Below are 84,903 nucleotides of genomic sequence, written 5' to 3' on the forward strand. Positions count from 1 at the left end.
AAGGCGACGTTGTCATACTCGACAACCTGTCGAGCCACAAAGCCCCGGCCGCAGCGGCGTCCCTACGCGCGATTGGTGCATGGTTCCTGTTCCTGCCACCCTACAGCCCAGATCTGAATCCCATCGAGATGGCCTTCTCGAAACTCAAGACACTGATCAGGAAGGCCGCCGCGCGAACCTATGACCAACTCTGGGCCGCCGTCGGACAGGTCTGCAACCTCTTCTCGGACGAAGAATGCTACAACTACTTCAAAGCCGCAGGCTATGAGGCCGATTAAACGCGACACGCTCTAGTGGTAAATATCAACCCGCTTTTCCGGCCGAACGTACCCAAATCGGCGGGCGATATCCATAACCGGATCAACGAGATCAGCTTCAATTCCTCGCTGCTGCGGGAGCTTCGGGCGATCCATTTCGTACATGAGTTGATCTCCGAGAACCGGGTGGAGGGGATGCGTGACGTATTGGTGCACATGGTCGCCGATGACGATTTCATGCGGGATCTGTCGGTTGCCACAAAGATCGTGCCCTCGCCGGTTATCCTGTCGCGGCTGAAGGCGGCCGGGCGCGCGGCGGCAGAGCGGTTCCTGGCCGCGCACAAGCAGGATCTGAACCTGCGGGGCAGTGTCGATCTGGCGGAGATGTTCGGCTAAGCGAATGCTTCGGCGCGTTGCCTGCCTGGAGCTTTCTCAGGCGCCCAGCTTGTCCCGCTGGCGCTCGTTCTCGACATCGAGCGGAATGCCACCCGGCGTCGGCGGCAGGTCTTCATGGCCGGCGTTCGGATAGACCAAGCCGGCCGAGATCACCAGCTTGGCCGCGTCTTCGACCGACATGTCGAGATAGACCACGTCGGACTCGGGCACGAACAGCAGGAAGCCTGAGGTCGGGTTCGGCGTGGTCGGCAGGAAGACCGACAGGATATTCTCGTTCCGGGGCACCCGTCTGGAGATTTCGCCCTTGGCCGAAGTGGAGACGAAGGCGATCGCCCAGAGCCCGGTGCGTGGGTATTCGATCAGGCAGGCCTTGTCGAATTTCGAATCCGTCTGGGCAAAGATGGTCTCGGCGATCTGTTTCACGCCGCTATAGATGGAACGCACAATCGGCATCCGGTCCACCAGCCTTTCGGCCCAGGCAATGAAGGACCGGCCGATCACGCCCTTGGCGATCCAGCCGATCACCACCGTGAAAACCAGGAAGAACACAACGCCGACGCCACGCACGTTGATCTGCGTGTCTTCGCCAAAAATCTCCTTCAAGAACCTTTCCGGCTCGTAGGGGTCGGGCACGAAAGGCAGCACGAAGCTGTCGACCCAACCAACGACGGTCCAGATCAGCCAGACAGTCAGGCCGACAGGCGCGATCACGACCAGCCCTGTCAGGAAGGAAGACCGCAGGTTTGCAAGGATCCCCGGCTTTCGGCGGAGATGAAGCGGCTCGGGGGCCGGTTGGTTCTTGTCGCGATTTGGCATGGCCTGGACTTGTGCTCCCCGCACGCAAGCTAAGTAGCCGCCCGAAACTTCGCAAGGGCGGCTGGAGGTTTCAAAGGAAGCGACTTACTGTTTGCTCGCCAGACAGCCGGCAATTGCCGCCGCAAGCCGGGCATTGTTCAAAACGAGGCCGATATTCGCTTCCAGAGAGCGCCCCTCGGTCAGCTCGAAGATCCGTTGCAGCAGGAACGGGGTCACCGCCTTGGCCGAGACGCCGGCGGCATCGGCTTCGGCCTGCGCCTGGGCAATCACCGGGGCCAGCGCGTCAGCGGAGATCTCGGCCTCGGCCGGGATCGGGTTGGCAACAAGCTGTCCACCCGGCAGCCCAAGCGCGCGCCGCATGCGCATCGCGTCTGCGATCTCGTCGGCGCTGTCCATGCGCAGCGGCGCGGCAAGCCCTGAACGTGCGGACCAGAAGGCCGGCAGCACATCCTGCCCGAGGGCGATGACCGGTACACCAAGGGTTTCCAGCACCTCGAAGGTCTTGGGCAGATCCAGGATCGCTTTCGCGCCGGCACAGACAACGGTGACCGGTGTCTGGGCCAGTTCCTGCAGGTCGGCGGAAATGTCGAAACTCGTTTCGGCGCCCTTGTGCACCCCGCCAATGCCGCCGGTGGCAAAGACCTCGATCCCGGCAAGATGCGCGGCGATCATGGTCGCCGCGACGGTCGTGGCGCCGTTTCCACCGCGCGCCATGCAGACGGCGAGATCGGCGCGGCTGACCTTGGCAACATCCTTGGCCTGGGCGAGCGCTTCCAGCTCTTCCGCCTCCAGCCCGACATGTAGACGGCCTGCCAGAATGGCGATCGTGGCCGGTGTCGCACCGGCCTGGCGCACGGTCTGCTCTACCTGCTGCGCGGTTTCCAGGTTCTGCGGCCAGGGCATGCCATGGGTGATGATCGTGCTTTCCAGCGCGACCAGGGCCTGGCGATTGGCCCGCGCCTCGGCGACCTCGGCCGAGAAGTGAATGGGAAGGCTCAAGTGTCAGTCTCCGAAATATAGGCGGCCGTGATGCCAAGCGCCGCTTCGAGCGCGAAATTCCCGCTCTGGCCGCGCAACTCGGCCGCGATATGGGCGGCCATGAACGTGTCGCCCGCGCCGGTCACCCGGTTGACCGTGACCTTGGGCGGGATGGCCGTGCGCACGCCATCGGGGCTGGCCTCGGCCATGGCTTCGCCGCCATCGGTAACCAGTACCCGGCGGGCACCCAACGCGCGCAGCCCTTCGGCCGCAGCAAGGGCGGTGGAGAACTTCTTGTCACAGATCAGGCCGGCTTCGATCCGGTTGACATAAATGGTCGCCTTCGGATGGTGCAGCAGTGGGACCAACCGGTTCGCCTTGCCGGGCGAGGCCGGCGCGATGCGAAGGTCTGCATTTGAAAACAGTGGATTATCCGAGATTCTTGACAGGAGACTTTCAGTCAGGTTCCCGTCCAGTGCGATCACGCCCGAATAGGGGGTGGAGATGGCGCCGAGGCGTCCATCGGCCATTGGTGCGAGGATCGTATCCCCGGCCCGTTCCAGCGAATGCGCGTCGGCGATGGCGGCGACAAGTCCGTTCTCGGCCTCGATAGCCATGTATTGATCGGTCGGCAATTCCTCGGACCAGGTGACCAGGTCGACCACCATCCCCATCTCCAAGGCAGCCCGCGCAAGCTCGCGCCCCTCACTGTCCTGTCCCAGCACCGTCAGCAGGGCCGGTGTCAGGCCCTCGCGCACCAGCGCCATCGCGATATTCATGGCAACGCCACCTGGCAGGCGCGTGATGCGACCCGGCACATCATGGCCGACGGCCATCGAACGCGGCGTTCTGCCGATCACGTCCCAAAGCACCGAGCCGATGCAGAGAATGTCGATTTCCTTGCTCATGCCGACTTGTGACCTGCAGGGGCGGGCGTGGCAAGCGCGTTGGTATGGCAGACATGGAAATCAAAGTCGCAGATGCAAGGTCCGCTGCCGATCGGCGCGTCTTTACTCGGATGAAACAACCGCGTCCTCCACTTCATCTTTCTGAAAATATCCTGGGGGGAGCGCTCGCAAGAGCGCGGGGGGCAAAGCCCCCTGCGTCCCAAGCTTTGGCTGTTTAGCGTTGTCACCGTATGACCGGATAGCGATCCGGTTCCTCGAAAACGTCGATCACGATGGTACCTGCCTGGATCTGGCCGGAATGCTCTGCGCCCGATGGGATGTCGTAGCTATCGCCGGGGCCATAGACCCGGCTTTGCCCGGCTATTGTCAGCTTGATCTCGCCTTGCAGGACCGTGCCCCATTGCGCCTTGTGTGCATGCGGTGGCAATTCGAACGCCTTGTGAAAGATAAAGAAGACCAGCAGCGCGTCCTCCGTGCGCATTGCGCGGCTCTCGACCACATCGGCGGGAAACGGAACATCGAGCGATGGCAGCGCCATCAGGAAATCGGGTAGCTTCATTGGGATTCTCCGTGTGTCGTTCCGCAAATTAACAGCTTTTTGCGCCGCGCCACCAGAAAAGCAGGGCAGGGGGTTGCAAGGGCGCCCGGGATGATCTATGCGCAGCCCACTTCACAGGCGGGGCCTGGGCCTTCGGGGGAGACATCCTCGTTCGGTCCGCCGGTTGGGCGAGAGCCCGTTATGACCCCGCCGAGGACGCTAAACCGGAAAGGATAGGATATGGCGCTTCCTGAGTTCTCTCTTCGTCAGCTGCTTGAAGCTGGCGTTCACTTCGGTCACCAGACCCAGCGGTGGAACCCCCGCATGGGCCAATACATCTACGGTGATCGTAACGGCATCCACATCATGGACCTGACCCAGACCCTGCCGATGCTCGAGCAGGCCCTCGTGGCCGTGCGCGAGACCGTCGCCAAGGGTGGCCGGATCCTGTTTGTCGGCACCAAGCGCCAGGCTCAGAAGCCGATCGCCGACGCCGCCGAGCGCTGCGCGCAATACTACATGAACCACCGCTGGCTGGGCGGCACGCTGACCAACTGGAAGACCGTCTCCCAGTCGATCAACCGCCTGCGCGCCATTGACGAGCAGATGGCGATGGGCGCCGAAGGCCTCACCAAGAAAGAGCGCCTGCACATGGAGCGTGACCAGGAGAAGCTGACCGCTTCCCTCGGTGGTATCCGCGAGATGGGTGGCGTGCCCGACCTGCTCTTCGTCATCGACGTGAACAAGGAAGACCTGGCCATTGCCGAAGCCAAGAAGCTCGGTATCCCGGTTGTCGCCGTAGTTGACACCAACGCCTCCCCCGATGGCGTGGATTACGTGATCCCGGGCAATGACGACGCCGCTCGTGCCATCGCGCTCTATTGCGACCTCGTGTCCCGCGCCGCGCTCGACGGCATGTCCGCCCAGATGGATGCCGCCGGTATCGACCTTGGCGAGATGGAAGAAGGTTTCATCGAGGAAGCCCTGGAAGAGGCGCCTGCCGCCGAAGCCGAAGCTGCCGCCGAAGAAACTCCGGCCGAGGCCTGATTTCCGTATCTCGTGAAATCGTCACGGAACTGACACATGCGGCGGGCTAAAGCCTGCCGCAACACGACCGCAAATCGAGGAGAGCCAAGAGATGGCGATCACCGCGAAACTGGTGAAAGAACTGCGCGACATGACCGGCGCAGGCATGATGGATGCCAAGAAGGCGCTGACCGAGGTCGAAGGCGACATCGAAGCCGCCGTCGACTGGCTGCGCACCAAGGGCCTGGCCAAGGCTGCCAAGAAATCCGACCGCGTCGCCGCGGAAGGTCTCGTTGGCATGAAGGTCGAGGGTGGCAAGGGCGTTGTCGTCGAGGTGAACTCCGAGACCGACTTCGTCGGCAAGAATGCGGAATTCCAGGAAATGGTTTCCGACATTGCCGCCGCCGCGCTCGGCGTGTCCGACCTTGAAGCGCTCAAGAATGCTGATCTTGGCGGCAAGACCGTTTCCGAGATCTTGACCGACAAGATCGCCACCATTGGCGAGAACATGTCGCTGCGCCGCATGGCCGCTGTCGAGGGCGACGTCGTTGCTGCATACATGCACAATGCCGCGGCCACCGGCCTTGGCAAGATCGGCGTCCTCGTCGCGCTCAAGGGCGGTGACGAAGCCTTTGGCAAGCAGGTTGCGATGCATATCGCCGCCTCCAACCCGGCCTCGCTCTCCGAAGCCGATCTCGACCCGGCTGTTGTCGAGCACGAGAAGCAGGTCCAGATGGACATTGCCCGTGAGTCTGGCAAGCCGGAGCAGGTGATCGAGAAGATGATCGTCGGCCGCATGAAGAAATTCATGTCCGAAGTGACGCTGCTCGGACAGTCCTTCGTGGTGAACCCGGATCTGACCGTGGGCGAAGCCGCCAAGGAAGCCGGCGCCGAGATCACTGCTTTCGTGCGGATGGAAGTCGGCGAAGGCATCGAGAAGAAGGAAGAGGATTTCGCGGCCGAAGTTGCAGCCATGCAAGGCTGAGACACGGCAGGGAAAATCTGACCGGATCGGGCGCTTGCGTTTTCGCGGGCGCCCTTTTTCGTTTCGAAACCCGCGCCATGCTATTTGCGTTTCGCACGGACACGATCCTGGGGATTGTGCCTCCGGCGGAGGTGTTTTCTGGAGAAAGGAATGCAAGAAACCGGCCGGCAACCCGTGTTTCGGACTTTTCGCAAGGCGGGGTGTCAAGCACGGCCAAAATGGAAACGGCGCAGCACGGGCAAGCTGCGCCGTTTCGCATCCACATGCCGGACCTGGCAAAATTGGGGATGATGCCCGGTCCGTGGATAAGCGTCGGCCCGGCGGCGAAGAATACACCGACACGAGCCGACTCCGGTTGCCCGGTGTGGACCAGGCACCTCGAAATCGCGAGGGAGTATCCAGCCCACTGTTCCTTGGCTAATGCCACCACTCACGGAACCGTTCTAAAATGACAATTTACGCGTGGTTAAGAAAGTAAGGAATCCCCGACCGTTGATTCGAATTTGTTACAAAGTTTCGTTAAATTGTGGAGTTTTGTGCGGCAATTTGCTCACAAAACAAATATCTGATTGAGAAAGGACGCTTTCAGTACGGCCTGTGCCGTGGTCGAAACGTCGAGGGCTTCGCGCGCGAGACGCAGGTGCTTTTCAACCGTTGCCGGTGTAAGTCCCATGATAGAGGCGATGTCGGCTGTTGTTTTGCCGTCTCCAACCCATTCAAGGACCTCGCGTTGGCGTGGCGTCAGCGGACGGAGCGAGTTCGGGTTGGGCATGGAGGAAAGGCGCAGGTGAAGCACGTTGCTCATCGCCTCCAGTTCGCGGCCGTGCCGGGCCCAGATGTCGTCCACTTCGTCAAAGGAGAGGGCAGGGACCGAGGTCAGGCTGATCGCGCCCTTGGCACGTTTCGAATTGGTCTGGAAGCTCACCGTGTACCCCGCCCCCAGCCCGTGGCTCCTATTGAATTCCCAGATCTTGCGCGCGGTCTCGTTAAGCGTGCCGGAGGCCATCATGTCCTCTGTCTGTCGCCAGGAACTGGAACCAACGTTATTCAGGGCCCAAAGGGTCATCGGGGCATTCAGATAGAGCCCTTGATTGAGGAAAGTCTGGATATAGGCAATGTCGTGATTGGTCAGCACCAGCAGGTCCTGGGGGTCGCCGAGGGACTTCTCTGTCCGAAATCGGGTGAAACCGTAGAGAACCCGGTTGAAGCCATAGGTTGCCATGACTTCCTTGTGATAGGCCCAGACATCCTGCATTTCCGACAGGCCCATCACGCGTTCAACGTAGTCGAGGATCACGCCTTGACTCCGAGGTGGTCTACCATCGCTCGAAGGGAGAGCAAGTAGCCGGCCGGGCCCAGTCCGCAGATCAAGCCGATAGCGACACGGGAGATATAGGAGAAGTGGCGAAACTCCTCGCGCGCATGCACATTGCTCAGGTGAAGCTCCAGCGTGGGCAACTCGACGGAGGCGAGCGCGTCCATGATGGCGATGGAGGTATGGGTATAGGCGCCGGCATTGATGATGATAGCGTCATGTACGCCCTTGGACGCGTGGATCATGTCGACCATGACACCTTCATGATTCGACTGCTCGAAGGCGAGCGAGATGCCCAGTTCCTCTGAAAGCTGCCGGCACATCTGTTCGATTTGCGGCAATGTCGTGTGTCCGTAGACTTCGGGTTGACGGGTTCCGAGCATATTGAGGTTCGGCCCGTTCAAAACAAGAATTGATACCATGTGCGATTGTCTTCCTTTGACGTTGAGGCAGAATAGGTTGCGCGAGCGGAAGTGTCGAGACGACAGCGGTAACAACAAGGCCGACAGGGCACTGATGGAAAAGGGTTTCTGATGGCTGAACATGTGGATGTCGCGATCATTGGCGGCGGGATCATGGGAGCTTCGACCGCCTATTGGCTGAGCCTGTTTGACCCGGCGTTGCGTGTCTGTGTCTACGAGCGCGACCCAACGCATGAATTCTCCTCGACGGCGCTCTCCGTTGCGTCGATCCGGCAGCAGTTCACGGTGCCGGTCAATGTCAGGATTTCCCGCTTCGGCATTGAATTCATAAGGGAATTTCAGCATCTTACTGCTAAGGTGGGCGGCATCGATCTCGGGTTTCGCGGAAATGGCTACCTGTTTCTGGCCGGTAGCGAGACAGCCGCCGAAATCCTGCACGAGGCGGTCGAGATGCAGCGACGCGAAGGGGCAGGGACGGTGACTCTCACCGCCGATCAGGTCTCCCGGCAATTCCCTTGGATCAGCGCCGAGGGTATCTCGCTTGCGTCCTTTGGTGGCAGTACGGAAGGCTGGTTCGACAATATGGGCCTGTTGGCCGGTCTGCGCGACCTGGCGCGGCTGCAAGGGGTCCGTTTCGAGCATGCCGAGGTTGTCGACGCCGATTACGCTGGCAGGGCAATCCGGTCGCTCTTGCTCGCGGACGGGCGCCAGGTTTCTGTTGGAGAGGTTGTGAACGCAGCCGGGCCGAGGGCGTCGCTTTTCATGCAAAAACTGGATGAGGTTTTTCCGGTAGAACCCAGAAAAAGAACGGTTTTTGTGGTTGATGCTCCAAATGCGCGGCATCCCGGAGCGCCCTTGCTGATTGACTATCAGGGCTATTATGTGCGGCCGGAAGGAACCGTCTGGATCACCGCCACCGTGCCGGAAGATGACGCAGCGGTCGATTGGGACGATTTCGACGCAAGGCATTGGGATTTCGAGGAAAACATCTGGCCGAAACTCTACACGCGCATTCCGGGCTTCGATCAGGCAAAGGTCATTCGCCATTGGGTCGGGCATTACGCGTTCAACACTCTGGATCAGAATGCGATTCTCGGGCGGCACCCGAACTGGGACAACTTGCTGCTGATCAACGGGTTTTCAGGCCACGGTCTGCAACAGGCACCGGCCATGGGGCGTGGATTGGCCGAATTGCTGGTTCATGGCGGCTTCCGGAGCCTCGATCTGTCCGAGTTTTCGATGGAACGGATCCTTGAAAACCGACCGTTCCGCGAGCGCAGCATCGTGTAGCAACAACATGCTTCCCGCTCCGAGCCTTGCACTCCCGAGAACGCGGAGTTGCATCGGAGGCGTGCAGTTATCGGCTTTGCCGCATGTTATGGGCCGCGAAACACGGTTACGGTCGCGTCAAAGCCGGGTTTTGCCGATTCAGAGGGCAAAATCGATGTAGTGGCGATGCGCCGATATACGAAGGGGCGAAAACCCCGGTACTTGGAAAGGGTCCAGTCATGAATGCGAGTGTCGATTTCGGAGGCAATGACAAGATTGAGCCGGTTACCACCGTGCCAGCGGCTTCCTGGGGCGACACGCCCGCGCCGAAACTGCCCGATTACCTGGTCGACGTTTACACTTGGGCCTATGTCGCGCCGAACATGGTTGAACTGCTGGACCGGGAAGTCGTCGTGGCGACGATCCTCTGGATGCAGCAGAACAAGCTGATGCGCGCCGCGAGGGACGAAATCACACCGGGCGATCGCGTGCTTCAGCCGGCTGCCGTGTACGGCAAGCTCGTCAGCCACCTGGCCAAGAAGGTCGGCCCGGACGGTGAATATAGCGTCACCGATATTCAGAACGTCCAGATCGAGCATGTGAACCGCAAAATCGCCGATCTGCCGCAAACCCGCACTGGCATCTGCGATGCACGGACCACGGGCGAAGGGCTCTATGACGTGGTAAACTCGTATTTTCTGATGCATGAGGTTCCCAAGGACTACAAACACGCCATCGCCAACAATCTCGCCAGCCGGGTGAAACCTGGCGGCAAGCTTATGTTCGTTGACTACCACGAGCCGGTGATGTGGCATCCGATGCGTCCGATCATCTGGCTGGTCTTCAAATGGCTGGAGCCGTTCGCGAAGGCGCTGTGGAGCAATGAGCTTTGGGACTACGTCGAAGACAAGGACAAGTTCGAGTGGCGCAAGGAGACGATCTTTGGTGGGCTGTACCAAAAGGTTGTCGGCGTTCGGAAGGCCTGATTCCAAAGGGTTACAGTGGGAACTGAAAGCTGGAACGGGTATTCGAGCCCGTTCCGGATGGATATTTATATTACATAATACTGATTATACGACTTTAGGTTGTGGAGTCTTGGGAGCTGTTGCGCCATGACACCGCGCCTGTTCTGCATCTCGAACGGCTTCCCCTGTCCAACTCACCTCCGACGTGCGCACCGGCACACGACTTGGATGGCTGAGACAGATACCGGTGCTGTCCTGGATTGAATTCCGTCAAAGCTGCTGCCACGCTGGAAAGCTGAAGGAGGCTCGACATGGCTGGCGGTTGGGCGCGCGATGGCGCTGTAAGTGAACAGATTGAAGACTCGATCCAGGACGAGCTTTCCCGCATGAAGGCGCGTGCGCGGCCTGTTGGCGAGAGCCTGACGCATTGCGCGGAATGCGACGAGCCGATCCCGGAGGCGCGCCGCGCCGCCCTGCCCGGCGTCAAGCTCTGTATCGATTGCCAGCAGGAACGCGACGCGCCCTACAAGCACCGCGGCGGGATCAATCGCCGCGGCAGCAAGGACAGTCAGTTGAAATAGTCGCGGGCTTGTCGGCGCCGGTCAGCCGAGCGCGTAGCCCGCGCCGCGCACCGTGCGCAAAGGATCGTCGCCGCCATGCTGGCAGAGCGCCTTGCGCAACCGTCCGATATGCACGTCAACCGTGCGGGTATCGACATAGATGTCGCGCCCCCAGACCCGGTCCAGGAGCTGCTCGCGGCTCCAGACGCGGCCGGGCTTCTCCATGAAGGTCGTCAGAAGCCGGAACTCGGTCGGGCCAAGCTTGAGCAACTGCTCGTTGCGATGGACCTTGTGGGTTTCTGCATCGAGCACGATATCGCCGAAGGTGAGCTTTTCGCCGACGCTGGCGGGCCGTGTCCGGCGCAACTGCGCACGAATCCGGGCCATCAGTTCGGCCACCGAATAGGGCTTCACGACATAGTCGTCCGCCCCGGTTTCAAGCCCCCTCACCCGGTCAACCTCTTCGGAGCGCGCGGAAAGCATGATGATCGGCACGCCACGGGTGTCCGCCTGCATCTTGAGCCGCCGGCAGATCTCGATGCCCGACACGTTGGGCAGCATCCAGTCCAGCACGATCACGTCCGGTGCGTTCTCCTCGACGAGCAGGAGCGCCTCCTCGCCGTTTTCAGCCTTGTCGACGTGGAACCCCTCGGCTTCGAGATTATAGGCGAGCACCTCCCGCTGCGCGGGTTCGTCCTCGACCACAAGCACCCTTGGTTGCTCCGGCGGAGACATTACGCACCCTCGCTATAATCGATCGATGTCCGGTCGGCCTTGGGACGCGGATCGTCGGGATATGCGCCGGTGTCGAGATAGATCACCTGTTCGGCAATCGCGGTCACGTGGTCGCCCATCCGCTCGATATTCTTGGCGATGAAATGCAGGTGCATGCAGGCCGTGATATTGCGCGGATCTTCCATCATGTAGGTCAGGTAGTTGCGGAACAGCGAGTTGTACATCTGGTCCACTTCGAGGTCGCGCTGGCGGACATCCTCGGCCAGCTCGCTGTCGCGCTGGACGAAGGAATCCAGCGCGTCCTTGAGCATCACCTCGACCATCTTGGCCATGCGGCGCACGGAGGAGCTGTTCTCTTCCACCGGCTTCATCTGCACCAGAACGCCGGTCCGCTTGGCCATGTTCTTGGCATAGTCGCCAATGCGCTCCAGGTTGTTGGCGATCTTCATGACGGCAAGGATGGTCCGCAGGTCGAAGGCCATCGGCTGACGCTCCGCAATGGTGAGCGCGGCCTCCTGCTGGATCAACGCTTCCAGCTCGTCGATGGCCCGGTCGGAATTGCGGACCTTCTCTGCCAGCTCCTCGTCGCGGGTGGATAGTGCCTGCGCGGCGTCCAGGATGGCGGCCTCGACAAGACCGCCCATTTTCATGATATGCGCCTGGATTGCCTCCAGGTCGCGGTCATAAGCACGCGCAATGTGGCGCTCGGATTTGTCCATAACCATGTCTCGGTCTCTCCCTTAGCCGATCCGGCCAGTGATGTAGCTTTCGGTGCGCGGATCTCTCGGGTTGGTGAAAATCTTCCCCGTCTCGCCGAATTCCACCAGGTTGCCGAGGTGGAAGAAGGCGGTTTTCTGGCTGACGCGCGCGGCCTGTTGCATGGAGTGGGTCACGATGACCACGGAGTAGTTCTCGCGCAGCTCGTCGATCAGTTCCTCCACCTGCGCGGTGGCGATCGGATCGAGCGCCGAGCAGGGCTCGTCCATCAGCAGCACTTCCGGCTCGGTCGCAATGGCGCGCGCAATGCACAGGCGCTGCTGCTGGCCGCCCGACAATCCGGTGCCCGGAGCGTCCAGACGGTCCTTGACCTCGTCCCAAATCGCACCGCGGCGCAGGGATTTCTCCACAATTTCATCTAGTTCCGCCTTGTTCTTGGCGAGGCCGTGGATGCGCGGGCCATAGGCGATATTGTCATAGATCGATTTCGGGAAGGGGTTCGGTTTCTGGAACACCATCCCCACCTTGGCGCGCAGCTGGACCGGGTCCACCCGCTTGTCATAGATGTCCTCGCCGTCGAGCAGAAGGTTGCCCGTGACGCGGCAGATGTCGATGGTGTCGTTCATCCGGTTCAGGCAGCGCAAGAAGGTGGATTTGCCACAGCCCGACGGGCCGATGAACGCGGTCACGGTCTTGTCTTCAAGCGTGACGTTCACGTCCTTGATGGCGTGGGTTGCACCATAATAGACCTGTACGTCACTGCATTCGAACTTGATTTCCTTGGTATCCACGGAGCGCTCCACTGGTCGCATGTCGTTCATTGTCTTGCCCTTCCCGGTTTACCAGCGACGCTCGAAGCGGCGGCGGAGGACGATGGCGAGGAAGTTCATGCAAAGCAGGAAGATCAATAGCACGATGATCGCTCCAGATGCACGTTCCACGAAGGCGGGGTCGGCGCGGGTCGTCCAGTTATAGACCTGCACCGGCAGCGCCGAGGCGGGATCGAAAAAGCCCTCCGGCGGTGCCGAGGGGAATTCGCGGACGAAAGCCACCATGCCGATCAGCATCAGCGGCGCGGTCTCTCCGAGCGCCTGTGCAAGGCCGATGATGGTGCCGGTGAGGATGCCGGGTGCTGCCAGCGGCAACACGTGGTGGAACACGGACTGCATCTTGGAGGCCCCTACCCCGAGTGCCGCGTCGCGGATGCTTGGCGGTACAGATTTCAGGGAGGCGCGGGTCGAGATGATGATGGTCGGCAGGGTCATCAGCGTCAGCACGAGGCCGCCGACGACGGGCGCCGATTGCGGCAGGCCGGCATAGTTGATGAAGATGGCAAGGCCGAGGATACCGAAGACGATGGAGGGCACCGCGGCGAGGTTGGAGATATTCACCTCGATCAGGTCCGTTATCCAGTTCTTCGGCGCGAATTCCTCCAGGTAGATAGAGGCTGCCACGCCGATGGGCAGCGCGAGGCAGAGCACGATGATCATCATGTAGAGCGAGCCGAGCATCGCCACGCCGATACCGGCGGCTTCGGGGCGGTTCTCGGAAGCATCCGCCATGGTGATGAAGCCCCAGTTGAAATGGGTGGAAAGCGCCCCACCCTCTTTCAGCGCATCGGCCAACTGGAGCTGTCCGGGCGTGACATTGCTGTCCTTCTCGGCGCTCTCCATGCTCACCCGGCCCTTGTAATAGCCGTCGATCCGGCCGGAGGCGAGAAACTCGAACTCCACCGTGTCGCCGATCCGGTCCGGATGGGCGATGACGAAACGACGAAGCTGCGCGGCGGCCTCCTTGGAAATCATGGCCTCGGCATCCTTGCCGGAAACCCCGAACGTTTCGAAGCTGATCCCGAGTTCGTCGACCTTTGCAGCCATCGCGTTCTTGATCAGAGGCGCGTAGCCGAAGGTCGAGACCTTCTTGATCGCCTCGATATCGCGGGTGCCGTTCTTGTCGAGCTTGGCCTCGTCCAGGTAGACATCCAGCGTGATGAAGGTCTGATTGAAGGCCGGCAGGCCCTGGCCCAGGATCGAGGTCATGAGCATGATCAGCGCGGCAACGCCGATGCCTACCGCGGTCAGGCCATAGGCGCGGAAACGGGTCTCGGCGGCATTGCGCTTCTTCGTGCGCGCATCCGCATCGAAGAGCGAGCCGGCATGCTTGCCCTGCTTCGGAGCAGGGGCTGCGTTTGCGGTTGCGTCGGTCATTCGTACTGCTCCCGGTACTTGCGCACGATGTAGAGCGCCAGGACGTTCAGCCCCAGCGTGATCACGAAGAGGGTCAGGCCGAGGGCAAAGGCGACAAGGGTCTCGGGGCTGGCGAAATCGGTGTCGCCGGTCAGCTGCGAGACGATCTTGACCGTCACGGTTGTCATTGCCTCGAAGGGATTGACCACCGCGCCCAGGCCTGCCTGGAACTGCGCGGCGGCGGCCCCTGCCCCCATCACCACGATCATGGTCTCGCCGATGGCGCGCGAGGCAGCCAGCAGCACGGCGCCGACGATACCCGGCAGCGCGGCCGGCAGGACAACCTGCTTGATCGTCTCCGAATGGGTGGCGCCGAGGCCGAAGGAGCCGTCCCGCATCGCCTGCGGCACGGCGTTGATGATGTCATCCGAAAGCGAGGAGACGAAGGGGATGAGCATGATCCCCATCACCAGCCCGGCCGTCATGACCGAGTTGGTCGAATTGCCCAGGCCCAGCGGCGCGGCGAACCAGTCGCGCACGATCGGGCCGACCGTGATCAGCGCGAACAGACCGTAGACGATGGTCGGGATGCCGGCGAGGATCTCGATCATCGGCTTGGCGACGGCGCGCAGCTTGGGCCCCGCATATTCCGACAGGTAGATCGCGGCAAACAGGCCGATCGGCACCGCCACCGCGAGTGCGACGAAGGAGATGTAGAGCGTGCCCCAAAGCAGCGGCAACATGCCCAGCTCGGAGTCGCCACGGAAATCCGGCGCCCATTTGGTGCCGAAGAAGAAATGCTGCCAGGGGTACTTCTCGAAGAAATTCCCGGTCTCGAACAGCATCGACATAACGATGCCGACGGTTGTCAGGATGGCGATGGTCGAGGCCAGGATCAGGATGATCTTGATACCCGATTCCACCGTGTTGCGTGCCCGGAAATCCTTGTCGCTGCGCAGGACCGCGACCGCGAAACCGGCAGTTGCCAGCACCAGCACCGCGACGCTCATCCAGAGCGCGGAGATCGCGGAAAGGTTGCGATATAGCTGCGCGGCCTGCAGGACAGGCTGGGTCACGTCGGAGGTGATGATCGCTCCGGTTTCCTTGAGGCGCTCCGTCACATCGGAGAGGTTGGCGTCGATGTCATGCGACGTCGCCGCGTCCATCAGCCCCTGCTGGACCGCCATGTCCAGGGCGCCGGCGGCGCGCCGGACTTCGGCCATCACCAGGCTGCGGGAACCCGATTCCGCGATTGTCGCTTCGGGAATGCCTGCACCAACGGTGTTTTCGATCCAGTTCGGCGCAACCAGAAGCCAGGCGGCCAGAACGAGCAAGGCTGGCACAGCCGTCAACATGAAGGCGTGCCAGCCATAGTAATTCGGAAGGGAGTGCAGCTGGCGCGTGTCGCCGCCTGCAGAGCCGAGCGCACGCATGCGCCCGACGTAAAAACCGATCAATCCGAGTCCGAGGACTGCGAGGACGATCCAGAGCACCGGCATCGTGCTACCTCACCAATTCGCTGTTTTCGTCATCGGGGTGATAGCACATCCCTGAAACGACGGCACCCGCCGGCAGCGTTTCCGGCAGTCTGAGCGGGGCACGGGGGAGAAAGTCAACTTGGGTGGGAGGGCGGCACGCGACCGCTCTCCCGAAGGGCATTCGCCCGCGCGGCTCACATGCCGCCCATGACCTCTTCGGCCTCGACAGCAGTCTGGGTGGCGGCCAGTTCCGGATCGGAAACCAGGCCATAGGCAGCCAGCGGGCCATCGGGGCCGGCAATCTCGTCGGCAACGAAGAACTGCGCGTACTCTTTCAGGCCGGGGATCACGCCGATATGGGCCTTCTTGATGTAGAAGAACAGCGGACGGGAGACCGGGTACTCGCCGGTGGCGATGGATTCGGTGGAGGGCATCACGTCGCCCATGGTCGCGACCTTCAGCTTGTCGGTGTTGTTCTCGTAGAAGGCCAGGCCGAAGATGCCGACACCGTTTGGGTTGGCGTCGATGCGGGCCAGGGTCTCGGTGTAGTCGCCGTCGATATCGACAGCCTTGCCGTCGGTACGCAGGGAGATACAGGCCTTTTCGGCGGCTTTTTTGTCGCCGCCATTCTTTGCCATGATGGCCTCGAAAGCGCCGGTGGCTTCACAGCCGGCCAGCACGACCTTCTCTTCGAAGACTTCACGCGTGCCGTGCTTGGTGCCCGGAGGGAAGGCGATGATGTCGACGGCCGGCAGATCGGCGTTGAAATCGGCCCACTGCTGGTAGGGGTTTTCGACGATGGCGCCGTCAACCAGCACCTTGTCGCTCAGCGCGTTGAAGATGTCGGCGGGCTCGAGCGCGGTAAAGGCCGGGCCGTTGGTCTGGGAGGCAAAGACGATCCCGTCATAGCCGATGCGAACTTCGATGATGTCCTTCACGCCGGCTTCGGCGCAGGCCTGGATCTCGGAATCCTTGATCTTGCGCGAAGCGTTCGCGATGTCGATGGTGTTTTCGCCCACGCCTTCGCAGAAGCGCTTGAGGCCAGCGGACGACCCGCCGGATTCAACAACGGGGGTCGGGAAGTCGAAGTTCTCGCCAAAGGCTTCGGCAACGATCGAAGCGTAGGGCAGAACGGTCGAGGAACCGGCGACTTGAACGTTGTCACGGGCGGCGGCAGCGGTGGCCGAAACGGCTGCGATCGCCAGTGCAGAGGCGGTCAGCTTCACGAGAGACATAGTGTTCTCCATGGCAGTGGTTTTGGTTGGACCGTCGCTCTCCGACGGCCTCGAGTGGCGTTTAGTCTTCTCTCGTTGGCCTTTTGTGACACCAGTGTAACAGATTGATGACAAGGTGCGTATTTTCGGGGGATGCGAGCCCAATTGACGCGAGGGAACCCGCTTCGAACGGTTATCCGCGCTTCAAGAAGCCAGAAATGGGTCCGAAATGGCCCCGCCAAGCGGTTCGGGACCCTTCACGAAAGCGCCGGCAGCAGCACGGTGAAGCTCGCCCCCTTCCCCGGTTCGGTCTCGATTCGAAACCGCCCCCGGTGCCGGTTGACGATATGTTTCGCGATTGCGAGGCCGAGCCCGGTCCCGCCCATCTCGCGCGAGCGGTGGTTGTCGACGCGGTAGAAACGTTCCGTCAGGCGCGGAATATGGATCGGGTCGAACCCTGCCCCGTCATCGACGACCTTGATCTGCACGCCCGGACCGCGAAAGGCCAGTTCCCTTGCAGAATAGGACAGCAGGACCTGAACGGTTCCGCCGTTCCGCCCGTACTTGATTCCGTTTTCGATCAGGTTGGTCAGGACCTGCTGCAACTGGTCACGGTCCCCCCGAACAATCAGGTCCTCGGTGCCATTATCCAGCCGTTGCGTGATCAACCGCACATTTTCCGCCGATGCGACGCTCTCCAACGACAGAATGGTGGAATCGACGAGGGCCTTGATGTTCACCGGATCGGTGGGCTGCTGGCGTTCCGCCGACTCGACCCGGCTGAGCGAGAGCAGGTCCGACACGAGGCGGTTCATGCGTTGCGCCTCGCGCTCCATGATCGACAGGAAACGCTCGCGGACCTCCGGATCGTTGCGCGCGGCCCCGCGCAATGTTTCGATGAAGCCCAGAAGCGCGGTGAGCGGGGTTTTCAACTCGTGGCTGACATTGGCCACGAAATCCCGCCGCATCTCGCCCGCCTGTTCCAGATCCGTGATGTCCTCGAAAGAAAGCAGAACGCAATTCCCGTCGCTATCCTGCACCGGCGCCGCACGCACCTTGTAGGTGGCTTCCCGCGCCAGGTTCTTGTCCACGTAGCGGCCATCCCCGGTCTCGCCCGAGCGCAGTGCCCGTTCAACCACCTGCAACAGCGCCGGCTGGCGCAGGACGGTCACGACATGGCGCCCGGTTGCGGAGCCGGAAAACAGCCGCACCGCTGCAGGGTTCATTGCCCGGATCCGCTCGTCGGGACCGACCAGCAGCAACGGCATGGGAATCGCCGCGAGGATATCTTCGGAAAACGCGCTCATGAAACGGATCTCTGCGTGGAAAACGTTTCGCCATCATTACTGTGCCCCGTCGCCGATCAAGGCGGCCCTCTGTCGCTACCGGCTCTGGCCTTCCGGGCGTCCCCCTCCTGCCGCCGGGGCCAGCAGATCGGGCAGGAGCAACTCAGTGAAGCCGGGGCCAGCAGATCGGGCAGGAGCAACTCAGTGAACCTGTCCTTCAAGAGCAGCGCCGCCTGGTTGCTTAAGTGATCGCCGTCCCGGTAGATCGGATAGGACAGATCAGCGGCGAAGAGCGGGCAGCCGGTTGGCGGGCAGAAATCAGCGAAAACCGGCACGAAGGTTACATTGGCATTCTTTTCCGCGAGCGCCAGCAGGATCGGCGCGTAGACGGCGCGTCGCTCGCTGGCCAGTTCGTATGGCAATATCGCGTCTTCCCGGCTTCCGGGCCGCAGCATCGAATGGCGCACGAACGCGTTCAGATCGAGGTCGCGGCCGGCGGCCACGTCGTCGAGCAGGATGACTTGGCGTTCCGGCAGCGCCGCGATGAAGCGCTCCAGCGCTCGCGAGAACAACGCGACATTCTCGGCCGAACTGCCGGCCGTGGCGATATCGTCCTCGTAGAGCCAGAGCCTGCCTTTCCAGTTGGTGCCGGTGGCATAATCCGCCCAGGCCCCGGCAAGGATAACGGTCGGGATCTCCGGATGTTCGGCAACGATCTCCAGCGCCCGGGCAATCCGCGGGTCTTCCCGGGCGGTGCCAAGCGTTTTCCGGCCCGGCCCCGGAAAGAAGCCGTCCGAGGTGAATTGCAGCCCCGACAGTCCGCCCTCCGATGCCGCCCGGAACAGGCCGGGGCTCAGCGCGAAGGCGTGGCTGTCCCCGATCAGCAGGAAGCTGGGCGGCTGCCCGGTTGCGCCGCGCAGACAGGGAGCCGCCGTCAACGCTGCCTCGCCGAGGAGAAAGCATTCCGGCGGCACACGCCCCGGAAACCCCGCGTTCCAGATTACAAGCGCCGCCGACAGCGCCAGGGCTGCCGCCGCGCTGCCGGCCGCGCCATAGACGCGGATGCGCGATTGCAGGATGCGCCTGCGCCGCACGGGCTCCTCGATCAGGGCCCAACTGAGGCTTGCCAGAAGGAAGGACGCCGCGATGCAGGCCAGCTTCGTCGCCGTACTGTCGGAGGCGAAGCCGCTGTAATTCACGAAGACGATGACCGGCCAGTGCCACAGGTAGAGGGAGTAGGAAATGCGCCCGATGAAGACCATGGGCGGCAGCGACAGGAACCGTGAAGAGAGCGCCCCCGGCGCGGCGCCGCAATAGATCAGGGCCGCTGTCGCCAGCACCGGTCCCGCCGCGATCCAGCCGGGAAAGGGCGCGCGTTCGTCGAAACTCACGACGATCACGGCTATAGAGAGCAGCGCGGCAATTCCCATCACATGCGCAAGCCGGGTCGAAACGGAGAGCCTTGGCATCGCGGCCAGAAGGGTTCCGGCCAGAAGCTCCTAGGCGCGTGTATGCGGCATGTAGAAGGCAAAGGGTCTGTAGGCGCTGGTGTAATGGATGCAAAGGGCAAGCGATGCCACGAGCGCGAGCGCGATCAGTCCGGGCAGCCACCGTCTCGGAAACAGGTATCCCGCCGTCAGCAGCGCAATCGGCAAGACAGCATAGAACTGCTCCTCGATCGCCAGTGACCATGTGTGCAGGAGCGGCATCAACTCGGCCGACTGGCTGAAATAGTCGATCGAATTGTAGAAGTGGAAATTGGCGAAGATGAAGATCGTGGCCAGCGCGGAGCGGGCGAAATCGGTGATATCATTTGGCAACATAAGCAGCCAGGCCGCCGGGAAACAGAACGCGAGCATTACGACCAGGGCCGGCGCGAGCCGGCGGATGCGGCGCTCGTAGAAGGCCAGGAAGCTGAACCGCTTCTCGGCAATCTCTGTCATGACGATGCTGGAAAGCAGGTAGCCCGAGATCACGAAGAAGATGTCGACGCCGACAAACCCGCCCGAAAGCCCGATCCCGGCGTGGAAGAACACCGCCGGGATAATGGCGACCGCACGCAGCCCATCAAGGTCGGGACGGTATTTCAACGGCCTCCCTGCCCCTGCCCGAAATCAGATTGGTTTCAGGCCGGCACGGAAGCGGCGGGCGTTCTGCTGGTAATGCAGCGCCGAGGTCAGCAGCTTCTGGGCAGCTGCCTCGTCCAGTTGCCGCACAACCTTGCCGGGTGAGCCCATGACGAGCGAGTTGTCAGGGATCTCCTTGCCCTCGGTGATCAGCGCGCAGGCGCCGATCAGGCAATTACGGCCGATCTTCGCGCCGTTGAGGATCGTGGCGCCCATGCCGATCAGGCTCTGCTCGCCGATGGTGCAGCCATGCAGCATGGCCTTGTGACCGATGGTGCAGTTCGGTCCGATGACCATCGGAAACCCCATATCCGTGTGCAAAACGCAGTTTTCCTGGATATTGGAGCCCGCCCCGAGCGTGATCCGCTCGTTGTCGCCCCGGATCGTGCAGCCGAACCAGACCGAGCTGTCGGCCTCCAGCGTCACCTTGCCGATCAGGTTGGCGTCGTCGGCCACCCAGGCGCTTTCGGCGATTTCCGGCGCGATGCCGTCCAGTGCATAGATCATTCCAGCCCTTCCTCGAACTCTGCCTGCAAGCCGCGAACGAACCCCTGCAACGACGGTTGCTGTGCGCGGCGCATCCGCTCGGCCGTCACGATGGTCTTCAGCTTCTCGAATGTCGCGTCCAGGTCGTCATTGACCAGCACGTAATCGTAGCTTCCCCAGTGGCTGATCTCGTCCCAGCTCTTCTGCATCCGCTTGCCGATAACATCGGCGCTGTCTTTGCCGCGCGAGATGAGCCGGCGGCGCAACTCGGTGATCGAGGGCGGCAGGATGAAGATCGACAGCGTGTGCTTGCCGAGATCCGAGTTGCGGATCTGCTGCGCGCCCTGCCAGTCGACATCGAACAGCACGTCGCGCCCGCTCTCGATGGCCTCTTCCACCGGGCCCTGCGGCGAGCCGTAGAAATTGCCGAAGACGTGTGCATGTTCCAGCATCCGCCCTTCCTCGACCATCTTCTTGAAGCCCGCAACATCCATGAAACGGTAATCCACACCGTCCTGTTCGCCCTCCCGCGGGGCGCGGGTGGTGGCGGAGACCGAGAAGCGGAGGCTCTCGTCCCATTCCATCATCCTGTGTGCCAAGGTCGATTTCCCGGCGCCCGAGGGCGAAGAGAGAATGATGAGAAGACCCCGGCGTTCGGATGTCATGGCTTACTCCACGTTTTGAACCTGTTCGCGCATCTGGTCGATGACCGCCTTCAGGTCAAGGCCGATCCGGGTGAGCGCGACATCCTGGGATTTGGAGCAAAGCGTGTTCGCCTCCCGGTTGAACTCCTGCGTCAGGAACTCGAGCTTGCGGCCCACGGGGCCTTCCTCGACCAGCAACTCGCGTGCCGCGTCGACATGGGCGCCGAGCCTGTCCAGCTCCTCGGTGATGTCGGATTTCACCGCCAGGATGGCCAGTTCCTGCGCTACCCGCGCCTCGTCCGTGCTCTCGACACCCTCCATGACCCGTTGCAGCGCATCGCGCAGGGCGCGCGCGGCGTTCTCCGCCCGCGCATCGAGGCAGGCCACGGCATCCTTGCGCAGCTTGGCGATCTGGTCGAGTTGCCCCAGCAGCAGCTCGCGCAATGCGGCGCCTTCGCGCGCCCGCATCCGCAGGAAGCTATGCAGCAATTCTTCGAAATCTTCCATCAGGGCCGATTTGAGCGGCGCGGTATCGGTGGCCTGCACGCCCTGCGCCTGAACAGCTTTCATGGAGAGGATCTCCGCAGTGCTCGCTGGTGCAACGACAACACCGGCCGCGGCGGCCGCCTCGGCGATCTGGCCAAGCGCCTGCAACGCCTGTTGCAACCCGGCCGGGTCGATGTTCAACGCCCCTTCGGGTTGGTCGCGCGACACGCGCAGACCTATCGCCAGCGAACCGCGCTTCACGTCGCGCCCGATCCGTCCGCGCAGGGCCGTTTCCAGCCCCTCCACCCAGTCGGGCACCCGCAGGCGCAGGTCCATCCCCTTGGAATTCAGGCTGCGCAGATCCCAGCTCCAGCCATATTCTCCGCTCTGCCCGTTGCGGGCCGCGAAGCCGGTCATCGAGTTAACCATTTCACCTCTTTTTTACCACAAGGGCTTCAAAACGTGGCATGTTAAGACTTGGGTAAGCATTGCTGAGTCATGGGTTAACAGACACTTAACCCTTGGACAACAATGCGCGAGTGAAACGGGGTTGCGCGAGAGGCGTCTTGCCTGCCCCGCGGTTGGAATGGGTCAAGACCATGAACGACGGTTTCGTCGAAGGTCGGAACGTGGTGTCCCTCGAGGGTGCCGGAGGTGAAGCGATGCGCTTTCCCGTTTTGCAGGATGTCGAAAACTACTGGGATGCATTGCGCGGCAACAGGCAGGTACCGAGGCGCGCGGAGCTGGATCCAAGATGCATCCAATCCGCACTTTCAACCTCCTTCATTCTTGAACGGCTGGCCCCCGGCATCGCCCGTTTCCGCCTCGCCGGGTCCTATCTGAACGAACTGATGGGCATGGAGGTGCGCGGCATGCCGCTGACCTCTTTCTTCCTTCCGGAAAGCCGCAAACGGGTGAGCAACTCGCTTGAACAGGTCTTCGATGCGCCGGCCAAGGCGTGGCTGACGCTGGCCGGGGATCGTGGCATCGGCAAGCCGCCGCTCGATGCCTGCCTGCTCCTGCTGCCGCTGCGGGGAGACGCGGGCGAGGTCAACCGGGCGCTCGGCTGCCTGGCCACGCTGGGGCCGCTGGGGCGTGCGCCGAGACGGTTCGACATTCGCTCGACGGCGGTCACGCCGATCCTGGCGGACGGGACGTACCAGGTTCCGGAGACCATTCCGAATGATTGGCCGTTCCAAAACGAAACGTCCCGGCATGAACCGCTTGGGCTCGCCGAACCCATGCGCGGTTTCCGTCCATCCCCGCATCGGCCTCCGCGTACGGACAGGCCGCATCTCTACCTCGTCAAATCCGACGACTGACCAGGTGTCTCGCTGAATGAAAAAGGCGGCTTTGCTCCGCCTTTTCTGAGCCTTGCGAGGCGAAGCTCGCTTGGGTTTTCAGCTTGCCGCGCGGTGCATCTCGCGCCGGTCGGACAACTCCTCGGCCACAAGAAACGCCAGTTCCAGCGATTGCGACGCGTTCAGACGCGGATCGCACGCGGTATGATAGCGGTCCGACAGGTCCTCTTCGGTCACATCGCGCACGCCGCCGGTGCACTCGGTCACATCCTGCCCGGTCATCTCGAAATGCACACCGCCCGGGATCGTGCCCTGCTCGCGATGTACGGCAAAGAACTCGCGCACTTCCGACAGCACCATATCGAAGGGGCGCGTCTTGTAGCCAGTGGCGGATTTGATCGTGTTGCCATGCATCGGATCGCAAGACCACACGACATTCGCACCCTCTTCCTTGACCGTCTCGATCAGGCGGGTCAGGTTGTCGCCGACTTTGCCGGACCCGAAACGCGCGATGAGCGTCAGCCGGCCGGGATCATTCTCCGGATTCAGCTTAGCCATCAGCGTCTTGAGGTCTTCCGCGGTCATTGTGGGGCCACATTTCAACCCGATCGGGTTGATCACGCCACGGCAGAACTCGACATGGGCGCCATCGGGCTGGCGGGTGCGGTCCCCGATCCAGATCATGTGGCCGGAACCGGCGATTGTCTGTCCAGTGGTGGAGTCGACGCGTGTCAGCGCCTCCTCGTATTCCAGAAGCAGCGCTTCATGCGAGGTATAGAAATCCACAACCGACATGGTGGACATGCGGTCGGAGCTGACGCCGGCGGCGGTCATGAAATCGAGCGCGGAGGAAATCCGGTTACTCAGTTCGCGGTAGCGTTCCGCCTTGTCAGTCTCGGCAAAGCCGGTGGTCCAGGAATGCACGCGGTGGATATCGGCGAAACCACCGGTGGAGAAGGCGCGCAGGAGGTTCAGCGAGGCCGCGGCCTGGGTGTAGGCGCGCAGCATCTTCTCCGGGTCCGGCATGCGGGACTCGGGCGTGAATTCCAGCTCGTTGATGATGTCACCACGGTAACTCGGCAGCTCCACGCCGCCCACGGTCTCCGTCGGCGCCGAGCGCGGCTTGGCGAACTGCCCGGCCATCCGCCCGACTTTCACCACCGGCACCTTGGCGCCATAGGTCAGAACGACCGCCATCTGCAGCATGACCTTGAAGGTCTCGCGGATGGAATCGGCGGAGAACTCCGCGAAGCTCTCGGCACAGTCGCCGCCCTGCAACAGGAACGCCTCGCCTCGCGCCACCTTGGCAAGTTCGGCCCGCAAGCGGCGCGATTCACCGGCAAAAACCAACGGCGGATATTTCGACAGACGGGCCTCGACGGCTTCGAGCTTATCCCGGTCGGGATAATCGGGCATCTGTACCCGCGGCTTTGCGCGCCAGTCAGATTTATTCCAGACCCGTGTCATGTCGTCCTCCAAAAGGTATGGGCAATAGAAGTCCGCGGTGTATATCTTGCGCCCTCCCGCTTGAAAACGAGAAATTTTCGATAGGTTTTCCCTGTCCGGGACTCAGATTGTTGCGCACATTACCGAGTGACGTGGCGGGCATCTGCATTTCGCCAAAAAGGCAGGCGATTTCTTTTGCTTAGGCTGCGACCCGTGCGGCGCGAGGCGAAACAAACCCAAACGCCCCCTTGCGAAGACAGGGTTTTCCGGCTTTCGATAGCTGGTACGAATTGCGCGAGACCACGATGACACCCTTCCACGACACGCCCGAGATCCTCGTTGACGTCGCCGATGACGGCAGCCGTCCGCGACGCTTCGTGTTCGTGTTGCTGGATCGCTTCACGATGCTCTGTTTCGCCTGCGCGATCGAGCCGCTGCGCATTGCCAACCGGGTCTCGGGCAAGACGCTCTATTCGTGGACCATTGCCGGCGAAGGCGGCGACCGGATCAGCTGTTCCAACGGCGTGGAATTCATGCTCGACATGGATCTCGAAGAGGTGAACCGCGACGACACCGTGCTGGTCTGCGGCGGCATCGACGTCCAGTCCGCGACCACACGCCGACTGATCAACTGGTTGCGCCGCGAAGCACGCCGGGGCGTGACGATGGGCGGGCTGTGCACCGCGGGCTACACCCTTGCGCAGGCGGGGCTTCTCGACGGCAAGCGAGCGACGATCCACTGGGAGAACCAGGACAGCTTTATCGAGGAGTTCGACGCGGTGACGCTCACCAAATCGGTCTTCGTGATGGATGGCAATCGCATCACCACCGCCGGCGGAACGGCCTCGATCGACCTCATGCTCAAGATCATCGCCGACGATCACGGCGAGGAACTGGCCGGCGCCGTGGCCGACCAGCTGATCTATTCCGCGATCCGGACCGATCAGGACACCCAGCGGCTCTCGATCCCGACCCGCATCGGCGTGCGTCACCCCAAGCTCAGCCAGGTGATCCAGATTATGGAACAGAACCTGGAGGAACCGATCTCTCCCGCATTGCTGGCCAAGGACGTCGCGCTCTCCACCCGGCAGCTGGAGCGACTCTTTCGTCGCTACCTCAATCGTTCGCCCAAGCGCTACTACATGGAATTGCGCCTGCAAAAGGCCCGTAACCTGCTGATGCAGACCGATATGAGCGTGATCAATGTCGCGCTCGCCTGTGGCTTCACCTCGCCCAGCCATTTCTCTAAATGCTACCGGGCGCATTACCATACCACCCCCTACCGCGAGCGCGGCGCGCAATCGAGCCGGCTCAGCGTCTGAAGCGGCGCCCGCCGCCTTCCTCACCGCCTTTCCTCTTTCCCAAAATATCCTGGGGGTTCGGGGGCAACGCCCCCGATGTCGAAACCGTTGGATCCTATCGCGCGGGATCAATCCTGTAGATCGCGCCATTTCCCTCCGAAATGAACCAGACGCTGCCATCGGGCGCTTCGCGTACATCCCGCACCCGCTGCGTCTCGGGCCATTCCAGACGTTCGGCCTCGACCAACTCGTCGCCCTGCCCTTCCAGCCGCGAGATCAGGCCTAACTTGAGTGAACCGACGAGGAAATCGCCACGCCATTCTTCCATCCTCGGGTCTTTCAGGATCGCCAGCCCGGAGGGTGCGATCGACGGATCCCAGTAATGCACGGGCTGTTCCATGCCCGGCTTCTGCGTGCCTTCGCCAATCGTCTGGCCGGAATAATGCGTGCCATACGAGATCACCGGCCAGCCGAAATTCGCGCCCTGGCGGATCCGGTTCACCTCGTCCCCGCCCCGCGCGCCGTGTTCAACTGCCCAAAGCTGCCCCGATGCGTCCAGCGCCGCGCCCTGCGGATTGCGATGACCATAGGACCAGATCTCGGGCCGGGCACCGGCCCGATCGACGAACGGGTTGTCGGATGGCGCCGTCCCGTCGCGCGCGATCCGCAGCACTGAGCCCTGGACACGGCCCAGATCCTGCGCCGCCGGCCTGTCGCCGCGCTCGCCGACGGTGACAAAGATCGTCCCGTCCGGCGCCTCCACCAGCCGCGATCCGAAATGGCGACCGCCCTTGCTGCCCCGAGCCATTTCGAAGATCTGCTCAAAACCGGTCAGTTTCCGGCCATCCTCCGACAGCCGCCCACGGCCGATCGCGGTGCCGGCTTCCCGCCCCTGCGGCGTGGAATAGCTCAGGAAGATCTCCCGGCTCACCGCGAAATCGCGCGGCACCAGCACATCGAGCAAACCACCCTGCCCCCTGGTCCGCACTTCCGATACGCCCTGCACCGCGTGCCGCGTGCCGTCCGAAGAGAAATACAACAGCACCCCGCCCCGCTCCGTCACCAGGAAGCCACCCTCCGGCAGGAAGGCTACCGCCCATGGCTTGTCCAGCCCCTCGGCGACAGCTGTCACCTCGACCGGGCCGAGCGACGTCTGCCGCGGCGCGGCGGTGGCCCCGCAGGCGAGCAGGGTAAAAAGCAGAATCGATAGAATACGCATCACCATCTCCTGTCCTGCATGTGACAATAGCGCTTCAGAACGGCTGGTCAGTCGGTATGCGCGGGGATCGAGCCTTTGTGAGCGGGGCCGCTGCCTCCTGTCGCGCCGATTACATGCATGCCGGTCCTTCCCATTTCTCATTCTCCCCAATAACGTATCGTCCGGACAAGAGTTCCAACTGGGAGACTAATGAAATGAAAAAACTTCTGCTGGCGAGCGCCGCCACACTGCTGGCAACCGCCGCCACCGCCGAAGACGTCAAGCTGGGCGTGCTTCTGGGCTTCACCGGGCCGATCGAATCCATGGCCGTGAACATGGGCGCCGGCGCCGAACTGGCCGTCAAGGAAGTCAATGACAGCGGCAAGTTCATGGACGGGGCCACCGTGGTTCCGGTCCGCGCCGACTCGACCTGCATCGATTCCGCGGCCGCCACCGCCGCCGCCGAGCGTCTGATCACGTCCGAAGGCGTGGCCGGCATCATGGGCGCGGCCTGCTCCGGCGTCACGGGCGCCGTGCTTGCCAACGTGGCCCGGCCCAATGGCATGGTCATGATCTCGCCCTCGGCCACTTCGCCGGCGCTGTCGGAAGCCGAGGATGACGGACTGTTCTTCCGCACGCCTCCCTCCGATGCCCGCCAGGGCGTGGTGATGGCCGAGATCCTGAAGGAGAAGGGCATCAATTCGGTCGCGCTGACCTATACCAATAACGACTACGGCAAGGGCCTCGCCGACAGCTTCCAGGCCGCGTTCGAAGGCATGGGCGGCGAAGTGACAATCTCGGCCGCGCACGAGGACGACAAGGCCGATTACTCGGCCGAAGTGGGTGCGCTTGCCTCTGCGGGCGGCGAAATCCTCGTCGTTGCCGGCTATGCCGACCGTGGCGGCGCGGGCATCGTGCGGGCCTCGCTCGACACCGGGGCCTTCGATACGTTCCACTTCCCTGATGGCATGGTCTCCGACGCCACTATCGGCAAGTTCGGCGCGGATGTTGACGGCTCTGGCGGCCAGCTTCCGGGCTCCGACTCGCCGGGCGCAGAGAAATTCGCCGAAGTCGTGGGCGATGCTTTCGACCCGACCTCGATCTTCTCCGCCGAATCCTATGACGCCGCCGCCATCCTGCTGATGGCGATGCAGGCCGCCGGATCCACCGATCCGAAGGTCTACAAGGACAAGGTCATGGAAGTTGCCAACGCTCCGGGCGAAGCGATCCTCCCGGGTGAGCTTGGCAAGGCGATGGAGATCCTCGCCGCTGGCGGCGATATCGACTACGTCGGCGCGACCGCGGTGGAGTTCCTTGAGAACGGTGACTCGGCCGGTTCTTTCCGCGAAGTCGTCATGGACGGCGGCCAGTTCAAGACCGTCGGATACCGCTAAGCGGGGACAGGCCGTTCGGCAGGCTTGCCGTTCGGCCACTCTTGACGTAACGACGAGCGGCCCGGGGCTTTCCCGGGCTGTTTGCTTCCCCTAAAAGCCCCTGCCAAAGGAACCAAAGGACGCGCGAGAATGATCCGGGTTGAAAACCTCCACAAGCATTTCGGCGGTTTCCGTGCCTGCGATGGCGCGTCGATCGAGATCGCCCAGGGCTCCATTACCGGCCTGATCGGACCAAACGGCGCCGGAAAGACAACGCTTTTCAACGTGATCGCGGGTGTTCTTCCTCCGACCGACGGCAAGGTCTTCATGGGGGACGAGGACATCACCGGCCTGCCGCCGCATGAGCTGTTTCACAAGGGGCTGCTGCGGACCTTCCAGATCGCGCACGAGTTCTCGTCCATGACCGTGCGCGAGAACCTGATGATGGTGCCCGGCGGGCAATCCGGCGAGACTCTCTGGAACACGTGGTTCCACCGCGCCCGGATTGCGCAGGAAGAAACGGCCTTGATGAAGAAGGCTGATGAAGTTCTTGAATTCCTGACGATTGACCATCTCGCAGATGAGAAAGCCGGTAACCTGTCCGGCGGGCAGAAGAAGCTGCTGGAGCTTGGCCGCACGATGATGGTGGACGCCAAGATCGTCTTCCTCGACGAGGTCGGCGCGGGCGTGAACCGCACGCTGCTGCGCACGATCGGCGACGCGATCATCCGGCTCAACAAGGAGCGCGGCTATACCTTCTGCGTCATCGAGCATGACATGGATTTCATCGCGCGGCTCTGTGACCCGGTGGTCTGCATGGCCGAGGGCAAGGTGCTCGCCGTGGGCGGCGCCAAGGAGGTCATGCAGAACGATCTCGTAATCGAGGCCTATCTCGGCACCGGGCTGAAGAACAAGGTCAAGCAGGAAGCGACGCAGGTATGAAGAACGTTCTTCAAGCCATTGCAATTGCGTCATTCATTCTGGCGGGCGCTATGGCGCAGGCCGACGAGGTGATCCTTTTCAAGTGCTTCTTCGACTGGAAATGCGACCCGAATACCAAATGCGATCATGCTTCGCTGGACCTGCGCATAAAGCATAATACCGACACCAACGAGGCCGAGTTCCTCGGCAAGCATGGCAGCCCGCTGGACACGATCGGCGTGCATATCGGCGACCGTTCCGTGAGCTTTCTGGCCTACCAGATTTCGGGAGCCGTGGATGTGACGACGATTGCGCTGATGAATGGCGAGGCGACTCACAGCTCCCACCGGATTGGCGGCATCACAATGAAACCCGAACAATATGTGGGCGAATGCGTCGCCCTGCCCTCCTCGGAGTGAGCGAATGAGCGAGAAATACCTGATAGGCGACAAGATGTCGGGCGGCTATGGTCGCGGCCCGAACATCCTGCATGGCTGTACCATTGCCTGCGACAAGGGCGAGATCGCGGTGATCGTCGGCCCCAACGGCGCCGGAAAATCGACCGCGATGAAGGCCGTCTTCGGCATGCTGGACGTGCGTGAGGGCGCAGTGCGGCTGGGCGGTGAGGATATCACCGGCCTGTCCCCGCAGGCCCGCGTCGGCAAGGGCATGGCCTTCGTGCCGCAGACCAACAACATCTTCACCTCGATGACGGTCGAGGAGAACCTCGAAATGGGCGCCTTCCTGCGCGAGGACGACATGAAGGACTCGATGGAACAGGTTTATGACCTGTTCCCGATCCTCAAGGACAAGCGCCGCCAGGCCGCGGGCGAGCTTTCAGGCGGCCAGCGCCAGCAGGTCGCCGTTGGCCGCGCGCTGATGACCCAGCCCACCGTTCTGATGCTGGACGAGCCCACCGCCGGCGTCTCGCCCATCGTCATGGACGAGCTTTTCGACCGGATCATCGAGGTCGCCCGGACCGGCATCTCGATCCTAATGGTGGAACAGAACGCCCGCCAAGCCCTTGAAATTGCAGACACTGGCTATGTGCTCGTGCAGGGCCGCAACGCCCATACCGGCACTGGCAAGGACCTTCTGGAAGACCCGGAAGTTCGCCGCACCTTCCTTGGAGGGACCTGATCCATGGACCTTCTCAACGCCTTCGTGGCGCTTCTCAACTTCGTCATCATCCCGGCGACGGCCTATGGCAGCCAACTGGCGCTCGGCGCGCTCGGGGTCACGCTGATCTACGGCATCCTGCGGTTCTCGAACTTCGCCCATGGCGACACGATGGCATTTGGCGCGATGATCACCATCCTTGTCACCTGGATGTTCCAGGCGATCGGCATTTCGCTCGGGCCCCTGCCGACCGCGCTGCTCGCCCTGCCCTTCGGCATTGCCGCGACAGCCGGAATGATGTTGCTGACGGACCGCTGGGTGTACCGCTTCTACCGCGCGCAGAAGGCCAAGCCGATCATCCTCGTGATGGCCTCGCTCGGGGTCATGTTCGTGCTGAACGGCATCGTCCGGGTCATAATCGGTCCGGGCGAGCAACAGTTCAACGATGGTGCGCGCTTCATCATCAATGCGCGTGATTTCAAGGAGATGACCGGGCTTTCCGAGGGGCTGGCCTTCCGCTCCAGCCAGGGCATCACCATCGTCGTCACCGTCATCGCAGTGGCGGCGCTCTTCTGGTTCCTCAACCGCACGCGGACGGGCAAGTCGATGCGCGCCTATTCGGATAACGAGGATCTGGCGCTGCTCTCGGGCATCAACCCCGAGAAGGTTGTACGCGTGACATGGATCCTCGCCGCGATCCTGGCCACGACGGCGGGCGTGCTCTATGGGCTCGACAAGGCGTTCAAGCCCTTCACCTATTTCCAGCTCCTGCTGCCGATCTTTGCCTCCGCCATTGTCGGCGGCCTTGGCAATCCGCTCGGCGCGATTGCGGGCGGCTACATTATCGCCTTCTCGGAGGTGACGCTGACCTATGCTTGGAAGAAGGTGCTGACCCATGCGCTGCCAGAGAGCATGGCGCCGGACGGCCTCGTTCAGCTCCTGTCGACGGACTACAAATACGCGGTTTCTTTCACGATCCTGGTGATTGTGCTGATCTTCAAGCCATACGGCCTCTTCAGGGGGAAAGCGGTATGAACCGGAACGCGCTTCTCTTCGGCGGGGTCGCCCTGCTATATATCCTGACCGGCTTCATGCAGAGCTGGAACACGGCACTGGCGATCTTCAACATGGGGTTGATCTCGGCCGTCATGGCGCTCGGCGTGAACATCCAGTGGGGCTATGCGGGGCTGTTCAACGTGGGCATCATGGGCTTCGTGGCGCTTGGCGGGCTGGCCACCGTGCTTGTTGCGATGCCGCCCATCCCCGAGGCCTGGGCTGCTGGTGGCCTGCGCATCTACGCTGCGCTTCTGCTCGGGGCCGGAACAATCGGCGCAGCCATCGTCACCTATCGCAGGATGTCCGCAGGCAAGATCCGCGCTCTGGCGGTCCTTGCAATCTTTGTGGTCGGCTACATCCTCTATCGCGGGATGTTCGATCCGGCGCGCGACGCCATCGAGGCGGTAAACCCGGCGCTGACCGGCTATCTCGGCGGTGCAGGTCTGCCGATCCTGTTGGCTTGGCCTGCCGGCGGCTTGCTCGCTGCGGGCGCAGCCTGGCTCATTGGCAAGACGGCGCTCGGGCTGCGCTCCGACTACCTCGCCATCGCCACGCTGGGGATTGCCGAAATCATCATCGCCGTGATGAAGAACGAGGACTGGCTTGGCCGCGGCGTGAAGAACGTGGTCGGCCTGCCCCGCCCGGTTCCCTACGAAGTCGATCTGCAGGAAAGCGCCTCCTTCGTGGAGAACGCCGCCTGGCTTGGGCTGGACCCGGCCACGGCCTCCACGATCTGGGTGAAGCTTCTCTATGGTTGCCTCTTTGCCATCGTCCTGCTGCTGCTGATCTGGCTCACGCAAATGGCGCTGAACTCGCCCTGGGGCCGAATGATGCGCGCGATCCGCGACAACGAGACTGCCGCCGAGGCCATGGGCAAGGATGTCACCCGCCGGCATCTGCAGATCTTCATCATCGGCTCGGCCATCTGCGGCATGGCCGGCGCGATGATCACCACGCTGGACGGCCAGCTTACCCCCGGCACCTACCAGCCGCTGCGCTTCACCTTCCTGATCTGGGTAATGGTGATCGTCGGCGGCTCCGGCAATAACTGGGGCTCGGTGCTGGGCGGCTTCCTGATTTGGTGGCTCTGGATCCAGGTGGAACCGATCGGCGGCGCGATCATGAACGTGATCACCCTGCCCCTGCCCGACGGTTCGGGCCTCAAGAACCACCTGCTGGATTCGGTCCAGCATATCCGGTTGCTGACGATGGGGGTCGTGTTGTTGCTGGTGCTTCGGTTCAGTCCACGCGGGTTGATCCCGGAGAAATAGCGCTTCGGGCGTGCGCCGGCCCGACATTACGGACCGGCGCGAAACTTGTTCAGTCTCAGGTTTCGACCGTCAGCACCAGGCTGATCTCGCCGGTCAGCGACCGCGAGATCGGGCAACCGGCTTTGGCGGCGTCACCGATTTCACGCACCTTGGCTTCGTCCGCACCAGGCACGTTGGCAACCGACGTCAGGACGATCTTGGTAATGGCATAGCCCCCCTCGACCTCGCCGAGCGAGACGGCGGCTTCGGTCTTGACCGAGCTCGGGGTAAGGCCGGCCTTGTCCAGTTCGTTCGAAAACGCCATCGAGAAACAGCCAGCATGCGCCGCGGCAACCAGTTCTTCCGGGTTCGTGCCGGGTTCATCCTCGAAACGGGTGCTGAAGGAAAAAGCGAGATCCGCGAAGGCGCCGGAGCTGCCGGACATCGCGCCCTTGCCCGATTTCAGGTCTCCATACCATTCTGCCGATGCTTTGCGAGCCATGTTGTAATCCTTTCCTTGAAGTAAACCGAGGGCGTGTCGCGTTCGAGAGACTACAAGAAAGCCCTCGATGCGCCAGCGAGGAAACGCGCTGGCGGCCAAATTGTTCCACGCCTTTCGCGGAGGGGTGTCAGAGCCCGTAAAGCGCGCCGAATTTCGCTTCGAGATAATCCAGCAGCGGCTCGACCGAGATCGGTGCGCCGGTGGCATGTTCCACCGTAGCGCGCGGCGCGCGCAATGCGCCGTGCCGCTGGAGATTCTCTGCGAGCCACCCGGTTACCTCTGCCGCCCGGCCTTCTGCAAGCGCGTGCTCCCAATCCGGGTGGGCCTTGCGCAACGTCTCGAACAGGCAGCCCGCATAGACATTGCCGAGCGTGTAAGTAGGAAAATAACCGAAGAGCCCGACCGGCCAGTGGACATCCTGCAGCACGCCGTTGGAGGGTTTGTCCACCGCGACGCCGAAATCCACGCGGAAACGATCGTTCCAGGCGGCTTCCAGGTCGTTCACTCCCAGGTCGCCCGCGATCAGGGCGCGTTCAAGATCGAAGCGCAGCAGGATATGCAGGTTGTAATGCACCTCGTCGGCCTCGGTGCGGATATAGCCGGAATGCACCGCGTTGACGGCGGCATAGAACGCCTCGGCGCTGTCGATCCCTATCTCGCCGAAGGCCTCCCGGCAGCGCTCGTAGAGCCAGCCGGTGAAGGCGCGCGAGCGGCCGAGCTGGTTTTCGTAGATCCGGCTCTGGCTCTCGTGCACGCCCATGGAAACGCCGCAGCCGATGGGTGTCAGCAGGTAGTCCGGCGACACGGTCTGTTCGTAGCGGCTGTGGCCGACTTCGTGGATCGTGGAATAGATGCAGCCGAAGGGCTCCGCCGGGTCGGTGCGCGTGGTGATGCGGGAATCGAGGCCGGAGCCGGAGGAGAACGGGTGCACAGCCTTGTCGATGCGACCATGCTCGAAATCGTAGCCGAAGGCGCGGGCGCAGGCATCGGAAAGGCGCAACTGTGCCGTTTCGTCAAAAATTCCCTGAAGCTTGGGCGCGGATTTCCCGCTGTCGAGAATGGCGCCGCGCAGGGCCACGAGGCGCGGGCGCATCGCGTCGAACATCGCCGCCAGCGTGGCCCCGGTTTCGCCAGGCTCGTAATCGTCCAGAAGCGCGTCGTAGAGATCGCCGCCCGTGGCCAGCGCTTCCGCTTCCTGCCGGCGCAGGTTCAGAACCTCGGAAAATGTCGGGGCGAAGGCGGTGAAATCGTTCGCCGACCGCGCATCCGCCCAGATCCCCTGCGAGAGGCTGGTGACGCGGGTGAGTTCCGCCGAGAGATCGGCGGGCACCTTGGTCGCGCGGTCATGTTCGCGGCGGATATGGTGAAGCTGTGCCGCGGCCACGTCGTCGCCGGCCTCGGCCTCCGCCAGCCACTCCGCGATCTGCGGCGCGCTTCGGCGCGCGTGGATCACCCGGTCCAGCGCGGCCATTTCCTCGGCCCGCTGCGGGGCGGCCCCGCGCGGCATGACGGTTTCCTGGTCCCAGCCAAGCCGGCCCTGAACCTGTTTGAGCGCCTCTGTCTCGCGGACGAAACCCATGAGATTGGCATATGCGGTCATGTCAAAGTCCTTCGCGAACGGAACTGGCCAGCGGATAGCCCGAGAGGAACCGCGCGCGCAGGATGAGAGACCAGAACGCGACCCCGACAAACAGATGCGTAATGGCGACGTGCCATTGCGCCTGTGTCAGCACGGCGACAATGCCGAGCACGACCTGCCCGAAGCACATCACCAGCACCCAGTCAAAGGCGCGGCGCGTGCGCGGATGGGCCGAGGCCCGGCTGCGGCGCCAGGCAAAGATGGCGAAGGCGAAGACGATATAGCCAAGCGTGCGGTGCATGAACTGCACGAGGCCGGGATCTTCGAAGAAATTGCGCCAGACCGGTTCCAGCAGGAAGGGCGAAGGCGGGAAGACCGAGCCGTTCATCAGCGGCCAAGTCGGGAAGGCCACGCCGGCATCGATTCCGGCCACGAGCGCGCCGAGCAGGATCTGGAAGAAGGCGAGGTGCAGCAAACCGGTCGAAAGGCCCCAGAGCTTGGCTTCCTTGTTCCGGCGGGCCTGCATCAGCTCTCGCTCGGGGCGCGAGAGCAGGAGCATGTACCACCAGAGCAGGCCGAGAATGACGAAGGCAAGGCCGAGATGGGTGGCCAGCCGGTAGGAGGCGACATCGAGCATCCCTTCGCCCAGCCCGCTGGAGACCATCCACCAGCCGATGGCGCCCTGCACGCCGCCGAGAATGCCGGGAATTGCCAGCCGTCCGGTCCAACCGGTCGGGATCTTGCGCAGGGCAAGAAAACCCAGGAAGCCCACGGCCCAGACGAGGCCGATGACGCGGCCAAGCTGCCGGTGGCCCCATTCCCACCAATAGATGCCCTTGAACTCCTCCAGCGTCATGTCCTTGTTCTGGATCTGGAATTCCGGGATCTCCTGGTACTTGGCGAACTCCGCCTCCCAGGTTTCGACCGACATTGGCGGAATGGCTCCCGTGATCGGCTTCCACTCGGTGATCGAGAGGCCCGAGTCGGTCAGGCGCGTCAGCCCGCCGACGAGGATCATGGCGACGACCATGGCAAAGAGGATGCCAAGCCAGACCCGTATCGCGCCGCGCGCCCCACGGGCGGCGCGGTCGATCATGCCGGGCTGGGCGGCGGGCGCTTTCGGGCGCTCCTCGCCAACCTCTTCGAAAATGCTGCGCTTGGCGGCCATGAACGGTCTCCTTAATCGTCCTTGGGGAGCGGGCGGGTCAACTGCCGCAGCATCCCGTGGAATATCTGCACATCAGCCCGGGTCAGGGCCAGCCGGGAAAGCATGTTCCGGATCGAAAGCTTCATCCCAGCCGCTTTCGTTTCGGGAAAGAAAAAGCCGGCATCGTCCAGTCGCTGCTCGAAATGGTCCCCGAGCTTCTCGATTTCAATCATCTGCGCACGTTCGATCTCCGGCGCCTCGGACAGTTGCTCGCTCTGCCGGTGCCACTCATAGGCGGTCAGCAGCACGCATTGCGCCAGGTTGAGCGAGAAGAATTCCGGGTTTACCGGGACGGTGATGATGGCATGGGCGCGCGCCACGTCCTCGTTTTCCAGCCCCGCCCGTTCGGGGCCGAAAAGCACGCCGACCTTGCCGCCCTCGGCGGTGATTGCACGGGCCTCGGCCATGGCCTGTTCGGGGGTCATCACCGGCTTGGTCAGCTCGCGGCTCCGCGCGGTGGTGGCGTAGACATGAGTGCAATCGGCCACAGCGTCGGCCACCGAGCCATAGAGCCCGGCATTGTCCAGCACGCGGGCCGCGCCGCTTGCCAGCGCCACAGCGCGCGTATTGGGCCAGCCATCGCGCGGCTCGACCAGGCGCATCCGGTCGAGGCCGAAATTGAGCATTGCCCGCGCCGCGCCGCCGATATTCTCGCCCATCTGCGGACGCACGAGGATGAAGCTGGGCTGGGACATGAGCACTCCTGAATTTCGATCCCGGACCTGATACGCCGCCAGCCCCACGGCTTCAAGCAGGCATGGCGCAGGCGAAAAAAGGGCGCTAGAAGACGCAGGATCCATTGAAGAAGCCGGAGCGAGAAAATGGCCGAGCAGGAACAGCCGCAGATCTATCTCATCAGCCCGCCGGAATTCGAGCTGTCGCGTTTTCCCGACCAACTGGCGCGAGTGCTGGATTCGCGCGAGATTGCCTGTTTCCGGCTGGCGCTCGCCTCGCAAGACGAGGATCGTATCGCGCGGGCGGCCGATGCCTGCCGGGCGGTCTGCCATGAGCGCGATATCGCGATCGTCATCTCGCAGCATCTGCGCCTGGCCGAGCGGCTGGGGCTCGATGGCGTCCATCTGGACGGCGCGCGCGGGATCCGCGACGCACGCACCGAGCTGGGCGAGGATGCGATTGTCGGTGCCTTCTGCGGCGCCTCCCGCCATGACGGCATGAATGCAGGCGAAGCCGGGGCCGATTACGTCTCCTTCGGCCCGGTTGGCGACACGCCGCTCGGCGATGGTACGCGGGCAGATCTGGAGCTGTTCTCCTGGTGGTCCGAGATGATCGAGGTTCCGGTCGTGGCCGAGGGCGCGCTGGATCAGGATCTGGTTGCAAGCCTTTCTTCTGCCGTCGATTTCTTTGGAATCGGCAGCGAGATCTGGACAGCCGAAGACCCCGCCGTGGCGCTCTCCACGCTCCTGGCGCGGATGTAGCCGATCACCCTTGGGCGGGGCGGATGTCGTTGAGACGTGCGCTCGCCACGCCCTCGCGGACGGCCTCCTCGCAGACCGCGGCCAGCGCCTTGCGTCCGCCGATATCGTGCAGCGCCACGGGCGGGTGATAGATCACATCGACCGAGCCCTGTCGCTTCTGCCGCAGCACCTTCAGGAAATGCTCGCCGAATTCCATGTCGGCCCACCAGCCATAGAAGCGCGGATCCTCGCCCTCGGGGGCGTGATAGACCACGCTGACCGGTTGAACCTGCAGAAACTCCGGCAGGTCATCAGCATAGAAGGCCTGGAACAGGGTCGTCTTGAACGGCAGCACGCGCAGCCCGTCGGTACTCGTCCCTTCCGGAAAGAACAGCAGGCGGTGGCCGGCTTTCAGGCGCTGCTCGAAAATCGCCGCCTGCGACCGCGCCTCGCGCCGGTCGCGGTTGATGAAGACCGTGCCCGTGGCCCGCGCCAGCCAGCCGATTCCGGGCCATCCGGCCACCTCGGCCTTGGAGACGAAATAAATCCGGTCGGAAGCGTTCAGCGAAAAGATGTCAAGCCAGCTGACATGGTTGGACACCTGCGCCCCGCGCCCCTCCATCGGGACTCCATGCACCTTGCGGTGGATTCCGAGGAAAACGAAGGCGGATTGGCAGACAAAGCGCGTGATGGCCGGTGTCCAGGGGCGGTTCTCGCCAAAGAGCGGCCTTTCGATCAGCCGCAACAGAAGCAAGAGCGCCAGACAGCCGAAAACGACGATCGCGAGTGGAATCGCCCGGCGCAGCACCCGGAACCAATCCCGCAATCCCCGCGGCGCATGCATCTCGGGTTCATCTTCCGAGCGCCACGTCGCGTCCGAAGTCATCCGCGCCCGCCCGTGTACAGGTTGCGCTGCTTCTCTGAAATCTTTTCGGTATCCATGACGAGGCAGATATCGGTCGTGTTGAAGGGCCGGTCGATGAAAGCGCCCTCGCCCACATAGCCGCCGAGTCGCAGGTACCCCTTGATCAGCGCCGGGATCTCGCGCACGGCCTGCACCCTGTCGAGCTTGTCTTCCGGCAGGATGTTCATCGACGTGAAGTTTTCTTCCAGGGCGCGCACGCGCAATTCCGGCGGCGCAAGATGGGCGTGATGAAGGTAGGAGAGTGGCTGCGCCAGTGCCTCCACATCGGTTCCATGAAAGCTCGCCACACCGAAAAGCAGCTCGATATCGCGCTCCGTCACATAGCGGCCAAGTCCGTTCCACAGGTGATAGAGCGCCATCCCGCCGCGATAATCGGCATGCAGGCAGGAGCGGCCCAGCTCCAGCAAGCGTTTCCCGGAGCGCACCAGCAGGCCAAGATCGTACTCGCCCGCACAATAAAAGCCGCCGGCCGCTGCGGCGCGTTCGCCCGGCATCAGCCGATACACACCGACCACATGCTCCAGCGCCGCCGCATCGCGCCTTGTGTCCACAAGGATCATGTGATCGTAAAACGGATCGAACCGATCCCGCTCGAAACGGTTCTCGTGATCGACGAGCGCCCCGTTGCCGTGCAACTCCTGCACGAAGACGTTGTAGCGCAGCCTTTGAGCGGCAAGCATGTCCTGCTCGCTCTCGGCCAGCCTAACTTGGAATTGGGGGTCTGCGGCGCTCATGCCCGGGGCGGTCTCTTGCCTGTCTGCGGTTTCGAGGGTGTTTAGGCAAAGCCGCCAGTCTTGTCCACACTCCCCATTTTCAGCGGGTTGACGCCCCGCACAGGTCAGATAATTTACGCAGCGTTTTGTGTACCTTCCGCTGTTTGAGCGGAAATATCAGACGTCTTCCGGAAGCAGACCGATGACACGACCATCCAGCACGACCTTGCCGGCGTGTTCAAAATTGACCGTTATCCTGTGCCCGGCACGGGATTGTACTTGGCCCAGCCCCCAATCGGGCTGGTCTGGATGGCGAACCAGCATGCCTGGTTCGAGAAAAGCATTCATGTCGATCATGGCTTCCATACCTTCAGGAACTCCCACTCATGTCCAGTAACGATCCCTTGGCCAGTCCCGATCTCACCTCGCTGATAGGCTCGCGGATCTGTCACGATCTGATCAGCCCCGTAGGCGCAATCGGAAACGGGTTGGAACTGCTGTCAATGGCGGGGTCCGGCGGGCCGGAAGTGGCCCTGATCTCCGACAGCGTCTCCAATGCCAACGCGCGCATCCGCTTCTTTCGGATCGCCTTCGGAATGGCGTCGTCCGAACAGGGCACGCCACGTTCCGAGATCCTGTCGATCCTCAGGGACATCTATGGCGAAACGCGGATCAAGCTGGACTGGGCCGTGAACGTCGATTGTCGCCGCGCCGAGGCCAAGGCGGCGTTCCTGACCCTGCTGTGCCTGGAGAACGCCCTGCCCTATGGCGGCGAGATCGTCGTGACCCGCTCCGATGGCCGATGGCAATTCACCGCTATCAGCCCGAAACTCAAATATGACGAGGCGCTCTGGGCTGTATCGACCAGCAGCGCCCCCTTCGAGCTTTCGCCGAAAAACGTGCAATTCGCGCTGCTGCCGGAGGCCTTGGCGAGGCTCGGCCGCCGGCTCGCGCTCACGCAAACCCAAGGCACGCTCGCTCTGACCTACTGAGTCGACAGGCGCGCCCCGTTACGGGCGCGTCGTGCCATCTCCCTCGACCAGATACTTGAAACTCGTCAACTGCGCCGCGCCGACCGGGCCACGTGCATGCATCTTGCCGGTCGCAATCCCGATCTCCGCGCCCATCCCGAATTCGCCGCCATCGGCGAACTGGGTCGATGCGTTGCGCATCAGGATCGCGCTGTCGAGGCGTTGGAAGAACCGCGCCGCCGCCGCATCGTCCTCGGTCAGAATCGCCTCGGTGTGGCTGGAGCCGTATTGGCGGATATGCGCAATCGCGTCGTCAATGTTATCAACGACCTTTGCGGCGATTATCATGTCGAGGAACTCGGTGCCGAAATCATCGTCCGCGGCCTCGACCGAGCCATCAAGTCCGCGCGCGCGCACCTCGACCCCAGCTGCCTTGAGATCGTCCACGATCTGCTGGCCAAGGGTGTCGGCAATATCGCGATGCACCAACAGACATTCCGCCGAGCCGCAGATTCCCGTCCGCCGAGTCTTGGCGTTCAGCACCACCGCGCGCGCTTTCTCAGGATCGGCCGCCTTGTCGACATAGACATGACAGATACCCTCCAGATGGGCAAAGACGGGCACGCGCGCCTCGCGTTGCACCAGCCCAACCAGCCCCTTACCGCCCCGCGGCACGATCACGTCGATCGTGTCGGTCATGTGCAGCATCTCGCGCACCGCCTCGCGGTCCCGCGTCGGCACCAGCTGTATCGTAGCCTCCGGCAGCTTTGCGGCCTTCAGCCCTTCGACTAGACAGGCATGGATCGCGCCAGAGGAGTGGAAACTCTCCGAACCACCCCGCAGGATCACCGCATTGCCCGCCCAGAGACAGAGTGCGCCGGCATCGGCGGTCACGTTGGGCCGGCTTTCATAGATCACGCCCACGACACCGAGCGGCGTGCGCACCCTGCGGATATGCAGGCCCGAGGCCATTTCCCACTCCGCAAGCGTTTCTCCCACCGGGTCGGTCTGGGATGCTACCGCCATCAGGCCATCGACAATGCCGCGAATCCGCCCCTCGTCCAGCATCAGGCGATCCATCATCGCCGCCGAGAGCCCCTTCTCGCGGCCAAATTCGAGGTCCTTGGCGTTGGCCTCGACAATCTCTGCACGGCGTTTCCACACCGCATCGGCCGCCGCCACCAGCGCGGCATGCTTGCGTTCGGTGCTGGCAAAGGCAAGCTCCGCGGACGCGGCCCGCGCCTTCTTGCCCATTTCGGCCATAAGGGCGGAAATTTCGGTATGGTCTTTCATCGGAAGCACCCCTCTCGGAGCGCCTGAATAGGACATCAAGCCCGCGATCTCAACGCAAAACCCGCCCGGAGCGGCTCACTTCGCGTCCATCATCTTTCCGGAAATATCCCGGGGGGAGCGCTCGCAAGAGCGCCGGGGGGCAGCGCCCCCCGCAACCGGTCGCTCACACGGCCATGTCGTCGCGATGTACCAGCGCCGCCCGGCCCGGATAGCCCAGCAGCCCGGCAATGTCGCCCGAGCGATGACCGGCGATGATCCGCGCCTCGCTCGAGGTATAGCGGATGAGCCCCTGCCCCAGCTTGCCGTCCGGGCCGAGAATCTCGACCGGCTCGCCGCGCCCGAAACTGCCATGCACTTCCGTGACGCCAGCCGGGAGCAGCGAGCTGCCGCCCGCGAGCGCCGTCGCCGCGCCCGGATCGACCCGCACCGCGCCATGCGGCTTCATCGAGGCGATCCAGCGCTTGCGCGCCGCCTGCGGGTCGCCCTCGGCCACGAACCACGTGCAGTTCGCGCCCTCATCCAGCGCCTTCAGCGGCCGGGTGACGGAGCCCTCGGAGATCACCATGGCGCAGCCGGCCTTGGTAGCTGTCTTGGCGGCCATGAGCTTGGTCTTCATCCCGCCCTTGGACAGGCCCGAGCCTGCATCGCCCGCCATCCCCTCGATCTCGGGCGTGATCTTCTCGATCACCTCATAACGCAGCGCAGTCGGGTCCTCTGACGGGTTCGCGGTATAGAAGCCATCGACATCGGAGAGCAGCACAAGCTGGTCTGCCCCGATCGTCACCGCGACCTGTGCGGCGAGCCGGTCATTGTCGCCGAAGCGGATTTCGTCGGTGGCGATGGTGTCGTTCTCGTTCACGATCGGCACCACACCGAACCCCAGCAGCGTCTCCAGCGTCGCGCGGGTATTGAGATAGCGCCGCCGATCCTCGGAATCCTCCAGCGTGACAAGCACCTGCGCCGCCTTGATCCCATGCGGGGCCAGCGCCAGCCGATAGGCCCGCGCCAGTTCGATCTGCCCCACCGCCGCCGCGGCCTGAGATTGCTCGAGCGGTAACTCGCCCGTGGGCAATCCCAACGTCGCCCGCCCGAGCGCGATGGACCCGGAGGAGACAAGGATCACCCCCGCGCCGCGCGCCTGCGCAGCCGCGACATCCTCGGCCAGTCCCGTGAGCCATTCCTCGCGCAGCGCACCGGTCTCGCGGTCCACCAGCAGCGCCGAGCCGATCTTGACGACCAGGCGCTCGGCGGCGGCGATCCGGGGTTTGTCGGCGGTCAGGGTTTCCACGTCCCGTCCTCCTCGTCATCGCCTTCGGAGGCTTCCGCGCGGCGCGCCGCATCGATCTCGGAGCGCAGCACCCGCAGGACCTGTATCACCCCGTCCCGGCTCACGCCCGACATCGCATAGACCCGCCCGCCGGAGGCTTCTTCCAATGCAGCCATCTTCTCGCCCCGTTCTTCATCGTCCAGCGCGTCGATCTTGTTGAGCGCGGTCACCCGCGGCTTCTCGGCCAGCGCGCCACCATAGGCTTCCAACTCGCCGATGATCGTGTGGTAATCGGCGGCGACATCCTCGGAGATGCCATCGACGAGGTGCAACAGCACCGCGCAGCGTTCCACGTGGCCGAGGAACCGGTCACCGATTCCCCGCCCCTCGCTCGCCCCTTCGATCAGGCCGGGAATGTCGGCCACGACGAACTCCGCATTATCCACACCGACAACACCCAGATTGGGATGCAGCGTGGTGAAGGGGTAATCCGCGATCTTGGGCCGGGCATTGGACGTCGCCGCCAGGAAGGTCGACTTGCCCGCATTGGGCAGCCCCAGAAGCCCCGCATCGGCAATCAACTTCAGCCGCAGCCAGATCGTGCGCTCAATGCCCGGCTGGCCCGGATTCGCCCGGCGTGGCGCCTGGTTGGTCGAGGTCTTGAAGTGCAGGTTTCCAAAGCCGCCATTGCCGCCCTTGGCCAGCACGACCCGGTCGCCAACATGCGAGAGATCGGCGATCACCGTCTCCTCATCCTCGTCGAGGATCTCGGTGCCCGCCGGCACGCGCAGCACGATATCGGCGCCATCGGCACCCGTGCGCTGCTTGCCCATGCCGGGAATGCCGTTCTTGGCGAAAAAATGCTGCTGGTAGCGGAAGTCGATCAGGGTGTTTAGCCCCTCGACGACCTCGGCAATGACATCGCCGCCCTTGCCGCCATCACCGCCATCGGGCCCGCCATATTCGATATACTTCTCTCGTCGGAATGACACGGCCCCGCCGCCCCCGGCGCCGGAACGTATGTAGACCTTTGCAAGATCGAGGAATTTCATTCCGGTTCCTTTCTACGGGATGGCACGGGCCAGCCCGCGCCGGCGTCCAGGTTTCAAGCCGCGGAATTGCCACGCGCGGTTGAAAAATACAAGCGATCCATGTTGTCAGCATGGCGCCGGGCTGCGAATTCTGACCGCAAGAGTATCGGTGGCGTCGAAGGACGGCCCGGATGGAGACTGGTCAGACGGGCAATCCTTGCGCTGCTCCGCACGCTTCAAACGCGGAGGCGATTGCCGATCAGAAGACACCGTTCGGAAGCCAGTCGCTTACAGTGATCGATCTGTTCAGTCCTGAGTAAATAGAAATTTTGCGCATAAAAGGAATTTTGGAAATCTGCGATCTTTAAAAATGGCATTCACGGATAGGGAAACTCCAGACGCCGTAGCCTTCGTCGGGCAACTGCGATGCCAGATGATCGTTTTCGACAGCGGGTGTTCAGGAAATAGGTCGAATGGAAATCGATTATGTGCCGCGTTCACCCTGTCGCTCCGAAAAGTGTCTTTGCCGCCAGAGTCGCATGCCTGTGAAGGGACATTCCGCGGCCTCGCTCAATCGGCCATCTTTGGGGCGGCGTTCAGGTGACCCTGCATGTATCGCGCTCCGGGGAGGTCATGGTCCTGCGCGGTTCCGCAGGCCAGTTCAGAGATCGTTTCCACCGGGCGTCAGCGGTGCCGCGCCTGAAAAATGCAATGCACGAGCAGCGGGTCCAGTTCGGCCTCGGTGCGGACATGAACGAGTTGCCCGCTCTCCAGTTCCGTCTGCACGGTTGCCAGCGCAACGGCAGAAAAACCTTGGCCGAGCTTGAACATTTTCTTGATCGTGACGAGCGCATTGGCGTGGTGACGAATTCCGAAGAGACACCCTCGAGGCACCCTCACGCGTGGTCCACTGCCCACCACACGTTTCACAGGTCACCGTTGATCTTCAGAAATACTTATGAAGGTGCCATCACCATTGTTCGTCCCTAGATCGTGCCGCCGAGGGAATCCTCAAGTGCCACAAGCTCCTGACCGCCCGCCATCATGTCCTGGAGTTCCTCGGGAGTTATCTGGCCGCGCTGCGCGGTACCCAATGTCTGGCCACGGTTCAGCACGGTGAAACGGTCGCCAACGGCGAGAGCATGACGCACGTTATGGGTGATGAAGACCACGGCGATGTCCTGTTTGCGCACCTTGTCTATCGTCGCGAGCACATTGGCCGTCTGGCGCACGCCGAGCGCGGAAGTGGGCTCGTCGAGGATCAGAACCTTGGCGCCAAAATGAACCGCGCGGGCAATGGCCACTGTCTGCCGCTCTCCGCCAGACAGAGTTCCGACAGCCTGGTCCGGACCGCGAAGGTTGATTCCCATCCTGCGCATCTCTTCCATGGTCACCTGGTTGGCCAGATCGTGATCGAAGAACTTCAGCGGCCCGATCTTCTTGAGGGGTTCGTTACCCATGAAGAAATTGCGGCTGACCGACATCAACGGGATCATCGCCAGATGCTGGTGCACGGTCGCAATCCCGGCAGAGATGGCATCGCGCGGGTCGTCGAAATGCATCGGCTTGCCTTCAAAGATGATCTCGCCCGCGGTGGGTTTGTGCACGCCCGACATGGTCTTGATGAAAGTTGACTTGCCAGCGCCGTTGTCGCCCAGAAGGCAATGGCATTCCCCGGGATAGACATCGACCGATACGCCGGCCAGCGCGATGACCGAACCGAAATGTTTCTCGATATTGATCATCCGTATGATTGGTTCGTGGATGCTGCGGGTGTTCATCTCAACGTTCCCCTGTAATCAGACGGCGAATATAGGTGTTCAGGATCACTGCGAAGAGCAGGATGATGCCCAGGAAGACACGGAACAGCGAGCTTTCCACCCCGGCGAAGAACAGCCCCTGCTGCACCACTCCGAAGATCAGCGCGCCAAGCGCTGCCCCGATGACGGAGCCATAGCCGCCCGTCAGGAGCGCACCACCGATGACAACGGCGATGATAGCCTCGAATTCCTTCAAGAGACCGCGGTCGGCCCCGGCAGAGCCGAATTCCATTACTTGGCAGGTGGCAAAGACACAGGCGCAGAAGGCTGTGAACATGAACATCAGGATCTTTACCCGGCTGACGGGCACGCCAGAGTTGCGCGCGGCCTCTGCATCTCCACCCGACGCGAAGATCCAGTTGCCGAAGCGCGTGCGGGTCAGGAGGATATGGCCAAAAATAACGAGGATGATCGCCCAGACGATCAGCATCGGGATCCCGTCGACAACCGGTTGTCCCTCGCGTGTGCCGCGTTCGAAAGTCTCGATGAGGCCGGCCTGTCCCATCCAGGTAAAGAAACCGGTCAGGATCTTCCCGCCGAACAGAGCGGCGAGCCAGTCGCCCTCGGCCACGTCCCTTACACCGCTGATGATCGTTTTCCGCTCGATCGTCTGCGGCAGGTAGATCGTGAAGCCACGCAGGATGAACAAGAATGCAAGGGTAACGATGAAGCTTGGCAGGCCGGTGCGGATCACGATGTACCCGTTGAGCGCGCCTATCACGATGCACATTGCAAATGTCACGATGATCGCAAGCCACACGGGCCAACCGAGCGTGACCGACAGGATCGCGATCATCATGCCCGAAAAACCTATCATGGAACCGACGGACAGATCGAACTCTCCCGCAATCATCAACAGACAGGCGCCGACGGCGATAATCATGAACTGTGCCGACACCGTCGACCAGTTCATCACACCCTGGGAACTGAACATTCCGCTATCGAACGCGAAAAGCAGAAAGAAGGTAAAGACTGCGACGGTTCCGACCAGGCCTCCCAGTTCCGGGCGGATAAGCGCGCGGCGCAAGGCGGACATTTCCTTGACGCGTTCGTCGGACACAGTTTGTGACTGCGCTGTCTGTGACATCGCTCAAGCTCCGTTTGTCTGCTGAATGTTTTTGATCGGAGGCACGGACGGACCCGGCGCCTCCGAGTTGGCTCAGCGGTACTCGCCTGCGAATTTTTCGACCATTTCCAAAGCGTCGGCGGTGACGAAACCCGGGCCGGAATTGATGTTGTTGCCCGGAAGGACGCCGTAGCGATGGTAGTTCGTCATGATCACGACCGGCAGGTAAGCCTGCAGGAAGGGTTGCTGATCGATCCCCCACTGGATCACACCGCTCTTGATGCCCTTGACGATCTCGTCCCCGAGATCGAACGTGCCGAAATAGATGTCACCCGCCATTCCGTTTTCCTCGAGCGCGAGAATGGTCGGGTCCGCCGAAACTGGCCCCAGCGTAAGGATCCCGTCGGTGTCGGGGTTGGCGTTGAGATAGGCCATGACGCGGTTCTTGATTTCGGCCGGGTCAGTGCCGCTGTCGAGCATCGACTCGCCGAGCTCGACGCCAAGGCCGTCTGCGAAACCCTGGCAACGTTCGCCCACCGTGGGCTGCTGGATCGCGTGATTGACGCAAAGGAACGACGTCACACCGTCGTCCTTGGCACGCATTCCGGCGGCCAGGCCTGCGTCATATTCCGGCTGGCCAACATACATCAGGGCGCCAACTTCGCGCGCTTGCTCCGGCGTTCCGGTGTTCATGATTATGACATCGACACCCGAGGCCACCGCATCCATGATTGGCCCTTTTAGAACGTCGTAGTCGGCGAGCGTGGTGATAATCCCGTTCGGTGCGGAGGCCGCAGCCTGTTCAACGATACGCGCCATATCCGCAATGTCGCCGGTCGGCGGGTTGCGGTACTCCACCTCTACGCCCATTTGCTCCCCTGCAAGCGCGATACCGTTCTTGATCGTGTTCCACCAGCTGTCGCTGTCGGGTGCATGGCTCACGAGAACGTATCTCTCGCCCTCGGCAGTGGCAAAAGTCGGTGCAACCATTGGCGCAACCGCAATAGCTGCGCCCACCAAAAACTTGGTCAGGTTCGATTTCATGGTGTCCTCCCAGTATCGATTCATTGATCGGAGCGGTGTTTCCCTTCGCTCAAACACACAAGAACACGAATCGGTTATTTTTGCAACCGGTTGCAAAAGTGATCGCGGTTTTCCATAATGTGCTCACCCTGCGACTGATGTATGGATGGCATCGGTCGCGATTTTCGGAGGGTCAGAGAGTGCCGGTAACGCTTAAGGATGTCGCCGAACGGGCGGGAGTTTCCCGTTCCGCAGTATCGCGCACCTTCACCGATGGCGCCTCTGTGTCAGCCAAGATGCGGCGCAAGGTCGAAAAGGCCGCTACAGAGTTGGGCTACAGCCCGAATGCGCTTGCGAGCAGCCTTACGACGGGACGCACCAAGCTGATCGGGTTGGTTTCCAACAACTTTCACAATCCCATTTTCCTGGAGGTATTCGACCTCTTCACCCGCGGGCTTCAGGATCGTGGCTTGCGCCCGCTGCTGGTGAATCTGACCAACGAGACTGAGCCCGACAACTCGGTTCGAATGCTGAGGCAGTATTCCGTCGATGGCGTCGTGGTGGCCTCCTCAACCTTGTCGCCGGCTTTCGCAAGGGCATTCAGAGACGCTGGAATACCCGTGGTCCATAGCTTCGGTCGCTATTCCAGCTCACCGCAGGTTCATGTCGTGGGCATCGACAATGTCGAATGCGGTCGCATGGCTGCGCGGGAGCTTCTGAAGCGGGGCTATCGTCGCATCGGTTTCCTGGGCGGTCCAGAGCAAGCCACATCCACCCAGGATCGTTTTGCCGGATTCATGGAAGAACTGGCAAAGCACCCCGGATTGAACGTGAAACACTCCTATGCCGATGCCTATTCATTTAAGGCAGGGCGGGCAGAGATGCAGCGCCTCCTTCTGAAAGAGGCCCCCGTTGCAGAGGCCTATTTCTGCGGCGACGACGTGCTCTCGATCGGCGTTCTCAGCGCCTTGCAGGATGCCGGTCTGCGCGTTCCGGAAGATGTTGGCCTGATCGGTCTGAACGACATGGAAATGGCTTCGTGGGAAAACATCTCGCTCACCACCATTCGTCAGCCAATCCGGCAGATAATCCGCTCCTCGATTGAACTCGTCGAAGCCATGCTGGAAGAGCCGGAACGATACCCGGAAGCGCGCCTGTTTCCCTGCTCTGTCGTGGAAAGACGTACGCTCCGGGCCGCAAAATAGGATCGGACGGGCATACGTTGCCCGGGCAAACCCGACCGAACCAGGTCGGTCACACAGGGAATGGCATCAACGGAAGATAGACGGGCGCGCGTCAAGCCATGCGCCGCCATCTCGTGCCGACGCAACAGCCGTGTGGACTGCCGCCATGGACCGAACCCCGTCAGCCGCACCGGGCAGGCCATCGCGCGCCTCTCCGCGGATGGTATCCGCCAGGTCGCAATAGATGTTGGCGACGGCCAGCGGAAACCCTTCGGGATGCGCGATTGCCACTCTGGAAAGCCGCTGGGCATCCGCGTGCAACCCACGCTCGCCTTTTTCGATGATCTGGGTGCGCCCGCCTACAGGCGTATAGACCAACTGGTTGGGCTGCTCCGACGCCCATCGGAACCCTCCTGTCTCGCCAAATACCTGGATGTCGAAACCGTGCTGCCGGCCGATTGCGACCGAGGATGTCCAAAGCCTTCCCACCGTACCGCCGGACATGCGAAAATTCACCATCGCGTCATCCTCCAACTCGCGGCTGGAGATGGTCGAGGCGAAGTCGGCGGAAAGGCTTTCGACTTCGTCATCGCAAATGAAACAGGCCATGTGGAGTGCGTGAATGCCACAATCGGCGAACTGGCCGGAGACTCCGGCCATTGCAGGATCGTACCGCCAGCGCACACGTGGGTTGTCGGCATCTGTCGCGTCGCCGTGGTGACCGTGGCTGAAATTGGTCACGACAAGACGCACCTTTCCAATTTCTCCTGCACGGACCATCGCTCGCGCCTGCCGGACCATTGGATAGGCCGAATAGCAATAGTTCACCGCACAGATCCGGCCCGTCGCCTCGGCCACACGCACGATCTCCTCCCCCTCTTCTACCGTCATTGTCATGGGCTTTTCACACAGCACGTTGAAGCCCGCTTCCAGGAACGCCCTGGTTATCTCGAAGTGGGTTGCGTTTGGTGTTGCGACCGTCACCAGGTCTATGCGGTCATCCCGCTTGCGCTCACCCTCCAGCATTTCCTTCCAGTCGCCATAAGTGCGGTCGGAAGCAATCCCGAGCCTTTGGGCGTACTCCCTGCCGGCCTCCGGTCGATGATCCAAAGCTCCGGCTGTGAAAGAAAAATGACCATCCGCGAGGGCCCCGAGCCGGTGTGCCGGCCCGATCTGGCTGCCTTCGCCGCCGCCGATCATGCCCCATTGCAATTTTTTCATGGATCGGATTCCTCAGTTGAAGCCGATGGACTCGAGGTATTCGCGGTTGTAGCGCGAGTCCTCCATCGGCGTGACGTCAAGCGTGGGGTCGCAATCCTGCTCGACGGTGCACCAGCCTTCGAAACCATTCTCGAGCAGCACCTGGCGAACGGCAGGGAAATCGACATCCCCAAGACCCAGCTTGCAGAATATTCCTCGCCCGCAGGCATCGTAGAAACCGGCGCGGGCGGCGATTGCCTCGGTCTTAACTTTCGGGTCGATATCCTTGAAATGCATATAGGAAATCCGTCCGATATGCCGCTTCATGAAAGCCACGGGGTCGAAGCCGGCATAGGAATGGTGGCCGGTATCGAAGCATATCTTCAGGATGGCCTCGTCCACCTCGTCCAGTAGCCGCTCGAGCTCCGGTTCGAAATCCATGAAGCCGGCCGCATGGGCATGCATACCCACTGTAAGCCCGTATTCTTCGGTTCCGATCCGAGCCGCCTCTGCGATGCGTGACCGGAAGGCGATCCATTCGGCTGGATCCATCTGCTCAGCCTCTGCAATGCGACCCGCCGTGGGGGCGCGGCGCCCGGAAATCGAGTCGATCAGCACCAGATGCTGCGCACCATGCGCCGTCAGCGCCTTGCACGTCCGATGGACCCCGTCGAGCACGTCACCCCATTGGTCGGGGGCGTGAAACGCCCGGAAAACGACGCCGCCGATCAGTTCGAGGTCATGTTCTGCGAGGGCGTCTCCAAGAACAGCGGGATCTTCCGGCATGAAACCGACCGGACCCAGTTCGATCCCCTTGTAACCCGCCTCGGCGCATTCCTTCAGGACTGTCTGCCAAGTGGGGTTTCGCGGGTCATCTGCAAATTCCACACCCCAGGAACAGGGGGCATTGCCAATGCGAATAGTCATGGTCCGGGCCTTTCAACAGTTGCCGGTTAGATGTCTTGCCAGGTTTTCGTTCGGGAGGATTCGATCGCGGCCTGAACGACGCGATGGACGTCGAGCCCGTCGCGAAACGTCGGCCAGACCTGCTTGCCCGTCTCGATGGCTTGCAGGAAATCCCGGGCTTCGATGATGATCTGATCCTGGTAGCCGGTGCCGTGGCCCGGACCCTGACAGAAAGGCAAGTAGTCCGGATGGGTTGGCCCCGTCAGGATCTTGGTGAAGCCTCGCTCTGCCTCGGGCCCTTCGGATCGATAGAGCCAAAGCGCATTCTGGTCCTCCTGATCGAAGCGGATCGCGCCCTTCGTGCCGGTGATCTCGTAGGCATAGCCCATCTTCCGCCCTGTCGCGATCCGGCTAAAATGCATTTGACCCATGGCGCCGTTGGCAAACCGACACATCATCTGCGCCTGGTCGTCGTTGGTGACGTCGCCGCCGGGGCGCTCGGAATGCACCGTTTCGACCTCGGCCACGAGGGAGCAGATCGGTCCGATTAACGCCAGCGCGGCGTTAATCATGTGCGGGGCAAGATCTCCCATCGTGCCATTTGCCATTCCGGATGTGCGCCAGGTCGCGGGCATTTGGGGGTCGGCATAGAAATCTTCGGTATGTTCGCCACGGAACCAGGTGACCGTGCCGATCTCGCCCTTCGCAACCAATTGTCGTGCGAACTGGCTCGCCGGGGTGCGGATGTAGTTGAAGGCGACCATGTTCACCACACCGGCGGCCTCTGCCGCCGCGACCATGGACTCGGCATCTTCGAGCGAAGCGCCCATTGGCTTCTCGCAGAGCACGGGCTTGCCAAGCGCAAACGCAGCCTCTGCAATTTCTCGGTGCAGCGCCTGCGGTGTTGCGATGACGATGGCGTCCACGCTGCGGTCTTCGACCAGAGTGCGCCAATCATGCGTTGCCCGTGCGAATCCAAACGCCCTGCGATAGCGTTCGGACGTCTCTGCGCTGCTGGAGCAGATCATTTCCAGGCGGGGACGGAGCGCCGTCTCGAACACGGCACCCACGGCAGCCATGGCGACGGAGTGGGCTTTGCCCATGTAGCCACCTCCCAGAATGCCAATGCCGATCCCGCGCTGGTCCATTATCGCTCCACAATCAGATTCGAATTGCAACCGGTTGCAAAATTGTTATCGTTGGAATCGAATTCGCGCAAGCTGCAATCGGCCAGAGTCGTTGCGGAGGGCAACCGGGAGAAAGAACGAGCATGGGTGCAGAGACAATCCGCCTCACAACGGCGCAAGCCATCATTCGCTGGCTTGCCAACCAGTTCATTGAGATTGATGGAGAGGAAATTCGCCTTTGCGGCGGGGGTTTTGGAATCTTCGGGCACGGCAACGTGACCTGCCTTGGCGAGGCACTCTACAATCATCGTGAGGAGCTCCCGCTCTACCGCGGACAGAACGAACAGAGCATGGGCTTTGCGGCAGCCGCCTACGCCAAACAGTGGCTGCGCCAGAGGTTCATGTTCTGCACGGCGAGTGCCGGGCCGGGCACGTCAAATCTTGTTACCTCCGCCGCGCTGGCGCATGCCAACCGACTGCCCATGCTCATGCTTTGCGGCGATACATATCTCAGCCGACTGCCGGACCCCGTATTGCAGCAGATGGAGAATTTTCAGGATCCGACCTTTGGTGTGAACGATGCCTTCAAGCCGGTTGTGCGCTACTGGGACCGGATCTCGCACCCGGCGCAAGTCATTCAATCTCTGCCGGCAGCGCTTGCCACCATGCTGGATCCCGGTGACTGCGGCCCCGCTTTCCTTGGGCTTCCACAGGACGTGCAGGGTTGGACCTATGATTTTCCGACCGTCTTCTTCGAACGCAAGGTTCACCGTATCCGCCGCGTCGCCCCGGATACCGATGAAGTCGCGGATGCAGTTGCGTTGCTGACCTCGGCGCGACGCCCCATGATCATTGCAGGCGGTGGGGTACAGTACTCCCGCGCCGTGGCCGAACTCACCGCCTTTGCCGAAGCGCACAAGATCCCTGTCGTCGAAACGATTGCCGGCCGGGCCAACCTGCTTGCATCCCACCCGCTCAACATTGGACCCATCGGGGTTACCGGATCGGACAGCGCCAACGCGATCGCGGAAAAAGCCGACGTTATTGTCGCTGTTGGTACGCGCCTGCAGGATTTCACCACCGGGTCATGGACAGCATTCGACATGAGCGCGCGTTTCATCTCGCTCAACGCCGCAAGGTTCGATGCAGGTAAACACCGCTCGCTTCCCGTGGTGGGCGACGCGAAACGCGCACTGGAGGCGCTCGGGTCCGCCATGGTGGGCTACACGGCTCCAGCCGATTGGGTCGAATTCGCGCAGGCTCAACGCAAGCAATGGGATGGCTACGTTGCGGACAATGTGGCTCTTGGCAACCGACCGAACTCCTACGCGCAGGCGATCGGCGTGGTGAACGCGCTCTGCGACCCTCGCGACCGCGTCGTGACGGCATCCGGAGGATTGCCGGCCGAAGTGACGGCCAACTGGCGTACGCTATCGCAGGGAACGGTCGACGTGGAATTCGGGTACTCTTGCATGGGCTACGAGATTGCCGGTGGATGGGGCGCCCGGATCGCGCAGGACGAGCGGGAACCCGACAAAGACACCATCGTTTTCGTCGGTGACGGAGCCTACCTGCTGCTGAACTCGGACATCTATTCCTCTGTCCTGACCCGAAAAAAGCTGATCGTCATCCTGCTCGACAACGGCGGCTGGGCCGTCATCAACAAGCTTCAGAACAATACCGGAAACGAAAGCTTCAACTGCCTTATCGAGGATGCCCCCACGATCCCGGAACCCTTCCTCGTGGATTTCGAGGCACATGCCGCCTCGATGGGTGCGACTGCCGAGACTGTCGCCAATGCCGCGGAACTGGGCGAAGCATTCAAGCGGGCCAAAGCGTCAGACAAGACCTACGTGATCTGCATGAAGGTTGAGGCTTACAATTCCTGGACCGATCAGGGCCACACGTGGTGGGAATGCGGCACGCCTCATGTTTCGGAGAGCGCCAAGGTTCGCGCGGCGCACGCGGAGTGGGAATCGGCCCGCACAGGTCAGCGGAGGGGCGTGTGATGAGCACCCTTATCGACGGAATCCGCAAGAATAGTTTCGTGGTATTCGGGCGGGCCGGCATGGACATGTTTGCCGATCCGCAAGGCACGAAGGCAGAAGTCGCAGAGACCTTCCGGTCAGGCCTCGGAGGCTCGTCGGCCAATATCTGCGCCGGGTTGTGCAAGTTGGGCGGACAATCGGCACTCGTAACCTCGATATCAAACGATTGTGTTGGCAGATACTGCGCCAACCAGCTCCGCCATTACGGCGTCGATACCCAATACCTGCGCGTGCTGGACGGCGAATATCGCATTTCGCTTGCGGTCTACGAGAGCACGATGGAGGATTTTCAACTCTGCATCTATCGCAACAACGCGGTCGATTTCCAGGTCACCGAAGAAGACGTTGACCGAGTAGACTACAACGCTTTCGGCGCCCTGATTACCGCCGGCACCGTTTTTGCCGCCGAACCCTCCCGCGGCTCCACGTTCCGTGCATTCCGGAACGCCCGAAATGCCGGTCTTCCGGTGATTTTCGATATCGACTACCGCCCATACTCCTGGCCATCGCCCGAGGTCGCATCAGAGGTGCTGTCCCGTGCCGGGGACGAAAGCGACCTTATCGTCGGCAATGACGAGGAGTTCGGTTTCATGGCTGGCGACATGGACAAGGGGCTCGACAAGGCGCGCGAACTCGCCCGGCAGCTTGGACGCATTGTGATCTACAAGATGGGCCAGAAGGGCGCCATCACGCTGGCAGACGGCCAGGAAATCCGCACCGGCATCTTTCCCGTGACCGCAGTCAAACCGAATGGCGCCGGCGACAGTTTCATGGCTGGCCTTCTGGCTGGCATCGCGGAGGGCCGGGACTTGCGCGAGGCTGTTCTGCGCGGCTCGGCCTGCGCCTCCATCGTCGTCTCCAAACCAGGCTGCGCTCCATCGATGCCGACAACCGCAGAACTTGATGCATTTCTTGCCACCTATCCCGGCCCAACCGACAACTGAAAAGGCCACATTCCATGCACATCGCCCCACATGACAACCAGAACCAGCCCATCGTGGATACCAATCATCCGTTGGTACCGCTCAACTACTTCAACATTGTAAAGCTAACCAAGGGCCAGAGCTTCGAGTACGCCGTGCCGGGTTACGAAACCTGCGTCGTGCCTGCCACCGGTACCGTAAATGTCGAAGTAGAGGGCGTCACCTTTGCGTCGCTTGGCAACCGAACAATCGACGTCTGGGACGGCGAGCCCGAAGGCGTTTACGTACCCGTTGGCGCGAAAGTCCGGATTACCTGCGAGACCGACGCGACCGAAACATTCATCGCGGGCGCCAAGTACGACAAGGTTCTGGAGCCGTTCGACGTCCGCGCCGATGGGCTTGACGTGGTGCAATACGGCTCGGACGACACCAAGACGCACCGCAAGATCAAGCACATTCTCGGCGCAAGCCACCATGACAAGGTGGGCCGACTGCTCGTGAGCGAACTTTATACGGTCGGCCAGGGTGGATGGTCGGGCTTCCCCAGCCACAAGCATGACACCGATCGCCTGCCCGACGAAACCCGCCATGACGAAACCTACAATTTCCGGTTCCGCCCGAACTATGGCTCAGGCGTTCAGATGCTGCAAAGGGAGGATAACGAGCCCGGCGACGCCTATCACATCATGGATGGCTCCACGATCCTGATCGACAAGGGCTACCACCCCTGTGCGGTTCTCCCGGGGTACGAGATGTACTACTTCACCATTCTTGGCGGGTTAAGCCAGCGCAGCCTGCGACAGTACTTCCAGCCGACCCACGCGGCCCAACTCCACACGATACCCGGCATCATGGACATGGTGGCCAAGTTCAAATGACGATCGCGACACTTGCGGAGGTCTTGCAACCGGCTCTGAGACAGGGCTACGCCGTGGCAGGTCTGGTGACGCTCGGCTGGGAGGACATGCGCGCCTATGTGGATGCCGCCGAATCCGAGCAGGTGCCGGTCATCCTGCAGGCAGGCCCTTCTTGCCGGGAACACACACCTTTGCCGATCCTGGGCAAGATGTTTCGGTATCTGGCCGAGGGAGCATCGGTGCCAGTCGTGGCACATCTCGACCACGGCTACACGATGGAAGAATGCCGAATCGCTCTGGACTCGGGTTTTACCTCGCTCATGTATGATGGCTCACGCAAGCCGCTTGCCCAGAACATGGACGAGACTGCTGCCGTTGCCGAACTCGCCCATTCGGCCGGAATATCCTGCGAGGGTGAAATCGGCTTCGTGGGATATTCCGAGGGAGAGGCTTCCGCAGGCACCGATCCCGAGGAGGCTGCGGCCTTCGCGCGTGCAACGGGCGTGGATGCCATGGCGATCTCTGTCGGCAACGTCCATCTGCAACAGCAGAGTGGCGAGGGTCTGGACGAGGGACGCATTCGAGCGATCGAAGCTGTGACGACCGTTCCGCTCGTAATTCACGGCGGATCCGGTGTGCCGATCGAACAGCGTCGGATCCTGTCGCACGGTTCCGCCATCTGCAAATTCAACATCGGTACTGAACTCCGCATGGCCTTTGGTACAGCGCTGAGGAGCGCCGTTAACCGGGACAAAAATCGGTTCGATCGGGTTCAGATCCTCAAGGAAACTCATGATCCTCTTGTCGATGCGGCGCGACAGGTGTTGCGTCCGATCAGCAAGCCAATGGAAAGGTAGTGCAAAATGCGCATCGGAATTCTCGGTTGTGGCCGTATCGGTCGTGTTCACGCCGGCAGCGTTCTGGCGTTGCCTGACACACGACTGGTCGCCGTCGCCGATGCCATTCACGAGTCTGCGCGGGCACTGGCGGATGAGACCGGGTCAGACGCCCGGACAGCGGAAGAGATCGTCTCGGCCGATGATATCGACGCCGTGGTGATCGCCACGCCTACAACGACCCATTACGATCTGATCCATGCCCTTGCGTCAGCGGGAAAGGCAATTTTCTGCGAAAAGCCCATCGACATGTCGGCAGCCCGTATTCGGGAATGCATCGACGCGGTGAACCGGGCCAACATACCTTTCATGACGGGGTTCAACCGACGTTTCGATCCGAACTTCGCCCGGCTTCAACGGCTGATCAGCGAGGGCGAAATCGGCAATGTGGAGATCGTGACAATTCTTTCGCGCGATCCGTCACCACCACCGCATGACTACGTCCGCACCTCGGGCGGGCTGTTCCGGGACATGATGATCCATGATTTCGACATGGCCCGCTTTCTGCTTGGAGAGGAGCCTGACATGATCCACGCGGTCGGTTCGGCCCTCGTGGATCCGGAAGTGGCCAGACTTGGCGATGTTGATACCGCCGCGGTGACGCTGACCACGCCAAGTGGCCGGATATGCCAGATATCCAATTCCCGACGGGCCACCTACGGCTATGACCAGAGGATAGAGGTGCACGGAGCGAAGGGCTTGCTCCGGGCCGGCAATGTCCACCAGAACACGGTCGAGTTAGCCACTCGAGCGGGTTATCAAAGCGCGCCTGCAAAGGAGTTCTTCCTCGAACGTTACGAGGCCGCATATCGGAATGAACTGGAAAGCTTCATTTCCAGCGTTCGCACCGTTACACAGCCGGTACCCTCGATCCATGATGGCCTCAAGGCGCAACTGATTGCGGATGCTGCGACGGAATCCTGGAAAACTGGTCGGTCCGTGCAGATATAGCGAAGCTGGGTGGTGTCAGACCAATTCGAACTCGTCTCACTAAGGGCAGGACGGCTGGCCCTTATGTCGTATCGAGCTGACGCCACTCGGCGAGAGCGGCGGCGAACAACTGCAGACTTCGCAATCGCCTGAAGCGCTGTATTGCCCTCTCTCTTCGTGGAAATGGCAGGTGCGAATTCTCCGCCCGGTCGTTCATCCACTGGCCGGTTTCCTGCAAATCCACCGAAAAAATTGGCTCTAAGGTTGCCCCGGAGGATCGAAGTTAGTCAGTGACGATGGCCTCGGGCTGACCGTACCGCCGAATTGTTTTCTTGAGGAATTTCAATGCCGCCTTCTTGTCCCGTTTCTTCGTCACGGAGCTCTCCAATACCTCGCCCTCGTGATCGACTGCCCGCCAGAGATCGTGCCGCTCGCCGTTGATCTTCACGAACATCTCGTCGAGATGCCACTGTCACGGCGGCCATCATGCGAAAGCTCATCGTCCTCGCCAAGGCGCTGATCCGCGATCGTCTCTTATGGCAAGCCTCACGCACTTGACCAAAACGGATGCTCTGACATCACCGAATGAAGCCATCGCCAACCATTTCGACACCCAAAGCCATCGGATTTCCCACCGCACGCCGAAGACCCTGCGCGCCAGGGCCTCGGCCGAATGGCTTGAGATCTTCGCGGTCTGAGGCCAACTTCGGAAAATGCTGTCGCTGACAGGGATTTGCCGTGACAGCGCCCCTCAGTCGAGCGCATCTGCCACAGATTTTCCGCACATCTGTGTGTCAGCCTGCCCGCCGAGATCCCTTGTTCGCATGGCCGGTTCAGAGAGAATGCGTTCGATTGCGCGCATGATGTCGGACGCGGCTTCCGCGTGACCCAGGTGGTCGAGCATCATCGCTCCCGCCCAGATCTGCCCGATCGGATTGGCGATGCCCTGACTGGCTATGTCGGGAGCGGAACCGTGCACGGGTTCGAACAGCGAAGGGAACTCGCGTTCGGGATTGATATTTCCAGAGGGCGCGATGCCGATGGTTCCGGCGCAGGCGGGGCCAAGATCGGAAAGGATGTCACCAAACAGGTTCGATGCCACCACGACGTCGAACTTGTCCGGATTAAGCACGAAATGCGCGGTCAGGATGTCTATGTGGTACTTGTCGACGCTGATCCCCGGATAGTCCTTCGCCATTTCCGCCACGCGTTCGTCCCAATAAGGCATGGTGATGGAGATGCCGTTGGACTTCGTGGCCGAGGTCAGTTTTGCACGCGGTCGTGTGGCCGCGAGTTCGAACGCGTATTTCAATACCCGATCCACGCCAATCCGGCTCATTACCGTCTCCTGCAGGACCACCTCGCGCGGCGTGCCGGCAAACATCTTTCCGCCGATGGAAGAATACTCGCCCTCGGTGTTCTCGCGCACGATCATCATGTCGATGTCGCCGGGCTCGCGCCCCACAAGGGGACAAGGCACCCCCGGCATGAGGCGCGCGGGGCGCAGGCTGATATACTGGTCGAACTCGCGACGGAATTGGATCAGCGACCCCCAGAGGGAAACGTGATCGGGCACGGTTTCGGGCCAACCCACGGCACCGAAGAACAACGCATCGTGGCCACCGACCTGCTCTTTCCAGTCATCCGGCATCATTTGCCCGTGTTTCTGGAAGTAGTCACAGGATGCGAAATCGAACTCGTCGAACCGCATGTCGATATTGTGACGTTTCGCAACGGCCTCCAGAACGCGAAGTCCCTCCGGCACGACCTCCTTGCCGATTCCGTCGCCGGGAATGACCGCGATCTTCAAGTGATTATCTGTCATTGTGTGTCTCTCAATCGTTGCGGCCGCGAAGGCTCTCGACAACGGCGTCCGTGACCATGCGGGTCGTCGCATTCCCGCCAAGGTCGGGCGTGTGCAGCGCGGGATCGGCCGTCACTGCTTCCACCGCCTGCATGAGGCGCTCCGCTGCGGGCGTCTCGCCCAGGTGTTCAAGCATCATCGCGGCTGTCCAGAAGGTCGCCACGGGGTTCGCCACGCCCTTGCCGGTGATGTCGAAGGCCGAGCCATGGATTGGTTCGAACATGGAAGGCGTATCGCGTTCCGGGTTCAGGTTTGCCGTGGGCGCGACCCCGATCGAGCCGGAGAGGGCCGCAGCGAGATCCGACAGGATGTCGGCATGCAGGTTGGTGGCGACGATGGTATCGAGCGAGGCCGGTTTCATCGTCATGCGGACCGTCATCGCATCGACCAGCATCTTGTCCCAGGTAACGTCCGTGAAGTCTTGCGCCACTTCGGCAGCGATCTGGTCCCACAGGACCATGCCATGCCGCTGCGCGTTTGACTTGGTCACAACGGTCAGGAGCTTGCGTGGACGCGACTGAGCCAGCTTGAAGGCAAAGCGCATGATCCGCTCGATGCCAGCGCGCGTGAAGATCGAGACATCCGTTGCCACTTCGAGTGGCAGCCCGGGATGCGATCGGCCGCCCTGTCCGGCGTATTCGCCTTCGGAGTTTTCGCGCACGATCACCCAGTCCAGTTCGCCGGCGTTCACGTGGCGGAGCGGAGACTGGATGCCCGGCAACACGCGCGTGGGGCGCACGTTGGCATACTGATCCAACGGCTGGCAGATCGCGAGGCGCAGGCCCCAGAGCGTCAGGTGATCCGGAACGTCTGGCGCACCGACCGCTCCGAACAGGATGGCATCGAAGCTGCGAAGCTGGTCTGCCCCGTCGGCGGGCATGAATTCCCCCGTACGCTTGTACCGGTCGGTGCTCCAATCGAAGTTGGTCACATTGAGTGCGAAGCCACCGTCGCGGTCGGCAAGGACGTCGAGGACTACAAGGCAAGCGTCGACGACTTCCACACCAATCCCGTCGCCGCCAATCGCGGCGATCTTGTACGTTTTCCTGGTCATTGAATGTCTCCGTTTCAGAACAACAGGCCAGTTGGCATGCGAAGAAGCAGCACTTCGGCCATAAGCCACCAGAAGGCCGTGCAGATAAGCAGGCCGGCCGTGATCCAGATTGCCCACATCTTTGCGGGCGGGTTGTCGTAGTCCGCGATAACCATGATCGCGATGAAGGCGGCCATGCTGGTTACCAGAAAGCCGATCGCGGGCATCAGCACGACCCATGCCAACATCACGGCCCCAAGCGCGATCCGATGCTTGGCAGCGGCATTCAGTTCAATTGCCTCGCTCGGTCCGCCGGCAGGTAGACGCAAGTTCATGGCGATGAGAATGGCCGAAAACGCGATTAGAGCGGCGGCGATCGTCTTCGGGAACACCGATCCCAGTGGCGACATGCCGGAGGCGCCAAGGTAGATCACCACGCCCAGAACAATGAAGATGCCTGCGATGACCATGCCGGGAACGTCGCGCTGCTTCGGCTCCGGCGCGATCCCGGTCCCATCGTCGGCCAGTTGCTCGGCGACCTGCGCTAGCTGTGCGCGCCGCTTCGATTTCCAGTCGGCCCAGATCGGGAAAACCAGTGTCAGCACGGCAGCGCAAATGATGCCGATACTGATCGGGCGCATGAAGAACATCTCTGCCAGGCGTCCGGATGCATTGCCGATCAGATAGGTCTGCACGAAGCCCTGCTCGGCAATCGAGCCGAGGACGAGCCCTAGAACGATGGGGGAAGGCTGGAAGCCGTAGCGGTTCAGAATCCAGGCAAAGATGCCGAGAACGACCATCAACTGAGCGTCTTCGACGTTGGAGTGGATCGCGAAGGCACCGATGATCGTTAGCAAAGCGACAGTCGGGGCCAGTATCGCCTTCGGCACCTTGATGATGAAGGAATAGGCGTATCGCCCGATCAGAAGGCCGACAGGCAGCATGAGTGCGGTCGCAATGAGCAGCCCCCAGATGAACGTGTAGACGATATCTGCGTCTGTCGTGAAAAGCGTCGGGCCGATCTTGATACCCTGCACGAGCAGCGCACCAAGTATGATCGCGTCCGGCGGCGTGCCCGGAATTCCGAGCACAAGCGTCGGTATGAAACCGCCGCCAACGGTGGCATTGTTTGCTGCCTCCGTGGCGATCACTCCGTCCGGGTTGCCCTTGCCGAAGCTCTCCGGTTCGTCCGATGAACGTCGGGCCTCGGAATAGGATACAAGCCCCGCGATGGATCCCCCGGCGCCGGGCAGGATGCCGATCACCGTGCCGATCACCGAAGAGCGGATAACGTTGAACTTGCGGTTGAGTGACATGCGAAGGCTGTCACGGAAACGAAGTCCTCCCGTTTCCGACGGCTTAAGGTGTGGATCGGCCGTCGCGACGAGATCGAGGATGACGGGAACGCAATACAGACCGATGATGGCCGAGGTCAGGTCGATACCCGCCAGAAAGCGTTGCATTCCCATCGTGTACCGCACGTCGCCGCCCACCACGGCGACGCCGATCATTGAAAGGAACAGGCCGACGCAGGCACCGATGAGCCCCTTGACCGTGTTTCCGACCGACAGCGCTGCGATGAGCGTCAGACCGAACATGGCGAGCCAGAAATACTCGGTCGGACCGAATGACAGTGCAACCTTTGCCAATGGTGGCGCGAGCAGCAACAGCGATACCGCACCGACAATGCCGCCTGCGACCGAGGCGATGGTTGCGAGCGAAAGCGCCAGCCCACCGTCGCCACGCTTCGCCATAGGGAAACCGTCGAACGTCGTGGCGATTGCTGACGGCGTACCCGGCGTGTTTACGAGGATGGCGGCATAGGCACCGCCATAGATCGCACCGGTATAGATCGCGCCGAGGGCGATGAGGCCCGCGGCGGGATCCATGGTGAAAGTGAAGGGGACAAGCACGGCCACTGCCATGGTCGCCGAGAGGCCAGGAAGTGCGCCGATCACCGTTCCCAGGATCACGCCAACGAGGGCGAGCAGGAGGTTGAACGGAGTCAGCGCGTTCAGGAGGTAGCCGAGAATGTCCATCTTCTTGCGCCGTTACTGGATGATACCAAGCGCCTTGGCACCGGCGGTATACTCTTCGACACGCTCGGCGACGAACTCGTCCATCTTGTCATACCCGATATCGGTCAGCACGAAGCCGGCACTCTCCATCTTTTCGATGAAGGCAGGCTGGGCGTTGATCTGGGAGACGATATCGGAAATCCGCTGACGCAGTTCCTCGGAAGTGGAAGCCGGCACCGCCACGCCGCGATAGGCGCCGCCAACGATGTCGTATCCGAGCTCCTTGAACGTGGGAACATCCGGGAAGGACGCCAGACGTTCTTCGGAGGCAACAGCGAGCATCCTCATGGCATCCCCTTGGCTTACACCGGAGGTCGCGTAGTTGAAGCCAGCCATTGTCGAGCCGCCCAGAATCGCGGTGATCGAGGGGCCGGTGCCCGAGAACGGAACGTAGGTGGTGTTGACTTCAGCCAGCTGGTTCAACTGTACGGCAGCAAGGTTGTTGGCGGAGTTCGAACCCGAACCCGCGAAAGTAACCATGCCCGGGTTCGCCTTTGCGTGTTCAATCAGCTGATCCAGGGATTCAAACTGACTTTCCTTACGCACGAAAATCGCGTTCGGCGTGTAATGGAAGTAGTGAACCGGCGTTAGGTCTTCGGTCGCATACCCGACCGAACCGGCAAGCGGCTGCAAGACCGTGTGAGGCAGGTTGATACCCATGACGGTGTAGCCGTCGCCGGGCAGAGAGTTGAGCTGCGACCAGGCCTGCGCACCGCCCGCGCCGGGTTGATATTGGATCACCACTTGCTGTCCGGTCACGGCCTCCCATTCGGACTGCTGAAAGCGCGCCGAAATGTCGGACTCGCCACCGGCATTGAACGGGATGATGTAGGTCATCGGCTTGGTCGGGAAGTCCTCGGCCGACTGCGCAGCGAGCGGTGACGCCGCCAGCAGCCCGGCAAAGATGGTTGCAACAGTTCTTTTCATGGTTTCCTCCTCATGAATTTCCACATGGGAACACGCAGCATGTAGCGGAACCATTCAGAGACCTCGGGTCTGCCGGTTTCGGTTCCACGCCAATTCTGCCGAACAACTTTCACTTACAGACAGATGTCCGCCATCTCCTCACAGGCGGACCGGACAAACCGTAGACTACTTCGAAATTTTCTTTAATTTCAGAAAGTGAACATCATTATTGCATGCAGGTAACTAATGAGTGAGAGCGACCTGGGTTTTTTTGTGCTTCTGGCTCGACGCGAAAGCTTCGTCGAAACTGCGCGGGAGATTGGGATCACAGCTTCGGCCGTCAGCCGCCGCCTGGCACGGCTGGAGGATCGGCTCGGGGTCCGACTGATGAACCGAACAACGCGGAGAGTCAGCCTGACTGGCGAAGGCGAGGCGTATTTCAGCAAGGCCATTCTGCTATTGGGGGAAATCGAAGAACTGGAGCACAGCCTTCGCTCGGGTCAGGAGATGCCCAGTGGCCTGCTGCGCATCAATGCAACTTTCGGCTTCAGTCGAGAATATATCGCCCCGGCCGCGTCCGCGTTCCGTGAAGTCTACCCGGAAGTGGAGGTGCAACTTGTCGTGTCCGATGCGCCAATGAACCTCATCGAAAAGGGATTCGATCTGGGTATCCGGTTCGGCAACTCACCGACAAGCAACCTCACACAGCGTCTCCTTCAGAGAAACCGCAGGTTCATGTGCGCGTCACCGGCGTACCTGAAGCGATATGGAGAGCCTGCCAGCCTGCACGACCTGAGCCGCCACAACTGCATCGTTCTCAGGCAAGAATACGACGTTTATGACATTTGGCGGTTTGACGACCGCAGCGGTGAAAGCCCGTCGGCACGCGTGAAAGGAGGGCTTAGCACCAACGACGGCGAAATGGCGCGCGAATGGATGCTTGGCGGGCAGGGAATCATGCTGAGATCGGAGTGGGATATTGCGCATCATGTACGCGAAGGCCGACTACGGGTAGTGCTGCCCGAATACTTCCAGACGGCGAACATTTCCGCCATATATCCCGAGCGGCATCGCCTGACGGCCAAGGTCCGCGTTTTCGTCGACTTGCTTTCCGAACGGCTAAGGGCGGCGAACCTCAGCGCTCCGTTCCAGATCAGGAACGCTGACCTGAAACGAGCAGGCAGAATTAGAAAGTGACGCCGATTGCATCATGAAATGATGCCGATTAAGCATGAATGCAGGCGAGAGGCGATCCTATGGACTTGGCATTGCTGGAAGACTTCCTGGAATTGGCTCGCGAGCTGAATTTTTCCCGCGCGGCCGGGAACCGGAACATGACCCAACCCGCGTTCAGTCGCCGCATCAAGAATCTTGAAACCGCGTTCCAGACACCACTCATTCATCGCACGACACGTCAGGTCACTCTGACACCCGCGGGCAAGGCGTTCCAACCCCGCGCAGAAGCCATCGTCAGGATGCTTTCTGATGCCCGGCTGGAAGCTCTGGAAGCCGCAGGGCTTGCGCAACGAAACCTGAACCTCGCTGCCACCCATGCCCTGTCCTACACCTTCGTGCCTCGGTGGCTCATGCAGGTGGGCACACCTGCGGAAATTGGCGCTCTCAACATGGTGTCTGATACCTACCGGCAATGTTTGCGGCTGATGCAGAATGGCGGTGCCAGCTTCTTCATCTGCCACAAAGGCTTGGCAGGAAATCAGGAACTTCCGGGTAAACAATTCCTTTGCCACCCAATTGCCAGTGATTGTCTCGCTCCCCTCTGCGCGCCGGATGCGGAGGGCCTGCCTCTTTGGGAGCTTGGCTCGGAATCACGCGACGTGCCCTTCATAGCCTATGCGGGGGCGTCGGGCCTGCATGCCATCCTGGAAGCGCACTGGGCAGAGAATGCGCGCCCCGGCATCAAACCGACGATGAACTCGGTTCTCGCCTCGACCAATCTCGAAATGGCGAAGGAGGGTCAGGGCGTCGCCTATCTCCCCCTGTCGCTTGCCAGGAGCGATATCGAACACGGCAGCCTGACACGTGCCGGAGGCGAGGAGTTCGATGTTCCGGTGCAAGTGGTCATTTATCGCCCCCATTCCCGCATGTCGCCGCATTGCGAAGCCTTCTGGAAAAAGGTCGTCGGTCGCGCCGATGGTTGATATATGCAGGTTTGGCATGAATACGACCCAATTCAGCATTGGAATGGACCAGCTGTGATCCACTAGGTATCCGCGACGAACGCCGGCGGGCAAAAACTTTCAGCGAAGGACATCTCCAATGCGAATCGTTGACATCTGCGAAGTCACGAAACTGATCTCATCGCCGATCCGGAACGCCTATATCGACTTCAGCAAGATGACGGCAAGCTTGGTGGCGGTCGTCACCGACACCGTCAGGGACGGTCGCCGGGTCGTTGGTTATGGCTTCAATTCCAATGGACGCTACGGTCAGGGCGGCCTGATCCGGGAACGCTTCCGCGACCGCATCATCGAGGCGGATCCCGCGTCACTCATGAATGACGAAGGCACCAATCTGGACGGCCACAGGATCTGGGCCGCGATGATGCAGAACGAGAAACCGGGCGGGCATGGCGAACGTTCGGTCGCCGTCGGCACGATTGACATGGCCGTTTGGGACGCCATCGCGAAGATCGAGGGCAAACCGCTGTTCCGTCTGTTGGCCGAACGCAAGGGCGTGGAAGCGAACCCGCGGGTCTTCGTCTATGCGGCGGGCGGCTACTACTATCCGGGAAAGGACGACACAGCGCTGCGCAAGGAGATGCGCGGCTATCTCGAGCGCGGCTACAATGTCGTCAAGATGAAGATCGGCGGCGCCTCCATCAGCGAGGACCAGCGACGGATCGAGGCGGTGCTGGAAGAGATCGGCGCCGAAGCGCAACTCGCCGTCGATGCCAATGGGCGCTTCGATCTCGAAACCGCGATTGCCTATGCCAAGATGCTGCGGAACTACCCGCTCTTCTGGTATGAAGAGATCGGCGATCCGCTGGACTTCCACCTTCAAGCCGCCATGGCCGAGTTCTATCCGGGGCCCATGGCGACCGGCGAGAACCTGTTCTCGCATCAGGATGCCCGCAACCTGATACGCTACGGCGGCATGCGCCCCGACCGCGACTGGCTTCAGTTCGACTGCGCGCTTTCCTACGGTCTTGTGGAATACCTTCGAACTCTTGATGTCCTCGACCAAGCAGGTTGGTCCCCTACCCGCTGCATTCCGCATGGCGGTCACCAAATGTCGCTCAACATCGCAGCCGGTCTCGGGCTGGGCGGGAACGAGAGTTATCCGGACCTGTTCCAGCCCTACGGCGGATTCCCCGATGGAGTGAAAGTCGAGGAAGGCCACATCGTCATGCCGGAACTCCCCGGCATCGGCTTCGAAGGCAAATCCGATTTGATCAGGGTCATGCGAGAGTTGGCTGAGTAGAACAGTGGAAGATCGGGATGAGATCCATCTTCTTCTTCTATTCAATCTCGGAGTTCCGGCGCATGTGGCGATGCTTTGAACAACAGGACCCCAAGCAGCCCGACAAGTGGGAAAGCGACCCTAACCAGAACAGCTTCCCCCCCAAGAAACATCTCGCTATGGCCTGAGAGCATGTCAACCAGCGCGAATTCGATGGCAATACCGAGGTACGCGGATGATCTCGCGGCTGGTCCGGAAGTACTTGAATGGGTCGGATTTCCTCATCCCGAGATGCTAGGGGACCACCCTGCCCCGCTCGATCGGATTCCCTCTGACAACGTCACGCGATCAGGATCGGCTGCCTTCTTGGCCCCCAGGCGCCGGGTGGGCCTTCGATCACTCCGGGAAACGCGCAACCACAATTTAGGCAGTTGCCATTTTCGGTCAGATTCCATTTGGAGAGTTGATACCAATCTCGGCCGATCACCAGCCCTCCGCAATGCGCGCAGTAGCTCGAATCCGCTATTTTGTGATGTGTGTTTCCGACATAGACGTGGTGCACACCCGCGGCCTTGGCGATCTCCCGCGCGTGCAACAAGGTCGATTGCGGCGTTGGCGGCACGTCTCGCATGCGGTGATCCGGGTGAAAGGCCGAGAAATGCATCGGTACGTCCGGACCCAAGCGGTCCACTACCCATTCAACCATTTCTGTCAATTCCCCGTCGCTGTCGTTCCAGCCCGGGATCAGGAGCGTCGTGAGTTCCACCCAGCAGTCCGTTTCTTTCACGACATATTCGATGGTCTCCAGCACCGGCGCGAGATGCGAGGCCGTGAGGTCGTGGTAGAATTTCTCGGTGAAGGCCTTCAGGTCGATATTCGCCGCGTCCATGTTGGCGAAGAACTCCACGCGCGGCTCGGGCGTGATGTATCCGGCTGTCACCGCCACGCTTCGAATGCCTTTTTCATGGCAGGCCTGCGCGATGTCGACGGCGTATTCATGGAAGATCACCGGGTCGTTGTAGGTATAGGCGACGGAGGCCGCACCGGCCTTCGCCGCCGCATTCGCGATCATCTCGGGCGTTGCGTAGTCAGACAGGCTCGCGACCTCGCGACTCTTCGATATCTCGTGGTTTTGGCAGAACTTGCAGGCAAGGTTGCAGCCCGCTGTGCCGAAACTCAATACCGGCGTGCCAGGCAGGAAATGGTTGAGGGGTTTCTTCTCGATCGGGTCGATGCAGAAACCCGAGGAACGGTTATAGGTGTCGAGCACGATACGCTGGCCCTCGGCCTTGCGCACGAAGCACAGCCCGCGCTGTCCCGGCTTCAGCGCGCAGAAGCGTGGACAAAGCTCGCAAACGAGCCGTCCATCATCGGGCCGGGATGACCAGAAGCGCGCAGTTTCCAAGGTGACCTCTCCATTTTTTTGTGATCACATATTATATAGGGCAAGTAGGCTCACACAGAAGGCTGCGCGTTGCCGATAGGAGATAGATGACCGTACGCAGCTGCCGATTTGCAGGCATATTTTTCCCTGCGGAGGGCAGACAGCTCGCCGCCACAGTAGAGGATTGTCTGCGGGCAGCCGAACAAGCTGACCGGGCCGGAGCAGCCGATCCTTGTGCCATCATCTCTGCCCATGCCGGCTATCAGTATTCTGGGCTCTTTGCAGGGCTTTCCTTCGGGTCGGTCATTTGGAGGCCGGCGCGCGTCGTGGTGATCTCGCCTTCGCATCGACACTGGTTTCGCGGCCTGGCTTATCCATCCCAGGATGTTTTTTCGACTCCACTCGGCCCGCTCGAAATAGACCGTGCCGCCTGCGCAGAACTCGGCCACGCAGGCTTGGCGCATGAGGAAGACGCGGCCCATGACAATGAACATGGCATCGAAACGCAACTCCCTTTCATCCGTACACTGTGGCCGGAAGCGAAAATCGTTCCGTTGGTTTGCGGAGACGTGCCGCCCGAGCAGGTGGCAGCGGCAATCGACGCGCTCGCTGGGCCGAACACCCTGACGGTTCTTTCCTCCGACCTCAGCCATTTCCTGCGCCAGGATGAGGCCCGCCAGAAAGATGCTGAAACCGCGCGGCTGATCGAAACCAGTGAAGCGGCCGCGTTGACTTCGTACCATGCCTGCGGAGCTCGAGGCATTCAGGGGTGGCTCATATCCCGAGCCGGCCAAGCGACCAAGGCACTGAGGCTCGGAATGGGCGACAGCGCCGCTGTGAGTGGAGACCGGTCACAGGTCGTCGGGTATGGTGGCTGGGCTTTCTATCCGTCCGATGCTGCTATCCTGAACCGGAAATCGCGGGAGGAATTGCTCGGCCTCGCTCGATACGCGATAACGGAACGATTGGCGACTGGTCGCGGGGCCTCGTCCCCCCAAGAGCACGCGTCTCAGCCGCTGCAGACGGTAGCAGCCAGTTTCGTGACGCTGACGCTGGGCAGAGACCTGCGCGGTTGCATTGGGTCACTTGCGGCCCGAAGGCCTCTTGCCCTGGACGTGGCGGAAAACGCGACAGGCGCCGGTTTCCGCGACCCGCGTTTCAGGGCCGTGACTGCGGCAGAGTTGCGAGCACTGCGCATCAAGATCGCCGTTCTCGGCAAGCCGATCGAAATGGCCTTCGAAGATGAAGAGGATGCTCTGTCCCGGCTGGTACCCGGGCTCGATGGAGTGATCCTGTCCACGGCAACCCAGCGTGGAGTCTTCCTTCCGGCAGTGTGGGAGCACTTTCCGCAACCGCGGCCTTTCCTCGAAGCGCTGAAACTCAAGGCAGGACTTGCGGGAAACTATTGGAGCGAGAACGTGGCCCTGCACAGCTTTCGGGTGGAAAGCTTCGAGGAACCCTGACGCAATGGGATGAACCGCCTTCCCACCGCCCCGCAGTTATCGTTGCGGGACTGGCGAAGGAGAGGAGCATCCGATGAACATCAGGGTTTTGGGCATGGATCTGGGCAAGACGGATTGCAGCCTTGTTGCCCGGAACGCAGGCGCTCGGTGCGTTTCTCGCGGCTTGTCCGAAAATACTTGAATGGGTCGTGTTTGGTCCTTCCGAGAGGCTACGAGACCACCCTGCCCCGCTCAACCGGATTCACTCTGACACCGCCCGCCGGACCCGACTGCCGGGTGAGCGTTGCGCCGAACCGCAGGCCAGCTTGGTCCAAGAGCCTATTTCACCCGCGAGACCTTGCCGGGCCGGGCATCTGCACCATTTCGATAAAAGCGTGCTTATGCACCGAACGTTGAGACAAATGAAAATCTGGAGGATCCATGCGTTTCGCATCAATTTATATGGCATCGACGTTGGTGGCGACGTCCGTAATGGCGGAGGACGTGGCCTACACCGTCGGTGGAGAAAGTTTCACGGGCTACTGGGCCGAGGCTGAGAACCCGAAGGGGCTCGTCGTAATCGTTCACGATTGGGACGGCATGACGGATTACGAGCGCAAGCGGGCAGATATGCTTGCAGAGATGGGCTACAATGCATTCGCTCTCGACATGTTCGGGGATGGAACGCCGGCCGAAACCGTGGATCACAGGCGTGCCGCCACCGGAGCGCTGTATCAGGATCGAGCGCGCATGCGCGCGCTTGTGCAGGCCGGTGTGGAGCAGGCGCAGGCGCGCTCAAGCGTCGATGAAATGATCGTCAAGGGCTATTGCTTCGGGGGCGCCGTCGCTCTCGAAATGGCTCGCAGCGACATGGGGGACATGGCAAGTGGCTATGCAACCTTCCACGGCGGTCTCTCGACACCTGAGGGACAGGCTTGGGATGGGGACGAACCGCCGGTTCTGGTGCTTCACGGCGGCGCTGACACATCGATCACGATGGAAGACGTCGCGACCTTTGCGACCGAGCTCGAGGCGGCCGGCAATACCTACACTATCGAGGTCTATTCGAACGCGCCGCACGCCTTTACCGTGTTTGGCTCCGATCGCTACCAGGAACGCGCGGACACTGCGAGCTGGGAGACATTCTCGGCGTTCCTCGGTGAGCATTTCGCGAGCTGATCGAACGCCAATCGCACTGCACTGCACCGCGCTATGGTGCGGTGCGTTCAGAATCTGGGGTTTTGCCACTGGCCTCAAAGGGCGGACTTTGGTTCCGATCCGGCTGGCCTTCAGTCACCGAAAGCGGAATCGATGAAGAGTTTATCATTAATCCTGTTCCTCCTTCCCTGCCTCGCACTTGCGAATGACTGGAGCGCGTTACAGGAGGATGGCGCTATTGCCGTTATGCGTCACGCACTCGCGCCGGGAACTGGCGACCCATCCGAATTCAGACTTGAGGATTGCTCTACGCAGAGAAACCTGGATGAACGTGGCCGTGAGCAGGCTCGCAAAATTGGCGAAGCCATCCGTGAGCGCGGGATCGCGTTCGACACCGTTTTTTCGAGCCAATGGTGCCGCACCCGTGAGACAGCAGAACTCCTTGATGTTGGGCCGGTTGTGGAGGCACCCTCGCTGAACTCGTTCTTTCGAGACTACTCGACACGCGACAGCCAAACCCGCGCGACCCTCGACCTAATTGAAGGTACGGAAGGCAAGCTGATGCTGGTGTCTCACCAGGTGAACATATCCGCCCTCGCCGGGCAGGCTACGCGATCCGGAGAAATTCTGATTTTTCGCCTGAGAGACGGAGCGCTTGCCGTGACGGGGCGCATCCTTGTCGAGCCTTGAGGCCTCACGCAGGTTCGCCGTCGAGCCGGTCCGCATGAACTGAACAAGCTTTTTTTAGCCTATCCTTCAGGCTGTTCGGTCGCCGGGCTTGCCATTCGGTTTCAGCGGCCTGCAAACTTCCAGTCCGGACGTCGTCCCGATATTTCCAGCACCAGTTTTCGGCGGATGGCCCGGGCCAGATCGGCCTCGCTTTCGGCAGTCACGACAAAGGCGCCCGGGCCGCCAATGATGCGTTCTTCGTAAATCCGGCCCAGGTCAGGGTGGCGGCTCGGTGTATCGCAAAACCGGCAGAGGATCGGCAGCCCGTTTATGGTGATGCCCGAAGCCAGCACCTCGGCGCGAGCTGTCTCGATCGGGGGGCCGTTGAAATTGTTGGCGCTGTCGCCCGAGAAATCTATCACCTTCCGCCAGCCTTCGTGATCGTTGGTTTCGATCAGCCGCTTGCCGGTCAGAAGAGCTGAGCCGATTGCATTGCGCCCGAAGGCGCGGCGCGGCGGAAGCGGAAGTGCCTCGGCAAAGGCCGCGGCGCTTGTCGCGTCATGGATCACGGACCATGGAACCACGACGTCTTCCTCGCCGGCCGAAGCCCATTCGACGTAGGTGACAGCTATCCGCCCGTAGGCCGAGGTCTGGATGGCGGAAATTACCTGCGGGTGCGTAAGCGCCTCGGCATAGCCTTGCCGCTGAAAACGGATCTCCTCGGGGCTGATCGAACCCGAGGCATCGGCCAGCAAGACAAGCTCGACCGACACGTCCTCCGCAAGCACCGGGAAGGCCATGCAGGAGATCAAGGCAAGAATGCGGATCATTCCTGAAAGGTAGCGCAGCGCGTTAAATGCGCAAATGGGTTTCGAAAAACAGTTACAGGACGCGCGACAGGTATTCGGCCCCGGGATCACAAAACATTGATGCAATTTTCCAACCATGCGTCCAGCCGGAGCCGGAAATTGCTCCATATGTGTTATCATCCGTCCGAATTGAATCCAGCCTCAGCGCTGGACGTATGAACGCATGCTTGATTGGAGAGTCCTGAATGCCCGTCCTTCTCTTGTCCCGTCGTTCTCTTCTCGCCACCGGAAGCGCGGTTGTGGCGACCGGATTGTCCGGACGTCTGGTTCCCGCCCGCGCGCAGGGCCTAGCGCCGACGTCTTCGATGCGGGGCGGTTCCAACAACTATCTTCCTGGTGCTCCGACAGTGGATCGGATTGGCGGAGGCGGATTCTGGATGACCGGCACGGTGCGCCGCGCGGGCGATGGCGCCCCGCTTGCCGGCCAAAGAATTCAGATCTGGGCGCACACGACCGAAGGGCACGAGCGTGACCCGCACAGTCATGGTGCCACGCTCACCGATGCGAAAGGGGAGTTTAGCCTCGAGATGCCGCAGATCGTGCCCGCGTTCGGTCAGCCGCATGGCCACCTCGCCTATGACGATGCAGACTTCGAAACTGTCTTCCTGCGCCCTGTGATGCGCCGTGCAAAAGATACCAGCCTGAGCGCGCACTTCGTCCTTCAACCCGCCTGACGGGGTGGGAGCAGACGAATGAGGCGGGTCCGCTCGATGCTGATCTGGTGTGCCCTTGCGACAGCCATAGCTGTGCCGATCTCCCTTGCGGCGGCAAGCCCGCTGATCGCATGGCGCGATCCAGTATACATCGCTGGCGGTTTCGCAGGGGTTATCGCGATGGGCCTCATCATCCTTCAGCCATTGCTGGCCGGCGGCTACCTGCCCGGAATCTCCACACTCGGGCGGCGACGCATGCATCGCTGGATCGGCGCACTGCTTGTCGCGGTAGTTGTGATTCACGTTGCAGCCCTCTGGATCACCAGCCCACCGGACGTGTTGGATGCCCTTCTCTTCGCCTCGCCAACGCCGTTCTCTGCCTGGGGCGTGATCGCCATGTGGGCAATCTTCGCCGCGGCTATCCTGGCCGCTCTTCGCCGAAGGCTGCGCCTGCGATGGCGCACATGGCGCCTTGCCCATGTAATCTTCGCGACCGTGACCGTCATCGGGAGCGTGGTTCATGCCTTGCTGATCGAAGGGACGATGGAGACGGTCTCCAAGACCGTTCTCTGCGCACTTGTCATCGCGGCAACGACAAAGGCATTTGCCGACCTGCAGGTGTGGTCGACCCGAACGAAGGGAGGCTCGTGATGATGGAATCACAGCCAAATCCTTCGAACGTCCATTTGGCAAGGCTGTAGACGATTCCATAAGGTGAATTGGTTGGCAACGTCGTGCCGTTCTTGCTCATTTCGCCGCCCCTCGGATTGCCGGAATTTGCTATTGCAGAAACAGTCAGGGAGGCGTCTGCCGTCTGACCGAACAAGCGAAGAGCGGCCGAGCCAGGTTATGGCCTCACTGAAGGCGACGGACGCCCGGCACGAGAACCAGCGCGTGAGCTGGCGCAAGCGAAGGGCTTCCCTAGCCGTATTATCGGACTAGGCTGTAGGAGAGACACGCCAGCACGGAAGCCAACGCCGATCATTTTCATACAGAAGGACGTAGCCCGATATGACCGAGGCCCCGATCATCGCAGCAAAATCTCCCGGAATGGTCGAACTTGAAGAGGGCAAGCGTTACACGTGGTGTCGCTGCGGGCGGTCGAAGAATCAGCCCTTCTGCGACGGATCGCACCGGGGCACCGGAATTAAGCCGATCAGTTTTACAGCCGAAAAGACAGGAAGGTCCGCACTTTGCCAGTGCAAGGCCAGCGCCAACGCGCCGTTTTGCGATGGGACGCACGCGCGACTTGGCGAGCTTTCCGTTGGCGATCCGTCTCCAGAGGGGAAGGAATCCGGTGCACCCAAGGCCGTCCCGACGCCCGAAGAACCTACGGTCGCACGCATCCACGAGCTTGCCAGGGACGGCTTGTCGAAACTCGGCCATCACGGCGAGGTAGGTGCCATGGGCGTGCCGCGCAAGGACCTGCCACACTGGGACGATATTCAGATCCTGCCGGCTCAGATGGCCCGAAAACCCCTGCTCGACGACCACAAGGTTGGTACAAGCGTCGTGATTGGCCCACGCGCCGCAAGGCCCCTGCAACTCGATATCCCGCTGTTTGTCTCCGACATGAGCTTTGGTGCCCTGTCGGAGGAAGCCAAGACAGCGCTCGCGCGCGGTGCCGAGCTGGCCGGAACCGGAATCTGTTCAGGTGAAGGCGGCATGCTGCCTGAGGAGAAGGCAGAGAACAGCCGCTACTTCTACGAACTCGCCTCTGCCCGGTTCGGCTGGCGCCCGGAACTCGTGGAGGACGTCCAGGCCTTCCATTTCAAGGGAGGACAGGGGGCCAAGACCGGCACAGGTGGACATCTGCCTGGAGAGAAGGTCCAAGGGAAGATCGCCGAGGTGCGTGGGCTAGAGCCCGGCCAGAGCGCGATCTCTCCCAGTACATTCCCAGACCTCGTAACCCCGGAGGATTTCGCGAAACTCGCCGATGAAGTGCGAGAGCGCTCGGGGGGCATTCCGATCGGGTTCAAACTCTCCGCAAATCACATCGAGGATGACATCGACTTTGCCCTCGAAGCCAGTGCCGACTACATCATCCTGGACGGGCGCGGCGGCGGGACCGGGGCGGCGCCGTTGATTTTCCGCGATCATATCTCCGTGCCGACGATTCCGGCGCTGGCGCGGGCAAGGCGGCATCTGGATGCGAAGTCAGGTCGTGAGGTCACGCTTGTTGTCACAGGTGGGCTAAGGGTCGCCGAGGACTTTGTGAAGGCGCTTGCCCTGGGTGCCGATGCCATAGCCGTGTCAAACGCGGCAATGCAGGCGGTCGGGTGCATAGCAGCCCGCATGTGCAACACCAACAACTGCCCGGTCGGCGTCGCTACCCAGAAACCGGAACTCAGGGCGCGTCTCGATGTCGAGGTAGGAGCGCAGAGGTTGGCGCGGTATTTCGGTGCGAGCGTCGAACTCATGAAAGTTCTGGCGAGGGCCTGTGGACATGGGGATCTATCGAATTTCACTGTCCACGACATTACCACTTGGAACCGTGACATGGCGGCGTTGAGCGGCATTCGGTTTGCCGGTGTCGGGCAAGAGGCAAGTTAGGGTGCGGACAGCCACCAACCTTCTTTGCGAACCAGGTATTCGATGTTCGACCACCCCACGGCCGAAACGCAACTCGACCTTCTTTCGGGCATAGTACTTCTTGATGAGGTCCTGCCCGAACTCCGGTCGCCTCTTCGAGATGTTCCGCCAATATGGCCTGAGTTCCGCCTGCGGGGGCACCGGTATACGTCGGCGGCGGGATCGAAAGGGTAGTTGGTGGCCAGGCAAGACACCGCGGTCGCAAGCGGTCCGCTGCTGGCAACAAAAACCGACTTGGCAGGGATTTTCGTTGCGCTCAGCCTCGTGACCCTCGTGACCCTCGTGATGACTTGGCTGGTATGACGCAGATAAATGAGAGGGACCCTTTCGCAGAGAAGTCGAAAGCAACCTGCGCTTGGCCCTTGACGGCCGTCATATCAACGGAGACATAATCCCAAGGTTTTTGACTCGGACGGGTTCCGAAAAAAAGCGCATCGCCAGAAAGAAAACATAGCCTGATACTGCCCTACTGGAGCCCCTTATGAAATTTCGCTTTCCCATCGTCATCATTGACGAGGACTTCCGTTCAGACAACTCTTCTGGCTTGGGCATCCGTGCCATCGCTGAAGCCATCGAGAGCGAAGGCTTTGAGGTGTTGGGCACAACCAGCTACGGAGATTTGTCGCAGTTTGCGCAACAGCAATCCCGCGCAAGTGCTTTTGTGCTGTCCATCGATGACGAGGAATTCACGCCCGGCCCCGATCTTGATCCAGCAGTGTTGAACCTGCGGTCCTTCATCGAAGAAGTGCGTTGGAAAAACAACGATGTGCCGATTTATATCTACGGCGAAACCAAGACGAGCCGCCATCTGCCCAACGATATTTTGCGCGAACTTCATGGGTTCATTCACACATTTGAAGACACACCAGAATTCGTCGCCCGCCATATCGTCCGCGACGCCAAGGCCTATCTCGAAGGTATCCAGCCGCCGTTCTTCAAGGCGCTGCTCGACTACGCAGAGGATGGATCCTACTCATGGCACTGTCCGGGGCACTCTGGCGGTGTGGCGTTTCTGAAAAGTCCTATCGGGCAGATGTACCACCAGTTCTACGGCGAGAACATGCTGCGAGCAGATGTGTGCAACTCGGTCGAGGAACTTGGCCAGTTGCTTGACCACAACGGTGCCATCGGCGCGTCCGAGCGCAATGCGGCAAGGATTTTCAATGCCGACCACTGCTTCTTTGTCACCAACGGCACCAGCACATCAAACAAGATGGTATGGCACCATACAGTCGCCCCCGGCGACGTGGTTGTCGTTGACCGAAATTGTCACAAATCCATTCTGCATAGCATCATAATGACGGGCGCTATCCCCGTTTTCATGAAACCGACGCGCAATCACTATGGCATCATCGGGCCAATTCCAAAGGCCGAGTTCGTGATCGAGGCGATCAAGGAGAAAATCCGCTCCAACCCGCTGTTGGCGCATGTGGATGCGGACACGGTCAAGCCGCGTATCATTACCCTGACGCAATCGACCTATGACGGCGTCTTGTACAACACCGAGACGATCAAGGATATGCTCGACGGCTATGTCGAGAACCTGCATTTCGACGAGGCTTGGTTGCCGCACGCGGCGTTCCACCCGTTCTATGGCACCTTCCACGCAATGGGGCGCAAGCGCGACCGACCGAGCCATTCGGTGACCTATTCGACCCAGTCAATCCACAAGCTTCTGGCCGGGATTTCGCAGGCGAGCCATGTATTGGTCCAAGACAGCAAGAACAGCAAACTGGACCGGCACCTGTTCAATGAAGCGTATCTAATGCACAGCTCGACCAGCCCTCAATATAGCATCATTGCGAGTTGCGACGTGGCTGCCGCGATGATGGAGCCTCCTGGTGGGCGCGCTCTTGTCGAAGAAAGCGTGATCGAGTCGCTCAATTTCCGTCGCGCTATGCGAAAGGTGGATGAAGAGTACGGCAACGATTGGTGGTTCCAGGTTTGGGGTCCAGAGGAGTTGGGCGAAGAAGGCGTCGACAGTCCCGAAAACTGGGTGCTGCAAAAAACGAACGCCGAAGGCGTGCAGCCGTCAGATGGCGAAGAATCCTGGCATGCCTTTGGCGACATGGCCCCCGGCTTCAACATGCTGGATCCTATCAAAGCCACCATCATCACGCCGGGTATGAATTTTGACGGGAAGTTCGACTATTCGGGTATCCCTGCTTCAATCGTTACAAAATATCTGGCTGAGCATGGTGTTGTCGTCGAGAAGACGGGTCTCTACAGCTTCTTCATCATGTTTACGATCGGGATCACCAAGGGCCGCTGGAATTCGCTTCTGACCGAGTTGCAGCAGTTCAAGGACGACTATGACAAGAACGTTCCGATGTGGCGCTGCATGCCGGAATTTTGCGCCAAACAGCCGCGCTATGAACAAATGGGTCTGGGCGATATGTGCCAGCACGTCCATTCGCTATATGCCAAATCTGATGTCGCTGTTCTGTCGACGCAGATCTACCTCAGCGACCTGGTGCCCGCGATGAAGCCGACTGACGCGTTTTCCTGCATAGCCGCCCGTAAGACCCAACGCGTGCCGATAGACGATCTTGAGGGACGTATAACAACAAGCCTTGTCACACCCTACCCACCGGGCATTCCGCTTTTGATCCCAGGAGAGGTCTTCAACAAGAAGATCGTCGAATATCTGAAATTCAACAGAACCTTCGTGCGCGAATGTCCGGGGTTCGAGATCGATATTCATGGGCTGGTGCAGGAGTTGGATGAGAACAATCAGATTCAATATTTTGCAGACTGTGTTGCCACTGACGAGGAGGTTTAGCATCCGCACAGTCGGTAAGTGGCCGTTCGTGCTCCCAGAAGCATTTGACATTATGGGCTCTGACCCGCCATTCGCGGCGGAGGTCATTTACGGCTGGTTTGGGCCGTCCCTGAAGACGGCCCTCTTCTTCAGATTTCAATGGCCTGTGCAATCGCGAGAGCATGCTCCAGCCCGAGTTCGCCAAACATCTGGTACCGGTCTTGCTGCCGATAGAATGTGGTCTTGGGAATGCCGAGTTTGTCCAGCGTCCGCTTCACCGGCAAGTGGGACAGCTCCACAAGGCGGATGAATTCGAGCTTGTCTGAGGCTTGATATCCCATATGTCTTCGTCTCCCCCAGCATGCTTTTTCGAGCAAGCGGTTTTCGAGCGTGAGGTTGGCCACAGCCTCCTTCAGTGCCGCAGCTCCCGCGCGAAGATCTTTGATCTCGGGACTGGTCGCCTGACGGACGGTATCGCCAGCCAAACGCTTCTTTCCAGCTTCGAGCAACTCCCTCGACCAGCCGTAGTACAGGCGGGTGGCAATCCCTTCCCGACGGCACAGCGCGGCGATGTTCTCCTCGCCACGGAGGCCCGCCAGAACGATGGGGATCTTCTCCTCGGCCGAGTAGTGCTTGCGGGTCTTGTGGTTGATCCCCGTGACCAGCTTGTCAGCGGCATCCTTCGATGTTCCGGGTGTCTGTTTCATCTTCGCTCCCTGATGGCTTCGATGAACCAGAACCCTCCGTCGCTCAAACCCCTAAATCTCTCCGTAGGGCGCTGACGTCAGACACAACCCACTGACATTACTCGTTCAATCCAGCGACCTCACATCCAAAATCCCTGTAAATCAAAAAACTTCCCTGTAAATCGGGCCAGAACAGGGAAAACCACCCGAAAACGGACCCGCGTTTCGGGCCCACTGAGACGCCTGCAGTTGTGCTCCGAAAATAATGGGAAATGGGGTGGTGTCAGACAAGTTCGAACTCGTCTCTACTAGGGCAAGACTGCTGTCCCTTATGCCGCGCCGAGGCGGCGCCACCCGGCGAGAGCAGCGGTACGGTTTTTCTTGAAGTTGGACCTGGAGGAGAGGCTGCGCTCCGAGTTGAAATGGTTGGAGACAGAGGCGTGGACGGCGGAAAACATTTGCAGACTTCGCATCCGCCGGAAGCGTTGCATCGCCCGCTCTCGTCGTCGGAACGGCAGGTGCGAATTCTCCGCCCGGTCGTTCAGCCATTGGCCAGTTTCGTGTAGTTGTTCGGCGCCAATCGCCTTCAAGGCCGCGCCGCAGGACCGAAGCAAGTCAGAGACGATGGCCTCAGGCCGGCCGTATCGCCGCATCGTTTTCTTCAAGAATTTCAATGGACCGCCAGGCGGATGATCTCTTCGCTCGTCTTGAAGTATTTGAACGGGTCGCGTTTTGTCATCTGTGGACGCTACCCAGCCCCCTGCCCCGCGACAAGCCAAGTTGCTCTGACACCGCCTTCCGAATGAATGACAGCCTCCGTAGTTCTGCGGATTTCGAACGAGTGGGTTCCAACTATGCTAACGTCGAAGGAACCACCAATGAACCACCGCCGGATACGACTGGAGCAACAGATTGGAAAAAAGCGGGAAACTATTCGACGGCAGGCTTCTCGGGCGCCATATGGGCGTCGCCCTCTGGCTGTCTGCCTGTTTCCTGGCGCTGGGAGGAATCTGGATATCTGAACGCAGTGCCAGGATTGACGAACTCACCGCGGAAAGCGATCGCCTGCAAGCCCGGGTCTCCCAGCGTGCCGATCAACACGCCGCTCACCTGACCGCTCTGTCCGCCATTGCCATCGCCGGCGCGGAGCAACGGCCCGACCTCTTTCGGGATGTTGCCGGAGCGATCATGCAGTTCTATCCTCGGATCACTGGAATTGCCCTGATCCCGCTTGGCACAGACACGGGCGGAATCGAGATCGGAATGGAGGAGACAGACCTTCGGGACCTCATTCGTGCCGCGGCGCGCGAGTCTACGGGGGCACCTGTGCTCGTACCTGCGCCGTGGGAGACCCCGTCTTATCTGATCGTCAAGCGCAGTCCGAACACCGATGCGGCACGCTATGGCCTTGCCCTGACGATCGACGCCAGGGCGCTGCTCGAGGGCGAGTCCGGCTATTGGGAAAAGGCGGCAACAGTGCGTGTGCTGTCTCTTCCGGACGGGACGCCGATCCTCGCCGAAGGTCCGGAACCGGGAATGCCGCAGTTCGCAGAAAGATTGTCGAGCGGCACGCAACCGCTTCGCCTGGAGACCAGCGTTGCGCTCAATCCTACCGACCTGCTGCCGCTGACGAAGGTCGCGCTGGTCATCGCCATAATGACCCTCGGGGCATTTGCATCCCGGGTTGCTCTTCGCCAGCGCGCAAGGGTCCGGGCAGCGGAACAGCTGGCAGAGTTAAGTGGTATGGAAACACGTCTCAGCCATGCGAGCCGCGTGAACGCCCTTGGAGAGATGGCGAGCGGTATGGCGCATGAGCTCACCCAGCCTCTGACCGCAATCCTCGCCCAGGCCCAGGCGGCACGGCGGCTCGCGACACGGGGTGACACCGGCAAGGTTTCCGAGGTGCTCGAAGAAATCATTGCACAAACGAGACGAGCGTCGGCAATTCTGGAAAGACTCAGGACATGGACGCGACCGCACTCGCGGCGGCCGGAAACTGTGGACGTGCGGGACTGCGTGGCAGTCGCCGAGACCTTGCTTGGTCGTCAGGCTGAGGAAATCGGCTCCAAGCTCGTGATCCGGACGCCGGATCAACAGGTCCCAGTCCTTGCAGACCGGATCGAACTGGAGCAGGTGATCTTCAATCTCGTCAGGAACGCGCTCGACGCTGTCGAAGGGATCGATGGTGATCGCATCGTGACCGTGACGCTCTCAGTGGACGGACACATAGCGCATGTAGACGTTCAGGACACCGGACCCGGCGTCCGGGAAGACATCAGGGACAGGCTCTTTTCGCCATTTGTGACCACGAGGGATGCGGGAACGGGGCTTGGACTTGCGCTCAGCCATCGGCTCGTGGAGCGCGCCGGAGGCGATCTGGCACTGGTTCACGCAACCAGCGGCGCCCAGTTCCGGGTCAGCCTCCCGCTTGCGCAGGAAAGCCGCGAGGCCGCGGAATGAGCGCTCGGGTTTACCTTGTCGATGACGACGCCGCCGTACGCGACGCTCTCTGCCTGCTTCTTTCAACGGTGGGTATCGACACCACCGCATATGCCCGCCCGGCGGATTTCCTACAGGCGCTGCCGGGCCTTGCGCCGGGTTGCCTCATCCTTGATATCCGGATGCCCGCGATTTCCGGTCTGAAGCTTCAGGAACAGCTGCGCAAGGCGGAGATCGACTGGCCGACCGTTGTCATCTCTGGCCATGGCGATATCGAGGCCTGCCGCAAGGCATTTCGAAATGGTGCAATCGACTTCCTTTCGAAACCGGTGGACGAACAGGATCTGATCGATGCGATTCAGAAGGGCCAGGCGGCGTTGGACCGGGCGGTGGCAGAACAGGCGGAGCGCAACGAGACGCTGGTCTTGCTGGCCGATTTGACGCCTCGCGAACACGAAGTGCTGTCGCTGGTTGCCCGCGGCTTCACTACGCGCGATATCGCAGGCGCGTTGGGTGTCTCGCCCCGAACCGTGGAAAGCCATCGCGCGGCCATCGGCGCAAAGCTCGGGACCACCTCGCCGGCCGAAATGGCGCGCCTGTGGATCGAAGCGGAGAGCACTCCGTAGAAGTACGGAGACCGATGCCCGAGCTACGAATGGGGCCATCTTTGCCGTGCTGGTAGGTGTTTTCCTGTCAACAGTAGAGGAGACCTGACATGTACCGATCGATCATCTTCGTGGCCGCGCTTGTGGCACCTATTGCCGCCGCTGCCCAGGAATTGCCCACTGCGCCCTATTTGCCGCTCGCCATGGCCAGCGATGCCGCCAGTGCCGCTCTCACCGCCTGTGCCGACGAGGGCCATAACGTCAGCGTTGCGATCGTGGCACGCGACGGCACCACCAAGGTTCTTCTGAAGGCAGACAATTCCGGTGCTCATACCGCCTCGAGTGCTACGGGCAAAGCGTTCACTTCCGCCGGCCTGGGGCGGGATACTGCGGGTCTCGCCGAGTTCATCTCTGCAAACACTCAGAACAATGGCCTGCGGGATATGGACCCGCGGCTTGTCATTCAGGCAGGTGGATTGCCGATCCGGATCAACGGCGCACTTGTCGGTGGCATTGGTGTCGGCGGTGCACCCTCCGGCGCAATCGACGCCGATTGCGCACGCGTCGGCCTCGACAAAATCGGCGCGGAATAAGGCGCCCTGGCCGCGCGTTCTGCGCACGGCTCGCAATTCTGGAACCTCCCTTGCAGAAAGGACCCGTCATGACCCGTTTTGCGCTCATTCCCTTTTTGGCGTGCCTTGCCGCCATGGCAACAGCCCAAACCGCGCCATCGTCCAGCGAGATCGCCGCCTATGAGGGGCTGTTCCGCGCGGCGCACACCGGAGACGCCGCGACAATCCGACGGCTCGCCGAAAACGGTGCGGACGTCGATGCGCGCGACCCCAAGTGGCGAACGCCTGCACATGTGGCGGCTTTCGCTTCTGAAGACACGGCGCTCCGGGCGTTGGCGGAGGCCGGGGCGGACATGAACGCGCTCGAAGGTCGCGCCTACGACGTGGTCACGATCGCGGCGGTGGCGGACGACCCCGATCTGATGTCGCTCGCCATCGACCTCGGCAATGATCCCGGCCTGATGACCAGCCCCTATGATGGGACCGCGCTTATCGCGGCAGCGCATCTCGGCCATGTCGAGGTGGTCAAGCGCCTGATCTCGGCGGGTGCGCCGCTGGACCATGTGAACAATCTGCATTGGACGGCGGTGATGGAGGCCGTGGTCCTGGGCGACGGAGGCCAAAACCACCAGGCCGTTCTCGAGGCGCTGCTCTCGGCCGGAGCCGACCGGACCCTGGCAGACCGGGACGGCGTCACGCCATTGGAGCATGCGAGGGCGCGTGGGTTTACGGAGATGGTTGTAAGGCTCGAGCGGGAAGATTGAGAGATTTCCGGCAATACTTGCCCGAGATCTGTATTCTGAATGGTTACCGTGATATCCAGATAGGAAGGTGCTCGGCAGCTATTGACGGAGCTGCCCCTCTTGACTCATAAATCAATCATCGCAGGAGAACGACCGGAGAACATCGCTCCGGGCGTTTTGCGTTAGCCCGCTCCGAGGGTTCCTCCCAGGCGAATGTGTATGCGTGGGGCTGAGCGCAGAGGTTCTCTAGCGACAGTGGATTTCACCGGGGAATCCACCCGCGACGCAATCCTCAAGAAAGATTTCTATTTACAGATAATTGCGGCGCACCCACAGTCGCGCAAAGTGGATTCTTGACCAAAACTGTAAAATCCACAGAGGAATCCAGCTTGGCCGGAATCCACCCCTCGGAATCTACCCCGGGAATCTACTTCGATAACCAGCACCACCAGACAAAAGCAGACCATTTCCGGTCGTGTCAGATCGGCTCGTTCGCGGCGTAGAAACGGATGTCTGCGATCGCGATGTCGGCTTCGAAATCGCGGCCGATGGCGACGATCCCGAGGCGCCGAAGGCCGGCGATGTTCAGTGCCTGATCCGTGCGGTGCGGCGTGAACTTCGCGAAAGGCAGGAACACGGTTTTCCATTCCGGCGGAGCCCGGAAACTCTGACGGTAGGATACCCACGGACGGCGGATGTCGGAGGTTCGCAGATGCAGGTTGTAGGTCTGACCGTTGCCGAACACGTCGAGCCGGATACCCTCCCATTGCCGCGCATCCACCTCGCCGCCGGCATCGCCGAGATCCAGGGCGACCTGCAGGAAGCCGCCATTGTTCTCAAGGCTGACACCGCCCCGCATGCGGATGGCGTCTCGAGCGCCAACGGTCTCACGGGACATCGTACCCGACGAAACGCCGCCCATCACCCGGTCGGAGATCAGCGTCCAGCCATTGCCGGTCACCGCCATCGGCGGGTCGAAACGGAGATCGTCGATCACTTCCGGGGCATCAATCATGGGGCGGGTCCCTCCTGCCACTGGCGTAGATTTAGCAACTGTGTCTATTCATCGAGCTTAAGACGCCATGGGGTATCGGTTTTGATGATCGCGTTAGCGATTGTGACCAACCTTCGGGCGATTGCGATGATGACGAGCTTGTGTGGCTTTCCACGCTCCTTGAGGCGTTTTGCGACCGGCTTCAGAACCGGATTGTGACAAGCGGCGGCGAGCGCGGCCTGGTACAGCACATGTCGCAATGATCTTCGTCCGCCCGCGATAACGCGTCTGCCTTGCATCGCCCCGCTGTCATGTGGGACCGGTGCCAAACCGGTCATGGCAGCAATCTCACCCGATGACATCCGGCCGAGTTCAGGCAGTTCAGCGATCAACA

At 61.4% G+C, this 84,903-nt stretch carries 82 protein-coding genes and 4 pseudogenes; 38 read left to right on the forward strand and 48 right to left on the reverse strand.

From position 1 onward, the window contains the following. Together BLR85_RS12345 and BLR85_RS12350 are read left to right on the forward strand one after the other, a co-directional pair. Positions 1 to 278: transposase (locus tag BLR85_RS12345; protein ID WP_170844555.1), on the forward strand; the 278-nt coding region annotated here is incomplete at its 5' end. 12 nt (positions 279 to 290) lie between these two features. Further along, positions 291 to 653: pseudogene (locus tag BLR85_RS12350) on the forward strand (patatin-like phospholipase family protein); the annotation flags it as partial. A gap of 36 nt (positions 654 to 689) precedes the next feature. Here the strand turns inward: BLR85_RS12350 and BLR85_RS12355 are convergent. The 4 genes from BLR85_RS12355 to BLR85_RS12370 form a co-directional block, all read right to left on the reverse strand. Next, positions 690 to 1,469 (reverse strand): DUF502 domain-containing protein, encoded by a 780-nt coding sequence (locus BLR85_RS12355; protein WP_093156169.1) that lies wholly within the window; start codon positions 1,467 to 1,469, stop codon positions 690 to 692. Positions 1,470 to 1,553: 84 nt separating this feature from the next. Next, positions 1,554 to 2,468 carry a pseudouridine-5'-phosphate glycosidase gene (locus tag BLR85_RS12360; RefSeq protein WP_093156172.1) on the reverse strand — a complete coding sequence of 305 codons (915 nt, stop codon included), beginning with the start codon at positions 2,466 to 2,468 and terminating at the stop codon, positions 1,554 to 1,556. Beyond that, positions 2,465 to 3,355: a PfkB family carbohydrate kinase gene (locus tag BLR85_RS12365; RefSeq protein WP_093156175.1), complete on the reverse strand. Its 891-nt coding sequence runs from the start codon at positions 3,353 to 3,355 to the stop codon at positions 2,465 to 2,467. The genes BLR85_RS12360 and BLR85_RS12365 overlap by 4 nt, the downstream gene beginning before the upstream one ends. 223 nt (positions 3,356 to 3,578) lie before the next feature. Continuing rightward, positions 3,579 to 3,914 (reverse strand): cupin domain-containing protein, encoded by a 336-nt coding sequence (locus tag BLR85_RS12370; protein ID WP_093156178.1) that lies wholly within the window; start codon positions 3,912 to 3,914, stop codon positions 3,579 to 3,581. 219 nt (positions 3,915 to 4,133) lie between these two features. Here BLR85_RS12370 and rpsB point away from each other — a divergent pair, with 219 nt between their 5' ends. Both rpsB and tsf read left to right on the forward strand, forming a co-directional pair. Further along, complete coding sequence (gene rpsB, locus BLR85_RS12375; RefSeq protein WP_093156181.1) at positions 4,134 to 4,940, forward strand: 30S ribosomal protein S2; 807 nt, start codon at positions 4,134 to 4,136, stop codon at positions 4,938 to 4,940. 91 nt (positions 4,941 to 5,031) lie between these two features. Further along, positions 5,032 to 5,904 carry a translation elongation factor Ts gene (tsf, locus tag BLR85_RS12380; RefSeq protein ID WP_093156184.1) on the forward strand — a complete coding sequence of 291 codons (873 nt, stop codon included), beginning with the start codon at positions 5,032 to 5,034 and terminating at the stop codon, positions 5,902 to 5,904. A 550-nt stretch (positions 5,905 to 6,454) separates the two neighbouring features. Here the strand turns inward: tsf and BLR85_RS12385 are convergent. Beyond that, the gene (locus tag BLR85_RS12385) at positions 6,455 to 7,201 is read right to left on the reverse strand and encodes a LuxR family transcriptional regulator (RefSeq protein WP_342028786.1); all 747 of its coding nucleotides are present in this window, start codon (positions 7,199 to 7,201) and stop codon (positions 6,455 to 6,457) included. Then, positions 7,198 to 7,641, reverse strand: a complete 444-nt coding sequence (gene aroQ, locus BLR85_RS12390; protein WP_093156187.1) for a type II 3-dehydroquinate dehydratase — start codon at positions 7,639 to 7,641, stop codon at positions 7,198 to 7,200. The genes BLR85_RS12385 and aroQ overlap by 4 nt, the downstream gene beginning before the upstream one ends. 111 nt (positions 7,642 to 7,752) lie before the next feature. On the opposite strand from aroQ, the gene BLR85_RS12395 reads away from it, so the two are divergent. From BLR85_RS12395 to BLR85_RS12405, 3 genes are all read left to right on the forward strand, one after another. Beyond that, on the forward strand, positions 7,753 to 8,931 hold the full coding sequence (locus BLR85_RS12395; protein ID WP_093156190.1) for an NAD(P)/FAD-dependent oxidoreductase: 1,179 nt from the start codon (positions 7,753 to 7,755) through the stop codon (positions 8,929 to 8,931). A 218-nt stretch (positions 8,932 to 9,149) separates the two neighbouring features. After that, positions 9,150 to 9,896, forward strand: coding sequence for a rhodoquinone biosynthesis methyltransferase RquA (gene rquA, locus BLR85_RS12400; protein ID WP_093156193.1), 747 nt, complete (start codon positions 9,150 to 9,152; stop codon positions 9,894 to 9,896). A 290-nt stretch (positions 9,897 to 10,186) separates the two neighbouring features. Beyond that, positions 10,187 to 10,456, forward strand: coding sequence for a DksA/TraR family C4-type zinc finger protein (locus BLR85_RS12405; RefSeq protein WP_093156195.1), 270 nt, complete (start codon positions 10,187 to 10,189; stop codon positions 10,454 to 10,456). A gap of 21 nt (positions 10,457 to 10,477) precedes the next feature. Here BLR85_RS12405 and phoB read toward each other — a convergent pair whose 3' ends face one another. From phoB to BLR85_RS12465, 12 genes are all read right to left on the reverse strand, one after another. Next, positions 10,478 to 11,170, reverse strand: coding sequence for a phosphate regulon transcriptional regulator PhoB (gene phoB, locus BLR85_RS12410; RefSeq protein ID WP_093156198.1), 693 nt, complete (start codon positions 11,168 to 11,170; stop codon positions 10,478 to 10,480). Then, on the reverse strand, positions 11,170 to 11,895 hold the full coding sequence (gene phoU, locus BLR85_RS12415) for a phosphate signaling complex protein PhoU (protein WP_093156201.1): 726 nt from the start codon (positions 11,893 to 11,895) through the stop codon (positions 11,170 to 11,172). Before phoU ends, phoB begins: the two co-directional genes overlap by 1 nt. Before the next feature lie 15 nt (positions 11,896 to 11,910). Continuing rightward, positions 11,911 to 12,699 carry a phosphate ABC transporter ATP-binding protein PstB gene (gene pstB, locus BLR85_RS12420; protein ID WP_425284478.1) on the reverse strand — a complete coding sequence of 263 codons (789 nt, stop codon included), beginning with the start codon at positions 12,697 to 12,699 and terminating at the stop codon, positions 11,911 to 11,913. 27 nt (positions 12,700 to 12,726) lie between these two features. Further along, positions 12,727 to 14,094 carry a phosphate ABC transporter permease PstA gene (gene pstA, locus BLR85_RS12425; RefSeq protein ID WP_093156207.1) on the reverse strand — a complete coding sequence of 456 codons (1,368 nt, stop codon included), beginning with the start codon at positions 14,092 to 14,094 and terminating at the stop codon, positions 12,727 to 12,729. Continuing rightward, positions 14,091 to 15,572, reverse strand: coding sequence for a phosphate ABC transporter permease subunit PstC (gene pstC, locus BLR85_RS12430; protein ID WP_093156210.1), 1,482 nt, complete (start codon positions 15,570 to 15,572; stop codon positions 14,091 to 14,093). The genes pstA and pstC overlap by 4 nt, the downstream gene beginning before the upstream one ends. Positions 15,573 to 15,745: 173 nt before the next feature. Next, positions 15,746 to 16,786, reverse strand: a complete 1,041-nt coding sequence (locus BLR85_RS12435; RefSeq protein ID WP_093156213.1) for a substrate-binding domain-containing protein — start codon at positions 16,784 to 16,786, stop codon at positions 15,746 to 15,748. Positions 16,787 to 17,022: 236 nt separating this feature from the next. Continuing rightward, entirely contained in the window at positions 17,023 to 18,072 is a 1,050-nt protein-coding gene (locus BLR85_RS12440) for an ATP-binding protein (protein ID WP_093156216.1), read from the reverse strand. A gap of 56 nt (positions 18,073 to 18,128) precedes the next feature. Then, positions 18,129 to 19,520: an acyltransferase family protein gene (locus tag BLR85_RS12445; protein WP_093156219.1), complete on the reverse strand. Its 1,392-nt coding sequence runs from the start codon at positions 19,518 to 19,520 to the stop codon at positions 18,129 to 18,131. A 30-nt stretch (positions 19,521 to 19,550) separates the two neighbouring features. Beyond that, positions 19,551 to 20,141 (reverse strand): acyltransferase family protein, encoded by a 591-nt coding sequence (locus BLR85_RS12450; RefSeq protein ID WP_093156221.1) that lies wholly within the window; start codon positions 20,139 to 20,141, stop codon positions 19,551 to 19,553. Between the two features lie 24 nt (positions 20,142 to 20,165). Beyond that, complete coding sequence (locus tag BLR85_RS12455; RefSeq protein WP_093156224.1) at positions 20,166 to 20,684, reverse strand: gamma carbonic anhydrase family protein; 519 nt, start codon at positions 20,682 to 20,684, stop codon at positions 20,166 to 20,168. Then, positions 20,681 to 21,328 carry a guanylate kinase gene (gene gmk, locus BLR85_RS12460; RefSeq protein WP_093156227.1) on the reverse strand — a complete coding sequence of 216 codons (648 nt, stop codon included), beginning with the start codon at positions 21,326 to 21,328 and terminating at the stop codon, positions 20,681 to 20,683. The genes BLR85_RS12455 and gmk overlap by 4 nt, the downstream gene beginning before the upstream one ends. A gap of 3 nt (positions 21,329 to 21,331) precedes the next feature. Further along, on the reverse strand, positions 21,332 to 22,222 hold the full coding sequence (locus BLR85_RS12465) for a YicC/YloC family endoribonuclease (protein WP_093156230.1): 891 nt from the start codon (positions 22,220 to 22,222) through the stop codon (positions 21,332 to 21,334). A gap of 170 nt (positions 22,223 to 22,392) precedes the next feature. Here BLR85_RS12465 and BLR85_RS12470 point away from each other — a divergent pair, with 170 nt between their 5' ends. After that, entirely contained in the window at positions 22,393 to 23,115 is a 723-nt protein-coding gene (locus tag BLR85_RS12470; protein WP_139188380.1) for a PAS domain-containing protein, read from the forward strand. A 78-nt stretch (positions 23,116 to 23,193) separates the two neighbouring features. Here the strand turns inward: BLR85_RS12470 and BLR85_RS12475 are convergent, their stop codons facing one another. Further along, positions 23,194 to 24,561: a class II 3-deoxy-7-phosphoheptulonate synthase gene (locus tag BLR85_RS12475; RefSeq protein ID WP_093156235.1), complete on the reverse strand. Its 1,368-nt coding sequence runs from the start codon at positions 24,559 to 24,561 to the stop codon at positions 23,194 to 23,196. A gap of 284 nt (positions 24,562 to 24,845) precedes the next feature. On the opposite strand from BLR85_RS12475, the gene BLR85_RS12480 reads away from it, so the two are divergent. After that, complete coding sequence (locus tag BLR85_RS12480; RefSeq protein WP_093156238.1) at positions 24,846 to 25,862, forward strand: GlxA family transcriptional regulator; 1,017 nt, start codon at positions 24,846 to 24,848, stop codon at positions 25,860 to 25,862. Between the two features lie 94 nt (positions 25,863 to 25,956). Here BLR85_RS12480 and BLR85_RS12485 read toward each other — a convergent pair whose 3' ends face one another. Next, entirely contained in the window at positions 25,957 to 27,060 is a 1,104-nt protein-coding gene (locus tag BLR85_RS12485; RefSeq protein ID WP_425284477.1) for a PQQ-dependent sugar dehydrogenase, read from the reverse strand. A 194-nt stretch (positions 27,061 to 27,254) separates the two neighbouring features. Here BLR85_RS12485 and BLR85_RS12490 point away from each other — a divergent pair, with 194 nt between their 5' ends. The 6 genes from BLR85_RS12490 (at position 27,255) to BLR85_RS12515 (ending at position 32,779) form a co-directional block, all read left to right on the forward strand. Next, positions 27,255 to 28,433 (forward strand): ABC transporter substrate-binding protein, encoded by a 1,179-nt coding sequence (locus BLR85_RS12490; protein ID WP_093156241.1) that lies wholly within the window; start codon positions 27,255 to 27,257, stop codon positions 28,431 to 28,433. A gap of 129 nt (positions 28,434 to 28,562) precedes the next feature. Continuing rightward, positions 28,563 to 29,354: an ABC transporter ATP-binding protein gene (locus tag BLR85_RS12495; RefSeq protein ID WP_093156243.1), complete on the forward strand. Its 792-nt coding sequence runs from the start codon at positions 28,563 to 28,565 to the stop codon at positions 29,352 to 29,354. Continuing rightward, complete coding sequence (locus BLR85_RS12500) at positions 29,351 to 29,752, forward strand: hypothetical protein (RefSeq protein ID WP_093156246.1); 402 nt, start codon at positions 29,351 to 29,353, stop codon at positions 29,750 to 29,752. The genes BLR85_RS12495 and BLR85_RS12500 overlap by 4 nt, the downstream gene beginning before the upstream one ends. 4 nt (positions 29,753 to 29,756) lie before the next feature. Then, positions 29,757 to 30,473, forward strand: coding sequence for an ABC transporter ATP-binding protein (locus tag BLR85_RS12505; protein ID WP_093156249.1), 717 nt, complete (start codon positions 29,757 to 29,759; stop codon positions 30,471 to 30,473). Positions 30,474 to 30,476: 3 nt separating this feature from the next. Then, a complete protein-coding gene (locus BLR85_RS12510) occupies positions 30,477 to 31,487 on the forward strand; it encodes a branched-chain amino acid ABC transporter permease (RefSeq protein WP_093156252.1) in 1,011 nt (336 codons plus the stop codon). After that, complete coding sequence (locus BLR85_RS12515) at positions 31,484 to 32,779, forward strand: branched-chain amino acid ABC transporter permease (protein ID WP_093156255.1); 1,296 nt, start codon at positions 31,484 to 31,486, stop codon at positions 32,777 to 32,779. Before BLR85_RS12510 ends, BLR85_RS12515 begins: the two co-directional genes overlap by 4 nt. 55 nt (positions 32,780 to 32,834) lie before the next feature. Here the strand turns inward: BLR85_RS12515 and BLR85_RS12520 are convergent, their stop codons facing one another. From BLR85_RS12520 to BLR85_RS12535, 4 genes are all read right to left on the reverse strand, one after another. Next, entirely contained in the window at positions 32,835 to 33,260 is a 426-nt protein-coding gene (locus BLR85_RS12520) for an OsmC family protein (protein WP_093156258.1), read from the reverse strand. Positions 33,261 to 33,387: 127 nt separating this feature from the next. Continuing rightward, positions 33,388 to 34,860 (reverse strand): carboxypeptidase M32, encoded by a 1,473-nt coding sequence (locus BLR85_RS12525; protein WP_093156261.1) that lies wholly within the window; start codon positions 34,858 to 34,860, stop codon positions 33,388 to 33,390. A 1-nt stretch (position 34,861) separates the two neighbouring features. Further along, positions 34,862 to 36,007 (reverse strand): heme A synthase, encoded by a 1,146-nt coding sequence (gene ctaA, locus BLR85_RS12530; RefSeq protein WP_093156264.1) that lies wholly within the window; start codon positions 36,005 to 36,007, stop codon positions 34,862 to 34,864. 11 nt (positions 36,008 to 36,018) lie between these two features. Further along, entirely contained in the window at positions 36,019 to 36,741 is a 723-nt protein-coding gene (locus BLR85_RS12535; protein ID WP_093156267.1) for an RNA methyltransferase, read from the reverse strand. Between the two features lie 126 nt (positions 36,742 to 36,867). On the opposite strand from BLR85_RS12535, the gene BLR85_RS12540 reads away from it, so the two are divergent. Continuing rightward, entirely contained in the window at positions 36,868 to 37,482 is a 615-nt protein-coding gene (locus BLR85_RS12540) for a thiamine phosphate synthase (RefSeq protein ID WP_093156269.1), read from the forward strand. Between the two features lie 4 nt (positions 37,483 to 37,486). Here the strand turns inward: BLR85_RS12540 and olsA are convergent, their stop codons facing one another. From olsA to BLR85_RS12555, 3 genes are all read right to left on the reverse strand, one after another. Further along, entirely contained in the window at positions 37,487 to 38,347 is an 861-nt protein-coding gene (olsA, locus tag BLR85_RS12545; RefSeq protein WP_093156272.1) for a lyso-ornithine lipid O-acyltransferase, read from the reverse strand. Continuing rightward, positions 38,344 to 39,120 carry an L-ornithine N(alpha)-acyltransferase gene (gene olsB / locus BLR85_RS12550; RefSeq protein WP_093156274.1) on the reverse strand — a complete coding sequence of 259 codons (777 nt, stop codon included), beginning with the start codon at positions 39,118 to 39,120 and terminating at the stop codon, positions 38,344 to 38,346. The genes olsA and olsB overlap by 4 nt, the downstream gene beginning before the upstream one ends. 156 nt (positions 39,121 to 39,276) lie before the next feature. Further along, a complete protein-coding gene (locus BLR85_RS12555) occupies positions 39,277 to 39,456 on the reverse strand; it encodes a DUF3553 domain-containing protein (RefSeq protein ID WP_093156383.1) in 180 nt (59 codons plus the stop codon). Between the two features lie 29 nt (positions 39,457 to 39,485). On the opposite strand from BLR85_RS12555, the gene BLR85_RS12560 reads away from it, so the two are divergent. Further along, on the forward strand, positions 39,486 to 40,091 hold the full coding sequence (locus BLR85_RS12560) for a histidine phosphotransferase family protein (protein WP_093156277.1): 606 nt from the start codon (positions 39,486 to 39,488) through the stop codon (positions 40,089 to 40,091). A gap of 18 nt (positions 40,092 to 40,109) precedes the next feature. Here the strand turns inward: BLR85_RS12560 and BLR85_RS12565 are convergent, their stop codons facing one another. From BLR85_RS12565 to BLR85_RS12590, 7 genes are all read right to left on the reverse strand, one after another. Then, positions 40,110 to 41,363, reverse strand: a complete 1,254-nt coding sequence (locus BLR85_RS12565; RefSeq protein WP_093156280.1) for a glutamate-5-semialdehyde dehydrogenase — start codon at positions 41,361 to 41,363, stop codon at positions 40,110 to 40,112. Between the two features lie 163 nt (positions 41,364 to 41,526). Beyond that, positions 41,527 to 42,621: a glutamate 5-kinase gene (proB, locus tag BLR85_RS12570; protein ID WP_170844559.1), complete on the reverse strand. Its 1,095-nt coding sequence runs from the start codon at positions 42,619 to 42,621 to the stop codon at positions 41,527 to 41,529. Between the two features lie 17 nt (positions 42,622 to 42,638). Beyond that, on the reverse strand, positions 42,639 to 43,682 hold the full coding sequence (gene obgE, locus BLR85_RS12575) for a GTPase ObgE (protein WP_093156283.1): 1,044 nt from the start codon (positions 43,680 to 43,682) through the stop codon (positions 42,639 to 42,641). A 663-nt stretch (positions 43,683 to 44,345) separates the two neighbouring features. Continuing rightward, a complete protein-coding gene (locus BLR85_RS28500) occupies positions 44,346 to 44,561 on the reverse strand; it encodes a hypothetical protein (protein WP_139188381.1) in 216 nt (71 codons plus the stop codon). Positions 44,562 to 44,647: 86 nt separating this feature from the next. After that, positions 44,648 to 45,442: an ATP-binding cassette domain-containing protein gene (locus BLR85_RS12580; RefSeq protein ID WP_093156285.1), complete on the reverse strand. Its 795-nt coding sequence runs from the start codon at positions 45,440 to 45,442 to the stop codon at positions 44,648 to 44,650. 1 nt (position 45,443) lies between these two features. Further along, positions 45,444 to 46,568, reverse strand: coding sequence for an ABC transporter permease (locus BLR85_RS12585; RefSeq protein WP_093156288.1), 1,125 nt, complete (start codon positions 46,566 to 46,568; stop codon positions 45,444 to 45,446). 72 nt (positions 46,569 to 46,640) lie between these two features. Further along, positions 46,641 to 47,591: a sugar ABC transporter substrate-binding protein gene (locus BLR85_RS12590; protein ID WP_093156291.1), complete on the reverse strand. Its 951-nt coding sequence runs from the start codon at positions 47,589 to 47,591 to the stop codon at positions 46,641 to 46,643. A 179-nt stretch (positions 47,592 to 47,770) separates the two neighbouring features. Between BLR85_RS12590 and BLR85_RS12595 the strand changes: the two genes are divergently transcribed. Continuing rightward, a complete protein-coding gene (locus BLR85_RS12595; protein WP_093156294.1) occupies positions 47,771 to 48,775 on the forward strand; it encodes a LacI family DNA-binding transcriptional regulator in 1,005 nt (334 codons plus the stop codon). A gap of 66 nt (positions 48,776 to 48,841) precedes the next feature. Here the strand turns inward: BLR85_RS12595 and BLR85_RS12600 are convergent, their stop codons facing one another. Genes BLR85_RS12600 through BLR85_RS12610 form a run of 3 tightly spaced genes read right to left on the reverse strand, consistent with a single transcriptional unit; the run spans position 48,842 to position 52,008 of the window. Beyond that, the gene (locus tag BLR85_RS12600) at positions 48,842 to 49,975 is read right to left on the reverse strand and encodes a Gfo/Idh/MocA family protein (protein WP_093156296.1); all 1,134 of its coding nucleotides are present in this window, start codon (positions 49,973 to 49,975) and stop codon (positions 48,842 to 48,844) included. Between the two features lie 12 nt (positions 49,976 to 49,987). Continuing rightward, on the reverse strand, positions 49,988 to 50,881 hold the full coding sequence (locus tag BLR85_RS12605) for a TIM barrel protein (protein WP_093156299.1): 894 nt from the start codon (positions 50,879 to 50,881) through the stop codon (positions 49,988 to 49,990). A 26-nt stretch (positions 50,882 to 50,907) separates the two neighbouring features. Then, a complete protein-coding gene (locus BLR85_RS12610) occupies positions 50,908 to 52,008 on the reverse strand; it encodes a Gfo/Idh/MocA family protein (RefSeq protein WP_093156302.1) in 1,101 nt (366 codons plus the stop codon). Positions 52,009 to 52,130: 122 nt separating this feature from the next. On the opposite strand from BLR85_RS12610, the gene iolD reads away from it, so the two are divergent. From iolD to iolG, 5 genes are read left to right on the forward strand one after another with little or no spacing between them, the layout of a single operon-like run. After that, complete coding sequence (iolD, locus tag BLR85_RS12615) at positions 52,131 to 53,996, forward strand: 3D-(3,5/4)-trihydroxycyclohexane-1,2-dione acylhydrolase (decyclizing) (protein WP_093156304.1); 1,866 nt, start codon at positions 52,131 to 52,133, stop codon at positions 53,994 to 53,996. Next, positions 53,996 to 54,979, forward strand: coding sequence for a 5-dehydro-2-deoxygluconokinase (gene iolC, locus BLR85_RS12620; protein WP_093156307.1), 984 nt, complete (start codon positions 53,996 to 53,998; stop codon positions 54,977 to 54,979). Before iolD ends, iolC begins: the two co-directional genes overlap by 1 nt. 14 nt (positions 54,980 to 54,993) lie before the next feature. Beyond that, entirely contained in the window at positions 54,994 to 55,836 is an 843-nt protein-coding gene (locus tag BLR85_RS12625; protein WP_093156309.1) for a 5-deoxy-glucuronate isomerase, read from the forward strand. Continuing rightward, entirely contained in the window at positions 55,833 to 56,672 is an 840-nt protein-coding gene (locus BLR85_RS12630) for a class II fructose-bisphosphate aldolase (RefSeq protein ID WP_093156311.1), read from the forward strand. The genes BLR85_RS12625 and BLR85_RS12630 overlap by 4 nt, the downstream gene beginning before the upstream one ends. Positions 56,673 to 56,678: 6 nt before the next feature. Continuing rightward, entirely contained in the window at positions 56,679 to 57,662 is a 984-nt protein-coding gene (gene iolG, locus BLR85_RS12635; RefSeq protein WP_093156314.1) for an inositol 2-dehydrogenase, read from the forward strand. Between the two features lie 61 nt (positions 57,663 to 57,723). Here iolG and BLR85_RS12640 read toward each other — a convergent pair. Further along, positions 57,724 to 58,113: pseudogene (locus BLR85_RS12640) on the reverse strand (DDE-type integrase/transposase/recombinase); the annotation flags it as partial. Positions 58,114 to 58,177: 64 nt separating this feature from the next. On the opposite strand from BLR85_RS12640, the gene BLR85_RS29135 reads away from it, so the two are divergent. Next, entirely contained in the window at positions 58,178 to 58,339 is a 162-nt protein-coding gene (locus tag BLR85_RS29135; RefSeq protein ID WP_170844557.1) for a hypothetical protein, read from the forward strand. A 53-nt stretch (positions 58,340 to 58,392) separates the two neighbouring features. Here BLR85_RS29135 and BLR85_RS12645 read toward each other — a convergent pair whose 3' ends face one another. From BLR85_RS12645 to BLR85_RS12660, 4 genes are read right to left on the reverse strand one after another with little or no spacing between them, the layout of a single operon-like run. Beyond that, the gene (locus BLR85_RS12645; RefSeq protein WP_093156316.1) at positions 58,393 to 59,466 is read right to left on the reverse strand and encodes a tartrate dehydrogenase; all 1,074 of its coding nucleotides are present in this window, start codon (positions 59,464 to 59,466) and stop codon (positions 58,393 to 58,395) included. A 10-nt stretch (positions 59,467 to 59,476) separates the two neighbouring features. After that, positions 59,477 to 60,559: a tartrate dehydrogenase gene (locus tag BLR85_RS12650; RefSeq protein ID WP_093156318.1), complete on the reverse strand. Its 1,083-nt coding sequence runs from the start codon at positions 60,557 to 60,559 to the stop codon at positions 59,477 to 59,479. Between the two features lie 14 nt (positions 60,560 to 60,573). Continuing rightward, positions 60,574 to 62,577: a tripartite tricarboxylate transporter permease gene (locus tag BLR85_RS12655; protein WP_093156321.1), complete on the reverse strand. Its 2,004-nt coding sequence runs from the start codon at positions 62,575 to 62,577 to the stop codon at positions 60,574 to 60,576. 12 nt (positions 62,578 to 62,589) lie between these two features. Beyond that, positions 62,590 to 63,543, reverse strand: a complete 954-nt coding sequence (locus BLR85_RS12660) for a tripartite tricarboxylate transporter substrate binding protein (RefSeq protein ID WP_093156324.1) — start codon at positions 63,541 to 63,543, stop codon at positions 62,590 to 62,592. 225 nt (positions 63,544 to 63,768) lie between these two features. Between BLR85_RS12660 and BLR85_RS12665 the strand changes: the two genes are divergently transcribed. The 3 genes from BLR85_RS12665 (at position 63,769) to BLR85_RS12675 (ending at position 66,963) form a co-directional block, all read left to right on the forward strand. Continuing rightward, positions 63,769 to 64,719: a LysR family transcriptional regulator gene (locus tag BLR85_RS12665; protein ID WP_093156327.1), complete on the forward strand. Its 951-nt coding sequence runs from the start codon at positions 63,769 to 63,771 to the stop codon at positions 64,717 to 64,719. A 59-nt stretch (positions 64,720 to 64,778) separates the two neighbouring features. Beyond that, the gene (locus BLR85_RS12670; RefSeq protein WP_170844558.1) at positions 64,779 to 65,681 is read left to right on the forward strand and encodes a LysR family transcriptional regulator; all 903 of its coding nucleotides are present in this window, start codon (positions 64,779 to 64,781) and stop codon (positions 65,679 to 65,681) included. Positions 65,682 to 65,799: 118 nt separating this feature from the next. Continuing rightward, positions 65,800 to 66,963, forward strand: a complete 1,164-nt coding sequence (locus BLR85_RS12675) for a mandelate racemase/muconate lactonizing enzyme family protein (protein ID WP_093156333.1) — start codon at positions 65,800 to 65,802, stop codon at positions 66,961 to 66,963. Positions 66,964 to 67,282: 319 nt separating this feature from the next. On the opposite strand, the gene amrS is transcribed toward BLR85_RS12675, so the two are convergent. Continuing rightward, positions 67,283 to 68,347: an AmmeMemoRadiSam system radical SAM enzyme gene (gene amrS, locus BLR85_RS12680; protein ID WP_093156336.1), complete on the reverse strand. Its 1,065-nt coding sequence runs from the start codon at positions 68,345 to 68,347 to the stop codon at positions 67,283 to 67,285. An 86-nt stretch (positions 68,348 to 68,433) separates the two neighbouring features. On the opposite strand from amrS, the gene amrB reads away from it, so the two are divergent. The 3 genes from amrB (at position 68,434) to BLR85_RS12695 (ending at position 71,616) form a co-directional block, all read left to right on the forward strand. Then, a complete protein-coding gene (amrB, locus tag BLR85_RS12685) occupies positions 68,434 to 69,789 on the forward strand; it encodes an AmmeMemoRadiSam system protein B (protein ID WP_093156339.1) in 1,356 nt (451 codons plus the stop codon). Positions 69,790 to 70,209: 420 nt separating this feature from the next. Beyond that, positions 70,210 to 70,947 (forward strand): dienelactone hydrolase family protein, encoded by a 738-nt coding sequence (locus BLR85_RS12690; protein WP_093156341.1) that lies wholly within the window; start codon positions 70,210 to 70,212, stop codon positions 70,945 to 70,947. 132 nt (positions 70,948 to 71,079) lie between these two features. Beyond that, positions 71,080 to 71,616, forward strand: a complete 537-nt coding sequence (locus BLR85_RS12695) for a histidine phosphatase family protein (RefSeq protein WP_093156344.1) — start codon at positions 71,080 to 71,082, stop codon at positions 71,614 to 71,616. 101 nt (positions 71,617 to 71,717) lie between these two features. Here the strand turns inward: BLR85_RS12695 and BLR85_RS12700 are convergent, their stop codons facing one another. Then, positions 71,718 to 72,425 carry a DUF1194 domain-containing protein gene (locus tag BLR85_RS12700; protein WP_093156347.1) on the reverse strand — a complete coding sequence of 236 codons (708 nt, stop codon included), beginning with the start codon at positions 72,423 to 72,425 and terminating at the stop codon, positions 71,718 to 71,720. A 224-nt stretch (positions 72,426 to 72,649) separates the two neighbouring features. Here BLR85_RS12700 and BLR85_RS12705 point away from each other — a divergent pair, with 224 nt between their 5' ends. From BLR85_RS12705 to BLR85_RS12720, 4 genes are all read left to right on the forward strand, one after another. After that, on the forward strand, positions 72,650 to 73,138 hold the full coding sequence (locus tag BLR85_RS12705; RefSeq protein ID WP_093156350.1) for a peptidase associated/transthyretin-like domain-containing protein: 489 nt from the start codon (positions 72,650 to 72,652) through the stop codon (positions 73,136 to 73,138). Positions 73,139 to 73,156: 18 nt separating this feature from the next. Next, positions 73,157 to 73,768: a ferric reductase-like transmembrane domain-containing protein gene (locus tag BLR85_RS12710; protein WP_093156353.1), complete on the forward strand. Its 612-nt coding sequence runs from the start codon at positions 73,157 to 73,159 to the stop codon at positions 73,766 to 73,768. Between the two features lie 360 nt (positions 73,769 to 74,128). Then, complete coding sequence (locus tag BLR85_RS12715) at positions 74,129 to 75,670, forward strand: glutamate synthase-related protein (RefSeq protein ID WP_093156356.1); 1,542 nt, start codon at positions 74,129 to 74,131, stop codon at positions 75,668 to 75,670. Positions 75,671 to 76,190: 520 nt separating this feature from the next. Then, complete coding sequence (locus BLR85_RS12720; protein WP_093156359.1) at positions 76,191 to 78,491, forward strand: arginine/lysine/ornithine decarboxylase; 2,301 nt, start codon at positions 76,191 to 76,193, stop codon at positions 78,489 to 78,491. 179 nt (positions 78,492 to 78,670) lie between these two features. On the opposite strand, the pseudogene BLR85_RS12725 reads toward BLR85_RS12720, so the two are convergent. Together BLR85_RS12725 and BLR85_RS12730 are read right to left on the reverse strand one after the other, a co-directional pair. After that, a pseudogene (locus tag BLR85_RS12725) lies at positions 78,671 to 79,177 on the reverse strand (transposase); the annotation flags it as partial. Positions 79,178 to 79,485: 308 nt separating this feature from the next. Next, positions 79,486 to 79,902: pseudogene (locus tag BLR85_RS12730) on the reverse strand (DDE-type integrase/transposase/recombinase); the annotation flags it as partial. 166 nt (positions 79,903 to 80,068) lie between these two features. Here BLR85_RS12730 and BLR85_RS12735 point away from each other — a divergent pair. From BLR85_RS12735 to BLR85_RS12750, 4 genes are all read left to right on the forward strand, one after another. Further along, positions 80,069 to 81,616, forward strand: a complete 1,548-nt coding sequence (locus BLR85_RS12735) for a sensor histidine kinase (protein ID WP_244520714.1) — start codon at positions 80,069 to 80,071, stop codon at positions 81,614 to 81,616. Beyond that, positions 81,613 to 82,221: a response regulator transcription factor gene (locus tag BLR85_RS12740; RefSeq protein ID WP_093156365.1), complete on the forward strand. Its 609-nt coding sequence runs from the start codon at positions 81,613 to 81,615 to the stop codon at positions 82,219 to 82,221. The genes BLR85_RS12735 and BLR85_RS12740 overlap by 4 nt, the downstream gene beginning before the upstream one ends. Before the next feature lie 89 nt (positions 82,222 to 82,310). Then, positions 82,311 to 82,793, forward strand: coding sequence for a GlcG/HbpS family heme-binding protein (locus BLR85_RS12745; RefSeq protein WP_093156368.1), 483 nt, complete (start codon positions 82,311 to 82,313; stop codon positions 82,791 to 82,793). A 68-nt stretch (positions 82,794 to 82,861) separates the two neighbouring features. Next, positions 82,862 to 83,536 (forward strand): ankyrin repeat domain-containing protein, encoded by a 675-nt coding sequence (locus BLR85_RS12750; protein WP_093156371.1) that lies wholly within the window; start codon positions 82,862 to 82,864, stop codon positions 83,534 to 83,536. A gap of 457 nt (positions 83,537 to 83,993) precedes the next feature. On the opposite strand, the gene BLR85_RS12755 is transcribed toward BLR85_RS12750, so the two are convergent. Together BLR85_RS12755 and BLR85_RS12760 are read right to left on the reverse strand one after the other, a co-directional pair. Then, positions 83,994 to 84,530 carry a CIA30 family protein gene (locus tag BLR85_RS12755; RefSeq protein ID WP_093156374.1) on the reverse strand — a complete coding sequence of 179 codons (537 nt, stop codon included), beginning with the start codon at positions 84,528 to 84,530 and terminating at the stop codon, positions 83,994 to 83,996. A gap of 44 nt (positions 84,531 to 84,574) precedes the next feature. After that, the coding region (locus BLR85_RS12760) for a transposase (RefSeq protein ID WP_139188382.1) at positions 84,575 to 84,903 on the reverse strand (329 nt) is incomplete at its 5' end.

Source organism: Aliiruegeria lutimaris, assembly GCF_900099935.1.
GTDB classification, from domain to species: domain Bacteria; phylum Pseudomonadota; class Alphaproteobacteria; order Rhodobacterales; family Rhodobacteraceae; genus Tropicimonas; species Tropicimonas lutimaris.

Coding starts and splice junctions, on each gene's coding strand:
- BLR85_RS12355 (WP_093156169.1), bottom strand. CDS start 1,469: ATGCCAAATCGCGACAAGAACCAACCGGCCCCCGAGCCGCTTCATCTC.
- BLR85_RS12365 (WP_093156175.1), bottom strand. CDS start 3,355: ATGAGCAAGGAAATCGACATTCTCTGCATCGGCTCGGTGCTTTGGGAC.
- BLR85_RS12370 (WP_093156178.1), bottom strand. CDS start 3,914: ATGAAGCTACCCGATTTCCTGATGGCGCTGCCATCGCTCGATGTTCCG.
- rpsB (WP_093156181.1), top strand. CDS start 4,134: ATGGCGCTTCCTGAGTTCTCTCTTCGTCAGCTGCTTGAAGCTGGCGTT.
- tsf (WP_093156184.1), top strand. CDS start 5,032: ATGGCGATCACCGCGAAACTGGTGAAAGAACTGCGCGACATGACCGGC.
- aroQ (WP_093156187.1), bottom strand. CDS start 7,641: ATGGTATCAATTCTTGTTTTGAACGGGCCGAACCTCAATATGCTCGGA.
- BLR85_RS12395 (WP_093156190.1), top strand. CDS start 7,753: ATGGCTGAACATGTGGATGTCGCGATCATTGGCGGCGGGATCATGGGA.
- rquA (WP_093156193.1), top strand. CDS start 9,150: ATGAATGCGAGTGTCGATTTCGGAGGCAATGACAAGATTGAGCCGGTT.
- BLR85_RS12405 (WP_093156195.1), top strand. CDS start 10,187: ATGGCTGGCGGTTGGGCGCGCGATGGCGCTGTAAGTGAACAGATTGAA.
- phoB (WP_093156198.1), bottom strand. CDS start 11,170: ATGTCTCCGCCGGAGCAACCAAGGGTGCTTGTGGTCGAGGACGAACCC.
- phoU (WP_093156201.1), bottom strand. CDS start 11,895: ATGGTTATGGACAAATCCGAGCGCCACATTGCGCGTGCTTATGACCGC.
- pstB (WP_425284478.1), bottom strand. CDS start 12,699: ATGCGACCAGTGGAGCGCTCCGTGGATACCAAGGAAATCAAGTTCGAA.
- pstA (WP_093156207.1), bottom strand. CDS start 14,094: ATGACCGACGCAACCGCAAACGCAGCCCCTGCTCCGAAGCAGGGCAAG.
- pstC (WP_093156210.1), bottom strand. CDS start 15,572: ATGCCGGTGCTCTGGATCGTCCTCGCAGTCCTCGGACTCGGATTGATC.
- BLR85_RS12435 (WP_093156213.1), bottom strand. CDS start 16,786: ATGTCTCTCGTGAAGCTGACCGCCTCTGCACTGGCGATCGCAGCCGTT.
- BLR85_RS12440 (WP_093156216.1), bottom strand. CDS start 18,072: ATGAGCGCGTTTTCCGAAGATATCCTCGCGGCGATTCCCATGCCGTTG.
- BLR85_RS12445 (WP_093156219.1), bottom strand. CDS start 19,520: ATGCCAAGGCTCTCCGTTTCGACCCGGCTTGCGCATGTGATGGGAATT.
- BLR85_RS12455 (WP_093156224.1), bottom strand. CDS start 20,684: ATGATCTATGCACTGGACGGCATCGCGCCGGAAATCGCCGAAAGCGCC.
- gmk (WP_093156227.1), bottom strand. CDS start 21,328: ATGACATCCGAACGCCGGGGTCTTCTCATCATTCTCTCTTCGCCCTCG.
- BLR85_RS12465 (WP_093156230.1), bottom strand. CDS start 22,222: ATGGTTAACTCGATGACCGGCTTCGCGGCCCGCAACGGGCAGAGCGGA.
- BLR85_RS12470 (WP_139188380.1), top strand. CDS start 22,393: ATGAACGACGGTTTCGTCGAAGGTCGGAACGTGGTGTCCCTCGAGGGT.
- BLR85_RS12475 (WP_093156235.1), bottom strand. CDS start 24,561: ATGACACGGGTCTGGAATAAATCTGACTGGCGCGCAAAGCCGCGGGTA.
- BLR85_RS12480 (WP_093156238.1), top strand. CDS start 24,846: ATGACACCCTTCCACGACACGCCCGAGATCCTCGTTGACGTCGCCGAT.
- BLR85_RS12485 (WP_425284477.1), bottom strand. CDS start 27,060: ATGCGTATTCTATCGATTCTGCTTTTTACCCTGCTCGCCTGCGGGGCC.
- BLR85_RS12490 (WP_093156241.1), top strand. CDS start 27,255: ATGAAAAAACTTCTGCTGGCGAGCGCCGCCACACTGCTGGCAACCGCC.
- BLR85_RS12495 (WP_093156243.1), top strand. CDS start 28,563: ATGATCCGGGTTGAAAACCTCCACAAGCATTTCGGCGGTTTCCGTGCC.
- BLR85_RS12500 (WP_093156246.1), top strand. CDS start 29,351: ATGAAGAACGTTCTTCAAGCCATTGCAATTGCGTCATTCATTCTGGCG.
- BLR85_RS12505 (WP_093156249.1), top strand. CDS start 29,757: ATGAGCGAGAAATACCTGATAGGCGACAAGATGTCGGGCGGCTATGGT.
- BLR85_RS12510 (WP_093156252.1), top strand. CDS start 30,477: ATGGACCTTCTCAACGCCTTCGTGGCGCTTCTCAACTTCGTCATCATC.
- BLR85_RS12515 (WP_093156255.1), top strand. CDS start 31,484: ATGAACCGGAACGCGCTTCTCTTCGGCGGGGTCGCCCTGCTATATATC.
- BLR85_RS12520 (WP_093156258.1), bottom strand. CDS start 33,260: ATGGCTCGCAAAGCATCGGCAGAATGGTATGGAGACCTGAAATCGGGC.
- BLR85_RS12525 (WP_093156261.1), bottom strand. CDS start 34,860: ATGACCGCATATGCCAATCTCATGGGTTTCGTCCGCGAGACAGAGGCG.
- ctaA (WP_093156264.1), bottom strand. CDS start 36,007: ATGGCCGCCAAGCGCAGCATTTTCGAAGAGGTTGGCGAGGAGCGCCCG.
- BLR85_RS12535 (WP_093156267.1), bottom strand. CDS start 36,741: ATGTCCCAGCCCAGCTTCATCCTCGTGCGTCCGCAGATGGGCGAGAAT.
- BLR85_RS12540 (WP_093156269.1), top strand. CDS start 36,868: ATGGCCGAGCAGGAACAGCCGCAGATCTATCTCATCAGCCCGCCGGAA.
- olsA (WP_093156272.1), bottom strand. CDS start 38,347: ATGACTTCGGACGCGACGTGGCGCTCGGAAGATGAACCCGAGATGCAT.
- olsB (WP_093156274.1), bottom strand. CDS start 39,120: ATGAGCGCCGCAGACCCCCAATTCCAAGTTAGGCTGGCCGAGAGCGAG.
- BLR85_RS12555 (WP_093156383.1), bottom strand. CDS start 39,456: ATGATCGACATGAATGCTTTTCTCGAACCAGGCATGCTGGTTCGCCAT.
- BLR85_RS12560 (WP_093156277.1), top strand. CDS start 39,486: ATGTCCAGTAACGATCCCTTGGCCAGTCCCGATCTCACCTCGCTGATA.
- BLR85_RS12565 (WP_093156280.1), bottom strand. CDS start 41,363: ATGAAAGACCATACCGAAATTTCCGCCCTTATGGCCGAAATGGGCAAG.
- obgE (WP_093156283.1), bottom strand. CDS start 43,682: ATGAAATTCCTCGATCTTGCAAAGGTCTACATACGTTCCGGCGCCGGG.
- BLR85_RS12580 (WP_093156285.1), bottom strand. CDS start 45,442: ATGAACACCCGCAGCATCCACGAACCAATCATACGGATGATCAATATC.
- BLR85_RS12585 (WP_093156288.1), bottom strand. CDS start 46,568: ATGTCACAGACAGCGCAGTCACAAACTGTGTCCGACGAACGCGTCAAG.
- BLR85_RS12590 (WP_093156291.1), bottom strand. CDS start 47,591: ATGAAATCGAACCTGACCAAGTTTTTGGTGGGCGCAGCTATTGCGGTT.
- BLR85_RS12600 (WP_093156296.1), bottom strand. CDS start 49,975: ATGAAAAAATTGCAATGGGGCATGATCGGCGGCGGCGAAGGCAGCCAG.
- BLR85_RS12605 (WP_093156299.1), bottom strand. CDS start 50,881: ATGACTATTCGCATTGGCAATGCCCCCTGTTCCTGGGGTGTGGAATTT.
- BLR85_RS12610 (WP_093156302.1), bottom strand. CDS start 52,008: ATGGACCAGCGCGGGATCGGCATTGGCATTCTGGGAGGTGGCTACATG.
- iolD (WP_093156304.1), top strand. CDS start 52,131: ATGGGTGCAGAGACAATCCGCCTCACAACGGCGCAAGCCATCATTCGC.
- iolC (WP_093156307.1), top strand. CDS start 53,996: ATGAGCACCCTTATCGACGGAATCCGCAAGAATAGTTTCGTGGTATTC.
- BLR85_RS12625 (WP_093156309.1), top strand. CDS start 54,994: ATGCACATCGCCCCACATGACAACCAGAACCAGCCCATCGTGGATACC.
- BLR85_RS12630 (WP_093156311.1), top strand. CDS start 55,833: ATGACGATCGCGACACTTGCGGAGGTCTTGCAACCGGCTCTGAGACAG.
- iolG (WP_093156314.1), top strand. CDS start 56,679: ATGCGCATCGGAATTCTCGGTTGTGGCCGTATCGGTCGTGTTCACGCC.
- BLR85_RS29135 (WP_170844557.1), top strand. CDS start 58,178: ATGGCAAGCCTCACGCACTTGACCAAAACGGATGCTCTGACATCACCG.
- BLR85_RS12645 (WP_093156316.1), bottom strand. CDS start 59,466: ATGACAGATAATCACTTGAAGATCGCGGTCATTCCCGGCGACGGAATC.
- BLR85_RS12650 (WP_093156318.1), bottom strand. CDS start 60,559: ATGACCAGGAAAACGTACAAGATCGCCGCGATTGGCGGCGACGGGATT.
- BLR85_RS12655 (WP_093156321.1), bottom strand. CDS start 62,577: ATGGACATTCTCGGCTACCTCCTGAACGCGCTGACTCCGTTCAACCTC.
- BLR85_RS12660 (WP_093156324.1), bottom strand. CDS start 63,543: ATGAAAAGAACTGTTGCAACCATCTTTGCCGGGCTGCTGGCGGCGTCA.
- BLR85_RS12665 (WP_093156327.1), top strand. CDS start 63,769: ATGAGTGAGAGCGACCTGGGTTTTTTTGTGCTTCTGGCTCGACGCGAA.
- BLR85_RS12670 (WP_170844558.1), top strand. CDS start 64,779: ATGGACTTGGCATTGCTGGAAGACTTCCTGGAATTGGCTCGCGAGCTG.
- BLR85_RS12675 (WP_093156333.1), top strand. CDS start 65,800: ATGCGAATCGTTGACATCTGCGAAGTCACGAAACTGATCTCATCGCCG.
- amrB (WP_093156339.1), top strand. CDS start 68,434: ATGACCGTACGCAGCTGCCGATTTGCAGGCATATTTTTCCCTGCGGAG.
- BLR85_RS12690 (WP_093156341.1), top strand. CDS start 70,210: ATGCGTTTCGCATCAATTTATATGGCATCGACGTTGGTGGCGACGTCC.
- BLR85_RS12695 (WP_093156344.1), top strand. CDS start 71,080: ATGAAGAGTTTATCATTAATCCTGTTCCTCCTTCCCTGCCTCGCACTT.
- BLR85_RS12700 (WP_093156347.1), bottom strand. CDS start 72,425: ATGATCCGCATTCTTGCCTTGATCTCCTGCATGGCCTTCCCGGTGCTT.
- BLR85_RS12705 (WP_093156350.1), top strand. CDS start 72,650: ATGCCCGTCCTTCTCTTGTCCCGTCGTTCTCTTCTCGCCACCGGAAGC.
- BLR85_RS12710 (WP_093156353.1), top strand. CDS start 73,157: ATGAGGCGGGTCCGCTCGATGCTGATCTGGTGTGCCCTTGCGACAGCC.
- BLR85_RS12715 (WP_093156356.1), top strand. CDS start 74,129: ATGACCGAGGCCCCGATCATCGCAGCAAAATCTCCCGGAATGGTCGAA.
- BLR85_RS12720 (WP_093156359.1), top strand. CDS start 76,191: ATGAAATTTCGCTTTCCCATCGTCATCATTGACGAGGACTTCCGTTCA.
- BLR85_RS12740 (WP_093156365.1), top strand. CDS start 81,613: ATGAGCGCTCGGGTTTACCTTGTCGATGACGACGCCGCCGTACGCGAC.
- BLR85_RS12745 (WP_093156368.1), top strand. CDS start 82,311: ATGTACCGATCGATCATCTTCGTGGCCGCGCTTGTGGCACCTATTGCC.
- BLR85_RS12750 (WP_093156371.1), top strand. CDS start 82,862: ATGACCCGTTTTGCGCTCATTCCCTTTTTGGCGTGCCTTGCCGCCATG.
- BLR85_RS12755 (WP_093156374.1), bottom strand. CDS start 84,530: ATGATTGATGCCCCGGAAGTGATCGACGATCTCCGTTTCGACCCGCCG.